Annotated in this window: 104 protein-coding genes (2 of these 104 running past the window's edge); 35 read left to right on the plus strand and 69 right to left on the minus strand. The window is 57.7% G+C overall.

Annotated features, from left to right (window positions below; translation table 11 throughout):
* The 7 genes from Q1K07_RS00720 to nrdR form a co-directional block, all read right to left on the minus strand.
* Positions 1-335 carry the 5' portion of a phosphatidylglycerophosphatase A gene (locus Q1K07_RS00720; protein WP_149283835.1) on the minus strand. Its footprint begins 139 nt before the window's first position, so 335 of the gene's 474 nt are visible here — the first part of the coding sequence; the start codon lies at positions 333-335; its stop codon lies off the left edge, out of view.
* On the minus strand, positions 332-1,288 hold the full coding sequence (thiL, locus tag Q1K07_RS00725; RefSeq protein WP_300306272.1) for a thiamine-phosphate kinase: 957 nt from the start codon (positions 1,286-1,288) through the stop codon (positions 332-334). The genes Q1K07_RS00720 and thiL overlap by 4 nt, the downstream gene beginning before the upstream one ends.
* Positions 1,289-1,301: 13 nt before the next feature.
* A complete protein-coding gene (gene nusB / locus Q1K07_RS00730; RefSeq protein WP_300306276.1) occupies positions 1,302-1,802 on the minus strand; it encodes a transcription antitermination factor NusB in 501 nt (166 codons plus the stop codon).
* Positions 1,799-2,317, minus strand: a complete 519-nt coding sequence (ribE, locus tag Q1K07_RS00735) for a 6,7-dimethyl-8-ribityllumazine synthase (RefSeq protein ID WP_300306279.1) — start codon at positions 2,315-2,317, stop codon at positions 1,799-1,801. Before ribE ends, nusB begins: the two co-directional genes overlap by 4 nt.
* A 132-nt stretch (positions 2,318-2,449) precedes the next feature.
* Positions 2,450-3,613: a bifunctional 3,4-dihydroxy-2-butanone-4-phosphate synthase/GTP cyclohydrolase II gene (gene ribBA / locus Q1K07_RS00740; RefSeq protein ID WP_300306282.1), complete on the minus strand. Its 1,164-nt coding sequence runs from the start codon at positions 3,611-3,613 to the stop codon at positions 2,450-2,452.
* Positions 3,614-3,783: 170 nt separating this feature from the next.
* Entirely contained in the window at positions 3,784-4,914 is a 1,131-nt protein-coding gene (gene ribD / locus Q1K07_RS00745) for a bifunctional diaminohydroxyphosphoribosylaminopyrimidine deaminase/5-amino-6-(5-phosphoribosylamino)uracil reductase RibD (RefSeq protein ID WP_300306285.1), read from the minus strand.
* Entirely contained in the window at positions 4,914-5,408 is a 495-nt protein-coding gene (gene nrdR / locus Q1K07_RS00750; protein ID WP_300306288.1) for a transcriptional regulator NrdR, read from the minus strand. Before nrdR ends, ribD begins: the two co-directional genes overlap by 1 nt.
* A gap of 271 nt (positions 5,409-5,679) precedes the next feature.
* Between nrdR and Q1K07_RS00755 the strand changes: the two genes are divergently transcribed.
* Together Q1K07_RS00755 and dsbG are read left to right on the plus strand one after the other, a co-directional pair.
* The gene (locus Q1K07_RS00755) at positions 5,680-7,497 is read left to right on the plus strand and encodes a sugar phosphorylase (RefSeq protein WP_300306291.1); all 1,818 of its coding nucleotides are present in this window, start codon (positions 5,680-5,682) and stop codon (positions 7,495-7,497) included.
* 58 nt (positions 7,498-7,555) lie between these two features.
* The gene (dsbG, locus tag Q1K07_RS00760; RefSeq protein ID WP_300306294.1) at positions 7,556-8,344 is read left to right on the plus strand and encodes a thiol:disulfide interchange protein DsbG; all 789 of its coding nucleotides are present in this window, start codon (positions 7,556-7,558) and stop codon (positions 8,342-8,344) included.
* A 33-nt stretch (positions 8,345-8,377) separates the two neighbouring features.
* On the opposite strand, the gene Q1K07_RS00765 is transcribed toward dsbG, so the two are convergent.
* The 7 genes from Q1K07_RS00765 to Q1K07_RS00795 form a co-directional block, all read right to left on the minus strand.
* Positions 8,378-9,598, minus strand: coding sequence for a glycosyl transferase (locus Q1K07_RS00765; protein ID WP_300306297.1), 1,221 nt, complete (start codon positions 9,596-9,598; stop codon positions 8,378-8,380).
* On the minus strand, positions 9,595-10,476 hold the full coding sequence (locus Q1K07_RS00770) for a mannosyl-3-phosphoglycerate phosphatase (RefSeq protein WP_300306300.1): 882 nt from the start codon (positions 10,474-10,476) through the stop codon (positions 9,595-9,597). Before Q1K07_RS00770 ends, Q1K07_RS00765 begins: the two co-directional genes overlap by 4 nt.
* A gap of 528 nt (positions 10,477-11,004) precedes the next feature.
* The gene (glyA, locus tag Q1K07_RS00775; protein WP_300306303.1) at positions 11,005-12,270 is read right to left on the minus strand and encodes a serine hydroxymethyltransferase; all 1,266 of its coding nucleotides are present in this window, start codon (positions 12,268-12,270) and stop codon (positions 11,005-11,007) included.
* A gap of 274 nt (positions 12,271-12,544) precedes the next feature.
* Entirely contained in the window at positions 12,545-13,921 is a 1,377-nt protein-coding gene (locus Q1K07_RS00780; RefSeq protein WP_300306306.1) for a hypothetical protein, read from the minus strand.
* Between the two features lie 133 nt (positions 13,922-14,054).
* The gene (locus tag Q1K07_RS00785) at positions 14,055-15,491 is read right to left on the minus strand and encodes a hypothetical protein (protein WP_300306309.1); all 1,437 of its coding nucleotides are present in this window, start codon (positions 15,489-15,491) and stop codon (positions 14,055-14,057) included.
* 30 nt (positions 15,492-15,521) lie between these two features.
* Entirely contained in the window at positions 15,522-18,119 is a 2,598-nt protein-coding gene (locus Q1K07_RS00790) for an FtsX-like permease family protein (RefSeq protein WP_300306312.1), read from the minus strand.
* On the minus strand, positions 18,116-18,859 hold the full coding sequence (locus Q1K07_RS00795) for an ATP-binding cassette domain-containing protein (RefSeq protein WP_300306315.1): 744 nt from the start codon (positions 18,857-18,859) through the stop codon (positions 18,116-18,118). Before Q1K07_RS00795 ends, Q1K07_RS00790 begins: the two co-directional genes overlap by 4 nt.
* A gap of 109 nt (positions 18,860-18,968) precedes the next feature.
* On the opposite strand from Q1K07_RS00795, the gene Q1K07_RS00800 reads away from it, so the two are divergent.
* Positions 18,969-19,592, plus strand: a complete 624-nt coding sequence (locus Q1K07_RS00800) for an arylesterase (RefSeq protein WP_300306834.1) — start codon at positions 18,969-18,971, stop codon at positions 19,590-19,592.
* On the opposite strand, the gene Q1K07_RS00805 is transcribed toward Q1K07_RS00800, so the two are convergent.
* Complete coding sequence (locus Q1K07_RS00805; protein ID WP_300306319.1) at positions 19,571-20,467, minus strand: DMT family transporter; 897 nt, start codon at positions 20,465-20,467, stop codon at positions 19,571-19,573. The two genes, Q1K07_RS00800 and Q1K07_RS00805, sit on opposite strands and share 22 nt — an antisense overlap.
* 162 nt (positions 20,468-20,629) lie before the next feature.
* A complete protein-coding gene (locus Q1K07_RS00810; protein ID WP_300306322.1) occupies positions 20,630-20,899 on the minus strand; it encodes a SelT/SelW/SelH family protein in 270 nt (89 codons plus the stop codon).
* A gap of 514 nt (positions 20,900-21,413) precedes the next feature.
* Between Q1K07_RS00810 and Q1K07_RS00815 the strand changes: the two genes are divergently transcribed.
* The 3 genes from Q1K07_RS00815 to Q1K07_RS00825 all read left to right on the plus strand — a co-directional run bounded on the left by Q1K07_RS00815 (position 21,414) and on the right by Q1K07_RS00825 (position 25,040).
* Entirely contained in the window at positions 21,414-21,620 is a 207-nt protein-coding gene (locus Q1K07_RS00815) for a PA3496 family putative envelope integrity protein (protein WP_300306325.1), read from the plus strand.
* Between the two features lie 210 nt (positions 21,621-21,830).
* On the plus strand, positions 21,831-23,492 hold the full coding sequence (gene ettA, locus Q1K07_RS00820; protein ID WP_300306328.1) for an energy-dependent translational throttle protein EttA: 1,662 nt from the start codon (positions 21,831-21,833) through the stop codon (positions 23,490-23,492).
* Positions 23,493-23,687: 195 nt separating this feature from the next.
* On the plus strand, positions 23,688-25,040 hold the full coding sequence (locus Q1K07_RS00825; protein ID WP_300306331.1) for a DUF2254 domain-containing protein: 1,353 nt from the start codon (positions 23,688-23,690) through the stop codon (positions 25,038-25,040).
* A gap of 13 nt (positions 25,041-25,053) precedes the next feature.
* Here Q1K07_RS00825 and lpxL read toward each other — a convergent pair whose 3' ends face one another.
* From lpxL to Q1K07_RS00925, 20 genes are all read right to left on the minus strand, one after another.
* Entirely contained in the window at positions 25,054-25,977 is a 924-nt protein-coding gene (gene lpxL, locus Q1K07_RS00830; RefSeq protein ID WP_300306334.1) for an LpxL/LpxP family Kdo(2)-lipid IV(A) lauroyl/palmitoleoyl acyltransferase, read from the minus strand.
* Between the two features lie 138 nt (positions 25,978-26,115).
* The gene (gene alr, locus Q1K07_RS00835) at positions 26,116-27,210 is read right to left on the minus strand and encodes an alanine racemase (protein ID WP_300306337.1); all 1,095 of its coding nucleotides are present in this window, start codon (positions 27,208-27,210) and stop codon (positions 26,116-26,118) included.
* Positions 27,211-27,426: 216 nt separating this feature from the next.
* Positions 27,427-28,428: an RNA polymerase sigma factor RpoS gene (rpoS, locus tag Q1K07_RS00840; RefSeq protein WP_300306339.1), complete on the minus strand. Its 1,002-nt coding sequence runs from the start codon at positions 28,426-28,428 to the stop codon at positions 27,427-27,429.
* Positions 28,429-28,604: 176 nt separating this feature from the next.
* Positions 28,605-29,708, minus strand: coding sequence for a peptidoglycan DD-metalloendopeptidase family protein (locus Q1K07_RS00845; protein WP_300306341.1), 1,104 nt, complete (start codon positions 29,706-29,708; stop codon positions 28,605-28,607).
* Positions 29,701-30,711 carry a DUF368 domain-containing protein gene (locus tag Q1K07_RS00850; RefSeq protein WP_300306344.1) on the minus strand — a complete coding sequence of 337 codons (1,011 nt, stop codon included), beginning with the start codon at positions 30,709-30,711 and terminating at the stop codon, positions 29,701-29,703. Before Q1K07_RS00850 ends, Q1K07_RS00845 begins: the two co-directional genes overlap by 8 nt.
* Positions 30,708-31,373: a protein-L-isoaspartate(D-aspartate) O-methyltransferase gene (locus tag Q1K07_RS00855; RefSeq protein WP_300306347.1), complete on the minus strand. Its 666-nt coding sequence runs from the start codon at positions 31,371-31,373 to the stop codon at positions 30,708-30,710. The genes Q1K07_RS00850 and Q1K07_RS00855 overlap by 4 nt, the downstream gene beginning before the upstream one ends.
* On the minus strand, positions 31,360-32,106 hold the full coding sequence (gene surE / locus Q1K07_RS00860; protein ID WP_300306349.1) for a 5'/3'-nucleotidase SurE: 747 nt from the start codon (positions 32,104-32,106) through the stop codon (positions 31,360-31,362). The genes Q1K07_RS00855 and surE overlap by 14 nt, the downstream gene beginning before the upstream one ends.
* The gene (locus Q1K07_RS00865) at positions 32,103-33,197 is read right to left on the minus strand and encodes a tRNA pseudouridine(13) synthase TruD (RefSeq protein ID WP_300306351.1); all 1,095 of its coding nucleotides are present in this window, start codon (positions 33,195-33,197) and stop codon (positions 32,103-32,105) included. The genes surE and Q1K07_RS00865 overlap by 4 nt, the downstream gene beginning before the upstream one ends.
* Positions 33,190-33,681: a 2-C-methyl-D-erythritol 2,4-cyclodiphosphate synthase gene (gene ispF, locus Q1K07_RS00870; RefSeq protein WP_300306837.1), complete on the minus strand. Its 492-nt coding sequence runs from the start codon at positions 33,679-33,681 to the stop codon at positions 33,190-33,192. Before ispF ends, Q1K07_RS00865 begins: the two co-directional genes overlap by 8 nt.
* A gap of 119 nt (positions 33,682-33,800) precedes the next feature.
* A complete protein-coding gene (ispD, locus tag Q1K07_RS00875; RefSeq protein WP_300306353.1) occupies positions 33,801-34,526 on the minus strand; it encodes a 2-C-methyl-D-erythritol 4-phosphate cytidylyltransferase in 726 nt (241 codons plus the stop codon).
* Positions 34,523-34,822 (minus strand): cell division protein FtsB, encoded by a 300-nt coding sequence (ftsB, locus tag Q1K07_RS00880; protein WP_300306356.1) that lies wholly within the window; start codon positions 34,820-34,822, stop codon positions 34,523-34,525. Before ftsB ends, ispD begins: the two co-directional genes overlap by 4 nt.
* Before the next feature lie 184 nt (positions 34,823-35,006).
* Positions 35,007-36,083 carry a transporter gene (locus Q1K07_RS00885; RefSeq protein ID WP_300306359.1) on the minus strand — a complete coding sequence of 359 codons (1,077 nt, stop codon included), beginning with the start codon at positions 36,081-36,083 and terminating at the stop codon, positions 35,007-35,009.
* 167 nt (positions 36,084-36,250) lie between these two features.
* A complete protein-coding gene (locus Q1K07_RS00890; RefSeq protein WP_300306362.1) occupies positions 36,251-37,051 on the minus strand; it encodes a hypothetical protein in 801 nt (266 codons plus the stop codon).
* Between the two features lie 36 nt (positions 37,052-37,087).
* Entirely contained in the window at positions 37,088-37,795 is a 708-nt protein-coding gene (locus Q1K07_RS00895) for a C39 family peptidase (protein WP_300306364.1), read from the minus strand.
* Between the two features lie 90 nt (positions 37,796-37,885).
* Complete coding sequence (locus tag Q1K07_RS00900; RefSeq protein ID WP_300306367.1) at positions 37,886-39,073, minus strand: hypothetical protein; 1,188 nt, start codon at positions 39,071-39,073, stop codon at positions 37,886-37,888.
* Positions 39,074-39,126: 53 nt separating this feature from the next.
* Complete coding sequence (locus Q1K07_RS00905) at positions 39,127-39,807, minus strand: hypothetical protein (RefSeq protein WP_300306368.1); 681 nt, start codon at positions 39,805-39,807, stop codon at positions 39,127-39,129.
* 3 nt (positions 39,808-39,810) lie between these two features.
* The gene (locus Q1K07_RS00910; RefSeq protein WP_300306369.1) at positions 39,811-40,407 is read right to left on the minus strand and encodes a hypothetical protein; all 597 of its coding nucleotides are present in this window, start codon (positions 40,405-40,407) and stop codon (positions 39,811-39,813) included.
* A 35-nt stretch (positions 40,408-40,442) separates the two neighbouring features.
* Positions 40,443-40,850, minus strand: a complete 408-nt coding sequence (locus tag Q1K07_RS00915; protein ID WP_300306371.1) for a hypothetical protein — start codon at positions 40,848-40,850, stop codon at positions 40,443-40,445.
* Between the two features lie 675 nt (positions 40,851-41,525).
* The gene (locus Q1K07_RS00920) at positions 41,526-42,914 is read right to left on the minus strand and encodes a sigma-54 dependent transcriptional regulator (RefSeq protein ID WP_300306374.1); all 1,389 of its coding nucleotides are present in this window, start codon (positions 42,912-42,914) and stop codon (positions 41,526-41,528) included.
* Positions 42,915-42,991: 77 nt separating this feature from the next.
* On the minus strand, positions 42,992-44,134 hold the full coding sequence (locus tag Q1K07_RS00925) for a GNAT family N-acetyltransferase (RefSeq protein WP_300306377.1): 1,143 nt from the start codon (positions 44,132-44,134) through the stop codon (positions 42,992-42,994).
* 216 nt (positions 44,135-44,350) lie between these two features.
* On the opposite strand from Q1K07_RS00925, the gene edd reads away from it, so the two are divergent.
* The 8 genes from edd to Q1K07_RS00965 all read left to right on the plus strand — a co-directional run bounded on the left by edd (position 44,351) and on the right by Q1K07_RS00965 (position 53,633).
* Positions 44,351-46,240: a phosphogluconate dehydratase gene (gene edd, locus Q1K07_RS00930; protein WP_300306380.1), complete on the plus strand. Its 1,890-nt coding sequence runs from the start codon at positions 44,351-44,353 to the stop codon at positions 46,238-46,240.
* 10 nt (positions 46,241-46,250) lie between these two features.
* Positions 46,251-47,219 carry a glucokinase gene (gene glk, locus Q1K07_RS00935; RefSeq protein ID WP_300306383.1) on the plus strand — a complete coding sequence of 323 codons (969 nt, stop codon included), beginning with the start codon at positions 46,251-46,253 and terminating at the stop codon, positions 47,217-47,219.
* Positions 47,216-48,181: a D-hexose-6-phosphate mutarotase gene (locus tag Q1K07_RS00940; protein WP_300306386.1), complete on the plus strand. Its 966-nt coding sequence runs from the start codon at positions 47,216-47,218 to the stop codon at positions 48,179-48,181. The genes glk and Q1K07_RS00940 overlap by 4 nt, the downstream gene beginning before the upstream one ends.
* A 2-nt stretch (positions 48,182-48,183) precedes the next feature.
* Positions 48,184-49,068, plus strand: coding sequence for an aldo/keto reductase (locus Q1K07_RS00945; RefSeq protein ID WP_300306389.1), 885 nt, complete (start codon positions 48,184-48,186; stop codon positions 49,066-49,068).
* A gap of 30 nt (positions 49,069-49,098) precedes the next feature.
* Positions 49,099-50,052, plus strand: coding sequence for a carbohydrate kinase (locus tag Q1K07_RS00950; RefSeq protein ID WP_300306392.1), 954 nt, complete (start codon positions 49,099-49,101; stop codon positions 50,050-50,052).
* 312 nt (positions 50,053-50,364) lie between these two features.
* Positions 50,365-51,570, plus strand: coding sequence for an amidohydrolase family protein (locus Q1K07_RS00955; protein WP_300306395.1), 1,206 nt, complete (start codon positions 50,365-50,367; stop codon positions 51,568-51,570).
* Positions 51,567-52,763 (plus strand): cyanate transporter, encoded by a 1,197-nt coding sequence (locus tag Q1K07_RS00960; protein ID WP_300306398.1) that lies wholly within the window; start codon positions 51,567-51,569, stop codon positions 52,761-52,763. Before Q1K07_RS00955 ends, Q1K07_RS00960 begins: the two co-directional genes overlap by 4 nt.
* Before the next feature lie 18 nt (positions 52,764-52,781).
* Positions 52,782-53,633, plus strand: a complete 852-nt coding sequence (locus tag Q1K07_RS00965; protein ID WP_300306401.1) for a LysR family transcriptional regulator — start codon at positions 52,782-52,784, stop codon at positions 53,631-53,633.
* 69 nt (positions 53,634-53,702) lie between these two features.
* Here Q1K07_RS00965 and Q1K07_RS00970 read toward each other — a convergent pair whose 3' ends face one another.
* Positions 53,703-55,004, minus strand: coding sequence for an SLC13 family permease (locus tag Q1K07_RS00970; protein WP_300306404.1), 1,302 nt, complete (start codon positions 55,002-55,004; stop codon positions 53,703-53,705).
* Between the two features lie 28 nt (positions 55,005-55,032).
* Positions 55,033-55,866 (minus strand): amidohydrolase family protein, encoded by an 834-nt coding sequence (locus Q1K07_RS00975; protein WP_300306407.1) that lies wholly within the window; start codon positions 55,864-55,866, stop codon positions 55,033-55,035.
* A gap of 169 nt (positions 55,867-56,035) precedes the next feature.
* Between Q1K07_RS00975 and Q1K07_RS00980 the strand changes: the two genes are divergently transcribed.
* Positions 56,036-56,773, plus strand: a complete 738-nt coding sequence (locus tag Q1K07_RS00980) for a GntR family transcriptional regulator (protein ID WP_300306410.1) — start codon at positions 56,036-56,038, stop codon at positions 56,771-56,773.
* A 239-nt stretch (positions 56,774-57,012) separates the two neighbouring features.
* Here Q1K07_RS00980 and Q1K07_RS00985 read toward each other — a convergent pair whose 3' ends face one another.
* The 3 genes from Q1K07_RS00985 to zwf all read right to left on the minus strand — a co-directional run bounded on the left by Q1K07_RS00985 (position 57,013) and on the right by zwf (position 59,951).
* On the minus strand, positions 57,013-57,675 hold the full coding sequence (locus tag Q1K07_RS00985) for a bifunctional 4-hydroxy-2-oxoglutarate aldolase/2-dehydro-3-deoxy-phosphogluconate aldolase (RefSeq protein ID WP_149283738.1): 663 nt from the start codon (positions 57,673-57,675) through the stop codon (positions 57,013-57,015).
* 88 nt (positions 57,676-57,763) lie between these two features.
* Complete coding sequence (gene pgl / locus Q1K07_RS00990) at positions 57,764-58,435, minus strand: 6-phosphogluconolactonase (protein ID WP_300306418.1); 672 nt, start codon at positions 58,433-58,435, stop codon at positions 57,764-57,766.
* A 16-nt stretch (positions 58,436-58,451) separates the two neighbouring features.
* A complete protein-coding gene (gene zwf, locus Q1K07_RS00995; protein WP_300306421.1) occupies positions 58,452-59,951 on the minus strand; it encodes a glucose-6-phosphate dehydrogenase in 1,500 nt (499 codons plus the stop codon).
* Positions 59,952-60,215: 264 nt separating this feature from the next.
* Between zwf and Q1K07_RS01000 the strand changes: the two genes are divergently transcribed.
* From Q1K07_RS01000 to Q1K07_RS01015, 4 genes are all read left to right on the plus strand, one after another.
* Positions 60,216-61,073 carry a MurR/RpiR family transcriptional regulator gene (locus Q1K07_RS01000; RefSeq protein WP_300306424.1) on the plus strand — a complete coding sequence of 286 codons (858 nt, stop codon included), beginning with the start codon at positions 60,216-60,218 and terminating at the stop codon, positions 61,071-61,073.
* A 190-nt stretch (positions 61,074-61,263) separates the two neighbouring features.
* Entirely contained in the window at positions 61,264-62,127 is an 864-nt protein-coding gene (locus Q1K07_RS01005) for a putative selenate ABC transporter substrate-binding protein (RefSeq protein WP_300306427.1), read from the plus strand.
* Complete coding sequence (locus Q1K07_RS01010) at positions 62,127-62,882, plus strand: ATP-binding cassette domain-containing protein (RefSeq protein WP_300306429.1); 756 nt, start codon at positions 62,127-62,129, stop codon at positions 62,880-62,882. Before Q1K07_RS01005 ends, Q1K07_RS01010 begins: the two co-directional genes overlap by 1 nt.
* A 2-nt stretch (positions 62,883-62,884) precedes the next feature.
* Complete coding sequence (locus tag Q1K07_RS01015; RefSeq protein WP_300306430.1) at positions 62,885-64,399, plus strand: ABC transporter permease; 1,515 nt, start codon at positions 62,885-62,887, stop codon at positions 64,397-64,399.
* A gap of 119 nt (positions 64,400-64,518) precedes the next feature.
* On the opposite strand, the gene Q1K07_RS01020 is transcribed toward Q1K07_RS01015, so the two are convergent.
* Complete coding sequence (locus tag Q1K07_RS01020) at positions 64,519-64,869, minus strand: RidA family protein (protein WP_300306433.1); 351 nt, start codon at positions 64,867-64,869, stop codon at positions 64,519-64,521.
* A gap of 247 nt (positions 64,870-65,116) precedes the next feature.
* Here Q1K07_RS01020 and Q1K07_RS01025 point away from each other — a divergent pair, with 247 nt between their 5' ends.
* From Q1K07_RS01025 to Q1K07_RS01040, 4 genes are all read left to right on the plus strand, one after another.
* Positions 65,117-65,392 (plus strand): DUF2282 domain-containing protein, encoded by a 276-nt coding sequence (locus tag Q1K07_RS01025; protein ID WP_300306436.1) that lies wholly within the window; start codon positions 65,117-65,119, stop codon positions 65,390-65,392.
* 93 nt (positions 65,393-65,485) lie between these two features.
* On the plus strand, positions 65,486-66,406 hold the full coding sequence (locus tag Q1K07_RS01030; protein ID WP_300306439.1) for a DUF692 domain-containing protein: 921 nt from the start codon (positions 65,486-65,488) through the stop codon (positions 66,404-66,406).
* Complete coding sequence (locus Q1K07_RS01035; RefSeq protein ID WP_300306483.1) at positions 66,403-67,185, plus strand: DNA-binding domain-containing protein; 783 nt, start codon at positions 66,403-66,405, stop codon at positions 67,183-67,185. Before Q1K07_RS01030 ends, Q1K07_RS01035 begins: the two co-directional genes overlap by 4 nt.
* A complete protein-coding gene (locus Q1K07_RS01040) occupies positions 67,182-67,655 on the plus strand; it encodes a DoxX family protein (protein ID WP_300306486.1) in 474 nt (157 codons plus the stop codon). Before Q1K07_RS01035 ends, Q1K07_RS01040 begins: the two co-directional genes overlap by 4 nt.
* Before the next feature lie 47 nt (positions 67,656-67,702).
* Here the strand turns inward: Q1K07_RS01040 and Q1K07_RS01045 are convergent, their stop codons facing one another.
* From Q1K07_RS01045 to Q1K07_RS01060, 4 genes are all read right to left on the minus strand, one after another.
* Positions 67,703-69,067 (minus strand): MFS transporter, encoded by a 1,365-nt coding sequence (locus Q1K07_RS01045; protein ID WP_300306489.1) that lies wholly within the window; start codon positions 69,065-69,067, stop codon positions 67,703-67,705.
* Positions 69,068-69,382: 315 nt separating this feature from the next.
* Positions 69,383-70,873 (minus strand): sodium:solute symporter, encoded by a 1,491-nt coding sequence (locus Q1K07_RS01050; RefSeq protein WP_300306492.1) that lies wholly within the window; start codon positions 70,871-70,873, stop codon positions 69,383-69,385.
* Between the two features lie 4 nt (positions 70,874-70,877).
* Positions 70,878-71,174, minus strand: coding sequence for a hypothetical protein (locus tag Q1K07_RS01055; protein WP_300306495.1), 297 nt, complete (start codon positions 71,172-71,174; stop codon positions 70,878-70,880).
* 250 nt (positions 71,175-71,424) lie between these two features.
* Entirely contained in the window at positions 71,425-72,279 is an 855-nt protein-coding gene (locus Q1K07_RS01060) for a universal stress protein (protein WP_300306498.1), read from the minus strand.
* A gap of 242 nt (positions 72,280-72,521) precedes the next feature.
* Here Q1K07_RS01060 and Q1K07_RS01065 point away from each other — a divergent pair, with 242 nt between their 5' ends.
* The 9 genes from Q1K07_RS01065 to Q1K07_RS01105 all read left to right on the plus strand — a co-directional run bounded on the left by Q1K07_RS01065 (position 72,522) and on the right by Q1K07_RS01105 (position 80,321).
* A complete protein-coding gene (locus Q1K07_RS01065; RefSeq protein ID WP_300306501.1) occupies positions 72,522-73,622 on the plus strand; it encodes a phosphotransferase in 1,101 nt (366 codons plus the stop codon).
* Between the two features lie 24 nt (positions 73,623-73,646).
* Positions 73,647-74,933: an ABC transporter substrate-binding protein gene (locus tag Q1K07_RS01070; RefSeq protein WP_300306504.1), complete on the plus strand. Its 1,287-nt coding sequence runs from the start codon at positions 73,647-73,649 to the stop codon at positions 74,931-74,933.
* A gap of 19 nt (positions 74,934-74,952) precedes the next feature.
* Positions 74,953-76,671, plus strand: coding sequence for an ABC transporter permease (locus tag Q1K07_RS01075; RefSeq protein ID WP_300306506.1), 1,719 nt, complete (start codon positions 74,953-74,955; stop codon positions 76,669-76,671).
* Between the two features lie 114 nt (positions 76,672-76,785).
* Positions 76,786-77,490, plus strand: a complete 705-nt coding sequence (locus Q1K07_RS01080; RefSeq protein ID WP_300306509.1) for an ATP-binding cassette domain-containing protein — start codon at positions 76,786-76,788, stop codon at positions 77,488-77,490.
* Positions 77,477-78,178, plus strand: a complete 702-nt coding sequence (locus Q1K07_RS01085) for a TIGR04283 family arsenosugar biosynthesis glycosyltransferase (protein ID WP_300306512.1) — start codon at positions 77,477-77,479, stop codon at positions 78,176-78,178. Before Q1K07_RS01080 ends, Q1K07_RS01085 begins: the two co-directional genes overlap by 14 nt.
* Entirely contained in the window at positions 78,168-78,830 is a 663-nt protein-coding gene (locus tag Q1K07_RS01090; RefSeq protein ID WP_300306515.1) for a TIGR04282 family arsenosugar biosynthesis glycosyltransferase, read from the plus strand. The genes Q1K07_RS01085 and Q1K07_RS01090 overlap by 11 nt, the downstream gene beginning before the upstream one ends.
* On the plus strand, positions 78,827-79,417 hold the full coding sequence (locus Q1K07_RS01095; protein WP_300306518.1) for a sigma-70 family RNA polymerase sigma factor: 591 nt from the start codon (positions 78,827-78,829) through the stop codon (positions 79,415-79,417). Before Q1K07_RS01090 ends, Q1K07_RS01095 begins: the two co-directional genes overlap by 4 nt.
* A 2-nt stretch (positions 79,418-79,419) precedes the next feature.
* Positions 79,420-79,623, plus strand: a complete 204-nt coding sequence (locus Q1K07_RS01100) for a zf-HC2 domain-containing protein (protein WP_300306521.1) — start codon at positions 79,420-79,422, stop codon at positions 79,621-79,623.
* Positions 79,624-79,757: 134 nt separating this feature from the next.
* Positions 79,758-80,321 carry a DUF3047 domain-containing protein gene (locus Q1K07_RS01105; RefSeq protein ID WP_300306840.1) on the plus strand — a complete coding sequence of 188 codons (564 nt, stop codon included), beginning with the start codon at positions 79,758-79,760 and terminating at the stop codon, positions 80,319-80,321.
* A 19-nt stretch (positions 80,322-80,340) separates the two neighbouring features.
* Here Q1K07_RS01105 and Q1K07_RS01110 read toward each other — a convergent pair whose 3' ends face one another.
* From Q1K07_RS01110 to Q1K07_RS01175, 14 genes are all read right to left on the minus strand, one after another.
* Entirely contained in the window at positions 80,341-81,024 is a 684-nt protein-coding gene (locus Q1K07_RS01110; RefSeq protein ID WP_300306524.1) for a haloacid dehalogenase type II, read from the minus strand.
* Between the two features lie 107 nt (positions 81,025-81,131).
* The gene (locus Q1K07_RS01115; RefSeq protein ID WP_300306528.1) at positions 81,132-82,493 is read right to left on the minus strand and encodes a GntP family permease; all 1,362 of its coding nucleotides are present in this window, start codon (positions 82,491-82,493) and stop codon (positions 81,132-81,134) included.
* Positions 82,494-83,189: 696 nt separating this feature from the next.
* Positions 83,190-83,576 (minus strand): hypothetical protein, encoded by a 387-nt coding sequence (locus Q1K07_RS01120; RefSeq protein WP_300306531.1) that lies wholly within the window; start codon positions 83,574-83,576, stop codon positions 83,190-83,192.
* A 517-nt stretch (positions 83,577-84,093) separates the two neighbouring features.
* Positions 84,094-85,248 (minus strand): sugar diacid recognition domain-containing protein, encoded by a 1,155-nt coding sequence (locus tag Q1K07_RS01125; RefSeq protein ID WP_300306533.1) that lies wholly within the window; start codon positions 85,246-85,248, stop codon positions 84,094-84,096.
* Between the two features lie 29 nt (positions 85,249-85,277).
* A complete protein-coding gene (mtgA, locus tag Q1K07_RS01130; protein ID WP_300306536.1) occupies positions 85,278-85,976 on the minus strand; it encodes a monofunctional biosynthetic peptidoglycan transglycosylase in 699 nt (232 codons plus the stop codon).
* Between the two features lie 103 nt (positions 85,977-86,079).
* Positions 86,080-87,048: a magnesium transporter CorA family protein gene (locus Q1K07_RS01135; RefSeq protein ID WP_300306540.1), complete on the minus strand. Its 969-nt coding sequence runs from the start codon at positions 87,046-87,048 to the stop codon at positions 86,080-86,082.
* A gap of 36 nt (positions 87,049-87,084) precedes the next feature.
* Positions 87,085-87,957, minus strand: a complete 873-nt coding sequence (gene purU / locus Q1K07_RS01140; protein WP_300306843.1) for a formyltetrahydrofolate deformylase — start codon at positions 87,955-87,957, stop codon at positions 87,085-87,087.
* 77 nt (positions 87,958-88,034) lie between these two features.
* Complete coding sequence (locus tag Q1K07_RS01145; RefSeq protein ID WP_300306543.1) at positions 88,035-88,703, minus strand: sarcosine oxidase subunit gamma; 669 nt, start codon at positions 88,701-88,703, stop codon at positions 88,035-88,037.
* Positions 88,696-91,734, minus strand: coding sequence for a sarcosine oxidase subunit alpha family protein (locus Q1K07_RS01150; protein ID WP_300306546.1), 3,039 nt, complete (start codon positions 91,732-91,734; stop codon positions 88,696-88,698). Before Q1K07_RS01150 ends, Q1K07_RS01145 begins: the two co-directional genes overlap by 8 nt.
* Positions 91,731-92,096, minus strand: coding sequence for a sarcosine oxidase subunit delta (locus Q1K07_RS01155; protein ID WP_300306549.1), 366 nt, complete (start codon positions 92,094-92,096; stop codon positions 91,731-91,733). The genes Q1K07_RS01150 and Q1K07_RS01155 overlap by 4 nt, the downstream gene beginning before the upstream one ends.
* Positions 92,097-92,116: 20 nt before the next feature.
* Positions 92,117-93,367, minus strand: coding sequence for a sarcosine oxidase subunit beta family protein (locus Q1K07_RS01160; RefSeq protein WP_300306552.1), 1,251 nt, complete (start codon positions 93,365-93,367; stop codon positions 92,117-92,119).
* A 223-nt stretch (positions 93,368-93,590) separates the two neighbouring features.
* Positions 93,591-94,892 carry a serine hydroxymethyltransferase gene (gene glyA / locus Q1K07_RS01165; RefSeq protein ID WP_300306555.1) on the minus strand — a complete coding sequence of 434 codons (1,302 nt, stop codon included), beginning with the start codon at positions 94,890-94,892 and terminating at the stop codon, positions 93,591-93,593.
* A gap of 505 nt (positions 94,893-95,397) precedes the next feature.
* Positions 95,398-96,489 carry a GlxA family transcriptional regulator gene (locus Q1K07_RS01170; RefSeq protein ID WP_300306558.1) on the minus strand — a complete coding sequence of 364 codons (1,092 nt, stop codon included), beginning with the start codon at positions 96,487-96,489 and terminating at the stop codon, positions 95,398-95,400.
* 113 nt (positions 96,490-96,602) lie between these two features.
* Complete coding sequence (locus Q1K07_RS01175) at positions 96,603-97,709, minus strand: hybrid-cluster NAD(P)-dependent oxidoreductase (RefSeq protein WP_300306561.1); 1,107 nt, start codon at positions 97,707-97,709, stop codon at positions 96,603-96,605.
* Between the two features lie 265 nt (positions 97,710-97,974).
* Between Q1K07_RS01175 and Q1K07_RS01180 the strand changes: the two genes are divergently transcribed.
* Positions 97,975-99,258: an aromatic ring-hydroxylating dioxygenase subunit alpha gene (locus Q1K07_RS01180; protein WP_300306564.1), complete on the plus strand. Its 1,284-nt coding sequence runs from the start codon at positions 97,975-97,977 to the stop codon at positions 99,256-99,258.
* Positions 99,259-99,340: 82 nt separating this feature from the next.
* Here Q1K07_RS01180 and Q1K07_RS01185 read toward each other — a convergent pair whose 3' ends face one another.
* From Q1K07_RS01185 to fdhA, 4 genes are all read right to left on the minus strand, one after another.
* Positions 99,341-99,580, minus strand: a complete 240-nt coding sequence (locus tag Q1K07_RS01185) for a hypothetical protein (protein ID WP_300306567.1) — start codon at positions 99,578-99,580, stop codon at positions 99,341-99,343.
* A gap of 98 nt (positions 99,581-99,678) precedes the next feature.
* Positions 99,679-102,621 (minus strand): formate dehydrogenase subunit alpha, encoded by a 2,943-nt coding sequence (fdhF, locus tag Q1K07_RS01190; RefSeq protein WP_300306570.1) that lies wholly within the window; start codon positions 102,619-102,621, stop codon positions 99,679-99,681.
* Positions 102,618-104,375, minus strand: coding sequence for an NADH-ubiquinone oxidoreductase-F iron-sulfur binding region domain-containing protein (locus Q1K07_RS01195; protein ID WP_300306573.1), 1,758 nt, complete (start codon positions 104,373-104,375; stop codon positions 102,618-102,620). The genes fdhF and Q1K07_RS01195 overlap by 4 nt, the downstream gene beginning before the upstream one ends.
* A 214-nt stretch (positions 104,376-104,589) precedes the next feature.
* Positions 104,590-105,783 (minus strand): formaldehyde dehydrogenase, glutathione-independent, encoded by a 1,194-nt coding sequence (fdhA, locus tag Q1K07_RS01200; RefSeq protein WP_300306576.1) that lies wholly within the window; start codon positions 105,781-105,783, stop codon positions 104,590-104,592.
* Between the two features lie 315 nt (positions 105,784-106,098).
* Between fdhA and Q1K07_RS01205 the strand changes: the two genes are divergently transcribed.
* A complete protein-coding gene (locus tag Q1K07_RS01205) occupies positions 106,099-107,676 on the plus strand; it encodes a BCCT family transporter (RefSeq protein WP_300306579.1) in 1,578 nt (525 codons plus the stop codon).
* Positions 107,677-107,905: 229 nt separating this feature from the next.
* Entirely contained in the window at positions 107,906-108,490 is a 585-nt protein-coding gene (locus Q1K07_RS01210) for a carboxymuconolactone decarboxylase family protein (RefSeq protein WP_300306583.1), read from the plus strand.
* A 251-nt stretch (positions 108,491-108,741) separates the two neighbouring features.
* On the opposite strand, the gene Q1K07_RS01215 is transcribed toward Q1K07_RS01210, so the two are convergent.
* The 5 genes from Q1K07_RS01215 to Q1K07_RS01235 all read right to left on the minus strand — a co-directional run.
* Positions 108,742-109,626, minus strand: a complete 885-nt coding sequence (locus Q1K07_RS01215; protein ID WP_300306586.1) for an electron transfer flavoprotein subunit beta — start codon at positions 109,624-109,626, stop codon at positions 108,742-108,744.
* Positions 109,616-110,992 carry an electron transfer flavoprotein subunit alpha/FixB family protein gene (locus tag Q1K07_RS01220; protein ID WP_300306589.1) on the minus strand — a complete coding sequence of 459 codons (1,377 nt, stop codon included), beginning with the start codon at positions 110,990-110,992 and terminating at the stop codon, positions 109,616-109,618. The genes Q1K07_RS01215 and Q1K07_RS01220 overlap by 11 nt, the downstream gene beginning before the upstream one ends.
* Complete coding sequence (locus tag Q1K07_RS01225; RefSeq protein ID WP_300306592.1) at positions 110,989-112,998, minus strand: (Fe-S)-binding protein; 2,010 nt, start codon at positions 112,996-112,998, stop codon at positions 110,989-110,991. Before Q1K07_RS01225 ends, Q1K07_RS01220 begins: the two co-directional genes overlap by 4 nt.
* 213 nt (positions 112,999-113,211) lie before the next feature.
* Positions 113,212-115,290 (minus strand): dimethylglycine demethylation protein DgcA, encoded by a 2,079-nt coding sequence (dgcA, locus tag Q1K07_RS01230; RefSeq protein ID WP_300306595.1) that lies wholly within the window; start codon positions 115,288-115,290, stop codon positions 113,212-113,214.
* Between the two features lies 1 nt (position 115,291).
* Positions 115,292-115,343: the final stretch of a 4-vinyl reductase gene (locus Q1K07_RS01235; RefSeq protein WP_300306598.1), read on the minus strand. The gene runs 518 nt beyond the window's last position; 52 of the gene's 570 nt are visible here — the last part of the coding sequence; the start codon falls outside the window, past its right edge; its stop codon occupies positions 115,292-115,294.

The raw sequence follows: 115,343 nt of genomic DNA on the forward strand, positions 1-115,343 counted from the left end.
CGGAAGGCCACGAACCCCCAGAGTGCCGCTTCCCAGGAAAAAGGCACCGCTGTCATGGTCAGCCAATATCCCACGAATTCATCCCAGACGATCCCGGAATGATCATGTACGCCAAGGTCGTTGGATGTCTTGTCACACAACCAGCAGCCCCAGACGAAGGTGATGGCAATTACCATCAGATACCAGCCAAGGGTCAGCTCGGACAATAACCAATAGAAGGGAATCGCAGCCAGGGTACCGAAGGTGCCAGGAGCAAAAGGGGCGGCACCACTGCCGAGGCCAAAAGCCAGGAAGTGGGTCGGGCGATGCCACACACTAGCGGGAGACTTGTTCATGGTTGACCTCCGCCAAAGTGCTGCCAGCCGGCCTTGGTCGGCATCTTCAGCCCATCAATGCCACTGCCTTCGACCAGCCGCCCGATTGCTGTCAGAGCGAGCCCGGACGACGCCAGTTCCGCCTGCGCTGCAGCCAGTTGCTCTGGTGCCAGGGTAACGAGCAGCTCATAGTCATCGCCACCGCTGAGTGCCGCCTGCATCGCGCCCTCCTCGCCCAGCATATCGACCAGCCCCTCTGCCAGAGGAATCGCTTGAGCATCAAGCTCAGCACCTACCTTGCTGGCTTCCAGCACATGCCCCAGATCAGCCAGAAGTCCATCGGAAATATCAATGGCTGACGAGGCCAGTTCTGCCAAAGCGATACCTGCCTCAAGACGCGGCTGCGGCAACAGATAACGCGATAGCAGCGGATGCTGAAGATCACGCTCTCCGGCCTGCCAGGCCGCCAGGCCGCCCGCGCCACCACCCAGGGCTCCTGTCACGGCCAGAATATCTCCCGCCCTGGCACCTGAACGCCTCAACGCTCGGGCAGGCTCTGCTTCTCCCATCACCGTGACGCTCACGGCGCGCTCTCCCGCCGTGACATCGCCACCGACAAGATTGACCTTCACCGCGTCACACAAGGCATGGAACCCCTTGGCAAACTCGGCCACCCAGGCAGCATCACTGACAGGCAGTGCCAATGACATCAGGCACCAGCGAGGGCGAGCTCCCATGGCGGCAAGATCACTGAGGCTCACGGCCAGGGCACGATGCCCGACCGCAGAGGCAGGGGCTTCCGCAGGGAAATGGTGTCCTTCAACTGACGTATCGACACTGACCACCAGCTGCTGCCCGGCCGTGGGGCTGAGCAGGCAAGCATCATCGCCTGCCCCCAGGACAACACCAGTGTCCATGGTGGAGACATGCGCAGGGGCCAGCCAACGATTGATGAGCTCGAATTCTCCGTGCATGGGAGTGTGACCCTTAGCGGCGACGGGCGCTTACCTCAGCGCTACGCAGCTTGTTGGCCAGCTTGTCGAGAATTCCATTGACATACTTGTGTCCATCGGTGGCACCAAAGGACTTGGCCAGTTCAACGCCCTCGTTGATCACCACGCGATATGGCACCTCAAGACGGTGGGAGAGTTCATAAGCCCCCAGACGCAGAATGGCCAGCTCGATGGGGTCCAGATCTTCCATGCGACGATCCAGCAACGGAGAAATGGAAGCATCCAGCTCAGCCTTGTAACGAGCCACGTTGTGCAGAAGCTCATGGAACAAGGCCAGATCAGCGATTCTCATCACCTCAAGCCAGTTTTCATGGTTTTCCAGGTCCTCGTCCGGAACCTGGCTGCGGAATTCAGCTTCCACTGAGGTAACGGGCTTGCCTGTCATGTGCCATTGATACAGCCCCTGGACTGCCAGTTCACGGGCAGCTCGACGGGCTTGCTGGGCGAGGGATGGAGAACGCTGATCCTGACTCATGAGAAAGCCTCCTCAGCACCTTCTTCATCAACACCATTTTCATCGCCAAAACAACGCAACAGCGACACCATTTCCATGGCGGCCATGGCGGCTTCGGTGCCCTTGTTGCCCATCTTGGTACCAGAACGCTCGATAGCCTGCTCGATGGAGTTGACCGTCAGTACACCATTGGCAACCGGGGTGTCGAACTCAAGCTGCAGACGCGACAGCGCAGAATTGCACTCGCCAGCCACATGCTCGAAGTGCGGCGTACCACCACGAATCACGGCTCCCAGAGCAATGACCGCGTCCGGACGTGCCACCTGCAGAACACGCTTGATCGCCAACGGCAGCTCCCAAGCACCGGGCACATGGACGATATCGATTGCTTCGGCATCCACACCGTGGCGCATCAGGCTGTCTACGGCACCTTCCACCAGACTGTCCACCACATGATGATTGAAACGGCCAACGACAATGACGTAGCGGCCTTCGACGTCGACGAAGCTACCTTCGACTTGGGAAATAGGATTCATGTCGGTCCTTCCTGAAAATACCGACCAAGGCCGGCATGGGGTGGCAGTATGCTTCACCTTCACCCTATTGAATACTAAAGCGCTGAGGCACTCATTGCCGTTTTGGCAATTCAGGACCTCAGCGCAAAAAAATCAGTCGTCGAGAATATCACTCGACGATTCTCCCTGGGGAGACACCAGCTCGACCACTTCCAGATCAAACCCGGACAGCGCGGAAAATTTCCATGGTGAGCTGAGCAGGCGCATCTTCCCTACCCCCAGTTCGCGCAGAATCTGCGATCCGGTACCGATGGAAAGATAATTGCCTGCTCCATCGGATTCACTGCCTCGCACCACACGACGGCGTTCGAGAAACACCTGCAGCAGATCATTGAGATCCTGGCTCGGGCGTAGATCATCCAGCAATACAAAAACACCATGCTCGACCCGAGCAACCTCCTCCAGTGCGGCGCTGGCACGCCAGGAGGATTCCCCTTCACGTTCCAGACACAGCAGGTCACGCAGCTTGTTGCCCAGGTGCACCCTCACGGTCGTCAGCGCTTCCGGACTCGGCTCGCCCTTGACCAGCGCCATGTGGTGCGTGTTCTGGATACGGTCATGGAAGACATGCAGCATCAGCTCACCGAAATCGGTGTTCACTGACGTGCGCTCGACTTCTTCTACCGTGCGCTCATTGAGAATGCGATAGTGAATGAGGTCGGCAATGGTCCCCATCTTGATACCATGGGTCTTGGCGAACTCCTCGAGCTCAGGGCGGCGCGCCATGCTGCCATCTTCATTCATGATCTCGCAGATCACACCGCTGGGATCACAACCGGCCAGGGCCGCCAGGTCACAGGCCGCCTCGGTATGGCCTGCACGACGCAGCACCCCACCGGGCTCAGCCATCAACGGAAAGATATGACCAGGCTGAACAATATCCGCACTCGAGGCATTGCGTGCACAGGCTGCCTGCACCGTACGCGCACGATCGGCAGCGGAAATACCGGTCGTCACGCCTTCGGCTGCCTCGATGGACAACGTAAACTTGGTGCCGTATCCGGAACCGTTGTCCTGCACCATCAAGGGCAAGTTGAGCTGAGCACAGCGTTCGTGGGTCATGGGCATGCAGATCAGGCCACGAGCATGCACTGCCATGAAGTTGATATGCTGAGCCTCAACCTTTTCGGCAGCCATGATGATGTCGCCTTCGTTCTCACGATCTTCGTCATCCATCAGGATGACCATGCGCCCCTGGCGAATGTCTTCGATCAGCTCGGCGATGGGGGCGATTCCCCCATTGAAGGAGTGCGACATGACGTCTCCCTATAAATATCGGCTTGGCGCCGTCGCAGTCTAGCGACAACATCGTCGCTGACCTGCGTCGGACACCAGAATCGGCGTCAGGGTACCGTGACGCGGCATCTGGCGCCAGTAAGAAGCGTTGGAAGCTCTGCCCAACCCTGTATCAAATACGTCCTGACAGCCTATCTGACAGGGCGGGCAAGAATTCGCCAATCCTTGCCAAATGCCCGAATATCAAGGATATCCAGTGGCCGCTGCTGGTCCATGCGCTCAAGGCCAAGGTTCAGCAAGGGACGAGCTTCGCTCCCCAGCAAGGTCGGTGCCAGATATAGCCGCAGCTCATCGACCAGACCAGCATCCATCATCGCGCCGGCCAATGTCGCTCCGGTTTCCACCAGCACATCATTGCATTGCTCGTGTTCCGCCAGCCAGGACAATAGAGCAGCCAGGTCCACACGGCCATTTTCCCCTGCAGGCAACTCAAGTATCTCGGCTCCCGCCTGTTCAAGCTTGGCCCTGCGCGCATTCTGAATGCCTGCCACCGTCACCACCAGGGTTCGTCCTGGCTCTACCAGGCAGGCTGCCGCCAATGGCATGCGCAAGGTGCTGTCCAGTATCACGCGCAGTGGCTGACGTGCCGCAATAGTCTCCGCAGATACGTCCTCGACATCACCCAATTGTTCAGGGCGCACCGTCAGACGCGCGTTATCAAAGATGATCGAGTCCACCCCTGTGAGGATGGCGCAACTCTCGGCGCGCAGGCGCTGGACATCTCGCCGGGCCTCAGGACCAGTGATCCACTGGGAGTCACCGGAAGGCATGGCAGTACGTCCATCCAGGCTCATTGCCATCTTCAAGCGCACTCTTGGCCTGCCCTGCACCATGCGCAGCAGGAAACCAGCATTCAGGGTCCAGGCATCCTCTTCAAGAATTCCGACATCAACCTGAATACCCGCTGCACGCATACGCTCGATCCCGCGCCCAGCAACCAGAGGATTGGGATCCTGCATGGCAACCACGACACGGGCAACACCGGCCTGAATCAGCGCTTCGCAGCAGGGGCCAGTACGCCCCTGGTGAGAACAGGGTTCCAGGGTCACGTAGGCAGTCGCACCCTCCGCCTTGTCTCCCGCCTCGGCCAAGGCATGAATTTCAGCATGCGCTTCTCCCGAGCGCATGTGGAAACCTTCCCCAACGAGTTCTTCATCCTTGACCAGTACACAGCCGACTCTTGGATTGGGCATGGTGGTATAGCGACCATGCTCAGCCAGGCGCAAGGCTCTAGCCATCCAGGCTTCATCACTCATAGGCATCAACGCGTTTTCCCTCCATGGCCATTATCCGGGGAGAAATGGGGTTCCTGGGCCAGTCGATCAATTTCGGCCCGGAACTCATCGATATCCTGAAAACTGCGATATACCGAGGCAAAACGGATATATGCCACCTGGTCGAGGCGCTTGAGTGCACTCATGACTTCCTCACCCACATCCCGGGCATGGATTTCACGTTCACCACGCGCTCGCAGTGACTGGCGAATGCGCTCTACCGCTGCCTCGATGGACTCGGCACTGACAGGACGCTTTTCCAAGGCACGCAGCATACCGCCACGCAACTTGGCTTCATCGAACACTTCACGAGTGCCATCTGACTTGATGATGCGTGGCATCAGCAACTCTGCCGTCTCATAGGTGGTAAAGCGCTCACCGCAGTCGGCGCACTGCCGGCGCCGGCGTACCTGGTCGCCCTCGGCCACCAGGCGGGAGTCAGTCACGCGCGTATCCTGAGCGCCACAGAAAGGGCAGTGCATAGCGGCATATCCAAGTAGACGAAAGTGTCGGCATAGTGTAACGGGTGGCAGCTTTCTCGCCCAGCTGTCGCTCCACCATGGGGCAATTTGTTCCTGCTTTCTGTGCTTGCTTATATGGCATGAGAGCCCCTCCATATAAACACCCAGAGCCTGCTTATGCAGGTGCATGAGATATCGATGAGCAAGCTTGGCATGCCATGTGCTTAAAGCTGGTATGAACCTGTATTCAGGACTGCGTCAACGACCTACGCTTCGTCACTGGAGGAATACCATGACCCGCTCTCCAAGCTCCGTCCAGTCACTCTCGGCCGACGCTTTCATCACACGTGCGCGTCCCTTGATCGAACGGCTCTATGGACCTCGCTGCGACGAAGTCATGCGTCGCCTGATGCGCCTCGTGGACGCCCATCGTGACATTCTGACGCCCCAGAATGGTGCAGAAACCGGAGATCTGTGGAGCGAACGGGACCAATGGGTGATCCTCTATGGTGATTCCATCATCGAAGAAGGTCGCACACCGCTGGAAGCACTGGATGACTTTCTTGAGGCCCACCTTGGCGAAGTCATCAGCGGCGTTCATGTGCTGCCGTTCTTTCCCTGGAGCAGCGACGATGGTTTCTCGGTCATCCATTATCGGGAAGTCAATCCAAGCCTGGGTGACTGGCAGGATATCCGCCGCCTGGCCAGCCATCGAGACTTGATGGTGGACCTGGTACTCAATCATGCGTCCCGGGAATCCTTGTGGTTTGCCGACTATCTGGGTGGCAACCTTCCCGGGCGCGACTTTTTCATTGAAATGGACCCTGACACAGACCTTTCCGATGTGGTGCGCCCACGCAGCTCTCCATTGCTGGTCCCCGTAGCAACCCGCCGCGGTGTACGTCACCTGTGGGCCACCTTTTCCGAGGACCAGATCGATCTCAACTTTGCCAACCCCGATGTATTACTGGAGTTCGTTGGCATTCTGCTGTTCTACCTGGAGCAAGGCGCCCGAGTTATCCGGCTGGATGCCATTGCCTATCTATGGAAACGCCCTGGTACCAGCTGCATTCACCTGCCCGAAACCCATGCAGTGGTGAAACTGCTACGCGCGCTGGTCGATCATCTGGCTCCAGGCACACTGATCATTACCGAAACCAATGTCCCTCACGCAGAGAACATCAGTTACTTTGGCTTATCTGGAACCGGGCCTTCCTCCAAGGAACAACCACTGGTACCCGATGAGGCCCACCTTGTCTATCAGTTCACCTTGCCTCCCCTGCTGTTGCATACCTTGACCAGCGGCGAGGCGGATACGCTGGCCAGATGGATCGATAGCCTGCCGTACTTGCCCCCGGGCTGCAGCTATCTCAACTTCACGGCCAGCCATGATGGCATCGGGGTACGTCCCCTGGAGGGCTGGCTAGAGCCTCACGACATCGATGCCTTGATGACCCTGATGCAACGCTTCGGCGGATTCATCAGCATGCGCAGCCAGGTTGATGGCAGCGACAGTCCTTACGAACTCAATATCACCTGGTTTGCTGCCATGAGCGGTACCCGTAAAGGCCCCGATCCGTGGCAAATGGAACGTTTTCTGCTCAGTCAGAACTTGATGCTGGCACTCAAGGGCATTCCAGCAATCTATCTTCACTGCCTCACCGCGACACAGAACGATCTGGAAGGGGTCGAGCATAGCGGTCGCTTGCGCTCCATCAATCGCAAACGCTGGCAACGCGAACAGCTCGAGGAACTACTGGCCAGCCGCCATACTCCCACCCGTGAAGTCTTTCATGCCTTGACCCGGCGCCTGTCGATTCGCAAGCAGGAGCCCTGTTTTCATCCGGATGCAGGACAACGTGTCATACCCAGTGATTCCGCATTACTGGTGATTGAACGTGGGCCCCTGGAAAATGGTCGACGGTTGCTGGCCATACACAACGTCACCGACCGACGTCAGCCACTGGACCTGGATGCTCTCTTGCCAGCTACCCCTGACACTCCCTGGGACGACCTTCTGGAGGGCGGGACCTGGGAACCTCAGGACAGTCTTGCACCTTACCGCACGCTATGGCTGGTGCAACAATCTTCATCCATAGCGAACCCATGAGAAGAGAAGATTGTCATACTGGGCACATCTCACGCCCTTGATGACTGGAGTCTGTCATATGTCTCGCTCTTCTCGCCCACTCACCTGGCGCCATCGTGTCTCGCATATCGCATTGGCATCAGCAGCCTTCGGCCTGTTGCCCACGGCCACCGCATTGGCCAAGGACTACCCAGCGCCACTGGAAGCCCTGGAACAGGAAGGACTGGAAATCTTCGGCGAGTTCGACGCCCCCGGCGGGCTCACAGGCTATGCGGCAAGCCATCAAGGCCAGCCCATGACCGTCTTCGTCACACCTGATGGAGAACATGCCATCGTCGGCAACCTGATTGACAGCGAGGCCAACAACCTGTCTAACGAACCACTGGAAAGGCTGGTACAGGGTCCTCAGGACAAGGCTACCTGGCAGCAATTGGAGAACAGTGCCTGGATAGCTGACGGAAACGAGAATGCCGAACGCATCGTGTATGTCTTTACCGACCCCAACTGTCCTTATTGCAAGAAATTCTGGGAAAAGGCCAGGCCCTGGGTCGAAAGCGGCAAGGTGCAGCTCCGTCATGTGATGGTAGGCATCCTCGACCCTCAGAGCCCACGCCAGGCGGTGACCATGCTGGCTGCTGACGACCCTGCAGCAGTACTTGCCGCTCACGAATCCGGAGAGACAACCGTCAGTCCCATGGAGCAATTGCCACGCGAGTGGGAAGTGAAGCTCCAGGGCAACCACGAGCTGTTCAACCGGCTCGGCATGATCGCCACACCGGGGCTGGTTTACCAGAACGAAGGCCACATGGAAATGGCACAGGGCATGCCCCAGGAAGACCTGTTCAACACCATCATGGGGCCACGCTGAGCACACAAGCAACGCCAAGGTGGAGCACCGCGTTCACACCTTGCCTTCATTGTCTTCCTCCACAGCGGCATAAAGGCATTCGGGCAGGTCCGGGAGAGCTGCCCGAACCCGGTTCCAGCTGGGAATGAAGGGTTTCTCTCTGGGATTTTCCAGAAAGGCGTTGCCTGCGGCCATCAGGTTGTCAGCAAACAGTTCCACCGCCTGCTCCTCGGCGTGCCGGTCGAGGCTCAGGCCATTCATGATGGCATCGTGGTCATAGGTTTCGATCAGATCCAGTGCCAGACGATAATAGGTCGCCTTGAGCGTACGGAAGCCTTCGGCCGAGAACTGCACGCCCTGGGTTGCCAGCTTTCGGTAGAGCGCCTTGGCGATGTCCAGGCTCATGCGATTGAGCCCGGTGGTGGCATTGTCAGCAGACACGGGCTGGTGCTTGTGATCATAGTGATCGGCGATATCCACCTGACACAAGCGATTGGTGGAATGATCACGATGCACCTCCGACAACACGCCAATCTCCAACCCCCAATCTGCCGGGATACGAATGCCGTCAAGCACTTCCGTGCGCATCGAGAACTCACCTGACAGCGGGTAGCGATAGCAATCCAGGTAATCGAGATAAGGCAATGGGCCGTGGATCATCTTCAATGCCCGCAGCAGAGGCGTAACCATCAATCTCGACACCCTGCCATTGAGCTTGCCCTCCGCAATACGCGGGTAATATCCCTTGCAGAAGGCATAGTTGAAACGCGGATGAGCGACCGGATAGATCAAGCGTGCCAACAGGCCACGATCGTAGGTGAGGATATCGCAGTCATGCAGCGCCACCGCTACCGTGCGATGCGAGGCCTGCACATAGCCTGAGCAGTACCAGACGTTCCTGCCTTTGCCAGGTTGCTGGGGAGACAGCCCCTTTTCTTCCAGCTCTGCATCCAGTGCACGCAGGCGAGGGCCATCGTTCCACAGGATACGATGGTGCTGTGGCAGGCGGGAAAAGAAGTCACGCGCATAAAGAAACTGGTCACGGTCGGCCTGGTCGAGGCCAATCACGATCTCGGCCAGATAAGGCACTTTAGCCAGTTCGTCAATGATGGCGGATAAAGCTGGCCCTTCCAGCTCCGAGAACAGCGAAGGCAAGATCAATCCCAGGGGACGCCGACGAGCAAAGCGACACAGGTCAGCTTCCAATTCCTCGACAGAACGCCGCGTCAAGTTATGAAAGTCGGTAATGATGCCGTTCTGGTGAAAGTCACTCATGCTTTGTCCTCCTCACCCCAGAAATAGGAAAGCCCCTCGGCCCAACCCTCGGGCCCAGAGGCTTGTGTACGGTACAGGCGTGGAGGAAAACCCAAACCGGAGCCTGCCTGACCAAGCACGATATCCAGGCCATGCTGCCCTCGGATGATCACAGCGGCCTCGACGGCTTCAAGCATGGCAATGTCATTTGGCCCATCACCTAATGCCAGGGTTTCCGGTGCCGTGCCACGCAGTGCTTCGAAACGGCTGCATAACCAGCTTACCGCCCGCCCCTTGTCGATATCGCCAGTGACATGCCAGAAACGACCACCGCGAGTCATGTGCAGGCCGTCACCGGCAAGTCCCTCGGCAAAGCGAGTAAGCCTGTCTTCCGTGTCCCGCCACACCAACGGCTCACTACCTTCCCGAAGCCGGGCCAGGCGTGCGCTCTGCTCATCCAGGCCGGTCCAGGCTGACACCTCGCTGACCGACATCTCGCTCATGGTGATGAAGTCGGCACCCAACCGCTCACGCCATATCATCACCCGCTGGCGGATCAGTCCGATGTCCACGGCCAGGTTCTTGACCACCAGACCATCGGCTCCCGACACAACTTCCCGCTTGGCATGACACCAGGCCGACGGCAGCGCAACAACGCCGCCGTTCTCGGCAATGAAAGGGGTATGGCTCAGCCCCAGAGCCTGGCGCAGAGGCATCAACTCGCTGCGTGTCTTGCTGGTCACGGGAATGACCGCAATGCCCGCTTCCTTCAACGCCCCGAGCCAGGGCACTGCAGGCGACCAGTCATAACTGTGGTGATCAAGCAACGAGCCATCCAGGTCAGTAAAGACCAGGCGTGGTCGTGATCCGGGACGAAGCTGGGGAAAGACACCTGGCATGGCAGACCTGCTGGTATGGGGTGTTCATACCAGACCCCAAGCAGATGACATGCCAGTCGTGGAAAAAATGCAGAGAGATCAATGCATCAGCAGTGCATCATCAAACACCTTGCCACCGATGCACCGAAGCAAGACGACAATGCCCCATTCTGGCGCACCAGAATGGGGCATTGAGATTTGGCTAGCCAGAAACGGTTGATTTATACCGAACACCGCAATAAATCAGCGTTTTCTCATCTGGCTAGCCAATCATGTACACCAGAAAACTGATGATTTATGTCGCGAGCGAAGAGAGATGGGTTGCCGCCGGCACACAGGAACCGGAGTGTAGCCTGCTACATGAGGATTCCGAGTACCGCCGGCAGCCAATATATCGAGCGCAGCAATAAATCAGCGTTTTCCTGTCTGGCTAGTCGAGCGGAATGAAGCACTAGGCGCCCGGAGCACAGATCCGGGAGCCTATGCGTTACTAGGTGACCGGATCGAGCACCGCGCAACAACGTGCTTCATCCGCGCAGGCAGCCAGAATCAGCGATAGACCGGCAGGCGAGTACACACAGCTTCCACCTTACCCCGAATCTCCGCTTCAACAGCCGCGGTATCTTCTCCCTTGGCCATGACGTCCAGCAGATCGCAGATCCAGCCTGCCAGGTCGCGACATTCCGTTTCACCGAAACCACGTGTGGTCACTGCCGGAGTACCGATACGCAGACCGGAGGTGACGAAGGGGCTCTGGGGATCACCAGGCACGGCATTCTTGTTCACGGTGATATGGGCACGACCCAGAGCGGCATCTGCATCCTTGCCGGTCAGGCCTTGCTTGATCAGCGACAGCAGAAAGAGGTGATCTTCTGTGCCACCGGAAACCACGTCATAGCCACGTTCGATGAACACACCTGCCATGACCTGGGCGTTCTTGATGACCTGCTGCTGGTATTCCTTGAATTCAGGCGCCATGGCTTCCTTGAAGCACACCGCCTTGGCGGCGATGACGTGCTCCAGGGGACCGCCCTGACCACCGGGGAAGACCGCAGACTGCAGCTTCTTCTCGATGTCGGCATCGTTTTCGGCAGACAGGATCAGGCCACCACGCGGACCACGCAGGGTCTTGTGAGTGGTGGTGGTGACGACATGAGCATGAGGCAGCGGAGTCGGATACAGGCCTGCGGCAACCAGACCGGCGATATGAGCCATGTCGACCAGCAGGTACGCACCGACTTCATCGGCGATTTCACGGAACTTGACCCAGTCGATGATCTGCGAATATGCAGAGAAACCTGCAATGATCATCTTCGGCTTGTGCTCGCGAGCCAGACGGGCAACTTCGTCATAGTCGATGCGGCCGCTTTCATCGATACCGTACTGAACGGCATTGTAGTGCTTGCCGGAAAAGTTCGGACGAGCGCCGTGAGTCAGGTGGCCACCTGCATCCAGGCTCATGCCGAGCACGGTATCGCCAGGACTGACCAGGGCCTGGAAGACAGCCCCATTGGCCTGGGAACCGGAATGAGGCTGAACATTGGCATATGTCGCACCAAACAGTTCATTGGCGTAATCGATGGCCAGCTGCTCAACGATATCAACGTATTCGCAACCACCGTAGTAACGCTTGCCCGGATAACCTTCCGCATACTTGTTGGTGAGCTGGCTGCCCTGAGCCTCCATGACACGGGGGCTGGCATAGTTTTCGGAAGCGATCAGCTCGATATGCGTTTCCTGACGAGCAACTTCTTTCTGCATTGCATCGAACAGGGCGTCATCGAAACCGGCAATCTTCATGTCGCGACTGAACATCGGCGGGCAAACCTCGCAGCTGGGGAAAAAATTCGGGAGGCCATGATAGCGCAGGCCATGCCGGCTTTCACTTGAAAGACCGTCATGAACTACCTCATGTTTTCTCATCTTGGCTTCAGTGATACTGAAGCATCCCCGATGCATCCATTCCCCGGCATGCATTCCTTCATCAGGTTCTGTGCCATTTTCTCGACAATGCCTTCCTCCTGATAAAAGAACCCCCATGGTCTATCGACCATGGGGGTTCCGTTCTTCCGGGAAGCCGTTTGCCGAGTTACTTCACATTGACCTGCATCTGCATGGCGGCAGGCAGACCCAGCGGGTCCTGGGCCAACTTGGGTGCTTCAGCGCTCGGTGGCAGCGCCAGGCTGACGGTCATGTCCTTGGCCTTGCCGTCCATCATCTGCACCAGACCGGAAAGCACCGCGCCAATTTCTGGTCCCATCATGGTACTCATGCCCTTGGCCTGGGTGCGAATCTGCTCGAGCCATTCATTTTCCGACACCCCCATGAGGGTCGCGGCGACGGGTGCAATACGCTCGAAAGCCCCCAGGTTGCTCAATGTCAGCGTCATATCTCCGCCTTGAGTGTCGAGTTCGGTCCAGTCCTCCAGGCTGGCAAAATATTCAGCAGGTTCTGCTCCCTTCGGCAAGGTCAGAGGTATACCCGCATCCAGACCGAAGCGCAGGGCATCCGTGGCGGTCATTTCGAACTGGCTATCCAACTGACCATTGGCGCCTTGAGCTCGCCAGGAGCCATCCATCTTGGCATCCAGATCCAGTTGACCACTTCCTCCCGTCAGCACATTACTCAGCATGCGCAGGTTGGTGCGCTCATCCACCGGGGCCAACTCGATCATCTTGCCCAGATTCAGGGACAGAGCTTCCATGTTGCCACTGAACTTGCCGTCGGCCAGGTCTCCCTCGCTGACCAGATGGCCCAGCGTCATGACTAGCTTGTCAGTCGCGATGTCCAGATCCTTGAGTTCGAGAGAATCAACAGTGGGCTTGTCTGTATCTATCCCTGTCAATCCGGAGAATGAGAGCGATGGCAGCATGATCGTACCAGCGCCGATATCACCAAAATCATCGCTTGTCGCACTGAGGTTGGATAGTGTCAGGCTGCCAATCGCCTGCTCGCTGAGGTCACTTGCATTGAGCTCATCAAGTTCAATGCGCCCCCCAGCCACACCAAAGGGAAGGTCCAGATCCACTGCTCCCTGGCTCTGGTCAAGAACCAGGCCCTTCAGGCTCACGCCCTTGAGCGGATTCTCTGCGGTATAGGGCAGATCTTCCAGGTCCAGCACGGCCTGCCCAGGAGAAGTGAATGTCATGCGTTCCATGGTCAAGGTGGCCTGGTCCTGCACCATGTTGACCCCTTCCAGAATGACTTCATCAGGATCTTCGTAGTCACCTTTGACAATATATTTGCCAATGGTCGTGGTACCGCCTTCTTCGTCGACCAAGCGCACTTGCTCAGCCGTGGTTGTCCCGCCCAGGAAGCTGTCTGACACCTTGGCGACCTTAAGCTCTCCCTGGCTGGACAGTTGCGTGCGCAGATCCTGCTCGAGCTGCTCGGCATCTGCCTGAGCCAGGCCCGGCATCAGCGCCACGCCCAAGGCTGCCGCTGCGACAAAGTTCAATCTGGACATGAAATTCAACCACCTCCCTTGTGAATGATGACAATCAACCAGCGCAAGCCGTAACGATGGTTTCATCGCCTGCCTAATGAATAATGTCATGGTTTGGCGACACCGACCATTCCTCAATGAAGAGGCGTTGCTTTCAGTTGACTTGTAGCCGTTCGACGAGTCTCATCGTCACTTCATGCAGCACCGCCAGTCGTGCCCGGCGCTTGTTGTTGGCATCAATCAGGCTCCAGGGCGCAGCGCTCTGGTGGGTGGCGGAAAACATGTCATCAATGGCCCGTTGATAGTCATCCCAACGAGTTCGGTTGCGCCAGTCATCCTCGGTCAGCTTGTGCTGCTTGTGAGGGGTAACGGCCCGCGCCTTGAAGCGCTTCAGTTGCACGTCACTGTCGATAGCCAGGAACAGCTTGACCAGCACGGTACCGTGGCGCAGCAGTTGATCCTCGAAATCCAGGATTTGCTGATAGCCGAGCTGCCACTCGGGTTCATCAATCAACGCTTCGACACGCTCCACCAGCACTCGCCCATACCACGAGCGGTCGAAGACCGTGACCGAGCCATCCTTTGGCAGGCGTTGCCAGAACCGCCACTGCCAGGGGTAAAGGAGCTCCTGTTCGGAAGGAGCCGCTATCGAGCAGACCCGATAGGTACGGGCGTCTAGCGCCGAAGTCAGGCGGTGTATGCTGCCCCCCTTGCCCGCGGCATCGTGACCTTCAAATACCACGACCACCGGTATACCTCGCCACACGGCTCTACGCGCCAGTTCGGCCAGGCGCGCCTGGGCACAAGCCAGCTGCTCACGATACTCGGCCTTGTCGATGGCACTGTCATGCCCGGTAAGGTCGGATAGCTGGGGCACGGCAGGCGCTATCGAGACTCGGCCGCTCGATGGTGCAGCGACCGTGGCCGTTTTGCTCGTCCCTTGCATGGCGACGATCATATGTTCGACTACAGGTGTCAGCAGGTCGTTGCCGGGTGAGGCATCCAGACACAGCCATGGGCTGTCATCGGTTGCGGTAGCCTTACGCAGTTGTTTGCCCAACTGTTCGATTACTCGATGCTGACTGTGGCGCTGCCATTTTTCCTCGGTGGCCTGCCAGCGAGTCTCTGGGTCTGCCTCCAATTCCGCCAGGTATTGCCCCTGAATATCGGCATCGATATCCAGCCATAGCTTGACCAGTGTGATGCCCGCTGCCCTAAGGTCTACCTCGAAGTTGGCTATTTCCTTCAGGTGATCAGCGAAAGCTCCTTCCCCCAGACGCCGAGCAGCCCCCGCGAACAAGGCATCGCCTACCCAGCCATGCACAAAGATTCCGATGCGCCCTCTGGCCGGGAGGCGGGTCCAGTAACGCCACCAATACGGGTGCCGACGATCCTCTTCGCTGGGCACCAGGGCCTGGACTTCGGTCAGGCGATTTTCCAGCCAATGATTGAGCCGATTGATCAACTGCCCCTTACCGGTACCGGCATGGCCAGTCACCAGCACCACTACCGCTCGGTCCTCGTTGCGTGCAAGCTCCAACTGAGCCGAGAGCAGTTGAAAGCGCAGCTTCTCCTGTTTCTTGCTGGACATACGCCCTCCTTGCCTCGAGCCACTGCTCGATCAAGTATCGCCCAACAGACCAAGACTCGCTGCAGGAGCCTGACGACGGATGTTGCGTGACAGCCACTGGCCGACACAGCCCAGCAGCAGTGCCGCCGATGGTGGCAGTGTGAGCCACAGTAGAGGATGCAATCTCGGCGGAAGATCGAGCCAGGCCAGGTAGAGTACAGCCGCCGCGACCTCAGCCAGCAACACAGCCAGCAAACCGGCAGCCAGCCCCATGACGGCAAACTCGGCCCACTGCACTCGAGCCATCATCTGCGATCCTGCACCGAAGACACGCAACAGCCCGCTTTCGTGAGCACGTACCGAATGACTGGCGACAAGTGCGGCATAGAGCACGCTGATGCCTGCCAGCAGAACGAATGCCAGCACCAGCTCCACCGCTCTGGTCACCTGGTCGAGCATTTCCCGCACCTGTCCCAGCAACACATCGACATCCAGGATCGTTACTCCAGGAAAGGCCTCGACCAGACCACCAAGAGGATTCGCCTGTCCTGCCGCCGACTCCAGCGGATCGAGATGAAAGGCAGTGATGAAGCTGTGCGCAAAACCATCGAGCACACCAGGCGGAAAGATGACATAGAAATTGGGCTGGAAGCTGTCCCAGTCCAGGTCTCGGATACTGGTGATCACGCCTGTCAGGGTATCGGCCCCCACCGAAAAGGTCAGGCGATCCCCCATTGCCAACCCTAGACGTTCGGCGAGACCACTCTCCAGAGAGATAGGTGCCTCTGATGACGTTCCGTTACCGACCCAGGAATGCCCATCGCCAGAAGCAGAGGCAGAATCGAACCAGTTGCCTTCCACCAGCCGATTACCCTCCGGCAGCGCATTGCTCCAGGTCAGGTTGAGCTCGCGCCGCAATGCATTGTCGCCTTGCGCTTCGGCAGGTACCGAGTCACGAGGTGGTTGCCCGTTGATCGCCACGATGCGTCCCCGCACCATCGGATACAAGTCACTGTGAGTATCCGAGATCTCGGCCAGTTGCTGTGCGAAGGCGTCGCGCTCGCCTGGCTGGATATTGATGGCGAAATGGTTGGGCGTGTCGGCAGGCAGTTGCTCCTGCCAAGTAGTGACCAGATCCCCCCTGACCAGGCTGATCATCGCCATGGCAAAGAAAGTGATGGCAAAAGCCAGTAGTTGACCAAGACTCAAGTTGCGTCGACGCGCCAGTTGCCGAGCACCAAGCTGCAGTGCATGCTGCCAGCCCTGACGGGCTCCATGCCCCAGCCGGGATACCAACCACATCAAGGCATCAAGGATAAGTCCACCTGCTCCCCACAACACCACCAGCGCCAGCAGGCCGCCAATGAGCAGGCCAAGCGCCAGACCGAGGCTGCCCGAATAAAGCCACATCAAGGCACCAAAGGAAGCGGCAGCTACCGCTACCATCATCCACGCCGATACCGGTAGCGGGTCCAGTTCCCGACGCAGTACCTTGAGCGCACTGACACGCCGCAAGCGCAATAGTGTCGGGCCGGCAAAGCCTCCCAACACAGCTAACGCGGTCAAGCCTCCCAGCCACAGCGGTAACCAGCCAGGTGGCGGTAGCTCCATCGGCAGAAAGGGTCGGATCAATGCCACCAGCAACGCCTGCCCAGCCAATCCCAACACAGCTCCCAGCAATGCTGCCACTACCGACAGCACCAACAGCTGCAGACCAAAGAGATACATCAAGGTCGCCTGTGAGGCGCCGAAGCAGCGCATCAATGCAGCACTGTCGAGATGGCGTTCGACATAGCGTCGTGTGGACAATGCTACGGCGACACCCGCCAGCAACACCGCTGCCAGGCCCGCCAGACTCAGATAGGTATCGGCACGCTCCAGCGCCGAGCCCAGCCGGGGCCTATCATGGCGTACATCACGTACCTCCACCCCCTCACGACGCAGACGTTCGAGCAACGGCGCCAGTTGCTCCACACTCTGTGCCGAACCTGCCGCCAGAATTTCGTACTCCAGCCGAGACCCCGGCTGGATGAGACCTGTCGCACCGAGGTCCGCAACATGCATCATGACCCGGGGATTCAGGCTGCCAAAGCCGGTCGACTGATCAGCCTCGCGCTCCAGCCAGGCACCCACCTTGAACTGAGTCTGTCCCAGTTGGAGCGACTCACCCAGTTCGATATCAAGCAACTGTCGCAACCTCGGCGAGAGCCATAGTTCTCCGCGCGCAGGGCCATGTTCGACTTCCTCGGTACCCTGGCCACGATCAATGCGCGAGCTGCCGTAATGAGGATAAGCCTGGTCCACGGCCTTGATGCTGACCGGCTGAAAGGCCTCTGCGCGGCTGGCCATGGAGACCAGGTCAACCTGATCGCTAAGTTGCATTCCCGCCTCGACCAGTTGCTGACGCAGCCCATCATCAAAAGGTGTTGACTGTTCCAGAACCAGATCGCCCCCCATCATCTGACCGGCCTGGCGTACCAGCCCACGCTCCAGACGATCGAGGAAAAATCCCATCATGGTCGAAGCCGCTACTGCCAGTATCAAGGCGATCAGCAAGGCACGTACATCCGCAGCACGCAGGTCACGGCGCAAGCTGCGCGCCACCAGGCCTCCCATCGCAGCGGCCTCCATCGACTGACGTCCCTTCATGAGTCCGTCTCGCTCATGTCCATGGCTTCAAGACGACCGTCGACCAATTGCAGACAGCGGTCGCAGCGCCGTGCCAGGGCATGGTCGTGGGTTACCAGCACCAATGTCGTCCCCTGTTCCTGATTGAGTTCGAACAGGGTCTGGATGATCCTTTCCCCTGTATGCGGGTCGAGATTGCCAGTCGGCTCATCGGCAAACACCAGTTCCGGCGAAGTAACAAAGGCACGAGCCAGGGCAACCCGCTGCTGTTCACCACCAGACAACTGGCGAGGCAGGTGGTCATGGCGCTGTGCCAGTCCCACCCGCTCCAGCCACTCACGAGCACGTTGCTCACGATGGTTCTGCATCGATAGCTCTGTCGGCAGCAGTACGTTCTCGAGCGCGGTGAGTGTCGGCAACAACTGGAAATTCTGGAACACGAACCCGACTCGGCCATTACGCAGGGCCGCGCGACCATCTTCATCCAACTCAGTCAATGACTCACCGAACAAGGACAGTTCGCCCTCGGTGGGATCGTCAAGTCCGGCAAGCAGCCCCAGCAGCGTCGACTTGCCGGCACCACTCTGGCCGAGAATGGCGACACTCTCACCAGCATGTACGACGAGCTCAAGCTCACGCAGAATGGTCAACACCCGCGAACCACTGGTCACACTTTTTGCCAGCCCTCTCGCAGCAAGGACAGCTTCTGCAACTGGGGAATGCACGTGGGGTGATGACGTTGAAAAAGGAGCCTTGGACATGACAGACGGTATCCCTGAAGTTGGACAGTTGCATCGACATCCGGGGCTGCACAGCCGCTGGCTGCTGATGATCATTGTGCTCTGCACTGCACTGTGGTCAAGCACCAGCATGGCCCAGACAAAGTCACAGCCTCCCACACTACTGGTAGTCGGTGACAGCCTCAGTGCCGCTTATGGCATCCCGCAAGAAACCGGTTGGGTCACACTGCTAAGCCAGAGACTCGACAGCCAGGCTCGGGTGATCAATGCCAGCATCAGTGGTGAAACCACCAGTGGTGGCGCCAGCCGTCTGGCTGGCCTGCTTGAAAAGCATCGTCCAGACATCGTGATACTCGAGCTGGGCGGCAATGATGGCCTGCGCGGCCTGCCCCCTCAGCAGATGCAGGCCAACCTGAACAGTATGATCGAACAGAGCCTGGCCAGTGACGCAGAGGTCCTGCTGGTGGGCATCGATATCCCGCCCAATTACGGCCAAGCCTACCGCGAGGCCTTCGGCCAGGTGTTCCAGAAACTCGCCGACGAATACCACTTGCCCTTGTTACCCTTCCTGCTCGACGGCGTTGCACTGAAGCCCGAACTGATGCAGGACGACGGCATTCACCCCACGGCCGAGGCTCAACCCCGCATTCTCGACAATGTCTGGGCCAGGCTCACGCCTTTACTGCGCGAGGCAGGCGTATCGCCCACCGATGCCCCTCAGGCAAAAGCGTATCAGGCAGAACCATCTTCCTGAGCAGGCGGTGTACGTTGGCACTGCTGCAAGCCCAGCCCCGACAGGATCAGTACCAAGCCGACCAGCGTAGAGGACAGGATCGGTTCTCCAATCACGAAGTGGAGCAGAAGTAATGAAACCGGAGGCGACAAGAAGATGAGATTAGACACCTTGGCGGTACGAGACACCTTGTGTACCGCCATTTGCCACAATACAAAGGCGACCCCCATCTCGAACAGGCCAACATAAACTCCCGCCCCCAGAGCGGTGATGCCATGCCACTCGAAGCCTGGGCCCATCAGCATCAGTATTGTCAGCACGGGAATGGCAATACTGAAGTTCTGCCACTGGGCCACCATGGGCGGACGTCGATCCCTGGCATTGAGCAACCAATACAATGCCCAGATAAGCGTGGAAACCAACGCTAGTACTACACCAAGGGCATCGGCAAACGTTACGCTGAACACTTGGCCTCGAGTGGCAATGACCCAGACACCAGAATACGCGACACCTCCTGCCAGCACGTCGACAGGGGTCAAGCGCTGCTTGAGGATAGGCACTGCCAGCAAGGCCATGGTCAACGCCCAGGTATAGTTGAGCGCCATGGCCTCCTGGCCTGGCAAGCGGTCGTAGGCGGCGAACAGCACCAGGTAGTAAGCCACCGGGTTCATCAGCCCGGCCCAGCATGCAGTCGACCAGCCATGCCTGAGTGCATTGCGCATCTGGCCACGGCGAATCACCAGTATTCCCATCAGTGCCCAGGACACCAGCGCTGCTACCCAGATCAGCTCCAATGGACTCATGTGGCCCAGAGCCACCTTGAAGGCAGTCGCGACGGTGGACCAGAGAGCAACCGCTCCCAGGCCATAGGCCATGGCCTGCCGGTCAGAATTCATGTTACATCCTTGTCAATGAGCTTCGAGCTTCGAGCTTCGAGCTTCGAGCTTCGAGCTTCGAGCTTCGAGCTTCGAGCTTCGAGCTTCGAGCTTCGAGCTTCGAGAGCCAGCCTATCTCCATGTCATTCACTGCGGGCAACGAACGACACGCTCCACCCACGTTCAGCGGTCGATATGCCCCAGATCTCGATCCGGTTCGATCACATCTCTAACCCGCTGCTTGAGTGTCTTGATGTCCGGAAAACCACCATCACGCTTGCGTTCCCACAACAACTGATCATCCAGCGTAATCTCGAAGCGACCGCCGTGTGAAGGCACCAGCGTCACTTCCTCAAGACCTTCTCCAAACGTGGAAATCAGCTCCTGGGCATACCAGCCGCTGCGCAGCAGCCACTGGCACTGTGTGCAAAAGACAATCTTGACCCGAGCCACTTGCGTCTCCCGTGAATATGAGTGGGCTAAATATGAATAGGGCTGCGATCATAGCAGGACACACGTTGCCTACCTCGATCAAACGAAATTTACGATTGTATTAATTTCCCTATTACTGGCTTGCACTTTTTCCATCCCCGACATATATAGCGAACAAGAACCTCGAGGATTCTGTTGGCGCTTTCTGGCCGCCAGCAATGGCAACGTTGATCGAAGTTGCGTTGTCAGTGGCGTTCCAGAAAGTGGGTATCGTGCGCTTCCCATTACGGAAGTGCTGAATAAATCGGCTGAGCGAGATGAAGCACAAGGCGCACGGAGCGCAACAACCGGAGCCTATGGGGTATAGGTGAGGATGGTGAGCACCGCGCACCAATTCGCCGGGAGCGAATTGGAACATCCTTCGGATGGCCCGAAGGGTAGCCGCCATGGATGGCGGGTATAGCCAAGTGATTCGCACGCGCAGACATTTATGCAGTGCTTCCCTCTGGGAAGCATGGCCATGGGAGACTTTCACATGAGCCGAGATTCTCTTATCGATGATAGTGATTTTGACCTTGATGACGCGGTAAACGATGACGAGTACACCTCTCGCAATCAACGCGCCAGTCGCACGGACACCCTGAAGGCCCGGCGTCGTGTCGAGGCCCTGCTGGAAGAGCGTCGCCTGAAGCAGGCCATTGATGATGACTGGGACTTCGATGAGGAGGATGAAGAAGAGTAGCACTATCGCGGCAGCCTCCCAGCAGCGATCTACCGCAACGGGAAGCACTGTCACGGTGCTTCCTGGGTAAGTTCTGTGAATGCTCTTGGGACAATTCTTGGGAAAGCATTGGCTTTCCACAACTGGCGTTTCCGTCCTCTGGGCTCTATCATCTTTGCCCTGTTCCGCGAACATCCAACTTTAGCGAACATCCAACTTTAGTGAGCTCACATGGCGCAATACGTCTACACCATGAACCGGGTGGGCAAGGTCGTGCCCCCCAAGAAGCAGATTCTCAAGGACATCTCCCTGTCCTTCTTCCCGGGCGCCAAGATCGGCGTGCTCGGCCTCAACGGTGCCGGCAAGTCGACCTTGCTGCGCATCATGGCCGGCGTAGACACCGAGTTCGAAGGCGAAGCCCGTCCGATGCCGGGAATCAACGTGGGCTATCTGCCTCAGGAACCCGAACTGGACGACACCAAGAGCGTGCGTGAAACGGTCGAGGAAGCACTGGGCGAGATCAAGGAAGCCCAGACCAAGCTCGATGCCGTCTATGCCGCCTATGCTGAACCCGATGCCGATTTCGATGCACTGGCCGCAGAGCAGGCCCGTCTGGAAAACATCATTCAGGCAGCCGATGCCCATAACCTGGACCGCAAGCTGGAAGTCGCTGCAGAAGCCCTGCGCCTGCCGCCCTGGGATGCAAAGGTTGTCCACCTGTCCGGAGGTGAGCGTCGTCGTGTCGCCCTGTGCCGCCTGCTGCTGTCCAACCCGGACATGCTACTGCTGGACGAGCCTACCAACCACCTGGATGCAGAATCCGTTGCCTGGCTGGAACGCTTCCTCCACGACTACCCGGGCACAGTGGTCGCCATCACCCACGACCGCTACTTCCTCGACAATGTCGCCGGCTGGATTCTCGAGCTGGACCGTGGTCATGGTATTCCCTTCGAAGGTAACTACTCCCAGTGGCTGGAAGCCAAGGAGCAGCGTCTGGAGCGGGAAGCCAAGCAGGAGGCCTCGCGTCAGAAAGCGATCAAGCACGAGCTGGAATGGGTTCGCTCCAATGCCAAGGGACGTCAAGCCAAGAGCAAGGCGCGCCTGTCTCGCTTCGAGGAAATGCAGTCTGGCGACTTCCAGAAGCGCAATGAGACCAACGAAATCTACATTCCGCCTGGTCCGCGCCTGGGTGACAAGGTCATCGAATTTCATGGTGTCAGCAAGCGCTTCGATGACAAGCTGCTCTACGAGGACCTGAACTTCAATGTACCGCCTGGCGCCATTGTCGGTATCGTCGGCGGCAACGGTGCCGGCAAGTCCACTCTGTTCAAGCTGATTCAGGGCAAGGAAACGCCAGATACCGGCGAAGTCGTCAAGGGCGAAACTGTCGACATTGCGTATGTCGAGCAGTTGCGTGATGCGCTGGACAACAAGCAGACCGTATGGGAAGCGGTGTCCGATGGCCAGGACATGCTCAATATCAACGGCTACGAGATGCCCTCTCGTGCTTATGTGGGTCGCTTCAACTTCAAGGGCAACGACCAGCAGAAGTTCCTCAGGGACCTGTCCGGTGGTGAACGGGGCCGCCTTCAACTGGCTCAGACTCTCAAGCAGGGCGCCAATGTGCTGCTGCTCGACGAGCCGTCGAACGACCTGGACATCGAGACGTTGCGTGCACTGGAAGAAGCCCTGCTGGCCTTCCCCGGCTGTGCCATGGTGATTTCCCACGACCGCTGGTTCCTCGACCGTATCGCCACTCACATCCTCGCCTTCGAGGGTGATTCTCAGGTGGTCTTCTTCGAGGGCAACTACACCGAGTACGAAGCCGACCACAAGAAGCGCGCCGGTGACGACACCCCTCACCGCATGAAGTACAAGCGCATTGATGCTTGAGGCGTCTCCCATGCAGGACTGAACATCAGTTCCTCAGCATGAGCTATGCAAAAACCCTCGCAGGAGACTCCTGCGAGGGTTTTTTGTCAAAGCGGGCTCAGATAGTGGCTCAGTCTTGCGCTTTATGGAAACTCACTGCATAAGAGGACACAACGTTTTCTCTATCTGCTGTTCGTTATCCGCACGAGGCTACTCATGGCTCCATCGCTGCTGCTTCACCCCATTCAGCTGTTCAAACGCTTCGCCAGCAGTATCGCCTACCTTCCGACCCTTGCAGCACTTGCCTATGGTACGCTGGCGCTGCTTGCGTTTATCGCGCCAGTATCCAGTGACGTTCTACCAGAAAGTATCCGGCAGTTGGGCCTGTCGAAGCCCGGCGCGGCCCAACCCCTGCTATTGGCCCTGCTTGGCGGCATGATTTCACTGATGGTATTCAGCTTCTCGATGGTCATGTCAGTACTGTCACAGGCGGGAGCCAACTTCTCTCACAAGCTGGTTTTCGGCTTGATTTCCGAACGCCACAACCAATGGGTTCTTGGTCATTATCTCGGCACCATCCTGTTCATCCTGATGCTGCTGATCGTGCCTCACGCTGCCAATGGGGATTTAGTATGGCGGTCTGCTGCGGTGTATGCTTCCTGCGCCATGGTGCTGCATTGCCTGGGGTTGTTCGTCTACTTCATCCACAATGTCTCGCAATCGATCCAGGTGGATTCCGTCATCAGCGGGCTGCACGCAAACACGCTACGCGCGATGAGGCGTCGACGCGATAATGAACAGGACGAGCGATGCCAACACCTCCCTGCCCCCACGATCACCCCCTCATCTTGCCACGAGATTGTCGCCCGTGAAGCAGGCTATCTGCAAAGTGCCAACCTGTTCGAGATGGCTTCACTAGCAGAGAGTATGGATGGCGTCGTTCATCTCGGTTTTCGGTTCGGGGATTACGTACTGGAAGGGCAGCCAATTATGCATTTGGAATGCAGCAAGGCGCCTGACAATGGCCGCCGCACGGATCTGTTGAACTGCCTCACCCAATTGAATGGCGAGTCTGTCGAGGAGCACTTCATACATGGCATGACGCAACTGATGGAAGTTGCCATCAAAGCGCTGTCACCAGGCATAAATGACCCGGGTACTGCACGCCTGTGCCTGCATCGCCTCACCGACCTCCTCAGCCATCATATGCACTGGCAACCCGCCAACTGCATTACTGACACATCAGGCAAGATACGCGTTGTCTGGCAGGCAGAATCCTTCGAGAGCCTGATACATCGCCTGCTGACTCCGATTCTCCAATACGGCCGCGAGGATCAGAGCATTCTGCTCGGACTGCTCAAGGCGGTTAAGTCTCTGTCATTGACAGCCAATCCGCAGCAGCTTGCAACGCTGCAGAACGTTGCAAACCGCATTGTGGAGAACCTGGAACAGCAAAGTACACATGAGCTCGACCGTCAGTTCGTCAATCAGCGTCTACAACAGGGCCTGCATCGGCTAAGCCTTCCCGCAAGCCTGAGCAAAGAGAGGCCAGTAGCGGAGCATACCTAGGAGCACAGGCTGTTCACACATCATAGATCTTCGGATCGTCTCTATTGGGGCGTGTCTTGAAGCGACGATGCATCCACAGATATTGCTCGGGAGAACGTCGAATGGCCTGCTCGATCACCTGATTGATACGCGTGGCGTCCGCGACTTCATCACCTGAGGGGTAGTTCTCCAGTGCTGGCAGATACTCCAGTGAGTAGGTGGTGTTATCCGGATTGCGATGGAAGATAAGCGGCATGACCGGCGCCCCTGTCATGCGAGCAATCTTGCCAGTGAGCTTGATCGAGGCAGCTTCAATGCCAAAGAACGGGGCAAAGACACTGGCATCACGGCCAAAATCCTGATCCGGCGAGTACCACACGTGGTGGCCGCCCTTGATACGGCGCACCACACCACGTAGATCATGACGATCAATGGACGTACCGAAAATGCCATTGCGGGCGCGTGTCATGAACTGTTCGAACAGCGCATTATCGTGGGGGCGATAGACCACATCCGCAGGAAAGAACAACGAATGCAGAGCACCACCCAGGTCCAGGGTCGAAAAGTGAATGCCGATGATCAGCGCTCCCTTGCCGGCTTCTTCCACCCTGGCCATATGTTCCTGGCCCTTGAAGGTCACCCGATGGCGCATATGTTCAGGATCGCGACACCAGCCCGTCGCTGTCTCGAAAATGCCGATGCCATTGGCAATGAAGCTATCCTTCACCAGTTGCGCCTGCGCTTCCTCATCCAGTTCGGGGAAGCATAGACGGATATTGGTCTCGGTGATCTGGCGGCGGCGCTTGGCAAAGCGCCAGGCCAGAAGGCCGACACTCTTGCCCAGGGCCAGCTTCACGCGCCAGGGCAACCAGGCGCTCACCCGCATGCCCGTGATGGCAAGCCAGGTGGGCCAATAGCGGGGATGGATAAAATGGTTTTTCTTTGGGGCGTCGGACATGCGCTCTCCGGCGGTCAGCATCATTATCTGAGCGCCATTGTAACGCTTAAGTTTTCCTTGGCGATAACGTTGGGAAACTCTGCATGAATGTCTGTGCTTTCTTAGCGATAGCGACTGGATCAGCCGATAGCGACTGGATCAGCGATAACGTCTGGGCACCCTCGGCAATATACCGGTCAACAGGGTGTAGCTGATGGTGTCGCAATAGGTCGCCACTTCATCCACCGATAACATCGTGCCATGGCGGCTCTTGCCCCACAGCACCACCTCACTGCCGATATCCGCTTCCGGCAGATCGGAGAGATCCACCGTGAGCATATCCATGGAAACCTTTCCTGCAATGGCAGTACGCTTGCCATCGACCAGCACTGGGGTTCCATCAACGGCATGACGGTCATAGCCATCGCCATAACCGCAGGCTACTACCCCAATACGTGCCGGTCCCTGAGTAACATAGCGCCCACCATAGCCAACCGGCTCCCCTTTCTCCAATTCACGCACAGCAATGATCTCACTGCGCAACGACATCACTGGTTGCAAACGACGACTCGCATCGCTGGACAGCTCCAGCGGATCGCTGCCGTAAAGCATGACCCCTGGTCGGTTCCAGGCACCATGGGCCTCGCTGTGGGCCAGGACCGCGGGGGAATTGGCCAGGCATGTCGGTGCAGCAAGACGCTCGGCCAGTTCCTGCAGCAGATTGAACTGGGACAGGAAATAGCGATCGTCCGCTATGTCGGCAGTCGCGAAATGGCTCATCAGATGCACATCCGTCACTTTGTCCGGCAACGACTGCAAGCGCTTCCAGGCCTGCTCTGCATGTTCAGGGCCAAAGCCAAGGCGGTGCATTCCTGAATCGACCTTCAGCCATACCGGAATAGGCTTGCGCGGACTGAAGTCCTGCACGGCCTGCAGCTGCCAATCGCTATGAATTGCCATGGACAACTCCAGGGCATCTACGGTTTCCAGCTCATCAGCGCTGAAAATGCCTTCCAGCAATACAATGGGTACCTTGATGCCTGCCTCGCGCAGCACTACCGCCTCTTCGATGGCAGCAACGGCAAAGGCCGGAGCCAGGTCTTCGAGAGCTCGTGCACAGTCCACTGCACCATGACCATAGGCATTCGCCTTGAGCACGGCCACGGAACGGCTGTTCGGGGCCAGTTCACGAGCCAGTTGGTAGTTGTGCCGCAAGGCATTGAGGTCGATGTCGGCTGTCAGTGGGCGAGCCATGGATAGTCTCCGCATGCACGTTCTTGTATCGCAGCATTATCATCAATAAATGGCTTCAATACATGGTAAAAACAACCAATGTTTCCGATAGAATCGGAAATTTTATCGGAAGAACAGCCAGTCAAAAGTATCAATCACTGCAACAAAAACCCCACAGGCGCATGCCCATGGGGTTTCGGGTTGCTGACAGGCAACTTAGGCCATATTAGCTGTCAGTTACTCGAAGATGGCGTCCAAGGAGAGGCCCTGTTTATCGAGCATGCGACGCAGCTTCTTCAAGGCTTCAACCTGGATCTGGCGCACACGCTCTCGGGTCAGGCCAATTTCCTCACCCACCTGTTCAAGTGTCGCCGCTTCATGGCCACGCAGACCAAAACGTCGCACCACGACCTCGCAGTGCTTCTCGGTCAGCTCTGCCAACCATTGATCCACATGAGCCTTGACATCACCATCCACCAGAGTGGATTCAGGGCCTTGCTCATTATCATCCGTCAACGTCTCGATCAGTGGCTTATCACTTTCCCCCCCCATGGGATAATCCACCGAAGAAACCCGCTCATTGAGTCCCATCATCTTCTTGACGGTCTCGACGGGTTTATCGAGGTGCTCGGCAATATCTTCCGCGGTCGCCTCGTGGTCGAGTTTCTGGGTCAACTCACGAGCCGCACGTAAATAGATATTGAGTTCCTTGACCACATGAATCGGCAGGCGAATGGTGCGAGTCTGGTTCATCAGGGCTCGCTCAATCGTCTGGCGGATCCACCAGGTGGCATAGGTGGAAAAGCGGAAGCCACGCTCAGGATCGAACTTCTCAACCGCACGTATCAGCCCCAGGTTGCCTTCCTCGATCAGATCGAGAAGCGTCAGGCCTCGGTTGAGATAACGACGGGCGATCTTCACCACCAGACGCAAGTTAGATTCGATCATTCGCGCCCGGCCCATGGGATCACCCTTGCGTGCCAGGCGGCCATAGTGGACTTCTTCTTCTGGCGTCAACAGCGGCGAAAAACCTATCTCATTGAGATAGATCTGAGTGGCATCAAGGCTCTGGCGCGAGTATCGTTCCTCGCGCCCGAGCGCCTTCTCGAACTCTTCGTCGCCGTCATCATCCTCAGCCTCATCGACGATATCGTCGGACACCTCGTCTAGAGCGTCCTCATCGGCTTCGTCGGCCGTGTCGAGATTCACATCCTGAAGATCCCGTTCAAGTATGCTCATCGTGTAGCTACCCCGTGGTTGCGACCCATCGTTACATCACCATAAAGATGATCAACGCGTTCAATTATTATTGTGTGACGCTAGTCCAAGGAGCCTTCACATCCCATTAGAGAAGCACGGCATTATGCCTTGGCAGTGATGCTCAACCCACTGTGCCTTCAGCCTTCAATGCTTCCTCACTGGGCTGGCAAATATTTCGTCGGATCCTGTGACTGCCCATCCTTGCGGATCTCGAAATGCAAGCGGACATCCTCGGAATCGGTATCCCCCATAGTGGCGATAACCTGACCAGCATCAACGACATCGTTTTCCTTAACCTTCAGACTGTCATTGTGGGCATAGGCGCTCAGGTACTCGTTATTATGCTTGAGCAAGATGAGGTTACCGTAACCTCTGACTCCACTACCGGCATATACCACGATACCTGGACCAGCCGCCTTGACAGGTTGCCCCTTTTGTCCGCCGATATCAATGCCGGCGGTGATGCTGGAACTCTCTCCATAAGCACTGACGACAGGTCCGCTTACTGGCCACTGCCAATTGACCTCGTCAACCGGTGTGTAGGTCTTCTTGGCGCTTGAACTGGAGGCTGCCTGACTGCTCGAAGTCGAAGCTGTGGACGAGCTTGTCTGCTGGGTCTGCTTGGCCTCTTCTGCTGCAGCGGCCACGACCGCGTCCTCGGCTGCCTTCTGCTCAGCAGCAGCGTCCGGCTTGTCTGATCCATTGGCTCCGGGTGACTCATAGTTGACCACCGGGCCAGGAGCCTCGGAGCTACTGGCAGCAGCAACAGCGCCGGCAGCAGCCGCTCCTGAGACTTGAGATGAGGACGAGGTTGTTTCAGTACTGCCGTCGGGCAATAGCCACTCGAGGTCTTGCGAAGAGCCATTAGCTGGTGAAGAGCCACCAGCCGGTGCAGCACCATTCCCCGCCACACTGCTCTGTCCCAGCGGGGTGGCCACGGCACCACTCTGGCCCTGGCTAGCCACCTGGCTTTGTCCCCCTGCAGAAGCTCCCGGCGCCAAGGCCAGCGTCTGACCCACACTGATGCGATATGGTGGAGAAATGTTGTTGATCTGCGCCAATTCACGGAAATCCATATTATGGCGCCAGGCAATACCGTACAGCGTATCTCCGGCAACGACGGTGTACTGTGACGGCATCTCCGCCTGAGCCACCTTGCTGGTAGACAGGTCCTGCACCTGAACCGGCTGGGATGCTTGTTGGTTGGCACAGCCGGCAATCGCCAGTGCAAGAGCGGAGATGGCAAGAGTCTTATGCATCGGAATGGTTCTCCTTGTCTACAGAAGTCGCAGACGCTTTGTTCGTCGGGGACTCAGACGCTGCGTTGCTGGGCATTCTTTTTGAGGCGTCACCGACTCTGGCAACAAGCAGCACAATCAGCATGCCGACAATAGCCAGAACGGTGACCCCCAGAATCTGGGCCGCTTCTCCCGTAACGGCAGAATAATCCCAAGGGGTTAAATAGCGGTAATCCAATGGAATGATCTGATCATTACTACCAAGCTGATAGCTCGTCAATTCTCGCCATGGCCACAATACCGGCAGAGAGCCGACAATGAAGCCGAGAAGCAATTGCAAGGTCGCAGTATGATGGCAGCGCAGCAACCAGGACAATATCCGCGAGAAGATCACCAGACCAAACACGCAGCCGCCAGCGAACAATGCCAGCAAGGCAATATTGAAATCGCGTACCCCCTGAATCACGACATCATAGAGTCCCATGCTGAGCAGCAGGAAACTGCCTGATATACCGGGCAGCAGCATTGCGCTGATAGCAATGGCTCCGGCAACGAACAGCACCAGTGACTGGCTGCCGAGAAGACCCACCAGAGGCATCAGCGCGGGTAGTACCTGAGCCATCACCAATCCACCGGCAAGTGGCAGCAGGTGCCACCAGCGCCAGTCACTGGGATGCTTGCCGACAATCAAGGCCGATGCGGCAACCAGGCCAAAGAAGAAACCGTTGAGCAGCATCGGGTGCTGATCAAGCAACCACACCACCAGATGCGCCACACTGATCAGACTGGTGGCAACGCCGACCAGCAAAGGCAGCAGAAAACTCAGGTTGAGATGGTGCATCAGACCGCTCAGGCCACCATCACGCCAGGCACCGAAGGCGCTTGGCCCGAAACGCTTGATGGTAAAAATCAGCTCTTCATAGATCCCCGTGATGAAGGCAATGGTTCCGCCCGATACACCAGGCACAGCATCGGCAGCTCCCATGCCGGCACCGCGCAAGAATATTCCAAGATATCGCTTCAACGAATGACTCCCTCAAGCAACGGCACAAAGCGCACAGGCTCCAGGCGCTCATATTCAAATTGATCGTTTTCACGACGCACCCGGGTCAACCATTGATTTCCCCGGGCATCTTCCAGTGGCGTAATCAGCACACCACCATCCCCTAGCTGCGCAAGCAAGGCCTCGGGCAGCTTCTTGGCACAGGCGGTCAACAGAATGACATCGAAGGGAGCGTCTTCCGCCCACCCCTGGCCACCATCGGCCAGACGCAAGTGAACATTGCGAGCCTTGAGCAAGCGCAAGCGTCTGGCCGCCAACTGGTGCAAGGCATTGATCCTTTCCACCGACCAGAGTTCCTCGACCAGACGGGAAAGAATCAGCGTCTGGTAACCGGACCCCGTGCCAATTTCCAGCACCTTGGATGGTGACTCCTGGTGCACCAGCTCGGACATCCGTGCCACGATCCACGGTTGTGACAGCGTCTGAGAGTGACCGATGGGCAACGCAGTATCTTCATATGCGCGATGGGATAGCGCTTCATCGAGAAACAGATGCCGTGGCTCCCTGGCCATGACATCCAGCACCTTGCGATCCTTGATGCCCTGCTTGCTCAAGCGCCCCACCAGGCGGTCCCGGGTACGCTGCGATGTCATGCCGACACCACGAAGGTCAGGTAAGTGCATCTAACCAGTCCTGCACATCATTGATGGCTGCATGCCGAGTCAGGTCAGTCTGCAGCGGAGTAATCGATACGTGGCCTGACTCCACGGCGGCAAAGTCAGTATCGGCACCATCGTCGGCACTCTCCCCTACAGGGGCGATCCAGTAGCGCGTCCGCCCTCGCGGATCACGCGCCTCGACAGGTTGCCGGGCCGGGCCTCGATGGCCCAGGCGTGTCACCCGGACACCCTGGATTTGATCCCAGGGCAGATCGGGCACATTGACGTTGAGCAAGGTGCGAGGAGGCAGTGACAGCTGCTCCAGAGCTCCCACCAGGCTCGCAGCAAAGCGGCCTGCGGTCTCGAAATGACGCTGCCCCACCAGGGATACGGCAATCGCCGTCATACCCAGGTTGCGCCCTTCCATGGCTGCCGCCACGGTGCCGGAATAGAGCACGTCATCCCCCAGATTGGCGCCATGGTTGATACCAGAGATCACCAGATCCGGTGACTCATCCCAGATGTCACTGACCCCCAGGTAGACACAGTCAGCCGGGGTCCCGTCGACACTATAAAAGCCGTTGTCCAGCGCATTGAGCGACAGAGGTCTCGACAGGGTCAGCGAGTTGCTCGCACCGCTTCGGTCCCGATCCGGTGCGACGACACGCAACCGCGCATGAGAGACCAGGGCATCGTGCAACGCTCTGAGGCCCGGTGCATTGACACCATCATCATTGGAAAGCAGCAAGCGTCTCATTTTTCTTCCCCCTGGCGTCGCACACTGTCAGGACGGAACTCCAGGCTTGGATGCGTCATCAGTTCACGCAGTACCGCCGTCGCATAGGCACCACTGGGTAGCGCGAAACTCAGCCATATCTCACCATCACCGCGCTCCAGGCTGGCCTCGCCAGGGATCACTCTCAATGCACGTCTGGCTGCCTTGGCCCCGGCCTTTTCCAGGCCCTGGCACAAGCCTGGATTGCGCGCGAGCACATCCTGCTCCAGTTGCAGAGCCCGTGCTGCGGCGCGTGTACCACCCTGCCCCCATAATACTGCGGTAGGATGAATATCGCCGCCTACCAGACGCTGGCGCAGGCAACCATCGTCCGCCTCGGCCTGAAACAGACTATGGGTGCCTTCCAGCATCATCACGTCACCTTCCAGTACTTCGTCCCATAGGCCTCTGGCCAGACGCTCAGCCAACTGAGCGTTGAACAGGTAACTACGCGCAGTGGAAAGCAACATGCCATCGCGGTCATCGCGCTTGCGCCAGCCCCTGTCAAGCACATCCCTGGCACGGACCAGGTTGCGTCCATCCGGGCCAAAGCGCTGTGGGCCAAAATAATTGGGCACTCCCTTGGTCAACAGAGTGTGCCAGCGCTGTTCAAGGCTCTCATCCAGCGTCACGTCCCCGCTCAGACGCAGACGAAAGCGGTTGCCTCGATGAACTCCGCGCTTGAGCTTGCGGGGATGGCGATCCAGGCGTTCCGCTCGCATCCCTCTTGCTTGCAGGGCTTCGACAAGACCTTCAGGGGCCTCGCGTCCAGGCAAGTGCACCGAAAACCACTGCCGGGTGACAGCAAAGCGGTCCTTCATTCCGGCATAGCCGATATCACGCTGGCCGACATCGCATAATCGCGCCAGTTCCCGGGCGACCATGGCCGTGGTGGCATCTCGTTTCTCGATCCACAACCACAGATGTTCGCCCTGACCTTCAGGCTCGAACCCCAGACACTCCTCGACATCAAAGTCTTCCGCTGTCTCGCGATAGCGGCCAGCCCGAGGAGCTCCGAATTCAACATCAAAGCGGCGTGGCCACTGTGGTGGCCAGGCGATGTCGTCACGCATCGACATCTCCATCGACAGTGGTGAGCAACACCACTGCCTCTGCAGCGATGCCCTCTCCCCGCCCAGTGAAACCCAGCCTCTCGGTGGTGGTTGCCTTGACGTTGACGGCCTCCAGCTCAACCTTCAGGTCCGCTGCAATATGTTCACGCATGCTCGCCAGGTGCGGTGCCATTTTGGGTGCCTGAGCCATCAGGGTGGCGTCCAGGTTGATCACTCGATAACCCGATGCCTTGACCTCAGCCACCACCCGACGCAGCAGCTCTCGACTATCTGCCCCCTTCCAGGCCGCATCAGTATCCGGAAAATGATGTCCGATATCGCCCAGGGCGCACGCTCCGAGCAGTGCATCGCTGATGGCATGAAGCAGGACATCGCCATCGGAGTGAGCAACAAAGGCATGCTCGAAGGGAATACGCACTCCCCCAATCATCAGATGGTCACCATCACCAAAACGGTGAACATCAAAACCGTGGCCAATGCGCATGGGTAATGACGTCATTATCATGGAGTCTCTTGTCATGTTCCCGAAGCATGGGAAGCATCAACTGTCAGTTGCGAGATAGCATCTATTCATGAGCGGCTGTCAGCCACGCATGAAAGTCATCATTCATCTTGTGTGGCAGCGGCCTTCCGCTGGGCCTGGAGGATCAGCTCAGCCATCGGCAGGTCTTCTGGATGCGTGATCTTGATATTGTCCCTGCGGCCCTGAACCAGGCGCGGAAACAAACCAAGGGCTTCCACAGCAGAGGACTCATCCGTGACTCGATCACGGCCGATGCCACAAGGGCCAAGCGCCGCTTCCAGTGCCTGCCTGAGCAGGCCATAACGAAATCCCTGGGGCGTCTGGGCCTGCCACAGGCCGCGCCGATCCTGAGTTCGAGCGACCAGGCCATGGTCATCATCACGCTTGATGGTGTCGGCTACCGGCGTGGCCAGCAAGGCGCCAGCCTCATTTTCAAGGGCCGTCTGCTCGAGCTTGCATAGGTCATCCACCGCGACGCAGGGACGTGCGACATCGTGCACCAGCACCAGATCTTCGGGGGCAGCCTCTGACTCAATGGCCCGCAAGGCATTGAGAACGCTGTCGACTCGTTCGTCTCCACCGTCGATACGCCGCCAGTCACGGAAAGGCACCAGGTTCGGATCAAACCATGAGTCATCGTGCTTGAGGGACAAGCATAAGCAAGCCTCTGGAAAGGCCCGATACAGCCTTTCCAGAGTGCAAGCCAGCACCGGGGAGCCATTCAATGAAAGGTACTGCTTGGGACGCTCACCACCGACTCTCGTCCCACTGCCAGCTGCCGGCACGATCAACCAGCAACGCCTCATTGACTACCGCTCCGCGCGGACTCTGTGTCCGGTACCCACAGAAATTGCTCGTCAGTGCGCACCATGCCCACATCGCTGCGCGCACGTTCCTCTATGGCATCAAGGCCGGTCTTGAGATCAACGACCTCCGCCGCCAAGCGCGCATTACGATCACGCAGAGGCTTGTTGGCCTCTTCCAGCGCAGCAACGCGCGCAGTAATTTCCTGCATTTCCTGGACACCACCCTGCCCCAGCCACAGTCGATACTGCAGCAGGGCAAGCAGTGCCAACAGCACAATCGCCAACCTCTTGAGCATGCCCAAGTACCATCATCATTCGCGTATGGCACGTAGTATGCCATTGAGGTACAAGCGGGGCGACTGTGATTACCTCACAATCGCCCCGAAATCGGCATTGAAAGCAGGAATGGATCGAGCATGACCGTCGTACCAGCACTTTTCATGTAGATCCTGAGGGCTCGACTCCCGTATAGCCGGAACCTTATAGCTGGAATGGCATCCTGAACGTCAACTTGATATCCGAAGCGTCTTCCGTCAGGCCAATTCCCAGGTTCGTGACAATGGAAGTAGTGTCGGACATGGCATAGGATCCACCGATATTGAACACACCGATATTGGCATCACTACCCACTACCTTGGTGCGACTTCCACTATCCGGAGTAATGTAAGTATCCCGGATATATTCATGATTATAGGAAAGCGCCAGACTCAATCGCTCATTCAACGCAAAGGCAGTACCAAAACCGGCCGTAATGCTGTCGCCCAGATCCACCTCTGCCTTTTGATTGCCACTGCCCCCGGAAATATCGTCAAAATCTTTTTCAATGTTATAGGTATAACCAAGATTGGCGAAAACAATGGCCGGGTCCAGCGTCTTCAATACCGACACTCCCGCCGTCACACCCCATACACCATTGCCGGTGGGCAATTCCTCGGGAACGTTGAGATTGGTGTTATCGGGATCCGGTTTGATATCGATACCGTAGGGGTCCTTGCCCGTTGGTGCTCTCACGCCCAGGCTGACCACCACATCAGGACGTTCCACCGTTTCCGGCAGCAAACGATAGGCCAGAGTGGCTGTCACGTCCCCCAACCCGGATTCGCTGACATTGGCCTGAGTATTCTGCTCAGTAGACAGGTCACCGCCTATCGACTCAAGCTCCGTGGTGCGATAGACAAAAGGAATATTCAGGCTCGCTTCCAGCCGATCAGTGATGCCATAGCGGGTATTGACCTCGACGGTGGTGATGTGGGACTCGACATTGTCGAGATTCAACTCACCGAGAAAGATGGCATCCAGGGCCAGGAAACCACGCAAGGCCAGGCTGTCACGATCCGAATAACTATAGGAAATACTGGGCTCTATGGTGATACGGTCAGTGAACAGGGTATGCTCTTCGCGGAAAATATCCCGAACGCTAGGGCTGGACTGAGATTCCCGGGCTTCTTGTTGTGTTGTTCCTATGGTTTGAGCATTGGCGCTTCCTGTAGTCGCACACAGACCAAGCACGGCCGTACCGATAGCTGAAAAATGAGCGTAACGACGCTGGAAATTCATTGTTTTCCCCTTGATTTCCCCAGAAAACCCTTCTTTACCTACAACTGCACTCCTCCATTCCCTTGCTCACAACATGTTTCCTGCTTACATCCCTACTACTTTCAAACTAAACGTAGCGGAAATCCTGCAACTTGCCTGACAAGGCTTGGGGAAATCACTCCTTGTTATCAACGCAACGCCGCCGCTGAATGTACGCTTCTCAGCATGCCCGGCACTGATCCACCAGACAGAGAAGCGCCATTGCCCATGTACAGCTGCAGTCGCGTCATGTTGTGCACGGTCTGGAAGTCACTGGATAGTTGAATGGCCTGACGCAACCCTCGTCCCGGCGTGATGGACTGTGTCACATGGCCCATACCTGGGAGGTCGATGGCCACCTGCATGTCGTTGCCTTTCGCACTGGCTGTTATACGAGTGCCACCCAGCGCTTGCTGAATGCTACCCCCAGCGTTGCTCGTGGCACCGCTGTCACGGAACTTGTCGGCACTCATCACATCCAGCACCAGGTCATTGGATGCGGTGTTGAAATCCCCACCGGCCTGAATGGACTGCACCACCCCTGAACCGTTGCGAGTTCCATGATCGATCACCGTGGCACCGTTACCGTTATAGGTACTCGACAGCACGGGTTCATTCTCTCCTTTGATGACGGTGAGAGTCGGCTCGAAGCTCACTGTCGGCAGACGTCGAGTCAGATCGCCCGCCATGCGCGCGCCAGCGCTGAAGCTATCGCCACTCGCGGTTCGCCAATGGCTCACCATCTGCACTCCGAAATACATCAAGGTTCCCTGATCAACATAACGACCACGTAGATTTCCCAGCTCAGCATCACTCAGCTGGCGAGCGTCGGAGTCGCCCTCAAATCTCGTGAAATCTGTCGTCGCGGCCAGGCTCACGGGAGTGGCTAATGCCACCACCATCGCCAGCATGACACGACGGCGAATCCCTCCGATTGCTTGTTCCCACATTGTTCTGTGCCTCCAGGTCGACATTTGCCTGTCAACCTAAAACAGATCCGCATGACGGAAACCGAAGTCGATCAGCTGCTCGCGCGAAGCAGGAGAAAAGACATCCCGCAGACGCTGTGCCGTCAATGGCTGACGTGGATCCAGCAGCACCGAGTAACGGTCATAACCCTCTCCCACCACCGCAAAAATGATATGGTTCCACGCCGCCATGAAATCGTCTCGAGACATCACCCGGTTACCCAGTGCCGGATCACCGACATAGATACGATCGCCACTGGCCTTCTTCATGACCACGAAATGGTTGTAGCCATCCAGGTCCAGCAGCACGATGACCGGAATCGAGACCTCATCCAGTGTCTCCGATGTGACTTCATAACCACGCCCACGCAGCCCGATGGATTCCACGTAATTCTTCAGGTCCAGTAGCGAGAACCCTCTCTCCCTCACCACTTCCATGTCAGACACGGCAAGCATTCCCGCCAGCACCGTGTTTTCAGTGATATCCGGCTTCTGGTAGGCATACTTGAGGATGGTGGCGAGTGATGCCGCGCCACAGGAGAAATCGGTGTGCTGCTCGACAAGATTCTCGAAGCGGCGTTCGCGAATGGACATGACGCTCTTGTTCACGATGGTGCCTGGCACAACCCCAGAAAGCTGCACGACGGCAGCTTGAGGTACCTGCGAAACAAGCGCACCACCTACGGCCAGAGCTATAGCGCAAGGCCAGCGTGCCAGGGTCTTCATGACATACCCCATTCATTGTGATGATGGCTGAACATTGCCCAAGAAGGTCCCGGCCTACCGAAGTAGGCCGGGAAGTTGGCGCTATGCTTATTATTCGCTGCCACCACCGCCAGCAGAACCCGCCATGCTGGATGCAATGGACAGAGAGTTGCGCTGCAGGTTGCCGACACCGGCTGCTACGTTGACGCCGATGTTACCCACGGCCCCTGCCAGGGCATTGCCGCCCAAAGTGGCATTGTTGTTCTGGGTGCGATAGACATCCCTCCACTGGAAGGAATGACCGGCAGCCGTGCCGCTCAGGCCGATGACCCCCGCTTCGACGAAGCCCAGGCCACCCTGGAAGCTACCTTCCTCATTGAAGGCCAGAGCACCACCATCATTGTTCAGGTCTACAGCCCCCTGAACATCGCTATCGAGGTCGATATGGCCTGTGCTGTTGCCTCCGGTATGGCTCGGTCCGCTCCAGGTATCCGGGTAGACATTGCCGATCTGGTCAGAAGTACCTTCGTACTCCCCACTCACGCCACCGACACCAACACCGACATAGCCACCGGACAGGGAAATCCGCTCACGATAGGCAGAACCACTGGTCAACCTGACCTTGCTTCCCATGCTCATGGTGGCATTGTCGTAGGTTGCCTGGACGCCACCTGTGGTGGCATCTGCACTGCCACTGGCAGTATTTACTGCAGCCGCCAGGCTGTTATGTTGGGCGTTGCCGATACCGGCAGCGACGTTGACACCGATATTGCCGCTAGCGCCTCTCAATGCATTACCCCCCACGAGAGCATTGTTCGGGCTGCCTTTTACCATCGTCATGTTGTTGGACGAGGATTGTGCAGAGAAGGATGAGGCCTGGCCGAACACGGTGGCTGCATCAGAAGATGACAGAGCGGCATCATTGGCTTGCTGGTTGTTATCACCGGCAGCCACGTTGGCGCCGATATTGCCGGCAGCATTGCTCAACGCGTTACCACCTAGCGTGGCATTGTTATTGACGCCGGTCTGATAGGCATGGTTGTTGTCGAGCAACTGCTTGCTGTCTACGGTAGCGCCGGAATAGTTGGGATCGTAGAAGAACGAGCCACCGAACACTCCAATGCGCTTGTGGGTACTGGCGTCATAATCGAGATCCACATCGATGTCATTGGTGAACTCTGAATCGATGTCGGAATCGGTTTCGAAGTCGTTACCGCCGCGCTCCCATGCCATGGCGGCTGGCGCCATCAACAACGCAGAAATGGCCAGTGCAAGCGGTGCTTTTTGGAAAGTCTTCATGACATTACTCCTGAATGAACCGTACTGCCTGATACTTCGTTATATGACGTCACTCACGGATTCAGCTGAAAGCTGAAGCTGTTGCGAGTGGCGTTTCCCGTGCCGGCTGACTGATTGACCTGGATGACACCCGAGGCACGTCCGAACGTGGTTCCCTCTATTTCCAGCGTTCGTTGCGGTCCACTGCCATCACTCTCAACCCCCAGCCCCTGCCTGGTAGCCAGAACCTGCTGTAGACTTGCGTCACTGAGGCTGCTGACCCTGTTGCCATGAGCCATGCCAAAGGCATTGCTCTGGACATTGCCGACCCCCGCAGCCTGATTGACGGACAGCCATCCAGAAGCATTCTGATATGCGTTTTCTCTGATGACGGTGTCCGTCCGCCTGGCAGCGAGACGTTCATCGATATGTACCTGCTGCACCAGGTGGTGGCGGGTACCAGCACTCGCGCCAATGGCGAGTGCTCCGCTATTCGATTGCAGATTGCTGTCCCCCGCTGCCATATTGCTGGCAGATACACCGGTGACATGGCTCAACGCGTTCCCCCCAATGACGGTACTGTGGCTCAAGACACCAAGCTCCTGACCCTGCGTATCCGGGCTGGCCATCACGGCTCCCAGCACGGAGACAAAGAGCAGCGCCTCCATCCAGCTCCAGCAAGGCCTTGCACCAAGCAGGATGTCCTTGTTCTTGTTGCCCCTGCTCGAGTTGTTATCCCTGTTATTGTTATTCATGGTTCATGGTCTCCCTGCTGTCAGAGGTGCAAGCGCTCCGGTCACTGAACCGGCAATGCCAGACGTCACACCACGCACGCCTCCGATACCACCGCCAGCACCACCAGCCTGCCCTCCCAGACCAGAGCTGATGGAACCGGACAGCCCCCCAGTACTGCCCCTATGCGATGCAGATGGGTGGGTCCCGAGTGCCTGATGCAAGCGCTGGGTGGCGCCGCCAATGCCACTGGAAATGCTGGCGGCCTCCGAGTCGCTGAGCATGATCGCCGTGACCCCCTGCATCTGCCCATGAACTCGGTGAGTCGCGGCATTGGCCATACGGCTACCACTCATCAGATCGGCTCGGGCTCGAATCGGCCCGTTGTCACGATCGACCCATCCTGCATAGGCAGGCTCAACCTCCCTCATCACGACAATTTCTCCAGGCTGTACACCTGGACGAAGATCCGCTGCCATGGACTGACCGTCCCCAACGGTCAAACAGCCCACGGCGACGACCCCCACTGCTGCCAGCCGTTGCTGCCAGCCGTTCCGGATGCTCCCATGACCCCAATGCTCCGGAATCCTCTTCTTGATCTGGCTCACCATCATGTTGCGCATGACGTTTACCTATCCCGTTCAGCTAGTCCGTTCACCTAATCCCACTGCGAAAAGACATTGACGCTCTGTGTATTGTTGAGGCCGCTGGACACACGATGATCTCTGCTGCCGCTACCACTTCCTCCAACACCACGTCCTGGCCGTTCGTCCCACAGAATCACGCCATTGACATCGACACTGGGCACTTCGACGAACCGGCCACGAATGTGTCCCAGATCCTGGTCTCCCAGTAGCCTTGGCGACTCCAGCCCGATAGCAGGGCCAACATTCATGCTGGCTTCCTCGACACTCATCGCTTCCTGGGCAGAGGACAGGCTGTCGGCATTGGCTGCTGTACTGCCGACGACCAATGCCACAGCACATATCGCCGCTGCACATATCAGAGGTATGCATGGAGCTGCTCTCTCTGCATATACCCGTGCTTGCTTGGTTGACGGCTTCATGTCAGTATCTCCGCCACGCTGATGGTCTGTTATGCGGCCTTCCCTTCTGCACCCTGCCAAGCCCCCGCAGCCCTCGAAGCGAAAAGTCTTTGTGCCCCGTTCTTTGTGGCCGACCTCCGGGATGACACCATACCTAGAGCAAGCCTCGTGCCAACTATGTAACTAACTGTTTTTATTGACATTAAATTATATGAAGCGACAGATACTGTTAACTTCGTGAAACAACACAGGTAAAAGAAGCTCGACCGATTCAATGAATCGACAAAATAGTCTTTTCAATCAATGAGATATAAAAAAGTAACAAAGATGGTACAGAGGAGAGGCGATACAGGAAGCCATCCGCCACGACAGCAGGGGACGAATGCCGCCATACAAGGATGGAAAGGCAGGACAGATAAGGGATGCCTGGCTCAAGCAGAAAAAAATTTGCCGTGATGCAATGCGCGTGAAGATAGTGTTACAACCGCGACAGCTATCCGTTCGCCCTTGATGCGCATGCAGCAAGAAGTACCAACGGCGATAGGTGCAAAACACTCAAAAAGGAATTAATAGCATTTATTTCAGCAGGTTATGCCAAAATCAAAGTTTTTTATCAGTATTTGAGAGGAATGTCTCAGCCATGCAACACTCAGCGTGAACAGCAGCCAAGGTGCATGGCCTGATATCGAACTCGCTTCAGGAGAAGCGCACTTCTTCGGGAGGCGTGCGCGAAATGCCATGCTTATCGAGCAGGCGATAAATCGTCACGCGGGATACATCCAGTTCCTTGGCTGCCGCGTTGACCCGGTAATGATTGCGCCCCAATGCCGCCAGCAGGGCATCACGTTCCGCCTTCTCACGAACCTCCTCCAGTGTCATGTGATGGCGATTGAAGCCACGTCGCTCGAGTCCCAGGTCCTCCGGCCGAATCAAGCGGCTCTCGCACATCACCATGGCCCGGCGCACACGGTTGATCAGCTCACGCACATTGCCTGGCCAGTGGTAGCGCTGCATCACTGTCAACGCTTCTCGAGAAAAGCCCTTGAGTCCCGAAGCCTTTTCGCTGGAGAAGCGCTCGAAGAAAAAGCGAGCCAGAATCTCGATGTCTTCGGAGTGGTCGCGCAGAGCAGGGACATTGACCTGCAACACATTGAGCCGGTGATACAAGTCCTCACGAAAGCGCCCCTCCTTGACGGCCAGCTCCAGATTGACATGCGTTGCGGCAAGGATTCTGACGTCCACCGAGACATCTTGCAGCCCCCCGACACGCTGAATGCAACGGGTCTCGAGAAAGCGCAGTAGATTGACTTGCAGTTCCAGCGGCAAGTCACCAATTTCATCCAGAAACAGTGTGCCACCATTAGCAGCCTCGATACGCCCGATCTTACGCTGCTGGGCCCCCGTGAAGGCCCCCTTCTCATGGCCAAACAGCTCGGACTGAATCAGGTGCTCCGGCAATGCGCCACAGTTGATGGCGTGAAAGGGATGTTCCGCACGTGCTGAGCGCTCATGGATGGCCTGTGCCGTCAGTTCCTTGCCGGTTCCCGACTCTCCGCTGATGAACACGGGGGCATCCACTGCCGCCACTTTGCGAATGGTCTTGAACAATTGCCACATCACCGGAGTGGTACCGACGAACTCGTATTCCTGGGCATCCTCGTCATCAAGCACCAACAAGCCATGCTGTTCACGCTCGATATGTTGCAGTCGCGACAACTCGGCAGCATGCTCCAGCAGAATCGTCAAACGCATTACATCAATGTCGGGAGACACCATGGCATGGCTGAGGTGAGCAATGATGCGGCGTTTATCCGGGTCCTCCATGCTGGTTGTATCACCGACAGCGACCCATGGACTGGTACTTCTCAGGATCAATGGCTCAAGGTGGCGCAGGTCTTGCGCCGATAGATCATCCAGCACCATGACACCCACTCGGCATGGGTCATCATCACGCATTCGGTATTCGGACAATGTTCCTTGCAGTAACGAGATATCCCAGCCACTGGATCCGAGTCCGTGATACAGATTCTCTGCTTTACCTTTCGGATCCCCTATCCACCAACAACCGCGTTGCAAGTTTTGCATCGTACCATCCCCACGTTCCGATGCTCTGGGCAAGCTCCTGCTCACCCGCATGTATTGTTCTTGATCATAGTATTTTCTTACAGGCTACTCCGAAACGGCAGGCCGTCCATTGTGCTTTGAGAGTATGCCGCCACATGACCTGCTTCTTCTCGGCAGAATCGTGCGACCGCATCAGCAAATTGTGGATCAGCGATATAGTGCAAGGACGTCAGCATGCGCGGAGCAAACCCTCGTGCCACCTTATGCTCCCCCTGGGTACCAGGATCAAACAGCGTCAGCCCATTGGCGAGGCAATGTTCGATGCCCTGGTAATAGCAAGTCTCGAAATGCAGGCAATCCGCCATGACTTCACTGCCCCAGTAGCGTCCATAAAGGCTATGGGCACCTTGCAGGCATAGCGCCGCCGCCACGGGCTTGCCTTGATGAAGTGCTTGAATCAATACCAGGGTTCCGGGCATGTCCGTCCGCAGGAGCTGGAAGAAGTCCTCGTTGAGATAGCCTTGCTGGCCTCGTTCAAGATAGGTAAGTCGATAACAGGAGAAGAAATGGCGTATATCATCCGGACAGATCTCATCGCCACACAGGCGTCGTAGCACAAGGCCCTGATCACGAATCCGACGTCTCTCACGCCGGATCTCCTTGCGACGGCGCGAAGTCATGGCAGCCAGGAAGTCATCAAAATCCGCATAGCCCTGGTCTCGCCACTGGAACTGCACACCTCGCCGAGGAATCAGCCCGGGACAGGCTTGCCGCCACTGAGCCACCTCCCCTTCGTCAGCAAACAGCAGATGCCAACTGGACAGACGGTCATCGTTTTCCCACTCTTTCGCCAGCGTGGTGACCGCTTCAGCCGCATTGACACCTTCAGCCAACAGCAGACGTGGTCCAGGCGCAGGAGTAAAGGGAATGGCACTCACTCCCTTGGGATAATAATGTCCTCCCGCTCTCTGCCAGGCATCCGCCCAGGCCCAATCGAAGACATACTCTCCCCAGGAATGCAGCTTGCGATAAAAGGGCAAGGCACCAACAAGTACATCACCCTGCCACAATGTCAGGTGCTGAGGCTCCCACCCTGTTCCCGGCCCCACGGCACCGCTGGCTTCCAGAGCATGCAGGAACTCATGACGCACGAAAGGGTGGTCATCTCCCGCCAAGGCGTTCCAGGCCAGCGGAGGAACCTCCGCAATACGGGATATTCGGGTCACCACAAATTGGGACATGGGCATCCTTAAGCTTTGCGATACGGTCATAGAGTGCCAGACTTTAGTCCATGCACCATCAACACAGTTGCCACATGCATTGTTGTCATCTTTTCGCCCTCTCTCTGTAAAAAAACTACGAATTCGACCAAAGCACCGAGAGAAGACCGAGGATTTTTGATATTTTTTTGGTAAAGTTACGCGCAAGCATACCAATACCATCGCCCGAGGTTGACCATGGCCAGCAATCAAGCTCCTTCGCTCGATCCCACCGTCGCCCGCGTTACCGAGCGTATTCGCGAACGCTCAAGAGAACGTCGTGCTCTCTATGTGGAACGCATGGAAGCCCAGCACCGTCGTGGCGTACATCGTAGTGAACTGTCCTGCGGCAACCTCGCCCACGGTTTCGCCGCCTGTGGAACCGAGGACAAGAATCAGCTCAAGATGCTGAACAGCGCCAACCTGGGCATTATCTCAGCATACAATGACATGCTTTCGGCGCATCAACCCTATGAGGTCTATCCGGATATCATTCGCGATGCCGCCCGTGGCATGGGCGCTACTGCCCAGTTCGCCGGTGGCGTTCCTGCCATGTGCGATGGCGTGACCCAGGGCCAGCCAGGCATGGAGCTGTCACTGTTCTCACGCGATGTGATTGCCATGGCCACCGCAGTCGGCCTGTCTCACAACATGTTCGATGCCGCTCTCTTTCTGGGCGTCTGCGACAAGATCGTGCCGGGTCTGTTCATCGGCGCCGCACGCTTCGGCCACCTGCCGGCCATGTTCGTTCCTGCAGGCCCTATGCCCAGCGGGCTGCCGAACAAGGAAAAGGCCCGGATCCGTCAACTGTTTGCCGAAGGAAAGGTCGGTCGTGATGAGCTGCTGGAAGCAGAGTCCGAGTCCTATCACAGCCCTGGCACCTGTACCTTCTATGGCACGGCCAACTCCAACCAGCTGATGATGGAGTTCATGGGGCTGCACCTGCCCGGTTCTTCCTTCGTCAACCCAGGTACGGGAATCCGCGAAGCATTGACCCGCTATGCGACAGAACAGGCGGTACGCAACTCGGCCCCAGGCGGCGACTACCGTCCCTTCTATCGTCAGATCGACGAACGCGCCATCATCAATGCCATGGTAGGTCTGCTTGCCTCTGGTGGTTCCACCAACCACACCATGCACCTGGTGGCCATGGCCGCAGCGGCAGGCATTACGATCACCTGGGATGACTTCTCCGAGCTTTCCGGTGCAGTGCCCAGCCTGACCCGGGTGTATCCCAACGGCCAGGCCGACATCAACCATTTCCAGGCTGCCGGTGGCATGAGCCTGCTGTTCCGGGAGCTGATCCAGGCCGGCCTGATCCATGCCGACATCCCCACGGTTTTCGGCACCGACATGATGGCCTATACCCAGGAGCCCTTCCTCGAGGACGGCAAGCTGGTGTGGCGCGAAGGCCCCAGCGAAAGCCTCGACACCGACGTATTGCGCCCGGTCTCCAACCCCTTTGCTGCCACCGGCGGTCTCAACGTACTTGATGGAAACCTGGGCCGTGGGGTGATCAAGGTTTCTGCGGTGGATCCTGCTCATCGCATCGTGGAAGCCCCGGTCAAGATCTTCGAAGACCAGAATGAACTCAAGGCAGCCTTCGAGTCTGGTGATCTGGATCGTGATGTCATTGTCGTCGTGCGTTTCCAGGGGCCCAAGGCCAACGGCATGCCCGAGTTGCACAAGCTGACGCCCTATCTTGGCGTGCTCCAGGATCGTGGCTATCACGTTGCCCTGGTCACCGATGGACGCATGTCCGGCGCCTCCGGTAAAGTGCCGGCGGCTATCCACATGACCCCCGAGGCCATCGACGGCGGCCCGCTTGCCAAGCTGAAGGATGGCGATGTGGTCCGCCTGGATGCAGACAAGGGCGAGTTGAAGGTGACCATGGAAGCTGCCGCATGGGCTGAACGTCCCAACCAGGTGGCCGAGCTGGATCACTATCATGTAGGCCTGGGGCGCGAACTGTTCGGTGGCTTCCGCCACCTGGCCATGCGCGCCGAAGAAGGTGCTGGGGTATTCGGTGGTTTCGAAGCCGACGACCTTGCTCGCCAGCAAGGCCAGATTCACGACGAGGACGCCTGAGAGACGCCCCATGACACGCCCAGCTCTGATCGGAGACATCGGAGGCACCAATGCACGCTTTGCACTGGTGACTCCGGGAACCACCGCGCCACATGACATTCTCACCCTGCCCTGTGCCGACTACCCCGGCGTGGTCGAGGCTGTCCGTGACTATCTGCTGCGGGTCGGTGCCAGTGGAGAAAATACGCCTCAGGAAGCCTGTCTTGCCTTTGCCTGCCCGGTGCATACCGAGCGGGTGACCATGACCAACAATCACTGGGATTTCACCAAGACAGAAGTCCGAGAGGCTCTGGGCCTGGCCACCTTTAAGGTGATCAATGACTTCATGGCCCAGGCCCTGGGTGTGCCTCATGTAAGCGACGATGACCTGATCACCGTTCAGGAAGGCGAAAACGTGGAGCACACGGCCCGCCTGGTGATCGGTCCTGGTACAGGACTGGGCGTGGCCGGAGTGTTCCCTGCCCGGCGCGCCTGGATTCCTCTCCCCACGGAAGGGGGCCATGTCAGCTTCGCACCTACCGACGCCCAGGAACTGGCCATCTACGAGCGCTTCCACCGCCGTTATGGCCGAGTCAGCGTCGAAAGGGTGCTGTGCGGCCAGGGTCTGCTTGATCTATACCGAGTACTCGCCGAGATCGAGGCACTTCCCCCGCAGGCGGAGTCTCCTGCCGAAGTGACGCAACTGGCCAACGCCGGAGATCCCTTGGGACGTGATACCATCTTGCGCTTTCTCAAGATCCTCGGTGGTGTAAGCGGTGACGCGGCATTGACCATGGGAGCTCGCGGCGGTGTCTATCTATGCGGCGGCATCGTGCCACGGCTGATCGACTGGCTGCCCCATAGCGGCTTCCTCAATGCATTTTGTGCCAAGGGCCGTATGCGGCCCTACAACGAAGCCATTGCCGTGCATGTGGTCACTGCTCCCTGGACGGGCTTGCTGGGTGCTGCCGAGGCACTCCACAACGAGGAGGTCGAATGATACCTGCATCACTCAAGGCACTGATCGATGCCACTCAAGGCCAGCGTCGCTGTGAATGGGCCGGCCGTGACATATGGCTGGCCAACGAAGACTGGGGCCAGTTGGCAGTTTCCCTGCAAGGGGCACAGGTGCTTCATTATCTTCCTGCGCCCAAAACCGCGCAGACCGCAGGCGCTTCTTCTTCTGCGCCCGAAGCCGCACGAGCTGCAGACGCTGTCGATAGTGGCGCCCAGGAGCCGCTGATCCCGGGGGGCTGGCTGTGGGTGACGCCGACACCTCAGCAGGTGCCTGGGGCCATTCGTGGTGGTATTCCCCTGTGCTGGCCATGGTTCGCCGATGAAAACACTGCCGACGAATCTCCCGATCGCTCCGGGCCGATGCATGGACCAGTGCGCCGTGCCGACTGGCACCTGGATGCGGTCGACGAGCATGAAGAAGGTGTCGAGCTGCACCTGTCACTACCCGAGCGCTTTCACAGCCAGTTGCATCCCCGAGCCGTGATTCAGGCCAATGCTCAACGCTTGCACGTGGAGCTGATCACCGAGCATGTCGGCGACACACCCGTGAAGATGACCGCTGCCCTGCACTCCTATCTGGCGGTGGATCAAGTCTTTGCCTGTCGCGTGGAAGGATTGGCAGGAGCCCGTTACCTGGACAAGCTCAAGGATTTCGACGAAAGCGAGCAGCAAGGCGAACTGGGCGTGCGGTCTGCCATCGACCGTATCTACCACAGCAATGCCGAGGTGATTCTCGACGATGGACAACGTCGCCTGCGTATCGCCCGTCACAGCAGCGACTCTGCCGTTGTCTGGAATCCCGGCGATACTCCGCCGCCCGATACCCCGCCGGAAGCCGCTCGCCGCTTCCTGTGCGTAGAGGCGGCCAATACTCGCCTCGACCCTGTATGGCTGGTGCCTGGCGCCCAGCACATGCTGTCCACCACGATTTCTCTGGCAGACTGATCATGAGCATAGAAGCCGTGCAGTCCTCCTTCGATGTCCCTTTCGCCCTTGGCATGATGAACCTGGCCGAGGACACAGCGCTCACTCGGACGGAGAACCTGGCGAACTGGATTGAAGCGCGGCTGGATGAGGGGCTGCACTGGTTCGACCACGCGGATATCTATGGTGATCGTCGCTGCGAGACATTGTTCGGCGAGGCCTTGAGGCATCGGCCTCAACTGGCTGGCCGAGTGCGTGTGGTCACCAAGACCGGCATCATCACGCCACAGCGGGACAGCTCGACACCAGGCATCAAGCATTACAATTGCACGGCAGCATATGTTACCGCGTCCATCGATGCTTCCCTGCAGCGCCTGGGTATCGAGCATATCGATCATTTCCTGATCCATCGCCCTGATCCGCTGATGAATGCCGAAGAAACGGCTCAGGCACTGGACAGCGCCATTCGCGCGGGAAAGATCGGTAGCGCCGGCATATCCAACTTCCTGCCGGAAACCTGGCGTCGCCTTCAGGCCGCCATGCAACACCGCCTTGGCGCTCACCAGTTGCAATTGTCCCTTAGCCATTCGACGCCCCTGTTCGATGGTCTCTTCGATGCATTGGTCGGCGATGGGCAGATACCCATGGCCTGGTCCCCGCTTGGAGGGGGCCAATGCCTGAGCGGTTCGCTTGGCTCCACCCTTGCCAACATGGCCAGCGAGCACGGTGTCAGCCCGGCCGGCCTGGCGCTGGCCTGGTTGCGTGCCCTGCCAGGCCAGCCGTTGCCCGTCATCGGTAGCCTCAAGACCTCACGAATCCAACAATTAACCCAGGACGCCAATCACGTGATCGACCGCTCCAGCTGGTTCACTCTGCTGGAAGCAGCCCGTGGTCACGAAGTCGCCTGAGAAGTGCCTGGTTTACTAGGAGAAAGCCCCATGACGCCCGTCATCGCCTTCGGTGAAGCCCTCGTCGATATGCTGTCCAACCGACTGGGTAATGCTGTCGAAGGCCCTGAAACCTTCACGCCCTATGCCGGAGGGGCTCCGGCCAATGTGGCGGTAGCCTGCGCACGTCTAGGTCTGTCCAGCCATTTTCTCGGCATGATCGGTGACGACTACTTCGGTCGCTTCCTGGAACAGGAATTAAGCCTGCATGGTGTTGATATCAGTGGCGTGGTACGCACCCACGAAGCCCGTACAGCCTTGGCCTTCGTGTCCCGGGACGAGCACGGTGAACGCACCTTCGATTTCTACCGTCCGCCCGCTGCCGACCTGCTGTATCGCGTCGACCATCTACCGGTAGGTATCTTTGCCCAACCTGCCATTGTCCACATGTGCAGCAACAGCCTGACGGACCCGGACATTGCCGACACGACCCTGACCATTGCCGAAATGGCCAAACGCGCCAACAGCCTGGTCAGTGTCGATGCCAACCTGCGGCATAACCTGTGGGAAGGCCACAAAGTCGATACCGGCCTGGTCACTCGCCTGATCGACCTGGCCCAACTGGTCAAGCTGTCCAGCGAAGAGCTTGATACCCTACGTGGCGATCACCCACGCGAAGACTGGCTGGCCGAACGCCTCACGGCAGGTGCCCGCCTGATCGTGATCACTGATGGCCCTGGCAGCATTGCTGCTTATACCGCCAACGGTGTTACCCACATGACACCGCCCAAGGTGAAAGCGGTAGATACCACTGCCGGCGGCGATGCCTTCATCGGAGGCCTGCTTGCGGCCCTGGCCGAGCACAACTGGCAGCAAGATGGTTGGCAACACGACACCGCCTTCCTCAACCAGGCACTAACACTTGCCTGCCGCTGTGGTGCCCACGCAGTCACCCGCCCGGGCGCCTATTCTGCCCTGCCGACCCGCAATGATGTGATGAACTGAAACTTTTCAGCCATTCCCGTGGCCGCAGGCAGCAGCCTTTCTGTTGTCTGCGGCTGTTGCATTCAGCTCTCGCATTCCCCCGTTCTCAGTCCTTGGCTTTCGTCTCCCGTTACCGTTTTTCACTATTGTTTTTCACTACGTCTTGATCACCAGAGCTATTCGATTTACAGATATTCTGCATCCATATATTTAATTGGATAATAGTTCTCCTCCTCCCTATCGTTGAGTTGCTCCTACTGAACTCCCCCGGCGTCTCTTGATGAAACGCTGCGGCAGGCTTGCTGCAAACTTCCCTCATCACAGAGGTCCAGAGTGACTGAACGTATCTTCATCAATGCCATCTCGGCCACGGGTGACCGGATCAATCTCTCGGTCAGCAATGGGGTTATTACTGACATCTGTTCCGAACTGCCGGAACACATGCCAAGAGAGATCATCGATCTCCAGCAGCGTCTGGTGATCCCTGCTTTCGTCGATGGTCATATTCATCTGGACAAGAGCTTCGTCGGCGACCGCTGGCGGCCCCATCGTCCTGCCGGCAGCCTCCGGGAGCGCATGGCCATCGAGAAAGCCGAACTGGCTGATGCCAGGCCTGTCGTCGAGCGCGCCCACGCCTTGATTCGACAGGCGGCATCCTATGGCACTCTGGCCATGCGCAGCCATGTCGATGTCGATGCCACGACGGGCTTGAACCACTTGCATGCGGTCATGGAAGCCCGGGAAAAATGGCGTGACCTTGTCGATATCGAACTGGTCGCATTTCCTCAGGCAGGGGTCATATCTTGCCCCGGCACAGCGGATATTCTCGAGGCAGCTCTTCAAGATGGCGCCGATGTCATCGGAGGCATCGACCCCACAACGCTCGACACTGCCGCCGAGGAGCAGCTCGATATCGTCTTCGGTCTTGCCGATAAATATGGCGTGAAGGTCGATATTCACCTGCACGAACCGGACCTGCAGGGTATCGATCAATTGCAGCGCATTGCGCAACGTACTCAAGCCCTCGGCCTGGGTGGCAGAGTGGCCGTCAGCCATGCCTACAGTCTTGGCGATGTCAGTGCGCACACCCTGGAAGGCATTGCTCGGACGCTGGCCGATGCGAGTGTCTCCATCATGACCAACGCTCCAGGAGACCGAGATTTCCCTCCCGTGCTGAAACTGCGAGAAGCCGGGGTCAACGTTTTCGCTGGCAATGACAATATCCGCGATGCCTGGTGGCCATACGGCAACGGCGACATGCTCCAGCGCGCCATGCTGATTGCCTACCGTTCCGGCTTCAATACCGATGAGGAACTGAATGTCGCTTTCGAGATGGTGACGCAGGCCGCTGCCAGGGTAGTCGGGCTGGACGGCTACGCTCTTCAGCCAGGACATCCAGCGACCTTCCTGGTCATTGATGCTCCCAATGTGGCCGCGGCTGTGGCAGAAGGCACGACACGCCGGGAAATCGTCCGACAAGGGCAGTTCTGGACACCGGGACAACAGCCATCAGGAGATTCACAGGTATTGCCCTCATGAGTCAGCAAGCCTGCCGGGAGCTACGTGACGACCTTCAGCTTCCAATGGTCATCCTGGTCGTTTTCGTCGCCATCAATCTGCGCCCCTTTCTGACCTCCCCAGGCCCCATCATTGAGCTCATCCGCGCAGATACAGGCCTGACGTATACCGGTACAGCACTGTTGACGCTGATTCCGACCATCGTCATGGGACTGGGTGCCTTTGCTGCTCCCGCCCTTCAAGCCCATGTCGGAACCCGGCGCGGCATACTGGGAGCGCTTGTGATCCTGGCATTGGGTTCATTGCTACGCCTCATCGTGCCCGGCGCGGATACTCTGCTGTTTACCGCTCTGCTCTGCGGTATTGGCGTGGCCTTCATTCAGTCGACGTTTCCAGGTGTCATCAAGGAACACTTCCCGGGGCGAATGGCCATCATCACGGGCATCTATTCCGCCACCATCATGGGCGGCGGCGCTCTGGGAGCACAAGTGACACCTCTGCTGGTCAGCCATGGCCATGACTGGAGAGAAGCGCTCGCCTGGTTGGCATTACCAGCCATCCTTGCCACGCTGTTTGCCTACCGTACCCTCGGGGACCAACGTAACGAACGCCCGGACACCGCCATCATCCAGACATTGATACGTCTGCCCAGGGCCTGGCTGTTGATGGTGGCATTCGGCTTCGTCAACGCCGGGTATTCGTCCGCTGTCACCTGGTTGGCACCGTTCTACCAGCATCAGGGGCTAAGCGTGGCACATAGTGCCAATCTAGTTTCCATCATGGCGATATGTCAGGCGTTTGCCGCAGTCGGTATCAGCTATCTAGCCTCCTCCAGCAAGGACCGACGACCTTTCCTGTGTGTCACCGCCGCCCTGCAGATCGTGGGTTATCTGGGCCTTGCATGGCTACCTGATGTTTCTCCCATTGCCTGGTCGGCCACCTGCGGCATCGGCCTGGGTGGAAGTTTCGCCATCTCGCTGGTCACTGCCCTTGATCATCTCCCTTCACCACAGCAAGCGGGAGCATTGACGGCCATCATGCAAGGTGGCGGTTTCCTGATTGCTGCCCTGGGGCCGCTGGCTCTCGCCATGCTGCTGAGCTGGACCGGTACATACCAAGCGGGATGGATCATGCACCTGTGTCTTGCCCTCATTTCCCTGATGCTCTATCTCCGACTTGATCCGAGCCGCTATCATCTGGCGATGAACCCCTGAGTCGCACAAGAAGAGCACATGACCTCCCGGCTGTTTGATCTGGACCTCCTCAAGACCATCGTCATGGTGGCCGACTGCGGCAGTTTCACTGCTGCCGCAGCCCGCCTGCACTCGACACAATCGACTGTCAGCCAGAAGGTACGCCGTCTGGAAGATATCGCCGGGCACCGCCTGCTCAACCGTAGCCATCGGGAAGTACAGCCGACAGATGCGGGCGAGACCGTGCTGGGTTATGCCCGTCGCATGCTGGCGCTTAACGAGGAATTGTTCGATGTACTGGCCGGAGAAATAGAAAGCACTGTCCGGCTGGGGCTACCCGATGATTTCGTTGCAGGGCCGACCACGCACCTCCTGTCCGCCTTCAACCGCCAGCACCCTCAGGTCAAGCTGGAGGTGACCAGTGGCCTGAGCCGCGACCTCTGCCACAGTTATGATCAGGGCGAGCTTGACCTGATCATCATCAAGCAGCGCAAGCATAGCCGTGCGGGCGTGGCATGCTGCCCAGAAAAGTTGCTGTGGATCGATGGCCACAATACACAGTCCATCACTCTGGACCCTGTCCCGATCGTGACATTTCCCCCTCGAGGTCTGTATCGCGATGACATGATCAGTGCCATCGAGCACCTTGGCCGTCGCTGGAGAATCAGCTTCACCAGCTCCAGCCTGAGCGGTATCCAGGCAGCAGTAGCCGAAGGCATGGGCCTGAGCCTGTTACCCGCACGCGCCATCACCGATCAGCACGTGGTGCTCGATGGGCATTACGGCCTGTCCCCTATCGACAGCATGGAAGTCGTGATCCTGCACCGCCCGACAGCAGATGCCCGAGTCCAGGAGCTGGCCGAGTTGCTGAAAGGCCTGCTCAGGCAGTAAGTCCCTGCTCCCCAGATGCTTCTCCCTGACTGATGCACCGCCCTACTGAGCCAGGGCGGTGCGCGATCATCAAGCCAGGAAGGTCAGCCCCAGGTTGAACAGCACTGCAGCAATGAAGCCCAAGGGTGCGGCACGGAACAGCAACCCATTGAACACTTGCGTGTGTCCCTTGTCGGAGGGTGCCGAACTCAGGATCAGGCTTCCTCCAGAAGAAAACGGTGATATTGCGGTTGCCTGAGCACCTACCACGATGCAGACGAAGATCACCATGGGATCGATCGACAAGGCATTGGCAATCGATGGCACAACAGGAAAGAGTGCCGGCGTCACCACCCCGAGAGTACTGGCAAACAGCGACATCAACGCCGACACAATGCCAAAGACGACCGGAACCAGAATGGCAGGTATGCTGGCACCAATCCAGGAAGCCAACTGGTCGATGGTGCCGGCCTTGATGGCCACGGATATCAACATGCCGACACCACAGATCATGATGATGGTTCCCCACGGCAAGGCGGCAATGGCTTTCTTTTCGTCGCCCAGCTTCATCAACAATGCAATGACGGAAAATACACTGGCAATCAAGCCAATATTGATCTTCGAATTGATGAACTCAATGAGTCCATTATCTGGTGCTATCAGGTGAGCGATTGGAGGCACAAGTACCGTCAGCATCATGAGAACCGTCAACTTAAGCGTGGCTCTCTGCTCCCGATCAAGTGGCGCCGGTGCCGTGATATCACTTAACGATTCGGCCATGGCCGAGCGGTTTCTGGTAAAGAAGACAAAAGCTGTAATCACTATCAAGGGGATGACTGTGGTACTGGCAAAAATGGCAAGACTGTTAAGGAATGCCGTGCTCTGCGGGATACCCGCATTGACCATCAACCCCTGAAAGATGATGCCACTTTGACTGGAGACGAAGTTGGCTCCCGCCAGGGCGCCATAGTTGACCGACATCCCGCCGGCAATCAGGCTGAGACGCGTCCTCTCGCACAGGAGAAGCGTTATCGGCGCCATGAAGGCCAGTACGGTGTAGTAGCCTGCCCCAAGCGCAGCAATCAACAGCGATGCCAGAAAAATCGCATAAGGCATCATGTGGGGGAATTTCCGACACCGATACATCATATGTTCGGCAAGCTTTTCCAGCGTGCCGTTGACAATGGCAAAGCCGTAGAACAGACACACCGAGAATATGATGAAGAATATCTTAAGCGGCCACATCATGATGATATCGGTGGGCCCCAATCCCAGCCCGAAACAACCGATCAGATAAGCAAAGACAATGGCAAATAGCCCGATATTGATTCTGGTGCGATATCCCAGAGCAATCGATACCGCAATGGCAGCAACAACGATGACACTCATCATGATGCAAGACTCCTCATATTGTTCTTTCTCAGCTAGCCGTATCGATACGGAATAGACGTGATGGGTTGTCAATCAACACCTTGCTGCGCTCGGCATGATCAGGGATCAATTGCTGAAGAAAGCGCCATTGATCGGCATAGCTCTGCTCAGACTCGTGGCGTGTATGTGGCCAGTCACTTCCCCATAACCAGCGATCATGTTCCAGACCAGCGGAGCGTATTTGCTTCAGAACATGCCCTGCACGGGTAAGATTCATGCCACTTCGATATGCTGCCGAAAGCTTCATCCAGATCCGCCCATGCGCTAGCAGATCAAGCAATGCATGGTGCATGGGAGCAGGCTTCTCATTGCCATCCTCTGGCAACCCGAAATGATCGATGACTACCGTAGCGCCGGATTCCAGCACCGGAGTCGCAATCTCGGCGATGTCCTCGGCACTACGCTGTATTTCAACCTGCCAGTCACGTGCAGCAATGCGCTCGAACAATTGCCGCCAGGCCTTGGTGGTGAAACCACCCAGAGCCTTGCCGACCAGGTTGAGGCGAATGCCGACCACCCCGGCATCAGCTAATTGATCCAGCTCGCTGTCGGGTATCTCAGGCTCGACCACGGCAATTCCCCTGAGCCGCGACGGATGCTGGCGTAATGCGGCCACCATGAAGCTGTTGTCAGTCCCCAGGAAACTCGGCTGAACCAGGACGCCATGAGACACCCCGTGGAGGTTCAGATGGCCGAGAAAGCTGTCAACCGACGCATCATAGTCAGGGCTGTAACGGCGCCCCGGAACCAGAGGAAGATCAGCCCTGAACACATGTGCATGGGTGTCCACACCGGTGACAACGATGGGGAGTGTCGAACTCATGGTATTTCATCTCCTGCAGGCACAATGCCTCTGAACAATACAATTCATACAGACATATATTCATATATATGAATCGCACTCTACCAAAGACAAAGCACCAATAGTCGAGGACTACGACTAAAGGTGGTAGCCTGTTGGCATTTCGTTATCTGGTCATATGGATGTCTACATGATGTCGGCCAAGTTGCCTACCGACGAGCGCCTACCGCTGTATCAGCGCTTGAGAGACGCATTTCAGACTCGCATTGCATCAGGGGAATGGAAACCCGGAGGCCCAATCCCGACAGAGGCCGAGCTGACCCGAGAATATGGCGTGGCCATTGGAACCATACGCAAGGCAGTAGATACCCTGGTCAGCGACGGGTTGCTGCAGCGTAGCCAGGGGCGCGGCACATTCGTCAGGCGCCCGGACTTCGAAAGCTCATTCCTGCGTTTCTTTCGCCAGACCAGCACGTCGGGTGAGCGCATCACACCCGAAGGACAAGTCCTGGCACGAAGCCTGGCCAAGCCACCTCACCATGTCAGGCAGGCCCTCCAGCTTGATGCGGAAGCTCAAGGGCTGAAACTGGATCGCCTGCGCAAGATCGATGGCAACGCCATCTTTCGCGAAGAGATCTGGCTTCCTCATGGGCGTTTCCAGGCGTTGGAAAATATACCGCTGGAAGAGTTCGACAATCTGCTTTACCCCTTCTATGAAAGCCAATGTGGGCAACTCATTGCTTCGGCCACAGAGACGCTAAGCGTGTCACGTGCAGATGCCAGGACCGCGAAGATGCTTGGCATAGAACAAGGCAGCCCAGTGGTGATCATTGATCGTACTGCCCTTGGGTATGACCGTACTCCCCTGGAGTATCGTCGTTCATGGGGGGCTGCAGATACCTTTCACTACCGCATCGACATTTCCTGATGCACTCGCAGCCACGATCACGATGGCACGCTAGGTAGACGGCTTGCTCGAATCGAGGGCATGCATAAAAAAAATCCGGCCACAGAGGCCGGATGAAGGACAGCACCAGCTGCCGAGAGAGCACATGGAGCAGCGCATGGCGCTTTTCCGGTGCAGAGAGCGCGGTGCCCTCGGCGCCATGGGGCCAAGCCACATGGCGCGGGGATTCAGTTTGCGTTGCGTTCGGTGGTGATAACCGATCAGTGGTGGAAACGGTCGGCGGCTTCCTTGGCCAACGCACGAATGGCATCCCAGTCGCCTTCATTGACCAGAGACTTCGGGGTCAACCAGGAACCTCCCACGCACATCACATTGGGCAGGGCCAGATAATCTGCGGCATTATTCAGGCTGATGCCACCAGTGGGGCAGAAACGTGCTTCGCTGATCGGGCCAGCGAATGCCTTGAGTGCCTTGACGCCCCCACTGGCTTCAGCAGGGAAGAACTTGAAACGACGATAGCCATACTGCCAACCGGTCATCAGTTCAGAAATGGTGGCGACACCCGGCAGCATCGGCACCGGGCTTTCGACACCGTAGCGATAGAGCGCGTCGGTCGCTCCCGGTGTCACGACAAAATCAGCACCCGCCTGTTCGACCTGACGATACTGTGCTGGTGTCAGCACGGTTCCAGCAGCGATGCTGGCCTGGGGAATTTCTTTCTTCAGACGCGCAATGGCTTCAATGGCACAGTCGGTGCGCAGAGTGACTTCCAGAACGGTCAGACCTCCTTCGACCAGGGCACGCCCCATGGGAATGGCGTCTTCGATACGCTCGATGGTAATCACCGGAATCACTTCCGCCTTGAGGCAGATGCTGTCGAGTTCAGTGGTGCGAGTAGAGGGCAATTGCTTTTCGATGGTCATGAAAATCACTCCAGAATTCGTTCAGATCCGTCTGAAAGCTGTCCGTATCCTTCCAACCTTTCAGACACTCCAAGGGCTCAGGCAAGCCCTAAGGGGCCCAGTAGATCGCTAGTGGACAGCTGAGAAAGGCTCGAATCGGCAACTCACGCACGTTGTCCCCCACCATGGCACGCCCCAGCACGGCACGCTTGTCATCGCCCGTGAGATGCAGGACATGGCGCCGTGCATGATGCAAGCGAGCCGCACTCAAGGTGATTCGAGCCTGAGGCTGGCTTGGGGTACGTACCGCCACCACCGGGGCATCAGTGGCCAGAGCAAGATCAAGCTCACGGCTATCAGGGAACAGGGAAGCCGTATGGCCATCCCCGCCCATGCCCAGAATCACCACGCTTGCCGGCCAGCTCAAGGCCTCGACTCGCTTGGCAACCTGATCAACACCTTCCTCCGGAGTGGCATGATCCGTTGTCAGGGATATGAAATTGGCCGCCGCTGCCTTGCCGGCCAGTAGATTCTCACACACCAGGCGAGCATTGGAGTCATCAGCATCAGGGCTGACCCAACGCTCATCCGCCAAGGTCACATCGACCCGATCCCAGGCCAGTTCCTGCTCGGAGAGAGCCGCAAAGAACGGCACAGGAGTGGAGCCGCCGGAAACAATCAGCAAGGCACGCTCCTGGCTGGCCAGGTCCTGGCGCAACGCCTCGGCAACATTTTCCGCCAGTTGTCGAGCCAGCCGCTCACGGGGAGTGTGAGTACTCATCTCAGTAGTCCCCATCTCAGTAGTCCTCATACCAACTGCGTCCATCCTGGGTAATCATGGCGATGGATGCCACCGGTCCCCAGGACCCCGCCGGATAGCGCCGCGGCAATTCATTGCGCTCTTTCCAGGCGGAAATCAGGTTGTCGCACCAGCGCCATGCATGTTCCACCTCATCACGACGCACAAAGAGATATTGCTGGCCTTTCATCACTTCCAGCAGCAGACGCTCATAGGCATCCGGAATACGTGCCTTGGGGAAGGCGCTGTTGAAATCGAGAGCCAGCGGCCCGCGACGCAGGCGCATCCCCTTGTCCAGACCGCTGTCCTTGGTCAGCACTTCAAGGCTGATGCCCTCTTCCGGCTGAAGGCGAATGATCAACTTGTTCGCGGCCAGGGCCCGTTGATCCGGGTCGAAGATATAGTGCGGCTGCTGACGGAAATGGATGACGATCTGGGAGAGTTTTTCTGGCATGCGCTTGCCAGTACGCAGATAGAAAGGCACGCCTGCCCAGCGCCAGTTGGACACACCGGTCTTCATGGCAACGAAGGTTTCGGTGTGGCTGGAGATATTGGCCCCTTCCTCGTCCAGGTATCCCGGGACACTGACGCCATCGCTGGTGCCGGCCGTGTACTGACCGCGCACCACATCACGCCCCAGCATGTCATCGGTAAACGGCTTAAGCGCCTTGAGCACTTTGACCTTCTCGTCACGGATCGCATCGGCATCCAGATTGGCCGGCGGATCCATGGCAATCAGGCAGACCAGTTGCAGCAGGTGATTCTGTACCATGTCGCGCAACTGACCGGCCTCATCGAAGTAGCCCCAACGCCCTTCGATACCCACCTTCTCCGCCACGGTGATCTCCACATGGGAGATATGATTCTGGTTCCACTGGGTGCCGAACAACGGATTGGCAAAACGCAAAGCAATCAGGTTCTGAACCGTTTCCTTGCCCAGATAGTGGTCGATGCGGTAGACCCTGGACTCGGGGAATACTTCACCGATGGCATCATTGATGACATTCGATGACTCAAGGTCATAACCAATGGGTTTCTCCACCACCACGCGGCTATCTTCATCGAGACTGCCACTGGCCTGGAGATGACGACAGATATCACCGTAGATATTGGCACCCACTGCCAGGTACACCACCAGCGGACGCTCGTGGTTCGCCGTCTGGCACCATTCACGAATGGCGCCATAGCCTTCAGCCACCTTGAAATCCACAGTGATGAACGACAGACGATCAAGGAAGCGTGTCATGGCCTGCTCGTCGAGCTCTTTGGCCTTGACGTACTTGTTCAGGCTGGCTTCGACCTTGCCACGGAACTCTTCCAGGCTGATCTCCTGGCGAGCCAACCCCAGCAAGCGAGTGTCCTTGTGCAGCAAGCCCTCCCGATCAAGCTGATAAAGCGCGGGGAACAGCTTGCGCTGGGACAGGTCTCCCAGTGCCCCGAACAACGCTAGATCGACATCGGTACGCTCAGCGTCACCGGATCGGGTGTGTCGTGTCATAACCGTCCTCGTATGCAGGTAGGGAGAAAGTGCACTAGCCTATCAATTCCCTAAGTTTACCAAAAAATAGTGGAAAATTGACGTCTGGTGCAACCAATATTTTGTAAACTTACACAAAAATCTTTCCTTACGCGCTTATCCATTGGACGTAGAGCGCCAGGGCGCTACGATACCTCACAATGCGTAGTTAAATTACTACGTCAAACAGCTACGCCAAGTTAATCTACGACAAGCCCAATTTTACTTCAGAGAGTTACCTCTACTATGGTCCGTCACGACCTCATCAACCGCATTCGCGACAGACTCGATGAACTCAACCGCTCGGAGCGCAAGGTCGCCGATGTCATCCTGGCTGACCCTTCTGCTGCCACCGGTATGAGTATTGCCAGTTTGGCTCAGGCAGCGTCAGTCAGCGAGCCTACCGTCAACCGTTTCTGCCGTAACTTCGATGCCAAGGGCTATCCCGACTTCAAGATCCAGTTGGCCCAGAGCCTGGCCGGGGGCACCCCTTATGTCAGCCAGGCTGTCGAACCCAACGACAGTGCCGAGGCCTATACAGGAAAGATCTTCGGTGCCACCATCGCGGCCCTGGACCTGGCTCGCCGCGAAGTGTCGCCAAAGCGTATCGACCGTGTGGTGGATTACTTGATCCAGGCCAAGCAGATCCATTTCTTCGGTCTTGGTGCCTCCGGCGCCGTCGCCCAGGATGCGCAGCACAAGTTCTTCCGCTTCAATCTCCCCGTTACGGCTTACATCGACGTATTGATGCAACGCATGATCGCTTCGGCCTGCCATACCGGAGATGTGATCGTCATTCTTTCGTACACCGGGCGCACTCGTGAACTGGTTGACATTGCGGCCCTGGCCAGGGAAAACGGCGCGGTGGTGCTGGGCATCACGGCTCCTGACTCTCCATTATCGCTGCAATGCACCGAAGTGCTCGAGATCAGCGCGCCAGAGGACACGGACCACTACATGCCAATGACATCACGCATGGTGCAACTGGCATTGATCGATGTACTGGCCACCGGTGTAACCCTAAGACGGGGAGAAGACTTCCTGCATCATCTCAAGAAGATCAAGGATAGCCTCAGGGAAACGCGCTACCCCCTCGGCGACTGATGAGCCCGATGTCTGCTCTGCTAAAATGCAGGATGAAGCTGTCAATTCGATAACGGCCCAGCCATCCCGGGACTTGTCAGTTGATAACCAAAACACAACAATAGGCGCCGTACCACTCAGCGCCTATTGTTGTATGGGCCGTTCGCGCCCTCAACACTTCAACATCATCCTCCATTCAAGGTCCGTATCCATGCGTCTTGCCTTCGCGCCCCTTAGTCTATTGCTCCTGGCTGGGCTCTTTTCGCCTTCCATTCTCGCTGATACCTTCCGTTTCACGGCCATTCCTGATGAAGATGAGTCTCGCTTGGTCGAGCGTTTTTCCAAGGTAGCGGACTATCTGGAAGAGAAGCTTGGCGTCGAAGTGGAGTACGTTCCGGTCAAGTCCTACGGCGCTGCCGTCACGGCCTTCCGCAACGACCAAGTGCAATTGGCATGGTTCGGAGGCTTGTCAGGCGTTCAGGCCCGACGCCTGGTGCCCGACTCTCAGGCCATCGCCCAGGGTGCCGAGGATGCCGCCTTCAAGACCTATTTCATTGCCCATGAAAGTACTGGCCTGGATGCCAGCAATACGCTCCCCGATGACATTCAGGGCATGACCTTCACCTTTGGTGCCAAGACATCCACCTCCGGCCGCTTGATGCCTGACTACTATCTGCGCGAGCGTTTTTCCGAAGCTCCAGAAAAGATTTTTTCGCGCGTAGGTTTCTCGGGCGACCATTCGCGCACCCTGGCCCTGGTAGAAGCTGGCACCTACGACATTGGTGCACTCAACTATGCCGTCTGGGATGCGGCGATGCAGGATGGCCTCGTCGATACCAGTAAAGTGCATGTGATCTGGGAGACACCCACCTACCCGGATTACCAGTGGACGCTACGTGGTGATGCTGACGAGCACTATGGCGATGGCTTCAGCGAACAGGTACGCCAGGCTCTGCTCGACATGGACGACCCTGAACTGCTCGAGAGTTTCCCTCGCTCTGGTTTCATCCCAGCCGACAACCCGATGTACGCTCCCATCGAGGACGTGGCCGAGAGCCTCGGCCTGCTACGCTGATGTCCCTCGTGCCGCCCCTGGCCGTATTCGACGGCGAAAACCTGGGTCATGGTGACCATGTGGTGTTGTCAGAGGTACACCTGACATTTCACCCAGGTGAACGTATTGCCTTGCTCGGCGCCAGCGGGGCTGGGAAGTCCACACTGCTTTCCGCCCTGCGCCAACGGCTCGGCAAGCAGGCCGCCTGGTGCCCGCAGCATCATGGTCTGGTGCCAGAGCTGGCCGTCTATCACAACATTTATATGGGGCGCCTGGAGCAACATTCAGGCCTGGCCAACCTGTGGAACCTGCTACGTCCTTTGGCGGCTCCTTGGCAGGACATCGCGACTCTGTGTCAATTGCTTGGACTCGAGGGCCTGATGAAACGTCCAGTCGGCCAACTCTCTGGAGGCCAGCGGCAACGTGTTGCCATTGGTCGAGCTCTGTATCAGCAACGCAGTGTATTCCTTGGCGACGAGCCCGTCGCCAGTGTCGACCCGCACCAGGCGGTGGAACTGTTGCAGGTTATCCACGAACGCCACCAGGGATGCGTCATTGCCTTGCATCAGCATCGATTGGCCCTCACGCACTTCGATCGCGTCTGGGGGCTGGACAAGGGACGGGTCGTTCTCGATGCACCCAGCACCGAATTGAGCCTGGATACGTTGGATGCTCTCTATCCCAGTGCGGGGGCTGCCACGAAGACCACGATGGACATCGAACAGACGGCTCCTTGGCCACAGGATTCTCTTCCCTGCCCTAGAGGCCAGGCATAAGCATGGCGGCAACACCGATTTCCGAGCTTGCCCTTCAGGACCACCCCCCGCGCCTTCTGGCCGGCAAGTCGCCAGGTATGCGCCTGGCACGCCATACCCTGACCTTGATCGCGCTGGCATTGCTGGTATTGCCCTTTGCCGATTTGCATGTCCTCAGCCGGGCCCCCTGGGGCGAATTAGGACGAATTGCTCAAGGCCTGGTACTGCCGCATTTCGGCAGCGTGGAATCCCCTCTCTCCGCCATCGGCCTGACCGTGGCGGTAGCACTATGGGGAACACTGGCAGGCATGATAATGGGCTTTCCTCTGGCCCTGGTGTTTTCCCGATCACGCTTCGTCCGCGCAGGCTGCGCCTTCGTCCGGGCAATACATGAACTGTTCTGGGCGCTGCTGTTCCTGCAGGTATTCGGACTTTCCGCGCTGACAGCCCTGGCGGCCCTGGCGATTCCCTATGCGGGCATCTTCGCCAAGGTTTATGCGGAAATTCTCGAACAGACTCCCACCGCCGCTCGAGATGCCCTTCCTGAGGGAACCGGGCGCCTGTCGCGCTTCGTCTACACGGAACTGCCATTGGCCTTTGCCCAACTGGCTGCCTATACCCGCTACCGTTTCGAGTGCGCCCTTCGATCCAGCGTGTTGCTGGGATTTGTTGGTCTACCGACACTCGGCTATCAGCTCGAGAGCGCCTTTCGCGAGGGCCGCTATTTCGAAGCCGGCGCCGTCATGTGGTTGTTCTATCTCCTGATTGCCAGCCTGCCGTGGTGGGCACATCGCCGTCTTGTTCCCTTGCTGGCCCTGAGCAGCCTGTTTCTGCTTGGCCCTTGGCCGGACATCGACGCTAGCCTGGTATGGCGTTTCGTCAGCCAGGACATCTGGCCCCAGCCACTGCTTGCAGGAGATATCAATGGATTGATCGACTGGCTGCGAGAGATCCCGGAACTACTGCCGGTCATCGCCAATACCCTGCTGCTGGGGCTGCTCGGTAGCGTGGGAGCCTTGCTGGTAGCGCTGACGCTTTGGCCTTTGGCATCACACCATTTCGGCAACCGCTTGACACAGGTCGCGGGCAAGGGGCTGCTGATCTTCCTGCGCTCCACTCCCGAACTGATGCTGGCCTTCGTCTTCCTGCTGCTGCTTGGGCCTTCCCTGCTACCGGCATGGTTGGCTCTGGCCCTGCACAACGGAGCCCTGATTGCCTTCCTGGTGGCACGCCATGCGGACAACCTGAAGCTGGATATGGTCGGACTCCCGGCCAGCGGCAAACTGGGCTACCAACTGCTGCCAAGGGTATATCCGGGCATGCTGGCCCTGCTCTATTACCGTGCGGAAGTCATTCTGCGTGAAAGCGCCATTCTCGGAATGCTGGGGATTGCGACCCTGGGCTATGTCATCGACGATTATTTTCAGACATTGATGTTCGATGTCGCCTTTCTGTTGCTGCTGATCACAGCAGGACTGAACATTCTCGTCGATGCGGGAGCTCGGCGCTTACGCCCCAAGGGCATCCAGCCATCTTGATACCAGTCTCGCCATCCACAGCCCCATGGGGAACGACAAGAATAACGCCGAACGGGTATCCCGTTCGGCGTTATTCGTGCAGCTGCCATGAAACCTTGTGCAGTAGCGTTAGCCAGGAATTAGACGGCTGCTGTTACAGTGATTTCGACGCGCAATTCATCAGCAGGCATCGGTGCACATACACAGGTACGTGCCGGTGCATGACCCGCCGGCACCCAGGCATCCCAAACGTCATTCATGGCGGCAAAGTCGCTACCGTCCTTGAGATAGATAGTCGCGGACAGCAGGTGCTCGCGATCACTGCCCACTTCCTTCAGTAGAGCATCGACGCGCTCCAGCATGCTCTTGGTCTGGGCAGTAATATCTCCATTGCGAGCTTCAGGGCCAGCTACCTGACCACACAGGTAGGCCACCCCTTGATGAATGACGGCACGACTCATGCGGGCCTGGGTATCATGACGCTGGATCATTGCGACCTCCTGAAAAAGTTCTATTTTTCGAAAAAAATTAAAAATAAAGACCAAGCCACTAGCAGCCTGCTTAATACCGATAGCAGACACCAGTATATCGCCACTTTATAGCAGCCATTACCTTCCTGTTCAGTCATTTTTTCTGTTTTTTCCGCAAACCACTGTAAGGATTGCACACTTTCCCTCGACGCAATCACGACGGTAAGCGCCAAGCCGTCAGACTAATTCCAAGCATAAGGAAAAAACCATGAAGCATTCTGTGATGATCGCTGCCGTATTGACCACCGCCCTGGCCGCCGCCGCTACCACTGCCCAGGCCAGCGAAGGCGAGGCCAAGATGGAAAAGTGTTATGGCGTTTCACTGGCTGGCCAGAACGACTGCAAAGCTGGCCCAGGTACCACCTGTGCAGGCACTTCCACCGTGGATTATCAGGGCAATGCCTGGACACTGGTTCCGGAAGGTACCTGCACCAGCATCGAAACACCCAATGGGCATGGCAGCCTGGATCCTATCGAATCCTGATTGATACCCGTCATATACCACGATGCCGGACAGCATCCGGTGTCGTGGTCATGAAGGATTCTCGGGAAAACGTCATTACCCATGGATATTGCCATGCTCCCATCCCGCTCAATTCACTCCATGCATCAGCCATCAGGTCCTGTGCTCGGCAAAGGTGCCATTGGCATAGGATTGAAATACCAGCATGCCGAAGCGTTGCTGGAACGAGCCTTGCAAGCTGACGGACAACCCGGTTCAGCGCCTGACTTTCTCGAACTCCACGCAGAAAACTATATGAATGCGGGTGGCCCAGTGCAGGACCAGCTTGTAGAACTGGCTCGTCACTACCCACTTTCCGTGCATGGTGTTGGTCTGTCATTGGGTAGTGCCGAAGGAATCGACAGTTTCCATCTCGAACGACTCAATACACTGGTCGAAAGCCTGTCTCCAGCCCTGGTCTCCGAACATCTGGCCTGGAGCCGCCTGAAAGGACAAAGCTACAACGACCTGCTACCCGTCCCTCTCATCCAAGAATCCCTGGAGATCATGTGCGCTAATGTTGACCGCGTACAACAGCGTCTGGGGCGGCAGATTCTGGTGGAAAATCCCAGTCTTTATATCCGTTTGGATATCAATACCTTCAGCGAAACCGACTTTCTCAATCTCATGGTCGAGCGTACTGGCTGCGGCTTGCTGTTCGACGTCAACAATGCCTTTATCAGCGCCTCCAACATGGGACGCGACTTGTCTGCCTATCTCAACGAGATTCCCTGGCACGCCGTAGGTGAATGGCACCTGGCCGGACATAGCCGTGACACTCAAGCCAGTCCTGCCCTGTACATCGACGACCACGGCAGCCCGGTCAAGGATGCCGTCTGGCAGCTATACCAGCGCGCCATTCGTCAACGCCCGGAACTACCGACATTGATCGAATGGGATAACAACGTACCTGACCTGGAACGCTGGATGGAAGAAGTTACCCTGGCGCATCACCACCGTCACAGGGTATTCAGTACAGCAGGAGCCTTGTCATGAGCATGCTTCTCGACTGGCAGCAACGCTTCATTGCCGCCATGCGTACCTCAGAACGGGCAGATGCCGACCTGGGACAGGACAACGGACTGAAGGTCTATCGCAACAATATCCGCCATAGCCTGGTCGAAGCGCTGGAAATCGCCTTCCCCCATACGAGAGCACTGCTCGGCGAACGCTTTTTTTCCGCCCTGGCCAACGACTATGTGACGATCGACCCTCCACGAGACCCGCGCCTCAATCGCTATGGCGAGGGTCTGATCAATCGCCTCGACTACCATCCTGCACTGGAAAATTATCGTTTTGTCGCTGACATCTGCCGTCTGGAACGTGCCCGACTGGATGTCAGCCATGCCGACGACGCCATCAGCTTTGACGCACTGCAGTTATCACAGCACGAGGATCTCCATGAGCTGTATGTATTGCCGCATCCTGCCAGCCGCTGTGTCCGTTGCCGACACGATGTCGCGGAGATATGGGATGTCATGGAACAAGGCCAGAAAGCCACGGCTCTTGGCCCCAATGGGCCCGGATATTGGCTGGTGATACGCCGACAACGCAAGGTCAGCTTCCATCGTATCAATGACAACAGCGCCTCGCTGTACGGCATCCTGAGCATGGCGCTGCCCCTCGGCGCCACACTGGACATGCTGTCTGATCCTTCTGACATGGGCCCTGAAGCATTGGGATTGGCTCTTGGCGAACTACTAGGCCTGGGCGCCTTGGCATATGCACCTGATTACCAAACCTCATCCTTGAAAGACTCAGGAACCCTTTTATGAACCCAGTCCTCCGAATACTGAATACCTATTACGGTAGTCTGGTGCCCTGGCTCAACCAGCGCTCTCTCGATGTCGTGCTGCTACTGATGCGGGTTGTCGTCGGTAGTGTCTTCTTCATGTCCGCCCTGACCAAAGTCGATGGCTTCGCCCTGGCTGACAGCACGATCTTTCTCTTCCAGTATGAATACGACCTGCCACTCGTTCCTCCTGCATTGGCAGCCTACCTGGCCACCTTTGCCGAATTTTCCCTGTCGCTGCTGCTGTGGTCAGGCCTGGCCACTCGATTGGCAGCCCTGGGGTTGTTCATCATGACGTTGGTGATAGAAATCTTCGTCTATCCCGAAGCCTGGGTGACACATGGCTTATGGGCAGCCAGCCTGTTGACCCTGTTGCTTCGCGGCCCTGGAAAAGTCTCCCTGGATTGCCTGATCCAGCACCTGTGCCGATCGCGTCAGCACCAGGAGAAGTAAGCGGTGCGCAGGAAGACACCATATCTTCCTGCGCACCAGCATACGGGTCAGGATCGCAACGAGGCGGAAAGAGGAGCGGAAGGAGATGGCCATGCAGCGTCATCATTCAAGGACCACTTGGATGATTCGGGCAGTTTCATTCCTCCCCATAAGGCCAGCAGGGAGATCGCGATCAAATAGAACGCCGGCGACAACTGAAGCCCCGTGATATCAATCAGCCATGTCGCCACCAGTGGTGCTGTACCACCGAAAATCGTGTAAGCCACGTTGTAGCACAGTGCCGATGCGGTATAGCGCACCCGTGTCGGAAACTGTTCGGACAGCAATACTGCTGTGACCACACCACAGATCACTGCTCCCACGGCCATCATGGAAGCTCCCAGCATGGCACTCCATAGCTCTCCCTTGCCTGCCAGGATATAGGCAGGGAATACAGCGAAGATCAAGCTCAGACAGGCGGTCAGTATTGTCTTGCGACGCCCTACCCAGTCGGCATAACGACCGATGATCGGACAAAGTACTGCAGCGAAAACCAGCGCGCCCAGGCTGGCCATCAAGGCGACGCTACGCGATGCACCACCAACCACCTGCATGTATGTCGCGAAATAGGTAGTGAACATGTAAAACGATAGCGCCGTCGCGGAGATGAACGCACTCAGGCATACCAGGGTCGTCCCATGCTGGCTGAGCGTTTCTCTCAATGGTGCATGAGGTGATTCCGGCTCTGCCTGCAAGGCCTGAAAGGCAGGCGACTCATCAAGCTTCAGGCGCATGTAGAGGCCAACCAGCCCCAGCGGAGCAGCCACCAGAAACGGAACTCGCCAGCCCCAGCGTTGCAAGGTGTCTTCCGACATGACAAGACCAACGACATACGCCAATGCTGCCGCCGTGGCAAAGGCGAGGAATGTGGAAACCGGCACAAAGCTGCCATAGCGCGCTTTCCGCTCGCGAGGTGCATGTTCCATGACAAAGGCACAGGCTCCAGCATATTCCCCTCCCGCCGAGAACCCCTGCATACAACGCGCCAACGCCAGCAGCAGCGGCGCAAAAAGGCCAATGCTGGCATAGGTGGGCAGGAGTCCTATCAACGTGGTGGACCCGGCCATCAACAGCACCGTGACCGACAATACACGCTTGCGCCCGACCCGATCTCCGAGCATGCCAAAGAAGATGCCCCCCAGAGGCCTGAGAGCAAAGGAAACGGCGAAGACAGCAAAGGTCTGTAGTAGTGCCAGAGTCGGGTTTCCGGGAGGAAAGAAGTGCTGGGCAATGATCACGGCAAGAAAGCCATATATGGCAAAGTCGAACCACTCGACGAAGTTGCCAATGGCAGAGGCCGCGATCACTTTGCGCAGCGTTGCAATACTGACATTATCTGAGTTCAGCTCAGATGTGGCAGGAGATACGGACATCTCAGTACTCCATTCCAGGATGAACGATACGTTGTTATTGATATATCGTTGTTGCTAAATCGTTGTTGAATAACCCCTCCATGGTGACGGCGTTTGCTATTCAATGACGTTCAGATTCCGACAGCATCTTGTCTCTTTCCCACCCTTTCTCGTGTCTTGGCTGTTCTTTTTTCTGTATGAATGCCCTTTGCTGCCCCCCACAAACAACACCGCCGCTCCGAAGAGCAGCGGTGTTGTTTGTGGGATGAACAAGTGTTTTATAGGGTGATAATACATGCCCCGATACGACAGGACAGCATCAATCATGGTGTGGCATCAATTGCTCGATTTCTCCAGGGAAGCCATCTCATCGCGAGCAGGCATCAGCAACGACCCAACCACTGCAATGGCCGTGTTGACGAGCAGGCCAATCACTCCAGCATGTACCCCATACACCTTGCCGATACCCGCCAGGGCCATGCCTCCTGCCAGCAAGGCGCCGATCAACATGCCGTAGAACACGGGCAGGCTCTGCATGCGTTTCCAGTACAGTCCAATGATGAATGCTGGGGCAATCTGAATCAGCAGTTCAAACTTGAGAACAAAGATATTCACCAGCAACGTTGGTGGGTTCCAGGCAAGAATCAACAAGCCCCCAACCGCCACCAGGCCACAGATCTTGCCTACCATCAGCGCCCGCTGTTCACTGGCCTGAGGGCGGATATGGCGCCTGTAGATATCATTGGAAATGATCGATGAGAACGACAGCAGCACCGAATCCGCCGTGGAGACGATTGCCGCCACCACACCGCCGAACAACAGAATCATCATCACGTAGAAGAACGGATTGATGGCCGCGACATCATTGGCAATACGTCCAACGAGTTGCTCGGATTGCGTATCGGAGAGGCCGGGATAAAGCTGGATACCGATGATGCCGACAACGAAGATCACCGCCGTCGTGACCAGCGGCATCCATGCCATGCGAGCCAGAGAACGCCTCAACGTCTGCGTATTCTCGGCCGCATAGATGCGCTGGATAGCATGGGGATAGACCGCCGCTCCAATGCCGACCAGCACCAGAATGGAGATCCAGCTGACAGAACTCTCCAGCGGTGGAACAGCAGCCTTGTCGGGTTGCTCCGCGACCACATAGGTAAAGGCATCCCCCAGGTGACCACCGATCAAGTACAGGCCACCCGCGACCAGCACGGCCACCCCCAGCAGCAAGGCGATACCCTGCATGACATCGGTGAAAGCCACGGCGCGCATCCCCCCCATCCAGGAGTAGGCCAGCATCACGAACACGAAGCCTAGCATCGCAATCTGATAAGGCACCGTCCCCCCCGTGAGCCCGGAGATGCCGTGCCCCATTGCCACCAGTTGCTCAAGCAGGTAGTTACCAAGCCCCCATAGCATGAGCAGAGCGGAAAGCAAAGTGATGGCCGGCGAACCGAAGCGGTAACGCAGCCAATCGGTGGGCGTCAGAAACTGCTGGCGCTTGGCAATGTTATGCAGGCGCGGGGCAAAGAGCATATAGCCCGCGATGATGATGGTCATGAACATCACCGATTGCCACCAGGCAAAACCCATGCGGTAGGCGGCAGGCGCGTAGCCAACGATGTTGTTACCACTGTATTGGGTGGCATACAGAGTAAAGAACAGCACCACGATACCCAGGTGGCGGCCTGCAAGATAATAGCTCTGCATGTCTTCGCGCACACCAGGGCGGCTGTAACTCACCCAGAAACCAATACCCAGCATCATCAGGGCATAGGCAATCAATACGAGGATGCCGGGAGTACCGGCAAAAGTTAACTCTTGCACCTTGTCACTCCTGTTCCGCGTCGTTGGCCGGTTCGATGTCGTCGTCGGAATCACTCCATTGAGTGATACAAGCCCAGCTCAGAAAGGCACATAGGACTATCGAGCCTACAACGGCAATCAGCGCCCATAACGGCAACCCCAGCACAATGGGCTGTAGGGTTCCAGGCGGCCAGTACCAGGGAACAGAAATGGCAATGATGAGACCGATGACGATCCAGATCCAGGGCTTACGGACAGGCTCTCTATTCGGGGCATCGGAGACGCTGGCGTGTTTGCGTCGTGGAGACATATGTTGGGACATGGGTTGTGTTCTGCTTTTTTATTGGCAAGGGGGTTCGTTTTCCTGAAAGGAAATTTCGTTGCAACTCGTATTATTGGAATAATGGCTATAACAGCATGAGACAGTGGTTACGTGACCGCAATTCGACAATCAGGAACCTAGGCTTCGTGAATGACGAAGCCTGGAAAAGACATGTTGACATAAAAATACCCCTGGATTCGAAAGATCCCAGGGGCTCACCAGTGTTGATCGATGTCAGATCATGTATCGACTAACGTAGCAGCAACACGGGCGTTCCGGCCGAACGCAACACACTGGTTGTCGTGCTACCTACCAGCAATTGACGAATACGTGAATGCCCATAGGCCCCCATCACCAGCATATCGATGTCATGCTCCTGCTGATAGGCCCGCAAGGTCTCTTCCACTTCCCCTGCACGAATATCTCCTTCAGCGACATGCCCCGCATGGCGCAATGTCTCCAGAGCCCAGTCCAGTTGCGAACGGTTGTCGCCTGTATCGGCTCCGACCATGAGCACATGACAATCGATACCCTTGAACAGGGGGCTGGAAGCCAGCATTTCCACTCCCGTGCGGGTCGTCTTGCTGCCATCAAAGGCAATCATCACACGCTCGGGAGCCTTGAACACTGACGGTACCATCAGGATAGGCCGATGCATGCCACGTACTACGCGTTCCAGGTTGGAGCCAAGATGCTCACTATCCAGGCCAGCACTCTCGCCACGCTTGCCAATCACCAACAGGCGAATGTCTCCCTCCAGCTCAATCAAAGTCTCGACCAGAGTCCCATTACGCTGGCGGCTACAGGGCTCCTCGATGCCATCTTGCCGAGCCCGCTCTATCGCAGCCTTGAGCATCAGGCGGCCGTGCTCCTGCGCGACCTTGGCCCGGCGTTCATCGAGCTCGGCCAGTTCTTCCAGCAGATGCTCCCGGGAGCCCAGACCAATGGTACCGGATAGATCGGCTTCGGCAGTCTGGGGGTGATTGTCGACCACGTGCACAAAGGTCAAGGGCGTATCCAGCGCCTTGCTTGCCCAGGCAGCGTAATCACAGATGGCTTCAGAAAACTGCGAGCCATCGATAGCGGCCATTACTTGTTCTGTCATTGCATCATCCTGCAGCTGGCAATTGGCTGGTCTTCTTTTTATCTACATCCTGTTTACACCATCGACCAACATCACGTCACGGCCCTTGGCCTATTTTTCCCGCAACATGGCAAGGTCATGTTATCGCGCCAATGATGAGTAAAAAGTACTAGCGGAAAAATACTTTCAGAAAAGAACTTGAAGAAAGGTTGTAAGGATCAGGTGACCTTGGCGACCTAACCTAAACGTCACAGGAATGCGACATGCCCTCTTATGCCCAGACAGTGGCCACTCCCCATCCCGCACCTCCTCTGAATGCGTTGCACCAGAGCCTCGAACGCCAAGGTTGGCTCATACCGAAAAGCGCGCTCATCGCCATGGCAGATACCGGACTGGCTCACTGGCACGTACGTATCAGACGCCCCCGGGGAGATTGGGTGGCACGCATTCCCAAGCAGAGCCAGATGCAGCTCTCTGCCTATGACAACCTGTCCTACCAGTCGACATGCTTCGAGCGCGCTCAGGCCAGTGGCCATACCCCCCGATTGCATGGCGTGCTGCCCTGCGATGAACAACTTCCGAGAGGAGCTCTGCTGGTAGAAGCCATCGAAGGACGCCCAGCCAAGTTGCCTGACGACTTGCCGAGTCTGGCGCAAGCGCTGGCCAGCCTCCATCGCCTGCCCTTGCCACCGGAGAACAGGCGCACTCCCCTGCTGACGCCAGCCAATCCTTGGCATGAAATGCTCAAGGAGATACGCACCCAGGCAAGTCATCTGGATGCAGCCCAGTTGAATAGCACCAGCCATGACCAGATTCACCGAGCTCTGGAAAACCTGCCCAAGGCCATCAACCTGTCGACCATAGGCCTGATCAGTTTCGATGCCCATCCCGGAAATTTCCTCATCGAACGCAGTGGTCGTGCGGTGCTGGTCGACCTTGAAAAGTGCCGTTATTCCCTACCAGGTTTCGACTTGGCCCATCTCAGTCTGTATACCTCCACCACCTGGGACATCAACACCCAAGCTGTGCTGACCCGTGCGCAGGTCGTTTCGCTGTATCAGCACTGGCAGTCATGTATGCAAGAACACCGTAAACTTTTTCCGTGGCAGGAGCTGATGGCCTGCCGCCGGGCCATGTGGTTATGGTCATTGACCTGGTGCGCCAAATGGCGTGCAACGAATTCACAGCAAGTGGATAGCGAACATCGTGGAGAAGATTGGTCGAATCACCTCAGTGATGATGCCCTTGTCACTCATGTGCGCGAGCGCGTCGAGCATTATCTGTCATCGCCTGTTATCGAACACGTCGCCCGTGAACTCGATGCTCTCGATCAACACGCGCCTTCCTCAGATCACATTCAATAACATCATTGACCCAAGGAAAGCCTGATGTCATATCCCTCACAGCACTTCTCCCGACAGAAGTTCTCGCCATTGCGTCTCCTTGGTCTCGTCTCGGCACTGGCGTTGGCAACGCTGTTCAGCGCAGCCCTGTCCAGCACGGCCCTATCCAGCACGACAATGGCACCCAGCGATGAGCTGCAAGACTGGGCCGCCATCGAGAACGCTGCCCATGGCCAGACCGTGTACTGGAATGCCTGGGGAGGAGATACCAATGTCAATGCCTACATCAGTTGGGTCGGGGCTCAGCTCAAGAGTGCGTATGACATCGATCTGGTGCACGTCAAACTGGACGATACTGCAGCTGCCGTATCGCGGGTCGTGGCAGAGAAAGCCGCAGGTAACGATGAACAGGGCGCTATCGACCTGATCTGGATCAACGGCGAGAACTTCGCCGCGATGAAGAAGAACGATCTACTGTTCGGCCCCATGGCAGAGCGCTTGCCCAATTTCGCGCTGACATCTCCCGACACTCATACGGAGATGACAACCGACTTCACGGTAGCAACAGAGGGCTATGAATCGCCCTGGGGCAAGGCCCAGCTTACCTTCTACTACGACGCCGACAAGGTTGATTCGCCACCACGCAGCATGACCGAGTTGCTGGATTGGACCCGGCAACACCCGGGGCGCTTCACCTACCCATTGGTCCCGGATTTCCTCGGCTCGACGTTTCTCAAGCAGGCCCTGATCGCGCTGACCGAGGACCCGGAGGTACTTGCCCACCCTGCCAGTGAAGCCGATGCGGACACCGTACTTGCACCCTTGTGGGATTATCTGGACCAGTTGCACCCTTATCTGTGGCGCAAGGGGCGCCACTTCCCCGCCTCAGGTCCCAAGCTCAAGAGCCTGATGGGAGATGGAGAAGTATGGCTGGCCTTTACCTTCAACCCGGCAGAACCGGCTGCAGCGGTGTCCAGTTACCAGTTGCCCCCCTCCACACGCAGCTATGTGCTCGATGGAGGCAGCATCGGCAATGTCCATTTTGTCGCCATCCCCTTCAATGCCAGCCACAAGGCCGGTGCCATGGTCACGGCCAACTTCCTGCTGTCACCCGAGGCCCAGGCGTACAAGCAGCGTCTCGATGTCTGGGGCGACCCTACCGTGCTGGATCTGGAAGTATTGAGCGAATCCCAGAAGCAGGCTCTCACCCCTGCGGATGACCAGGCTGCCCGCCTGCCCACACAAGCCCTGAGCCAGACGCTTCCGGAACCTCATCCGAGCTGGATGGAAGCGGCGGAGGCTGGCTGGCTCAAGCATTATGGCCAACGCTGATCACCTCCCGGACAGTCAGGTGACGGTTCGTCCATCCACCTACGCCCGACTGCTGGTGCTGGCCCCCCTGGCCACGGCCACTCTGTTGATCGTCCCGATACTGGTGGGGCTGGCCGGAGCTGCCGGGCCAGCATTCGGCTGGTTGCCAGTGTTGGGGGGCAAAACCCTGAGCCTGGATCCCTGGCGCGCACTCTGGGACACCCCCGGGCTGGGCTCAATGATCCGCTTGAGCCTGGTCACGGGCATCGCCAGCACTGCACTCGCTCTGACCATCGTGGTGCTGTTTCTCGGTGCCTTTGCCGATAGCCGGGCCTTCATCTGGTTAAGACGGCTGTTGTCGCCGCTGCTTGCCGTTCCCCATGCCGCAGCGGCCATCGGTCTGGCCTTCCTGCTTGCCCCTTCGGGGCTGGCCATGCGCTTGGTTTCTCCCGGCCTGAGCGGTTTTCACTCACCGCCGGACTATCTGTTTCCCGGTGATGGCTGGGGGATCGCGCTGATCGCAGGGCTGGTGATCAAGGAAGTGCCTTTCCTGCTGCTGATGAGTCTTGCCGCGCTGTCCCAATGCCAGGCCGAGCAACGTACCCACCTTGCCCGTTCCCTGGGCTATGCCCCGACCACCGCCTTTCTCAAGGCAGTTCTTCCGACGCTCTATCCGTTGATCCGTCTTCCCGTCTATGCCGTGATTGCCTTCGCTTCCGCCAATGTCGATGTCGCCATGATTCTCGGCCCTTCAACACCTCCGCCGCTAGCGGTAAGCGTGGTGCACTGGTTGAATGATCCAGACCTGTCCAAGCGTTTCATGGCCTCCGCCGCCGCTCTGACTCAACTTGGCATCACACTGCTTGCCCTGGCAGGCTGGTGGCTGATGGAGTGCCTTGTTGCCTGCCTTGGTCGGCGTTGGCTGACCGATGGTCGACGTCATACGGCACATCGCCTAGGCCAATGGCTTGGCGGTGGCTCAGCATGGATCAGCGTCACCCTGCTCGGAGCCAGCCTGATCGCTCTGATACTGTGGTCGCTGGCTACCTGGTGGCCTTTTCCTGTGCTCTGGCCAACCCCCTTGAGTCTGGCCAACTGGCAACGTGCACTCGACGGCCTATGGCCTGCTACTCTCACCACACTGGCACTGGCGCTCAGCTCCACCCTGCTTTCCAGCTTGCTGGTGGTGGGTTGCCTGGAACATGAAACCGTCAATCGACGCACAATGGGAACAGGTGCCAGCCTGGTTCTCTACCTGCCACTGCTGGTGCCTCCTGTTGCCTTTCTCTTCGGTCTGGTACAACTGCAGGCTCAACTGCAGGCACGCTTCGCACTCTCCCCCGGGTTCTTTTCCGCTGCCCTGGGACATTGCCTGTTCGTGTTGCCCTATGTGTTCCTGTCCCTGGCCGAAAGCTACCGGCGTCTGGACCCACGCTGGTCGCAGCTTTCTGCTGCTTTGGGCCGCTCCCCGGCCTATACCTTCGTGCGCGTGCGCCTGCCCATGTTGCTGGCGCCTATCGCTGTCGCCATGGCGGTAGGGTTGGCTGTCAGCATTGGCCAATACCTGCCAACCCTGTTGCTGAGCGCTGGACGCCTGACCACCCTGACCACCGAAGCCATCACCCTGGCATCGGGAGGGGACCGACGCCTGACCGCTGTCTATGCTCTTGCCCAATTGCTGCTGCCAGCCTTGGGCTTTGCCATCGCGCTATGGCTACCGCGCTTGCTTCACCACCGCCGCCGTGCGCGGCGGAACTGATTAACGAATGCCCATCACTCCAACTACGCCAACATCCTCTAAAGTTAGAATCATCAACTTGATATGCGCCCCTATATGCCGCCAGATTCATCAAGCTCCTTCAGCGACTCACTAGTGTTCGACAACGTTGCTATCGACCTCGACGGCCACCGCCTGATCACCTTGAATGCCCGGATCGCTCCCGGCGAGATCGTCAGCGTCATGGGCCCCTCCGGCGTCGGTAAATCAACCCTGTTGGCCTATGCGGCAGGTTTCCTCGCCCCTGCCTTTCGAGCCACCGGCCATGTATATCTGGGCCAACGTGAGCTGACTGGCTTGCCCGCCCAGCAACGCCACCTTGGCCTGTTGTTCCAGGATCCGCTGCTGTTCCCTCATCTCAATGTGGGGGGCAACCTGGCCTTTGGCATGCCAGCCTCGATCAAGCGCTCCGAGCGTCGTCGGCGGATTGAGTCGGCCTTGGCGGATATCGGTCTGGCCGGATTCGCCAAGCGTGACCCGGCCACCCTGTCCGGTGGCCAGAAAGCCCGGGTGGCCCTGATGCGGGTGCTGCTTTCTCAACCCCATGCCATGCTGTTGGACGAGCCTTTTTCCAAGCTCGATGCTGCACTACGCCATGACATGCGCCAACTGGTCTTCGAGCGTATTCGCGCCCGTGGGTTACCCGCCCTGATGGTGACGCATGATCATGCGGATGCCGAAGCAACAGGAGATGCCGTGATCGAACTGCTCCCCGCCAGGGAGTCTGAGCATGACGGGATGCTAAGTTCTCCTTCCAACGCGCAATCATCGGCTCCAGGACTGCAGCATGCAAAGCGTTGAGCATCACGACTTCCATTTATCGATCATCATCATTGCCTTGAATGAAGCGGATATCATTGAGGCACAATTGGCAGCGCTAGCCCCCTTTCGCACGCAGGGAGCAGAACTGATCGTGGTCGATGGCGGTAGCCAGGATGCGACGGTTACCCTGGCCATACCGCTGGCAGACCAGGTGCTGATCTCTGCCCCCGGTCGGGCACGGCAAATGAACCATGGTGCTCAGGCAGCCCGCTCCATGAATCTCCTGTTCCTGCATGCCGATACTCGACTGCCAGCGAATGCCACGGAAGCCGTCTCCGGGGCACTCATCAATAATATGTGGGGACGCTTCAATGTCAGCATCCAGGGCCGTTCGCCTCTATTTGGCATCATCGCCCACGCCATGAACCTGCGCTCCCGACTGACCGGCATTGCCACCGGAGATCAGGCTATCTTCATGACTTTCCAAGCCTTTAACGAAGTCGGTGGCTTTCCAGACCAGCCTTTGATGGAAGATGTGGAAATCTCTCGCAGATTGAAACGCCTGTCGCCTCCCACCTGCCTCAAGCAGCGTGTGATCACCGACGGAAGACGTTGGGAAAAACATGGGGTGTTAGCAACGATATGGTTGATGTGGCAACTCAGGTGGCGCTACTGGCGTGGTGCATCCCCCCAACAACTAGCCGAGTACTATCGTCATGTCCGCTGATCATGCCCTTTCGGCATCCCCTGCCTCTCAAGAGAATTTTCCCCTGGCCATCATGGCCAAGGCACCACTTCCAGGAAAAGCCAAGACCCGCATGATCCCGGCACTTGGAGCAGAAGGCGCAGCTCGCCTGCAAGCCAGGCTGATTGAGTTGACCCTGGCCACCGCACTGGAAACCACGTCCGCTGCCAACGTTACCCTGTGGACAGCACTGGATCACCAGCACCCACTGTTTCTTTCCTTGGCCGACACTTATGGCATCACACTGCGCGTCCAACCTTCCGGAGATCTTGGAGCCCGCATGCACCATGCACTGCAGTGCATGGAGAAACCGGGCCTGCTTATTGGCACCGACTGCCCTGCTCTTTGTAGGAATATTCTGATTCTTTGTTTCCAGCAATTAAATCATGCAGATAGTGTCTTCCTTCCCGCCATGGACGGCGGCTATGCTCTAGTGGGAGTTCGCCGAACAGACCCCGAACTATTCTCTGGCATATCCTGGGGTACCTCTCAGGTCATGGCACAAACCCGGGACCGGCTGGCAAGACTCGGATGGTCGTTGTCCTGCCCTGCACAAGTCCGAGACCTCGATACTCCCGAAGACCTGATGCACCTCACGAACAAGGAACTCAACTCCCTGGAGATCTCGTTGTGACCGTTGATACCTCCGACACCATGGAAGACCGTCATGCCAAGCTCGCTGCCGTGCGACCACGGCTGCTATCTTTCGCCCGCCTTCACCTGCGCGATCATGCCGCCGCCGAGGATGCCGTCCAGGAAGCCTTGATTTCCGCCATCGAAAAAAACGACAGTTTCTCTGGACGTTCCGGTTACGAAACCTGGGTATTCGGCATTCTCAAATACAAGCTGCTCGACCAGATGCGTCAACAGAAACGCATGGGAAGATGGGAGCCCTTCAGCGACGAAACCAATGATGAAGCGATTGATCGCATGTTTCTCCAGGATGGTCACTGGCATGAAGCTTCCAGGCCCCAAGCCTGGGGTGACCCCGACCAGGCTTTTGAAAACGAGCATTTCTGGCAAGTCTTCGACGCCTGCATGCTGGCACTGCCCGACAACGTTGCGCGGGTGTTTTCCCTACGCGAATTGATGGGGCTGTCCACTGAAGAGATCTGTAAGGAAGTCGGCATCAAGGAAACTAATGCTTGGGTGATATTGCATCGTGCCCGCTTGAAACTACGCGCCTGCATAGAGAAAGGCTGGCTGGAGGAAACTGCATGAGCATGAAGGACTGCAAAACGGCCACCAAGCTGCTGTCGAAACAGCTTGACACTCCTTTAACCTCCCGCGAGCGCCTGACTCTGCGCTTTCATTTGCTGTTATGCGGGGCCTGCCGTCGCTGTGAAAAGCAGTTCCAACTGCTTCACCGTGCTGGCGAGCACTTCGATCAAGCACCCTCCAAGAACGATCCGTCCGACACATCCTAGACAACAATCACTTCGGAGACATCGCCATGCCGGCCATTCCATCTGTCATTTCCCGCATGTTTCTTTTTCCAGTGCTTTTATCGGTTAACGGGGTCGCCCTTGCTGCTGATATTCATATAAGCCCCGAAGACATGATGGCTTGGCCAGAAAAGTCCTTTTCAGGATCAAGCGACTACCGCCTGACACAACATGACGGTATGACAGTGCTAATGGCACAAGCCAACCGCCAGGCATCAGCCAAGTATCTAGAGCGTAAGATTGACCTGCGAGAGACCCCCTACCTGCGCTGGTGCTGGCAAATATCTGGTGTGCATTCAGGCTTGAATGAACAAAGCAAGAGTGGCGATGATTACCCGGCACGGGTGTATGTCGCCCGCAAGACTGGGGTGCTGCCCTGGCAGGTGGAATCGGTCAACTACGTGTGGTCATCGAACCAGCCCATCAATACCAGTTGGCCCAATGCCTTTACCGACAGGGCCGTGTTGCTGGCCTTGCAAAGCGGAAATGAACAGGTCGGACAATGGGTAGGGGAAGTCCGTAACATCGCGGCCGACTATCAGCGCTTGTTCGGTGCAAAGCCCACTCAGATCGATGGACTCGCACTGATGAGTGACGGCGACAATGCCAGCGTCAATGCCACCGCCTGGTTCAGCAAGATGGAACTCACCAGCGACGCCAATCCGCCACAGTGCCCATAGTGATTGCAGCCGCGCCCCTTCAGGCCAGTTGGTCTGCCAGGTCGTCGAGTCCTGTCACCGTCATGTCCGGCTCAATCCCCCAGGGATCGAAGGGCGCCTCCAGACTGCGCCGCACCCATGCGGCATGCAACCCCGCATGCCGCGCACCGATGACATCAAAGGCATTGCTGGAAATCAGCCAGGTATCCCCTGGTGCCACTTCGAGCCGACTTCTCAGGTAGGCATAGACCGCCGGATCCGGCTTGAAGCGCTTGACCTCCTCGACACTGATCACATCATCGAAACGCTCGAGCACTCCGGCATGCTGCAAGAGTCCTTCCACCGCCTTGCGGCTGCCATTGGAAAAGGCCACGCAGGTCAGTCCAGCCTCGTGAAAACGCTCCAGTGCCGTCGATACTTCCTCGAAAGCTGGCAAACTGTCATAGGCCATCATCAGATGGTCCTTGTCACCTTCGGATAGCCCTGTCTGCAGGACACGATCAGTGAACTCCAGCGCAGCCTGGGTGCACTCGGAAAAATCCGCCCAGGCCCCCATCACGCTGCGCCGAAAGCTATATTCCAGCTGCTTGTCACGCCAGCGGCGGGAAAACTCCTGGGCCTGGGCGGCCCTGTCGTCGCCCGTCAACCGATTCTCGAGTTCTGTCACCACACCGTGGGTGTCGATCAGCGTCCCATACACGTCGAAAGCCAATACCGTCGCCATGGTTGATTCCTTTTAACCGCCCGTCATGAATCGCGAACCATAAATCACACCATAGTCACAGCATGGATCAGACGCGCAGCCACATCCAAGTTTATGCCGCGTTTCCTCTACAACAGGATCAGCGACAACATATACACCAGCACCATCGCCGTCACACCCTGCACCAGGGTTGCCATGGTCTGAGCACGATAGGCCAGTCCCACGCTCATGCGGCTGAACTGCGACACCACCCAGAAGAAACTATCGTTGGCATGAGACACTGTCATCGCACCTGCGCCGATGGCCATCACGGCCAGCACGCGGCCCATTTCTGAGTTCAGCCCCAGGTCTCCCAGCATGGGAGCCACCAACGCTGAAGTGGTGACCAGTGCCACCGTCGAAGAACCTTGGGCACTCTTGAGTGCCGCCGATACGATGAACGGCATGAAGATGCCCACGCCCAGCGCCGACAGCGTTTCTCCCAGATAGTCTCCCAGTGGCGTGGCCTTGAGCACAGCACCAAAGGCACCACCGGCACCGGTGATCAGCAGAATCGGTGCTGCAGCGACGATGCCATCGCCAATACGCTGGCTGAACTGCTCGACCTTGTTGCCCCCCTTGAGCAGCAAGGACGACAGCAGCAGACCTATGACCAGAGCTGTGAGCGGCTGTCCTAGAAAACTGAGCAATGCCGCCAGATCTCCCTCGCCCAACGGCGCCGCTGGCAAGCGCACGATGGAGCCGATGCAGATCAGCAGGATGGGGACAAAAATCGGGGCAAAGGCCATGGCCGGGCTAGGCAATTGACCATAGGATGCTTTGAGCGCTTCCCAGTCCTGATGGTGCGCATCATCTTCCAGTGCTGGGTTTTCCACATCAGGTTGGGTATGAGAAAACAACCCGGCCCACAACAGCCCGGCCAGTGCGGCAGTCGCTGCGACTACCACACCGACACCGATAACCAGTCCGAGGTTGGATTCAAGCCCAAGATTCCCCGCTGCCGCAATCGGGCCGGGAGTTGGCGGTACAAACGTGTGGGTTGCATAAAGCCCCGTAGCCAACGCCACGCTCATGGCAATCGGAGATGTTTCGAGCTTCTTGGCCAGAGATTCCTTGAGCGAATTGAGAATGACGAAGCCGGAATCACAGAACACCGGTATGGAAACGATATAGCCGATGATCGACATGGTCAGATTGGGAAAGCGATCTCCCAGCTTGGCAATGACCACATCGGCCATGGTGATGGCCGCTCCACTCTTCTCCAGAATCACCCCGATGATGGTGCCCAGCACGATGACCAGACCGATATAGCCGAGAATGCCACCAAACCCCGAGGTGATGGTGTCGGCAATGGTATCCAGCGGCAGCCGATAGGCAAAGGCAGCAATGAAGGCCGCAGCCAGCAGGGCAAGAAAAGGATGAACCTTGAACTTGCTGGTGGCCAGGACGATGAATACGATCACCGCCAGCAATATCAGAATCAGACTCATGTGGGCTCCGTTGGTGTTATCACTATATTTGGGAAGCGCTGAATAAATAGACGAGCAGGATGAAGAGCAAGGCGCACGGAGCACAGAAGGCGAGACATAACATGGGGTTAGGCGAGTCTTCGAGCACCGCGCAACGCAGCTGTTCGCCTGCGTAGGCATTTATACAGTGTTTCCTTTGGCAGGAGCCAATCACACTTGAGCTGGCAACGCCTCCATGCACATTGCTCCCGAGCGGAGTATGCCCAACCCTTTGTTGGCAAGCGCTGTGCTGACGAATAGAGAATAGCCAAATTCAGGCATTAGAATTTGTGCATGTTGACAAAAGCGCGTTTCAAGCATTTATTGACGAGCAGTCACTCTTCCCTCACCCGTGAAGTTCGTACAAGGCCCACAGCGACTGAGTCTATGGGGAGATTGGGGCGGCTGGCGCACCACCAACGCTCAGAGAGCAATTTTGAAACATCCTGCACTTGACTCGAAGGGTATTACCGAGAGTGGTGGTTATGGCCCTGTGTTCTTCACGCACTGGCATTTATGCCGTGTGTCTCTCATTCTAGGGTCTGTACGAAAAGTCGGCGAACGATGGTCAGGCAAGGCGGAATTGATCGAAATAGCGGAGTTTACGGGGTGTAAATGAGCATTTTGCGATCAAGTCCAACACAGCATGAGCAAGTGCAGGCACTTTTCGTACAGAACCTAGTAGCCTTCTCCAGACATCCTTGCCATGTCCCAGTAGCGTAGTTCTCTTCTTCTGAAGACATCCCTGATCATATATGACCGATGCTGGAAGATGAGTTCCAGCTGTTTTCTTGACAACTGCATGATCATTTCCGGGAAGCACCCATCAAACCAGATATTGAAGTCATCAGTATTCATGAGCCTTTTGTGCTGAAGTATCAATCTCTTTACCACATCTGCTTCATACCCCCATTCAAATGATAAAATTCGATATAGAGAGTAATCTCTATAGATATACAGACCTTGCAAGTAACCTTCCGGACACCCCAATATATGCTTCTTGATGACAAATGATTCATCACTACTACTGAGGCTTATAGGAAGTAGGTGCTTGAATGAAATCATTTTCTTTCTCCTGTTTCAGGTAGCCATCGTCACCCTGTCCCATTTCAATGGATCAGCCCTGAATATTGTATTCCCTTTGACTCTTCATCCAGCGTCAGAATCAGCCCCAGGTATCTCGTCTTGATATATGCCAAGGGACGAGACAAGTTATTTCCTTCATTTCGCATTCACTTGATGATACCAAGACAATGCATGCCTTATTCGATAAGCCCATGAATATATTAAAAAACAAAAATCACACCTTCTCCTTTTCACACCTCTCTCTACTTACGGATTCCTGACAGGTCTTGCAAAGAGCATCGTGGATATAGGAGATATAGGCTACGCGTCATGATTAATATTATTTACTATATTCTAAATAGCACACTTTTTCAGAGAAATTACAAAATCTTGAGAAACGGAAAACCATTCCACCCAATAAATACTGAATGTGCACAATAGCAATCTTTTTTTAATACTCTATCATGATAAGGCTATATAGTAGAAAGGAGCAGAGTGCCATTATATGGCACTATGTTTATCCCTCGCCCCCGGACACCTGTAGCTGTATTCCCAGATACAGCTCCACTAGTCCAGTAAAGTGATGGGGGGAAATTCCCGTGATGTCATGAATGCGATTCAGGCGATAACGCAGTGTATTGCGATGCACATGCAGCGCTTGAGCGCATTGGGTCAGGCTGCCTTGGTGGAGATAAAGTGCATGCAGGGTCTTGAGTAACTTTCCTGAAGTATCCTGCTTACGTAATGCTTCGATGGCCTTCTTCAACTGAGCCCCTTGCCATTTGTCCGCCAAGGGGGCCAGCAATACAGGCAGACGAAGCTCATCGAATAGATATTTGCTCGATTCAGGGTTCTGCAGCTTGCCTGTCTGCATCACCTGACAAGCGCTCTCGAAGGAAAGCGGCAACAGGGCAGGATCAGGAAAGAATTGTCCCAGGGCAACCTTGACCTGACCAATTCCCCGGTCTTCCAGACGTTCCATCAGTACATCGATACGCTGGCTCTCTCGCTCTCCCCAGGGTTGGCCACCTCTTGGTGCGCTGCAGGGTTTGAGCACTACCAGCTGGCGGGTCGAGACCATGGCCACCAGATTGTCGCGACTGGGAAACTCCAGCAGTTCAATCACCTGCTGCATGTCACTGAGATTGGACATGGGGCTCGCCTTGCCCAGTTCGATCAAGACCGCCACCCGCGGCTCATGAATATTGATACCCAGTCGCACCGCCCAACTCTGGAGCTGCTCTTCACTCAGCTCACGCTGGATCCAGGCCAGGATGAAGCCTTCCTTGTGACGTTTGTCCCACTGCAGCCGGTCCATGAACGCAGCCTGCTCCACCAGCATCTCGGCAGCCATCTTGACCAGTGCGACATACTGGCGAATCCTGGCCGGGTCTCCCGTGACACCGAGCACTCCCACGGTTTCAGCATGGCATTTCAGCAGTGCATTGATGCCAGGCTTCACCCCCTGCAGGGTCTTCTGGTCGTCAACCGTGATCACCACTTGCTGCTGGCGTTTCAGTGCCAACACCGCGCCATCATGCAGTTGCCCCAAGCGAGAGCGATCGCCACTGGCAATGATGACGCCACGGGTATCCATGACATTGATGTTGGCATCAAGGATACCTTGAGTCTTGTCAATGATCTGCTGAGCGAGTTCCGCATCCAGAAGCATAGGATTTACCATCGGCACAAGCGACACGATCACAGTTTATCGAGATACCCAAGCCCCAGATTGCTCATCTGACGGCGAATCCAGTTGGCATGGCCGGCAGTGGCCGGACCTGGGCTGGAAGCGCTGCGTTCAAGGGGGTTGGGGAGTACCGCAGCGAGGCGCGCAGCCTGATCGGCACTGAGCTGATCAGCATCGACCCCGAAATAATGGCGACTGGCAGCCTGAAGGCCGAAGACTCCACGGTCGAATTCGACAATATTGAGATAGACCTCGAGAATACGTTCTTTCGGCCACAGTAGTTCAATCAGCGTGGTGAACCAGGCCTCGAAACCCTTGCGAACCCAATCCCGGCCTGTCCACAGGAACAGGTTCTTGGCCGTTTGTTGACTGATGGTACTGGCACCACGCAGGGAACCGCCATTCATCCCTTTCTTGATAGCCCGACGTAATTCAACGAAGTCAAATCCATGGTGTTGGGGAAAGCGCTGATCTTCCGCGGCAATTACCGCCAGCTTGGCGTAATCGGAAAGCTCATCCCAAGGGCGCCAGCTCTGCTGTATGTCCAGTGGTTCACCCGAGAACCAAGAAGACACTTCACGTTCGAACATGACCATGGAGCCGAACACCGGCACTACGCGAAAGACCAGTACCAGCAGCACCGACCCCAGCACAAAAGCCAGTAGCCCACGCAACGCGATTCTAGAGACAGGACGCCACCAATCACTCATTCTTCGGCCCGACACAGACAAATTTCGCCCCAGTATATAGGCAAGTGCAGCATGAATGCCTGTATCAATGGAGAGCCTGGGCAGTTAATGCTTCACCTATTGATCAGAGCCAGCGCATGCGCCGGAAAACGACCAGCAAGGTGACGATCAAGGTACCCATGACACCCAGCAATACGAAGTATCCCCAGCGGTAATGAAGCTCGGGCATGTAGTCGAAGTTCATTCCGTACAGGCCTGCCAGGAAGCCAAGAGGAACGAAGATCGCGGTCAATAAGGTGAGCAGTCGCATGGTGTTGTTGAGCTCATGCGAGCTCAGGGATAGATAACCATCGACCAGATCGCCGGCCTGCTCATAATACATGGTGCACAGGCTCAGCAGCCGTTCGTACTTCTCGTAGGTATCGGTGAGTACGTGTTTATAGCGGCCCTTGCGGCCATGGAAGAACACCGCCTGTTCTTCGCGCAGCGTCTCGAATATTCGGCAGTGATAGTTGAAATCCCGACGCATCTTGCGCAGACGTGTGCGATACAGCGTCAGTTCACGCATGGTCGCGTCGCTGGGTTTTTCCTGCAGCAGGTCTTCCAGCGCCGCCATGCTAGGTTCGAATTCCGCCAGCAGGTCGATATAGCGCCGCGCCACCGAGGTCGATATCCCCAGCGCCAGCATGATACCACTCTGCTTCAAGACTTCTGACAGGCGGGGCGACTCGGACCAGCTATCCAGGCTCACCGATCTCTTGTCATGCCGGGTGACGAGAAAACGCTCACCGGCAAACATGGCCAGCTGCAGACAACCGAAGTCCAGTCCTCGGCTCTCTGCACCCAGCCCCTTCAACAGTATGAACAGGTGGTCATCGAACACTTCCAGCTTGGGAGGATGACTCTGCCTCCTGGCATCGGTCATCACCAGGTGGTGCAGGCCGAAAACCGCAGCAATACGATTTTCATCTTCTTCCGAGAGGCGGTACATATCCACCCAGATATGACTATCGCTCGAGGCTTGCCACTCCTCGAGCAACTCGAAACCGCCACGGACCTCGCTACCATCCCCACGCAACAGGAATACCTTCACCGCACTTCTCCCTCGTCGCGATCAACCGAATGGTGATCAACGCTGAAAGACTACCGTGCGATTGCCGTTGAGGAATACCCTGCGCTGCACATGAAGAGCGACAGCCCGAGCCAGGGTCAAGCATTCGATATCGCGCCCACGGGCCACCAGGTCTTCTGCTGTGTCCGCATGACTCACCGCTTCCACGCCCTGGGTGATGATCGGACCTTCATCCAGGTCATCGTTGATATAGTGCGCCGTAGCCCCTACCAGCTTGACGCCCTTCTCGAAGGCTTGATGATAAGGCCGGGCGCCCTTGAAGCCAGGCAACAGGGAGTGGTGGATGTTGATGGCTTTCCCCGACAGGCGCTCGCACATGTCGCTCGACAGCACCTGCATGTAGCGAGCCAGGATCACCAGTTCTGCACCACACTCCTCGATAATGTTCCACACCGCCTGTTCCTGCTCAGGCTTGGTGTCGGCAGTGATCGGCAGATGGTGATAGTCGAGACCATGCCACTCAGCCAGCGGTGCCAGATCCGGATGATTGGAAATCACCGCCTTGATGCTGATCGGCAACTGTCCTGTTCGATAACGATAGAGCAGGTCGTTGAGACAGTGATCAGCCTTCGACACCATGATCACCACCGGCACCAGACGCTCCGGAGGTGTCAGTTCGAATGTCATGTCGAAGCTGGATGCCCGATGGGTAAAGGCGGCCTCGAAGGCCGCCGCGTCAAACTCCCCCCCCTGATCAACATCCAGGGGGCGAAACTCAGTGCGAATGAAAAAGCGCTCGGACGCACTATCATCGAAAGACTGTTGCTCGGTGATGTAGCAGCCCTGTTCACGCAGGAAACGGGTTACCACATCCACGGTACCCAAGCGACTGGGACACTGGGCTGTCAGGATCCAGGTCCCTTCTCTCATTGCCCGGATCTCTTTCACTGCACTGGTCAGCGACATGGCTCTGCTCTCCGCTCAACTGTTTCGATCAGCTATTTCGATCAACTGTTTCGATCAACACCAATCTCGAACTCTTCACCAGCATCCAGCAGCCAGCGATACAGATAATCGGCAAAGCTGCGCCGAATCACCAGTTCCCAGCGGCTATCATCCGGACGCCGCAGGATAGCGCTGGACTTGGCCATCACCACGGTCACGCCCTTGCCAGGCGGGAAGTTACGGGGATGCACATCGTAAGCCACCGACTTCATCAGCAACTCGCGCATGGCCAGATCTTCGCCGTGCAGCTCGACCAGTGTCTGGCCGGCGCTGACATCGCTGATCGCCACGGAAGCACCTCCCAGCACCTGACGCAGTTCCGTCTCGACGCGATAAGCCTGGCCGAACGGCACAATCAGCAGCCATTCATCCGGCGACAACCATTGCAGGCTGCTGACGCCACCATTGAAGACGACCAACTGCTGTGGGCGTGCCGGTAAGCTCACTCCAAATACCTGGCGCACGGCTTCATCGAGGACGATGGCACCACCACGCAGGATCAGGTGATCCCGGTCCGCCAACTCGCGCAGGACCACACGGCTGTTGGGTCGCGGGGCCGGAGCCCCGCTGTTGAAGAATGACCAGGCCAACGGCGATTCCTGGGCAATATCGGCGCCCGGGCAGGCATCGTACGTATTGGCGCGGTCAGTGTGGTTGACGGACTCAGACATTCTGGCGCTCTCCCTTGGGATCGAGAAAGATCGGGCTGACGATTTCGGCTTCGTGGACCTTGCCATCGGCCATGGGCAGGTAGACGGTCTGCCCCATGCGCTCGTGGCCACCCTTGACCAGTGCCAGGGCAAATCCGGAATCCAGCGTTGGGCTGTAATAGCTGGAGGTCACATGTCCCATCATGGGCATGGGGATCGCATGGCCAGGATCGAAGACGATCTGGGCCCCTTCCTCCAGAACCACAGCGCTATCCTTCGGCTTCAGGCCAACCATCTGCTTGCGGTCCTTGCGTGCCGTATCGGGACGCGTCAACGCTCGCTTGCCAATCCAGGAGAACGGCTTGTCGTAGCCGACCGCCCACTGCATGCCCAGATCCTCCGGGGTCACCGAGCCATCGGTATCCTGGCCAGCGATGATGAAGCCCTTCTCGGCACGCAGTACGTGCATCGTTTCGGTACCGTAAGGCGTCAGGTCGTACTTCTCGCCGTGAGCGAACAGCGCCTTCCACACGTGCATGGCAGCACGTGCCTGAACGTTGATCTCGTAGGCCAGCTCACCGGTGAAGGAAATACGGAACACACGTGCCGGTACGCCAGCGACCTTGCCTTCACGCCAGTCCATGAAACGGAAGGCTTCACGATCAAGATCGATGTCCGACAGCTCAGCCAGCAGGTCCCGTGCCTTGGGCCCGGTGATGGTCATGGTGGCCCAATGATCTGTCACCGAAGAGAACGTCACATCCAGCTCCGGCCACTCGGTCTGGTGCCACAGCTCCAACCATTCCAATACAGCAGCAGCGCCGCCAGTGGAGGTGGTCATCAGGAAGTGGTCTTCCGCCAGGCAACTGGTGGTACCGTCATCCATCACCATGCCGTCGTCTTTACACATCAGGCCATAGCGAACCTTGCCCACTGGCAACTTGGCCCACTTGTTGGTGTAGACACGGCCCAGGAATTCCCGGGTATCCGGGCCCTGGATATCGATCTTGCCCAGTGTGGAAGCATCGAGGATACCGATACCTTCACGTACCGCACGACACTCACGGGCCACGGCTTCATGCATGGTCTCACGCTTGCCATTGACCGTTCTGGGGAAGTACCAGGGACGCTTCCACTGACCTACGTCCTCGAATTCGGCACCATGTTCCACATGCCACTGATGCAGGGCGGTATAGCGCTCCGGATCGAACAGCTCACGGCAATGGCGTCCGACAATGGCACCGAAGGTCACCGGTGTGTAGTTAGGACGGAATACCGTGGTACCCACTTCTGGAATCGAGCGTTTCAGGCAACGTGCAGCAATCGCCATGCCATTGATATTGCCAAGCTTGCCCTGATCGGTACCAAAGCCCATGGCCGTATAACGCTTGACATGTTCGATGGACTCGAAGCCCTCGCGGGTGGCCAGCTCGATGGCCGCTGCAGTGACATCGTTCTGCAGATCGACGAACTGCTTCGGTGCGCGCAATGTCGGCTTGTCATGAGGCACCTGGAACAATGCCATGGCCTTGCCGTCACTGCGTGCCTTGACGCTGGGGAGCATCACCGACACGGCCTCGAAGCCGGTCTCCTGGGCAGCCTGGCTGCCCACATTGGCGCCATCCTGCAGTGCTTCAGCCAGCTCGTAGACACCATGAGCGCCACCGGCCACCAGCATGCCCTTCGGCAAGGTGGGGATGAAGCCGATGAGTTCGTCGTTCCACTGCGGACGAGAACCCGTATGCGATGCCAGGTGAATGACCGGGCTAAAGCCACCGGAGCTGGCCACTGTGTCACAGGCAAACTCTTTGACAGCACCACTGATGCGGAAACCAGCGACATCGATAGGCGCAATGCGCACACCCTTGACGCGATTGGCGCCCTGGGCCTCGATCACTGCTGCACCCTCGATGATCGTGACACCTTGCGCGCGAACCGCTTCGACCAGCTCACCCTTGGGTGCCTGACGGGAATCCGCGATGGCGACCACTTCACGCCCGGCCTCGAGCCAGTCCAGTGCAGCCTGATAGCCATCATCGTTGGATGTGGACAATACCAGCTGATTGCCGGGCACGACGCCGTAACGGCGAATATAGGTGGAAACCGCAGACGCCAGCATGTTGCCCGGAATGTCGTTTCCAGCATAAACCAGCGGCCGTTCGTGGGCGCCGGAAGCCAGAACCACCCGGCCGGCACGCACCCGGTGCATGCGTGAGCGCACCTGGCGCTTGCCTGCCACGCTTGGTGCCGTATGCCCCAGATGCTCCGTACGACGCTCGTGCAAGGTGACGAAGTTGTGGTCGTGATAGCCATTGGCCGTCGTGCGCGGCAACAGCGTGACATCGGGGTTATCTGCCAACTCTTCCAGCACATCTGACGCCCACTTGTCCGCCGGACGCTCGTCCAGCGTCTGACGGCTGGACAGTAGCGAACCACCCATTTCTTCCTGCTCATCACACAGAATGACTCTGGCGCCAGAGCGAGAAGCGGTCAGCGCTGCGGCAAGTCCAGCAGGACCCGCGCCGATCACCAGCACGTCACAGTGCTGATGCATGTGGTCGTAGATATCCGGGTCCGACTCGCTGGGACTGCGTCCCAGACCAGCGCTCTTGCGGATATAACGTTCGTAGGTCATCCACATGGATGCCGGTGCCATGAAGGTCTTGTAGTAGAAGCCAGGAGGCATCATCTTGCCACCCAGCTTGCCGATCATGCCCATCAGGTCACGCTGGACGTTGGGCCAGCCATTGGTGGAACGCGCACTCAGCCCCTGAAACAAGGCCTGCTGGGTGGCACGCACGTTGGGCACCTGCTCGGCAGCAGACTCACCCAGCTGCACAACGGCATTGGGCTCTTCGGCACCCGCCGCCACGATGCCCCGGGCGCGTGAGTACTTGAAGCTGCGGTTGACGATATCGACACCATTGGCCAGCAGTGCCGACGCCAAAGTATCACCGGCATAGCCCTGGTAAGTCTGACCATTGAAGGTGAAGGTCAGACGCTGGGAGCGATCAATCCGTCCTCCCTGGTTCAGGCGGTTAGGCTGTCTCATGCGCGAGCCTCCTGTACTGATGCTGTCTGTGAATCGAGGTCCGCACTGGCAGCCCCACCCTGGGATTCTCCATTCGGGTTCTCAGCGGTGAAACGCGGCTGCTCCCCCATCTTGTAGGTCTCGAGAATCACGTAGCTCTGGGTGTTACGCGTGATATTGAAGAACTTGCGACAACCGACAGCATGCACCCACAGTTCGTGGTGGATGCCACGGGGGTTGTCACGGAAGAACAGGTAATCCCCCCACTCCTCGTCACTGCAGGATTCCGGGTCGAGCGGGCGCTGGATATGTGCCTGGCCCTTGGCATGGAATTCTTCTTCCTCACGCCATTCTTCGCAGTAGGGGCAGTAGATATGAAACATGGTGACTCTCCTCTGCGAACTTAGTGCGCAACGCCGGCAGCGCCATGCTCATCGATGAGCGCGCCAGAGTGGAAACGATCGATCGAGAACGGCGCAGCCAATGGATGCATCTCGCCCTTGGCCAGGCTGGCAGCGAAGGCATGTCCGGAACCCGGCGTCGCCTTGAAACCACCCGTTCCCCAACCGCAGTTGAAGTAGAGCCCCTTGACGTCAGTCTTGGACAGGATCGGACAGGCATCCGGACAAGTGTCGACGATGCCACCCCACTGACGATTCATGCGCACCCGAGAGAAGATCGGGAACATCTCGACAATGGCTTGCAGGGTATGCTCGACCGTGGTGTAGCTGCCGCGCTGACCGTAACCGTTGTAGCCGTCGATACCGGCACCGATGACCAGGTCTCCCTTGTCGGACTGGCTGATGTAGCCATGCACGTGGTTGGACATGACCACGGTGTCGAGCACCGGCTTGAGCGGCTCTGATACCAGTGCCTGCAACGGGTGGGATTCCAATGGCAGCTTGATCCCTGCCATCTTCGCCATGACCCCGGAATTACCGGCCGTCACACAGCCCACCGTCTTTGCTTCGATATCACCACGATTGGTGTGCACACCGTAGATGCGGCCATCGCGAATCTTGAAGCCCGTCACTTCGGTCTGCTGCAGGATATCGACGCCATGCGCATCCGCTCCACGGGCAAAGCCCCAGGCCACGGCATCGTGACGCGCGACGCCACCGCGTGGCTGCCAGGAAGCACCAAGCACCGGATAGCGGGCATTCTTGGAGCAGTCGAGAATCGGCACGATCTCCTGAACGCCCTTGGCATCGAGTACCTCGCCATCGACACCATTGAGGCGGTTGGCGTTGACCCGGCGCTGGATATCACGCATGTCCTGCAGGGTGTGGCCCAGATTGAGCACGCCGCGCTGGGAGAACATGACGTTGTAGTTGAGATCCTGAGACAGGCCTTCCCACAACTTCATGGAGTGCTCGTAAAGCGCGGCGGCCTCATCCCACAGGTAATTTGAGCGTACGATGGTGGTGTTACGCGCAGTGTTGCCGCCACCCAGCCAACCTTTCTCGATCACCGCGACATTCTTGACACCAAATTCCTTGGCCAGATAGTAGGCTGTCGCCAGACCATGACCACCGCCACCGACGATGATCACGTCATAGGCTTTCTTTGGCGTCGGGTTGCGCCATTGGCGCTCCCAGTTTTCATGATGACTCAAGGCATGCTTGGCCAGGGCGAACCCGGAATAGCGCTGCATGTTGTTACCCCCTAAGGTTTGTCTCAAAAGTCGGCGAGCGATAGCCAGATAAGGCAAAAATTGGTGATAAGGCGCAGTTTACGAAGGGGTAAATGAGCACTTTGAGCCAATTTTTAACGCCATATGGCTGAGCGCAGACACTTTTCAGACAGAGCTTATCCTTCGTTGCCCGGCCGCTATATCGGCCGGGCATGTCGTCTTGTCGCTGTCACTGCGTCTGCCGTCAGGCTGACGCCATTTCACTGGGTTGTTGCGCTACCGCTGACGGATAAACCGGATAGCGGGTACACAGTGCGGCGACCTGGCCGCGTACCTGGTTTTCGATCTCGCTGCTATCGCTTCCGGTCGCCAGTACATCGAGGATGTCGCAGATCCAGCCAGCCAGGGTTTCGCAGTCTTCCACGTCGAAGCCACGTGTGGTCACAGCCGGGGTACCGATACGCAGACCGGAGGTCACGAAAGGACTCTGCGGATCGCCCGGTACCGCGTTCTTGTTGACCGTGATGTGGGCACGTCCCAGCGCCGCATCGGCGTCCTTTCCGGTAACGCCCTGGCGAATCAGCGATACCAGGAACAGGTGATCGCGGGTTCCTCCAGAAACGACGTCATAGCCACGCTCCATGAACACTTCCGCCATGCGCTGGGCATTGGCGATGACGCGTTCCTGATAGCGCACGAATTCCTGGCTCATGGCTTCACGGAAAGCCACGGCCTTGGCCGCGATCACATGCATCAGCGGACCACCCTGCTGCCCCGGGAACACGGCACCATTGAGCTTCTTGTACAGCGCTTCATCACCGCTGGCGGACAGAATCAGGCCACCGCGAGGACCACGCAGTGTCTTGTGAGTGGTGGTGGTCACCACATGGGCATGGGGCAGCGGACTGGGGTACAGGCCTGCCGCCACCAGACCGGCAACATGGGCCATGTCCACCAGCAGCCAGGCACCGACACTGTCGGCAATGGTGCGGAAACGGCGCCAGTCGACAATCTGGGAATAAGCGGAGAAGCCGGCCACGATCAGCTTGGGACGATGTTCCTGGGCCAGGCGTTCAACCTCGGCGTAGTCGATCTCCCCAGTGGCTTCATCGAGGCCGTACTGAATGGCGTTGTAGTGCTTGCCGGAAAAGTTCGGCGCAGCGCCATGGGTCAGGTGACCACCATGGGCCAGGCTCATGCCGAGCACGGTGTCACCCGGAGACACCAGCGCCATGAAGGCAGCGGCGTTGGCCTGAGCACCGGAATGCGGCTGGACGTTGGCATAGTCGGCAGAGAACAGCGCGCAGGCACGTTCGATGGCCAGGCTCTCGACTACGTCCACATGCTCACAGCCACCGTAGTAGCGCTTGCCCGGGTAGCCTTCTGCATACTTGTTGGTCAACTGGGAGCCCTGGGCCTGCATGACGGCCTGGCTGGTATAGTTTTCCGAGGCAATGAGTTCGACGTGGGCCTCCTGGCGGGCCTCTTCATCAGCTACGGCTGCAGCCACTTGAGGATCGAACTGGGAGAGAAGAGATAGCGCCATGGGAGGGTCTCCGTAAACAAGTCGGCCGCACAGGCCTGTATTGTCAATTGTCAGTTATCTGTTTATCTGTTGTCGGTTGCAGGAGGCATTCCATATGCCAATGAAACCATCGCTCCAGAATCATGGCTCCACGTTAGGCAAACTGCGTCACGGGTGCATTCTGTAAACGACTTCGACATCACTGCCTGAGACATCCCCAAGCTGATTGCCCGGCGTTCTGGCACTGTTTGCAACCATGCCCGCCATTCAACCGCCTGATGACCTTTACGGCTTGAACAAATGCGACACTTTTATTGGACAATTGCAGAATCCCCGACACTTCTGGAGGAAGTCTTCGGGAAAGCGCATGAAAAGATACAGAGAAAGCCCAGCAGTGACTGCAACTTCTGCAAGAGCGAAACAGAAGTACCGTCAGCGAGAGCGACAACATAGCCAGGAAGATCGAGAGTGTCCCGGGAAGATCGAGAGTGTCCCGGGAAGATCGAGAGTGTCCCGGGAAGACGCGTCAGGTAATGGATCCTACGTACAGGAAGTAAGGATCAACGAGACGCTCCTGCACCAGTTCAGGATCCCGGCGCAGTTGCGACGGCGACGCACCGAAACTGGTACGGACATGTCGAGAGAAATGTGCGGTGTCGGCAAAGCCACAGGCCTCTCCGATTTCCGTGATGCTGCGTTCGGTATAGTGCAGCAGCCACAGGCCATAGCGCAGCCGCAGGTCACGTTGAAACCTTTGCGGACCAACCCCCAGCGTAGCGCGAAAGCGCCGCTCCAGTGCGCGGCGTGAAGACCCGACTCGACTGGCCAGTTGGTCGACGCTGAGTGGCTCGCCCAATTGCTGTTCCAGCACCCGAATGGCCCGACGCACCAAGCGGTCGGAGATGCGATCGAACACCACCGGCTGGGGCTGCCCATGTTCTCCGGCGCGATGTCCGTCATACAGCATGATGGCCAGGCTCTTGCGTGCCCAGGCACGTCCCAGATGACGCTCGACAAGATAGGCTGCCAGGTCGGCCGCCGCCGAGCCTCCGGCACAGGTCAGACGGTCGCCATCATCCAGGTAGAGACGATCGGCCACCGGCTCGATATCGCGAAAGCGACTGGCAAGATCCCCATGGTGATACCAGCTGATGCAGCAGCGTCGTCCCTGCATGACCCCCGCTTGTATCAGCGACAGCACCCCTGTACACACACCGACCAGAGTTACCCCTTTGGCGGCCGCCATGCGCAGATAGTCAATGGCGGCACGGTCGGCAACACCTGGGTCATGCAGCACGCCTCCGATCACGACCAGGTAGTCGAATTCGCCAGGATCCACGAAGGACTCGCAGGGCGTGATTTCCGCCCCACAACTGGAGAGTGCCGCATTGCCGTCATGGGTCATGAAGCGCCAGCGACAATGCAACTGACGGCTTCGATCGCCCTCATCTGCCGCCAACCTCAGGCAATCGACAAAAGCCGCAAAGGGCAGCAGGGTGAAACGCGGCAACAGCACAAAGCCCACCGACAGAGCAGGTGCACTCGATGACAGAGCCATATCAGCAACAGGAGCTTGCGCCATGGAACAAGGGCCGGATGGAGAACCGGTCACCAGCATAGCGCATCTCCCTGAAAGCCACGAGCCACGAGCCACGAGCCACGTAGCAGCATTATTCCCTTAGGATCCTGCCATCACAGCTCGAAGCTCGAAGCTCGAAGTCCACTGTCTGATCAGAAATCGACTTCGACATCCCCGACGGGCCGGCTGCAGCACGACAGGATGTAACCCTCTTCGATGTCTTCCTCAGTGATACCGCCGTTGTGATCCATCTCGACGTTACCCGAGGTCAGCGACACGCGGCAGGTACCGCAGATTCCCATACCGCAGGCCTTGGGAATGTGCAGGCCCAGCTTGGCAGCAGCGGCGTGTACCGTTTCCCCCGGTTGGATCTGAACGCTCTTGCCAGCCCCGGTAAACTCGACACGAATCAGCTCAGAAGCATCGATTTCCTCAGCTTCCGCCTCGGCTTGCTCGGCCAGTTCGATCGCTTCTTCCTCGATATCGCTGGGTGTGGCACCGAAGGATTCTTCATGGTAGCGATCCATGTCGAAACCACGCTCACGCAGGATTCTCTTGATCGCCTCCATGTAGGGTGTCGGACCACAGCAGAAGATTTCCCGGTCCATGAAGTCCGGTACCATCATCTCCAGCATGGGATCGGAGAGATAGCCACGGAAACCGGCCCAGGCCTGGTTGAGCTCCTTGTCTCTCTCGCAGATGATGTGCAGGCGGAAATCATCGATACGCGAAAAGATATGCTCCAGTTCACGGTGATAGATGATGTCCCGCGGGGTCCGTGCGCTGTGGACGAACTCCAGATCCACGGCAGCATTGGTATCGAAGAACCAGCGCGTCATCGACATCAGTGGTGTGATACCCACACCGCCGGACAGCATCAGGATCTTGTCTGCCGGAAAATCGATGGCGTTGAAGTTACCCACCGGCCCATGCACGGCCAGCTCATCGCCGACACTGAGATTTTCATGCAGCCAGTTGGACACCTTGCCACCGGGTACCCGCTTGACCGTGATGGAAAAACTGTAGGGAATCGAGGGTGAGCTGGAAATCGTATAGGAACGCATGACCTGCTCGCCATTGATATCCAGCTCCAGAGTCACGAACTGGCCAGGCTTGAAGAAGTACAGCACCGGCTGTTCGGCCATGAAGCAGAAAGTTCTGACATCCCAGGTTTCCTGAATCACCTTGACGCAGCGCACCAAGTGCCGGCCGTTGGTCCAGGTCTGAGTCGTCACCGGATTGGAAAAGTTCATGGACATGGTGGTATCGCTCGTTGATGATCATCAGGAGGGTGTTGTTTGCCGGCATTCTGCCCACCCTATCCATGGAGCCACTTTCCTAATCGCGACATCTTCGTGCCCAGGAACACCTCACAGGCCAAAAATTCGTTAATCCAGGTCGCAATGACATCATCCAGTGTCGCCGTTGGATATCTGCCACCTGGCACCCTGCCCCACACTCCACCCCATAAAAGGGTCCCATCATGAGGGCCCGTGGCCTGCACCATGATGAGGATGTGGAACGATGGATCTCTTAGCGAAACAGTCTCTGGACGATCCCCTGAACAGCGCTCGCAGCGCTACCCTGGAAATGTTGGCCCAGCACCCGCAAGGCTATTCATTGCCACAACCCTTCTACAATGACGAGCGCCTGTTCCAGCTCGACATGCAGGAGATTTTCGAACGCGAATGGCTGTTCGCCGGGATGAGCTGCGAAATTCCCGCCAAGGGCAACTACATCACCCTGAACATCGGCAACAACCCGGTGCTCATTGTGCGTGGTGATGGCGGTGCCATTCACGCGTTCCACAACGTCTGCCGCCATCGCGGTTCGCGCTTGTGCCTCAGCGAAAAAGGCAAGGCCGCCAAGCTGGTCTGTCCTTACCACCAGTGGACTTACGAGCTGGATGGACGCCTGCTGTTTGCCGGTACTGACATGGGCGAGAACTTCGACCTGAGTGCCCATGGCCTGAAGCCCATCGCCCTGACCGAGGCCGGTGGCTTCCTGTTCATCAACCTGTCAGAGAATCCGTCACCCATCGACGATCTCAAGAAAACCCTCGAGCACTACCTGGCGCCCTATGAGATGGAAAATCTCAAGGTGGCCGTCAGTTCTTCGATCGAGGAAGACGCCAACTGGAAGCTGGTGATCGAGAACAATCGCGAGTGCTATCACTGCAACGGTTCTCATCCGGAGCTGCTCAATTCACTGCAGGAGTTCGACGATAGCGACGACCCTCGCGCGACACCGGCCTACCGTGAGCTGGTCAAGCGCAAGCAGGACGATTGGGATGCCATGCAGGTTCCCTGGCAGCTGACGCGGATCGGCAGGCGCAACCGCCTGACGCGTACCCCGCTGCTGGACGGCATCGTGTCCATGACCATGGACGGCAAGCCTGCCTGCAAGAAGCTGATGGGTCGCCTGACCAGCCCGGATATGGGCTCGTTGCGCATCCTCCACCTGCCCAATTCCTGGAACCACTTCATGGGCGATCACGCCCTTGTGTTCCGGGTACTGCCCCTGGGACCCCAGCGTACCGTGGTCACCACCAAGTGGCTGGTGCACAAGGATGCCGTGGAAGGCGTCGACTACCATCCCGAGGAAATGCGCCGGGTCTGGGATGCTACCAACGACCAGGACCGCCGCCTTGCCGAAGAAAACCAGCGCGGCATCAACTCCCTGGCCTACCAGCCCGGCCCTTACTCACCCACTTACGAATTCGGCGTCATCGATTTCATCGACTGGTACCGGGAAACCCTGAGCGCCAACCTGGCCAAGACACCGACATTACGTTTGGCCGAGGCTTGAGTCATAAGCCTCCAACGGCAATGACAAGCGCCAAGGCATGAAAAAGCCCCTGAGGATCATGATCCCCAGGGGCTTTTTGATATCAGGACGGCAGTGACCTCAAATGATCCTCGATCGCTCGATGCACAGACGGCAACAGCACGTCGCTCTTGTTGAGCAGTTCCTGCACCAGTTCGGAAAGCCCTGGCACCCCCACTTCCTGGGCCTTGAGGCGAGCCATGCGCGCACAGGTATCTGGACAGGCATCGTCGGGAATACGAATGCCTAACGCCACCAAGCGGTCACGAAAATCATCACCATCGATCAGTTCGGCAATCATCATGATGGATATCTCCTGAGGTCAACGAGCAACTAAGGTTATTGAGAAGACGGGTTATTGAGAAGAAAGGTAATGAATAGAAAGGTCAATGAGTAGCAGGATCAATGGCTGGGCGCTGCCGGACTCAACCGGCAAGCCGCATACTTGAACTCAGGAATCTTGCCGTAGGGATCCAGGGCCGGATTCGTCAGCAGGTTCACCGCCGCCTCGGCATAACAGAATGGTACGAACACCATACCGTTCGGCATGCCTTCATCGACACGGGCTACCAGGGTGATTTCACCCCGTCGCGTAGTAATGGTCAGCCGTTCCCCAGCCTGCATGCCCAACCGTCGAAGCTCTCCGGGAGACAGCATGGCCACAGCTTCCGGCTCCAGCGCATCGAGTACCTGGGCGCGCCGGGTCATCGAACCGGTATGCCAATGCTCCAGTTGACGCCCCGTGGAAAGTACCGTGGGGTAATGGCGGTCGACGGGCTCATCCGGCGGCAGTGGCCGTACCGGTGAGAAACTCGCCTTGCCACTGGCCGTGGGAAATGTATCGCTGAAGACCACGTCTTTGCCCGGTGCGTCGTCCGCCGGGCAAGGGTAAGTCACTGAACTTTCCCGTTCCAGGCGTTCCCAACTGATGTGATTGAGCGAAGGCATGCCCTGTTGCATCTCGGCAAACACCTCTCTGGGATGCTGGTAATTCCATGGCAACCCGCAGCGCTGGGCAATCTGCTGAATGATCCACCAGTCAGGACGCGACTCGCCAGGCAGGGGCAAGGCCTGACGCCCAAGCTGCACCTGGCGATTGGTATTGGTCACCGTGCCATCCTTCTCCGGCCAACTGGAGGCCGGTAGAATGACATCGGCATACTGGGCCGTTTCGGTGACGAACAGATCCTGTACCACCAGGTGTTCGAGCTTGGCCAGGGCCGCTCGGGCATGCTCAAGATCCGGATCCGACATGGCCGGGTTCTCACCGAGAATGTACATGCCACGAATCTGCCCAGCATGGATGGCGTTCACGATCTCCACCACCGTGAGCCCCGGCTCGTCATCCAGCTTGGTGTTCCACAGTTCCTCGAAAGCGGCCCGCACCTGCGCATCCGTGACGGGCTGGTAGTCGGGCAGCACCATGGGAATCAGCCCGGCATCCGAGGCCCCCTGCACATTATTCTGGCCACGCAGCGGATGCAGACCGGTACCGGGACGTCCCGTCTGTCCACAAGCCAGCGCCAGGGAAATCAGGCAACGTGCATTGTCAGTACCATGGGTATGCTGGGAAATGCCCATGCCCCAGAAGATCATGGCCTTGTCAGCCAGTGCGTATTCTCGAGCGGCGGCACGAATTTCGTCAGCATCGACACCGCAATGGGAAGCCATGGCCTCCGGAGTCTGGCCACGCACCTGTGTCTTGAGCCGCTCGAAGCCTTCGGTATGCGCAGCAATGTAGTCGGCATCGTAGAGCTGCTCCTCGACAATGACATTGAGCATGGCATTGAACAGTGAGACGTCGGTACCAGGATGGAAACGCAGCACCCGGTGCGCATAGGCCCCCATGGCCTGACCACGGGGGTCAATGATGATGAAGCGGGTCCCCTGCTTGGCTGCCTGCTTGAAGAAAGTCGCCGCTACCGGATGGTTCACCGCCGGATTGCAGCCTGTGAGAATCACCACATCAGCTTCCTGTGCCTGCATGAAGGATGCGGTCACGGCGCCAGAACCGATGCATTCCATCAGCGCCGCCACGGAACTGGCATGACACAGACGCGTACAGTGATCGACGTGATTGGAGCCAAAGCCTGTTCTGACCAGCTTCTGGAACAACCAGGCTTCCTCGTTGGAACACTTGGCACTGCCAAACCCTGCCAGGCCATTGGGCCCGTGTGCCTGCTTGAGTTGCATCAGCCCATCCGCCGCCAGGTCCAAGGCTTCTTCCCAACTGACCTCACGGAAGTGGGTCAACGGATTGGCGGGATCGAAGGCGGGATCGAGCGCCTTGGCCACCCCGGCACGACGAACCAATGGCTGGGTCAGGCGCGCTGGATGACGTGCATAATCGAAACCGAAGCGCCCCTTGACGCATAACCGTCCCTGGTTGGCCGGGCCATCGCGGCCTTCGACGAACAGGATCGCATCATCCTTGATGTGATAACGCAACTGGCACCCCACCCCGCAATAAGGGCATACCGAGTCCACCTGCCGTTCAGCGCTGGCACTGTCGCCGCAGCCATCCGCATCAATCAGCGTGGCCGGCATCAGCGCTCCGGTAGGGCAAGCCTGAACACATTCGCCGCAGGCAACACAAGTGCTGTCTCCCATCGGATCATCAAAGTCGAACACGACCTTGCTGGCAGCGCCACGATGGGCCAGCCCGATCACATCGTTGACCTGAATTTCACGACAGGCCCGCACGCACAGGTTGCAATCGATGCAGGCATCCAGATTGACCTGCATGGCGGGATGACTGGCATCATGGCCTGCCACGACTAATGGCGCAGGAATATCCTCATCGCCTGTCGAGGAAGTGGATTCACCAGCGACATTCTCCGCGATGGGTGGCGTACCTGGCGTTGGTAAGCGCTTACCGGGGGCATGGTGTACGGTTTCCGTACGGCGACGTGGATAGCGTGCTCTGGCCTGGGTGGCATCCACTGCCAGGGCATCGGCCATGGCCCACAGGTGACTGGAACGGTCCGGACTGTGCTCCCGCTCGGGTTGATCGGCCAGCAGCAGTTCCAGCACGCCTTCCCGAGCCTCGCGGGCCCGTTTGGACGTCAGGCTTCTCACGACCATATCCGGCTGCGCCTCGCGCAGGCAACTGGCAGCCAGCACCCTTTCCCCCTCGATTTCCACCATGCAGGCACGACAGTTGCCATCCGCACGATAGCCGCTAGCGTCCTTGAAGCACAGATAGGGAATGGTCTCGCCAGCACGCTTGGCCACTTGCCACAGGGTCTCGCCCCGGTAAGCACTTACTTGCTCCCCATCCAGCGTCAGCGTGAAGGGCTGCTCGCTCATGGCTGTTTTCGGGCTCATGGCTGTCTTCCGGCTCATGGCTGCCCCTCCTCCCCAGGCATCGAGGTCACAATGATGTCGTGACGTGCGAGATCGGCGCGGAAATGTCGCAGCAGGCTGAGCACTGGGTTGGGAGCTGCCTGGCCAAGGCCACAGATCGAGGCATCCTGCATGATGCGGGACAGCCGCTGCAGATCCTCCACGACCCAGGTATCGCGTTCGAGCAGACTGAGCATCTTTTCCGTGCCCACTCGACAGGGAGTGCATTGACCACAGGACTCATCGGCGAAGAAGGCCAGCAGATTGGTGGCTACGGCACGCAGGTCATCCTGGTCCGAGAGGACGATGACAGCCGCTGAACCGATGAAGCACCCTTCTGCCTGGAGGGTGTCGAAATCCAACGGCAGATCGGCCTTGGAAGCTGGCAGAATGCCTCCAGAGGCACCTCCGGGCAGATATCCGGCCAGCGTATGCCCTTCGAGCATGCCGCCACCATATTCCTCGACCAACTCCAGGAGTGTGATGCCGGCTGGCGCCAGGTAGACCCCGGGATGGCGGACACGGCCGGACAACGAGAAGCTGCGCAAGCCACTGCGGCCATGACGGCCATGGCCGGCATAGGAGTCGGCGCCGTCCCGCCACAACAGCGGTATCCAGTACAGTGTCTCAACGTTGTTGACCAATGTCGGCTGGTCGAACAATCCTTTCTGGGCGACGAAAGGTGGACGGTGCCGAGGCTTACCGGGCTTGCCTTCCAGCGATTCGATCAGTGCCGACTCCTCGCCACAGATATAGGCCCCGGCTCCCCTCCGCAGCATGATGAAGCCTGGCTCGATGAGTCCAGCATCTTCCAGCTCGGCAATCGCCTCATGCAGCACCCGATGCAACCCGGGATACTCATCGCGCAGATAGATATATAGACCTTCTGCTTCAATCGCCCAGGCCGCGACCAAGGCTCCTTCCAGCATTCTGTGGGGGTATCGCTCCAGGTAGTAGCGATCCTTGAAGGTTCCAGGCTCCCCTTCGTCGGCATTGACCACGCACAGTCTCGGACCCGGCTCAGCGCGTACCGATCGCCATTTGCGAAATGTCGGGAATCCCGCACCTCCCAGTCCACGCAAGCCAGAATGCTCAAGCAGGGTGAGCAGATCATCGACCAGGACTTCACCATCACGACAGCCGTTCAGCAATGCATATCCTTGCTCCTGGCGATAGGCATCCAGGCGTTGCCACATCACGGCTTCAGGTTGGTGTTGGCCGGTATCCACCACCGCGCACACGGCTTCTCGAGTCGCATGGCCCAGATGATGATGTCCAACTTCCACCACAGGTGCCTGGTCACAACGACCCATGCAGGGAGCTCGCAACACCCGTACCCGGCGGGCATCCAACTCCAGTTGCAACTCGGCACGAAGCTTCTCGGCCCCCGCCAGCTGGCAGGACAAGGAATCACACACGCGCACCGTCTTGAGCGGCGGTAACGCATCATCATCGTGAATCACATCGAAGTGGGCATAAAAAGTGGCGGTTTCATAAATCGCCGCCATGGGCAGATTCATATAGGCCGCCAGGGCACGCAACCATGTCAGGGACAAGTAGCCACACTCATCCTGAATGGCGTGAAGGTGCTCAATCAGCAGGTCACGGCGGGAAAGTTCGGGATAGCGACGCTCATCGCCCAACAGGTTGCGCAGGGTGTTGAGAGTGTCGACCTCTACCTGGCGTCCCTTCAGCGTCGCACGGGTACGGCGTCGTTCGGCGTCAGGCTTTGCAGTCTCGGTCTTTATGGTCATATTTGACTCTTGTCATTCAGCAAAAGCCTTCTCTTAATCTGGCAGTCGTCCCTCTCTTCTGCAATGCACTCTTGGCAGTAGTCCCTTTTCGCACGGGCTTCCTGCCTATCCCGACATCGTCATTATCCCCAACGGCGAGCACGGTCCTCAGCGATATGCCGAGGACCGTCGCTCTTGTAGCTCGTAGCTCGTAGCTCGTAGCTCGTAGCTCAGATCAGGCCGCGACGCTGCCGTGCGGGTCGATGACAAACTTCTTGGCGGCTCCGCCATCGAAGTCGGCGTAACCCTGCGGCGCCTGATCCAGGGTGATCATCTGGACATTGACCGCATCGGCAATCTTGACCTTGCCGAACAGGATCGCCTGCATCAGCGGACGGTGATACTTCATCACCGGACACTGGCCGGTGTGGAACGAGTGAGACTTGGCCCAGCCAAGACCGAAGCGCATGCTCAGAGCACCGTGCTTGGCCGCCTCATCAGTAGCACCGGGGTCTTCGGTCACATACAGGCCGGGGATACCGATCTGACCACCGGCGCGCGTCAGTGCCATGGCCGAATTCAGAACGGTAGCGGGAGCTTCCTTGCCATGGTTGCAGCCACAGGCATGGGCTTCGAAGCCGACGCAGTCGACAAAGGCATCGACTTCACGCTCACCGAGGATGACCTCGATCTTGTCGGCCATGTCGCCATCCTGGGTCAGGTCGATGGTCTCGCACCCGAAGCTGCGCGCCTGGGCCAGACGATCTTCGACCATGTCACCGACGATGACACAAGCTGCGCCCAGCAACTGGGCCGAGACAGCCGCAGCCAGGCCAACAGGACCGGCACCTGCAATGTAGACCGTGCTGCCCGGACCAACGCCAGCAGTGACGCAACCATGGAACCCGGTCGGGAAGATATCCGACAGCAGGGTCAGGTCACGGATCTTTTCCATCGCCTGGTCAGCATCCGGGAACTTCAGCAGGTTGAAGTCCGCATAGGGCACCATGACGTACTCGGTCTGGCCACCGACCCAGCCGCCCATGTCCACGTAGCCGTAGGCTGCGCCCGGACGAGCCGGATTGACATTGAGGCAGATGCCAGTGTGGCCTTCCTTGCAGTTGCGGCAGCGGCCGCAGGCGATGTTGAACGGCACGGAGACCAGATCACCCGGCTGGATGAACTCGACGTCACGTCCGCACTCGACCACCAGGCCAGTGATCTCGTGGCCCAGCACCAGGCCTTCCGGGGCGGTGGTGCGGCCGCGCACCATGTGCTGGTCACTGCCGCAGATGTTGGTGGTGACGACCTTCAGGATGACACCGTGGTCGCACTTGCGGTTGCCGATGGCGAGCTCCGGATAGGCAATGGACTCGACGGCGACTTTACCTGGACCTTTGTAGACCACTCCGCGATTTCCTGCAGTCATGGCGGATGTCCTCTTATTTGTGTTGGTTCGGTAGGCTGTGCGCGAGAAACACCACATTGTGTGCGAATGCTCGCTTCCCACAGAGCCTGGCGTGTCTTGGGAACATAGCGTCTCTGGCAATGACGACTGTTCTCGAAGAGTCACTGACATATCCATTCAAGACATGCACTCACCACGAGGAGTCAATAGATAGCCACATGTCGCTTTGACGACAGTGCCTCTGCAAATACCTCCGAACAATGAGCAAGGCCGAACTTCTGCGATGTTCGTCCCACCTCCCATAACAAATCAGACAATGTTCGAGAGGTACTCTCAATGACCCGACCATCGGATCCCCTTTTGACGCCGGGCGAAGACAATACCCAGCGTTGGGGGATGGACTATCATTCGCCGGTATTCCCCCTATCGGCATTATGTATTCTAGGATTCATCCTTTACGCTCTGACTTTTCCCGACAATGCCAACACCCACCTGACGGCAGCTCGCGGCTGGGCCATCGAACACTTCGACTGGCTATTCATGATATCCGCCAATATCTTTGTCGTGCTGTGCCTGGTACTGATCATCCTGCCACTCGGACGCATCCGCTTGGGTGGTGCCGATGCCCGCCCCGAGCACTCGACATTTTCCTGGTTCAGCATGCTGTTCGCCGCCGGCATGGGCATTGGCCTGATGTTCTGGAGCGTGGCGGAACCAGTCGCCTACTACACCGACTGGTACGGTACTCCGCTGAATGTCGCTGCCAACAGCCCAGAAGCGGCCAGTGCCGCCATGGGAGCCACCCTGTTCCATTGGGGGCTCCACCCTTGGGCCATCTACGCCATCGTTGGCCTGTCACTGGCGTTCTTTACTTACAACCGCGGCCTGCCCCTGACTTTGCGTTCCGCCTTCACTCCCTTGCTGGGCCGCAGAGTCAGAGGCTGGCCTGGTCACCTGATCGATGTGCTCGCTGTGCTGGCCACGATCTTCGGACTGGCGACTTCCCTTGGGTTTGGCGCCACCCAGGCCGCTTCAGGCCTGCACTATCTGTTCGACACTCCCAATACGCTGGGCACTCAACTGGCCATCATCGTGGTAGTGACCGCCATTACGCTCTTCTCGGTATGGCGGGGCATCGATGGTGGGGTAAAGCTGTTCTCCAACATCAACATGGTCATTGCGCTACTGCTGCTGGTCTTTGTCGTTGCCGCCAGCTCGCTGGGTCTGTTCATCAGTCACTTCGGTGAGGCTGTACAGTCCTATGCCCATTATCTCCTACCGCTATCCAACTGGATCGGTCGTGAAGATAGTGACTGGTACCATGGCTGGACGGTGTTCTACTGGGCCTGGTGGATTTCCTGGTCGCCTTTCGTCGGCATGTTCATTGCCCGGGTATCACGCGGGCGTACGGTGCGTGAGTTCCTGATTGCCGTGCTGCTGGTGCCCACCTTGATCACCCTGGTATGGATGGCCGCCTTTGGTGGCGAGGCACTTGAGCAGGCTCAGAACAACATCGGTGCGCTGTCTTCCGGGATCAGTGATGTCTCCCTGGCCATGTTCCAGATGCTGGAACAGCTGCCCTTGACCACCCTGACGTCAAGCTGCGCCATTGTCCTGGTGCTGGTGTTCTTCATCACCTCATCGGACTCCGGCTCACTGGTGATCGATGGCATCACCGCTGGCGGCAAGCAGGATGCCCCCAAGGGCCAGCGCGTATTCTGGGCGACCCTGGAAGGCTTGATTGCAGCCATTCTATTGTATGGCGGAGGCGACACTGCGCTTGGCGCGCTTCAGGCAGGCGCCGTGGCCACCGGCCTGCCCTTCACCATCGTGCTGCTGGTGATGAGCCTGGCACTGGTCAAGGCCTTGGCCGAGGAACACCGTCGCCCGGGATTATCCGCGGCCGGAAACTAATCAGCCCACTTCACCTGTCCTCATAAAAAGCCCCCCGAAAGTTGGACACCCAATCCAGCCTTCGGGGTGTTTTCATGCCAATCAAGCGTAGATTCTTCAGCGAAACATTGAATAAACCATCAGGCAAGATGAAGAACAAAGTGCACTACGCATGTAGGCCTTTCTGTGTAAGGAATAGAGATTTCCTGCGACATAGCAACCTATGACAGCTTAATGATAGGAAAGTCGCATGCCTGCCGAATATCGTATCAAGTCCGCACCACAAACACTCTCCAATACCTCTGGTGCAGCCAAGGCTCTGCTTGAAAAGGTTCATAAGAAGACAGGTTTTATTCCGAAGATATATGAGGGAATGGCACTCTCTCCAGCGACACTCTCAACCTATTTGCATGGTTATGAGCTATTTCGAGATGACTCTGCTTTCACCCCTGCAGAACAGGAAGTCATCTTTCTGACCATCAGCCGCTTCAACAAGTGTGAATACTGCATGAGCGGTCATAGCCTGGTGGCGGATAAAGTTTCCAAAGTACCGGCAGATGTCACCCAAGCCATTCGTGACGGTCAGCCAATCCCCGATAAGCGCTTGGCAGCGCTCAGCCACTTCACACAAGTGATGCTCGAAACACGAGGCTATCTCAGCGACAAGGAAGCCGAGACATTTCTGGCAGCAGGATTCAAAGAGAACCATATGTTCCTGGTCATCCTGGCTATCGCATTAAAAACAATTACCAACTACTCCAACCATATCAGTCATCCTGAAATGGAGAGTGTCTTTTCTGGATACACATGGAAAGCTTCGCAAGGCCAATTTTGATCAGGTCTCAAAAATAAAAACAATATCGAAGAAACTTCTCTTCCATTAAGAGATATGATCGAAACAGCCGAAGAACAAAAAAAGCCTTTCTTTGCTATTTCAGAAAATCAGTGCCAGGTTCTCGGACCGGAAACCTGGCACTGATACTTTCTCTGGCGTGCTATCTTGAGTCTGCCTGACCAAACAATACTTCTCTAAAGTAGCAATATCGAAAGGAGATGATGCAAACTCATCAATAGTCAAAGTTTCACCTATCTCAACACCCCTTCCTCCTTCAGCAAGGTTAACACGGCCTCGGCCCCCTGTTCGGGACTGACATCCTGCAGGACCTTGCCTCCGGTACTTTCGGCTTTTGCCGCAGCCGCCTTGAAACGATCCCGAGCATTGGTCGCGGTGACGATCTTCAAGCGCTTGGGACGTGGCTTCGCGGGCTGTAATGGCCAGTTGGCCAGGCTTTCGTCTGCGATCACGCTCGTCTCCAGCTGGCGCTGTTCGATACGTCCACGACGCGCGGGGCCAAAGGCACTCTGGCGTGGTTGCGCCGCCGCAGCATCGATGCCGAGCAATGCCGGCAACCGGACTCGCAGACGACGACGCTGGCCTCGCGGTAATGCCTGCAGCACCGTCGTGTACCAGTGACCATCCTCTGATGCGACGTCTTCGACCTCGACCACCGCCGGCACATAAGCCCAGCCCAGGGACTCAGAGAGCAGGAAGGGCAAGAGACCGGAACCTTCACCCTGTTCGGCGCGCATGCCACACAGGACCAGCCGCGGACCAGCCGAAACCTGACCTGCGCGCAGGTGTTCATCCAACAGGCCCAACGCATCCGAGCCTTGCGGTGCATCGATCCAGGTCAGGTGTTCAAGCCCCATGCCTAGATAGTCCCGCAGCGCCGCTTCGGTATCCGACCCTGCCCGTTGGCCGCCTTCACCAACATGGCAGGCGTTGACCTGAGCACCTCGCTGATCGCGCAGACGCAATGCCAGTTCCAGAGCCCGGGCATCAAGGTCCGCCCGACGCGGGCGCTCGGTGAGAGAATGCCGCCCCACCGAGACCAGCACATCGATATTCAGGGCTTGCGTAGATGCCGAGGCGACGGATGACGAATTGACAGAAGATGGCTCAAGCGACATCACGAACCTCCTTGAGAGCATGAACATCAGACGGTGTTGCCTGTTGCTGTGAAGTCGCTTCACCACGTGAGGCTTCGACCAGCGTCGCCAATGCCTGCAGTACCTCAGCAGAATCACCAATCACTGAAAGATCGGCGCGCTTGACCATGTCACAACCAGCATCACTGTTGATGGCAACCACCTTGTCGCAGCGCTGGATGCCCTGCAGGTGCTGAATGGCACCACTGATGCCCACCGCCACATAGACCCGGGCACTGACCCAGGTACCGGTAGCGCCCACCTGGCGGTTACGCGGCATGAAGCCATCGTCCACGGCCACTCGGGATGCCCCTTCCGTGGCCCCAAGCACCCTGGCCGCGTGATGGAAACCCTCCCAGTCACGAATACCATTGCCTGCGGACAGAATGAACTCGGCCTCATCCAGGGCGATGGCAGACGGATCCACCGCCACGGCTCCCAGGTCTTCAATGGATGAGCCAATAACCTCGCCGGCTCCTTCATTGGCCTGAATGGCTACCAGGTCCAGCCCCTCCACCTCGGCGGCGGCATGGCGTGTTTCCACGACTGGCTCAGCACATTCAGCCAACGCGATAGCCACACGTGGCAACGGGCGCGGCTGATCCCAGCGCCCGGAACCAGACCGACACACACAGCTCCACCCCGTGGCGGCCTGCTCGTCCTCATCCACCCGCCACAGGCCACAAGCCGGACGCTCACCAAGCTGCACAGCGAGACGACGCCCCAGATCACCGCCACCGAGAACGGTGTCAGGCAACATCCAATGACGTGGCAGCAAGGCCGCTTCCAGAGACATCAGCGCAGCAAGGCGTTCCTCCGGCGCATATCCGGAGGCTATCGGGAAGCAGACGACACGGTCCGCACCAGCTTCATCGAGGCCTTCGGGAATGCTGTCACCGAAGACAACGGCCAGCACGGCACCTTGCTCGACCCCAGGCTGATCCGCCAGCCTCCGGGCCAGACCAAACAGGTCTCGATCATGCTCAGTCAGGCGACCACTACCCGTATCCGGCACCACCGCGATGAAGAAGTCCGGCTCGGCAATATCCACTTGGCGGCGATTGTCTTGCTTGGCCGTATTGCCCGCCCTGCCGCGCAAGCTATCCGTCGCACCTACCTGGGCACCGCTGCGGTCGATACGCTTGCGCCCATTGGGGCCGATGAAGCCCACGGCATGGGGGTTGCGGCGCATGCGGCCATTGGGCCCCATCCATTCAATGGCAAGGGCCGATCCACCGACCTGGCCAAGGGCAGCAAGCGCCTGTTCATGCTCTGGGTGCAGGCGATTGCGAGCAATCCACTCCAGGCGCGGATCTCTCCGCACCCGGTCCTGGTTGGACGAACTCATGGGCTCACCTCCACAACTTGAGGCCTGGCAGCACGTTCTTTTCCGGATGCATCCTCGCTAACCAGCGCATCTGCCACCAACTCGGCAATATCACGCACCTGGGCGGTGGCATCCACGACACCCTCGAGCATGGCAGTACACTGCGGACAACCCACCGCGACCAGTTCTGCTCCGGTTTCCGCGACATCCTGCATGCGCATATCGGGAATCCTGCGCTCACCGGGGATATCGGTAATCGGCGCACCACCGCCACCGCCACAGCAACGTGAACGGAAGCCCGAGCGCTGCATCTCGTTCAGCTCGATGCCAAGCGCCGTGAGCACCCGACGTGGCGCTTCATACTCGCCATTGTATCGGCCGAGATAGCAGGGATCGTGATAGGTCACTGAGCCGCCTTTCCAGCTGCGCAGACTCAAGCGATCAGCCGCCATCAGCTCATCGATGTAGGTACTGTGGTGACGCACACGATAGTGGCCACCAAAGGCACCATACTCATTGCTCAACACATGGAAGCTGTGCGGATCGCAGGTGACGATGGTCTGGAAACGGTACTTTTCCAGGGTCGCGATATTGGCCTTGGCCAAGCGCTGAAAGGTGGCTTCATCGCCCAGGCGACGTGCCACATCTCCGCTATCGCGCTCTTCGTCTCCGAGCACGGCGAAGTCCACCCCGGCAGCACGCAGCACCTTGACCAATGCACGCAGGGTGCGCTGGTTACGCATGTCGAAAGCGCCATCGCCCAACCACAGCAGCACATCGACCTGACCGAGATCACGCATCAATGGCAAGGAGAGATCTGCCGCCCAGTGCATGCGCGCTGCCGGCGCATAGCCATTGGGGTTGTCGGTAGCAATTAGGTTATCGATGACCTCCGAGCCCTTGCCCGGTGTCTGCCCCTGTTCCAGCGTCATGAAGCGACGCATGTCGACGATGGCATCGACGTGCTCGATCATCATCGGGCATTCTTCGACACAGGCGCGACAGGTCGTGCAGGACCATAAAGTATCCGCATCGAGCAGCGCACCACCCGCCTCGACCACGATCGGACCAGAAGGGTTGCCCTGATGCTCACCCACCGCCTTGCCCGGATAGGGAGATCCGGCATAAGCCGCATCGCTGCGACCGGTCATGCCCAGCACCATGTCCTGGATCAGCTTCTTGGGGTTGAGCGGCTGACCAGCGGCAAAGGCCGGGCATACTGCTTCGCAGCGCCCGCATTGCACACAGGCATCGAAACCCAGGCGCTGATTCCAGGTGAAGTCTTCGGGCGTTGCCACACCCAGTGGTGCAGTTTCATCCTCGAGATTCAGCGCCTTGAGTCCCGTGGAGCGATGGACCTTGCCCTCGCGATCAGACTTGCGAGTAGAGAAGCGCTCCGCCCTGCGGTGAAAAGCCAGATGCAAGGCGCCAGCAAAGGCGTGCTTCATCGGCCCACCCCAGGTCATGCCCAGCAACAACTCAGCCAGGCCAAGCCCGAGGGCGACCAGTAAAACAGCGGCCAGGGCCCAGCCCATCACGCCAGAGATCAATCCCTCCGGCAGCAGGCCCAGGTTGGCCAGGGCGATCAGAAAGACGCTGGCCGAAAAGGCCTGCAGGCTTTTCGGCAACCGCATCCAAGGGCCTTTCGACAATCTTGCCGGCGGATGACGGCGACGCTTGGCCACCAGCCGCGCACCAACGAACATCGTGGCACTGAAGAGCAGCAACAGCACTTCCAGCACCGTCTCTACGCTGCCGGGCAGCGGAACCAGGTACACCACCAGCAACAGAGCCGCCGCCGCAACAAAACCACCAGCAGTGGCCACGTGGGTATTGGCAAAGACCTTGTCACGCGCCACGACATGGTGGAGATCGACCAGATAACGACGCGGCATGGCCATCAGCCCGGCAAGCACCGGAACCGGTGACGGCCTGCCCCGCCGCCACAAAGCAATGCGCCTGGCAGCACCGACCACAGCCAGCGCCAGCACTGCCAACAGCAACATAGGGAGAAGAGTATTCAGCATAGCCAGTACCTCAGGCAATTCAGGCTGCAAGAACGACAATGGAGCCGTAAGCCGTAAGCCGTAAGCCGTAAGCCGTAAGCCGTAAGCCGTAAGCCAGCAGTCTCGAGTACAAGTGCACAGCGCTGAACTCTTGCCAGCCCAATGACTCAACAGTGGCTATTGCTAGGTTTTACTTACCGCTTAAAACTCATTACTTACGGCTCTCGATCTCGATTAGACGTCCTTGCACAACCGCAACGCATCATAGATCGCTGCATGCGTATTGCGCGGCGCAGTGCAGTCACCTAGACGGAACAGGACAAAGCCTTCGCCATTGCCGAGCTTCTCCAGGCACGGCTGGGCTTCGGCCGCATAAAGCGCTTCCAGATCCACCTGGCCGTGGTTGAGAGACCCAGCCTTGAGCTCCAGATACAGCGCCTCATCCGGACGCACGCCATTCTCCACCACCACCTGATCGACCACTCGCTCTTCCTGGGCGCCGGTATATTCGTTCTCCAGCACGGCCACGAGCTTGTCGCCTTCACGGTAGACCTCATGCAACATGAGATCGCCCGTCATGATGACTTCCTTCTCGTAGAGGCTGCGGTAATACGTGGGGAACGTGGTACCGCCCACGGCAGCCCCAGGCTTGATATCGTCGGTGACGATTTCGACCTTGGCCCCTTTGTCCGCCAGGAAGTCAGCCGTGGAGACCCCGGAGAATTCACAGATGGCGTCGTAGATGAGCACGTTCTTGCCCGGCGCCACTTTGCCGGAAAGGATATCCCAGGTACTCACGACCAGGCTCTTTTCCGGATCAGCGTCATAGCCCCATTGCGGATACTGAGACAGGAACGGTTGCCCACCCGTGGCCAGCACCACCAGATCCGGGCGCAGGTCCTGAATGGTCGCCACGTCGGCGCGAGTCCCCAGGCGCAGATCGACCTGAAGGCGAGCCAGCTCCAACTGATACCAGCGGGTGATACCGGCAATCTGGTCGCGTTGCGGTGCCTTGGCTGCCAAGGTGATCTGGCCACCCAATGCATCTTCGGCCTCGAACAGGGTCACTTCATGGCCACGCTCGGCCAGGACTCTGGCGGCTTCCATGCCACCGGGACCACCACCGACCACCACGGCACGGCGCTTGGCGCCTTCTGTCGGCTCGATGATATGCGGCAGGCCCATGTACTCGCGGGATGTGGCAGCATTCTGGATACACAGTACATCGAGGCCCTGATACTGGCGGTCAATGCAGTAGTTGGCACCAACGCACTGTTTGATCTGATCAACCTGATTCATCTTGATCTTGGCGATCAGGTGCGGATCGGCAATGTGCGCACGCGTCATGCCGACCAGGTCTACATAACCACCCTCGAGAATGCGGTTGGCCTGAGTCGGATCCTTGATGTTCTGGGCATGGATCACCGGCACACTGACCACTTCCTTGATGCCCGACGCCAGATGCAGGAAAGGCTCCGGCGGATAGGACATGTTGGGAATGACGTTGGCCAGGGTATTGTGCGTATCGCAACCGGAGCCAATCACACCAAAGAAGTCGATCATGCCAGTGGCATCGTAGTAGGCAGCAATCTGCTTCATGTCGTCGTGGGTGAGGCCATCAGGATGGAACTCATCACCACAGATACGCATGCCGACAACGAAGTCATTACCGACTTCGGCACGTACCGCCTTGAGCACTTCCATGCCAAAGCGCATGCGATTCTCGAAGCTACCGCCCCATTCGTCTTCACGCTTGTTGACGCGCGGGCTCCAGAACTGGTCGATCAGGTGCTGGTGGACAGCAGACAGCTCAACGCCATCCAATCCACCTTCCTTGGCTCGGCGCGCCGCCTGAGCGAAGTCACCGATGATACGCCAGATCTCTTCTTCCTCGATGGTCTTGCAGGTAGACCGGTGGACTGGCTCACGAATGCCGGAAGGTGACAGCAATGTCGACCAATCATATCCGTCCCAACGGGAACGACGTCCCATATGGGTAATCTGGATCATGATCTTGCCGCCGTGCTTGTGCACGGCATCAGCGAGATTCTGGAAATGCGGGATGATGCGGTCGGTGGACAGGTTCACCGAACTCCACCAGCCCTGGGGGCTGTCGATGGACACGACGGAAGAACCACCGCAGATACACAGGCCACAGCCACCCTTGGCCTTTTCTTCGTAGTACTTGACGTAACGCTCGCTGGTCATGCCACCATCGGTGGCATAAACCTCGGCGTGGGCCGTGCTGACCACGCGGTTACGGATGGTCTGGCTGCCAATCTGGATCGGTTGGAAGATAGCATCAAAAGCCATGTCAGACTCCTCGACCCTCGCCGGTCTGTTGCTGGGTGGCAGTCAAGGGTTGC

It is taken from the genome of Halomonas sp. (genome assembly GCF_029263665.1).
Lineage (GTDB): Bacteria > Pseudomonadota > Gammaproteobacteria > Pseudomonadales > Halomonadaceae > Halomonas.

What these genes read in the sequence shown, in the direction of transcription:
- thiL (WP_300306272.1), bottom strand. Translation starts at nt 1,288, where the DNA reads ATGCACGGAGAATTCGAGCTCATCAATCGTTGGCTGGCCCCTGCGCAT.
- nusB (WP_300306276.1), bottom strand. Translation starts at nt 1,802, where the DNA reads ATGAGTCAGGATCAGCGTTCTCCATCCCTCGCCCAGCAAGCCCGTCGA.
- ribE (WP_300306279.1), bottom strand. Translation starts at nt 2,317, where the DNA reads ATGAATCCTATTTCCCAAGTCGAAGGTAGCTTCGTCGACGTCGAAGGC.
- ribBA (WP_300306282.1), bottom strand. Translation starts at nt 3,613, where the DNA reads ATGTCGCACTCCTTCAATGGGGGAATCGCCCCCATCGCCGAGCTGATC.
- ribD (WP_300306285.1), bottom strand. Translation starts at nt 4,914, where the DNA reads ATGCCTATGAGTGATGAAGCCTGGATGGCTAGAGCCTTGCGCCTGGCT.
- nrdR (WP_300306288.1), bottom strand. Translation starts at nt 5,408, where the DNA reads ATGCACTGCCCTTTCTGTGGCGCTCAGGATACGCGCGTGACTGACTCC.
- Q1K07_RS00755 (WP_300306291.1), top strand. Translation starts at nt 5,680, where the DNA reads ATGACCCGCTCTCCAAGCTCCGTCCAGTCACTCTCGGCCGACGCTTTC.
- dsbG (WP_300306294.1), top strand. Translation starts at nt 7,556, where the DNA reads ATGTCTCGCTCTTCTCGCCCACTCACCTGGCGCCATCGTGTCTCGCAT.
- Q1K07_RS00765 (WP_300306297.1), bottom strand. Translation starts at nt 9,598, where the DNA reads ATGAGTGACTTTCACCAGAACGGCATCATTACCGACTTTCATAACTTG.
- Q1K07_RS00770 (WP_300306300.1), bottom strand. Translation starts at nt 10,476, where the DNA reads ATGCCAGGTGTCTTTCCCCAGCTTCGTCCCGGATCACGACCACGCCTG.
- glyA (WP_300306303.1), bottom strand. Translation starts at nt 12,270, where the DNA reads ATGTTCAGTCGCGACATGAAGATTGCCGGTTTCGATGACGCCCTGTTC.
- Q1K07_RS00780 (WP_300306306.1), bottom strand. Translation starts at nt 13,921, where the DNA reads ATGTCCAGATTGAACTTTGTCGCAGCGGCAGCCTTGGGCGTGGCGCTG.
- Q1K07_RS00785 (WP_300306309.1), bottom strand. Translation starts at nt 15,491, where the DNA reads ATGTCCAGCAAGAAACAGGAGAAGCTGCGCTTTCAACTGCTCTCGGCT.
- Q1K07_RS00790 (WP_300306312.1), bottom strand. Translation starts at nt 18,119, where the DNA reads ATGAAGGGACGTCAGTCGATGGAGGCCGCTGCGATGGGAGGCCTGGTG.
- Q1K07_RS00795 (WP_300306315.1), bottom strand. Translation starts at nt 18,859, where the DNA reads ATGTCCAAGGCTCCTTTTTCAACGTCATCACCCCACGTGCATTCCCCA.
- Q1K07_RS00800 (WP_300306834.1), top strand. Translation starts at nt 18,969, where the DNA reads ATGGCCCAGACAAAGTCACAGCCTCCCACACTACTGGTAGTCGGTGAC.
- Q1K07_RS00805 (WP_300306319.1), bottom strand. Translation starts at nt 20,467, where the DNA reads ATGAATTCTGACCGGCAGGCCATGGCCTATGGCCTGGGAGCGGTTGCT.
- Q1K07_RS00815 (WP_300306325.1), top strand. Translation starts at nt 21,414, where the DNA reads ATGAGCCGAGATTCTCTTATCGATGATAGTGATTTTGACCTTGATGAC.
- ettA (WP_300306328.1), top strand. Translation starts at nt 21,831, where the DNA reads ATGGCGCAATACGTCTACACCATGAACCGGGTGGGCAAGGTCGTGCCC.
- Q1K07_RS00825 (WP_300306331.1), top strand. Translation starts at nt 23,688, where the DNA reads ATGGCTCCATCGCTGCTGCTTCACCCCATTCAGCTGTTCAAACGCTTC.
- lpxL (WP_300306334.1), bottom strand. Translation starts at nt 25,977, where the DNA reads ATGTCCGACGCCCCAAAGAAAAACCATTTTATCCATCCCCGCTATTGG.
- alr (WP_300306337.1), bottom strand. Translation starts at nt 27,210, where the DNA reads ATGGCTCGCCCACTGACAGCCGACATCGACCTCAATGCCTTGCGGCAC.
- rpoS (WP_300306339.1), bottom strand. Translation starts at nt 28,428, where the DNA reads ATGAGCATACTTGAACGGGATCTTCAGGATGTGAATCTCGACACGGCC.
- Q1K07_RS00845 (WP_300306341.1), bottom strand. Translation starts at nt 29,708, where the DNA reads ATGCATAAGACTCTTGCCATCTCCGCTCTTGCACTGGCGATTGCCGGC.
- Q1K07_RS00855 (WP_300306347.1), bottom strand. Translation starts at nt 31,373, where the DNA reads ATGCACTTACCTGACCTTCGTGGTGTCGGCATGACATCGCAGCGTACC.
- surE (WP_300306349.1), bottom strand. Translation starts at nt 32,106, where the DNA reads ATGAGACGCTTGCTGCTTTCCAATGATGATGGTGTCAATGCACCGGGC.
- Q1K07_RS00865 (WP_300306351.1), bottom strand. Translation starts at nt 33,197, where the DNA reads ATGCGTGACGACATCGCCTGGCCACCACAGTGGCCACGCCGCTTTGAT.
- ispF (WP_300306837.1), bottom strand. Translation starts at nt 33,681, where the DNA reads ATGCGCATTGGCCACGGTTTTGATGTTCACCGTTTTGGTGATGGTGAC.
- ispD (WP_300306353.1), bottom strand. Translation starts at nt 34,526, where the DNA reads ATGAGGCGTTGCTGGTTGATCGTGCCGGCAGCTGGCAGTGGGACGAGA.
- ftsB (WP_300306356.1), bottom strand. Translation starts at nt 34,822, where the DNA reads ATGCTCAAGAGGTTGGCGATTGTGCTGTTGGCACTGCTTGCCCTGCTG.
- Q1K07_RS00885 (WP_300306359.1), bottom strand. Translation starts at nt 36,083, where the DNA reads ATGAATTTCCAGCGTCGTTACGCTCATTTTTCAGCTATCGGTACGGCC.
- Q1K07_RS00890 (WP_300306362.1), bottom strand. Translation starts at nt 37,051, where the DNA reads ATGTGGGAACAAGCAATCGGAGGGATTCGCCGTCGTGTCATGCTGGCG.
- Q1K07_RS00895 (WP_300306364.1), bottom strand. Translation starts at nt 37,795, where the DNA reads ATGAAGACCCTGGCACGCTGGCCTTGCGCTATAGCTCTGGCCGTAGGT.
- Q1K07_RS00900 (WP_300306367.1), bottom strand. Translation starts at nt 39,073, where the DNA reads ATGAAGACTTTCCAAAAAGCACCGCTTGCACTGGCCATTTCTGCGTTG.
- Q1K07_RS00905 (WP_300306368.1), bottom strand. Translation starts at nt 39,807, where the DNA reads ATGAATAACAATAACAGGGATAACAACTCGAGCAGGGGCAACAAGAAC.
- Q1K07_RS00910 (WP_300306369.1), bottom strand. Translation starts at nt 40,407, where the DNA reads ATGCGCAACATGATGGTGAGCCAGATCAAGAAGAGGATTCCGGAGCAT.
- Q1K07_RS00915 (WP_300306371.1), bottom strand. Translation starts at nt 40,850, where the DNA reads ATGAAGCCGTCAACCAAGCAAGCACGGGTATATGCAGAGAGAGCAGCT.
- Q1K07_RS00920 (WP_300306374.1), bottom strand. Translation starts at nt 42,914, where the DNA reads ATGCAAAACTTGCAACGCGGTTGTTGGTGGATAGGGGATCCGAAAGGT.
- Q1K07_RS00925 (WP_300306377.1), bottom strand. Translation starts at nt 44,134, where the DNA reads ATGTCCCAATTTGTGGTGACCCGAATATCCCGTATTGCGGAGGTTCCT.
- edd (WP_300306380.1), top strand. Translation starts at nt 44,351, where the DNA reads ATGGCCAGCAATCAAGCTCCTTCGCTCGATCCCACCGTCGCCCGCGTT.
- glk (WP_300306383.1), top strand. Translation starts at nt 46,251, where the DNA reads ATGACACGCCCAGCTCTGATCGGAGACATCGGAGGCACCAATGCACGC.
- Q1K07_RS00940 (WP_300306386.1), top strand. Translation starts at nt 47,216, where the DNA reads ATGATACCTGCATCACTCAAGGCACTGATCGATGCCACTCAAGGCCAG.
- Q1K07_RS00945 (WP_300306389.1), top strand. Translation starts at nt 48,184, where the DNA reads ATGAGCATAGAAGCCGTGCAGTCCTCCTTCGATGTCCCTTTCGCCCTT.
- Q1K07_RS00950 (WP_300306392.1), top strand. Translation starts at nt 49,099, where the DNA reads ATGACGCCCGTCATCGCCTTCGGTGAAGCCCTCGTCGATATGCTGTCC.
- Q1K07_RS00960 (WP_300306398.1), top strand. Translation starts at nt 51,567, where the DNA reads ATGAGTCAGCAAGCCTGCCGGGAGCTACGTGACGACCTTCAGCTTCCA.
- Q1K07_RS00965 (WP_300306401.1), top strand. Translation starts at nt 52,782, where the DNA reads ATGACCTCCCGGCTGTTTGATCTGGACCTCCTCAAGACCATCGTCATG.
- Q1K07_RS00970 (WP_300306404.1), bottom strand. Translation starts at nt 55,004, where the DNA reads ATGATGAGTGTCATCGTTGTTGCTGCCATTGCGGTATCGATTGCTCTG.
- Q1K07_RS00975 (WP_300306407.1), bottom strand. Translation starts at nt 55,866, where the DNA reads ATGAGTTCGACACTCCCCATCGTTGTCACCGGTGTGGACACCCATGCA.
- Q1K07_RS00980 (WP_300306410.1), top strand. Translation starts at nt 56,036, where the DNA reads ATGATGTCGGCCAAGTTGCCTACCGACGAGCGCCTACCGCTGTATCAG.
- Q1K07_RS00985 (WP_149283738.1), bottom strand. Translation starts at nt 57,675, where the DNA reads ATGACCATCGAAAAGCAATTGCCCTCTACTCGCACCACTGAACTCGAC.
- pgl (WP_300306418.1), bottom strand. Translation starts at nt 58,435, where the DNA reads ATGAGTACTCACACTCCCCGTGAGCGGCTGGCTCGACAACTGGCGGAA.
- zwf (WP_300306421.1), bottom strand. Translation starts at nt 59,951, where the DNA reads ATGACACGACACACCCGATCCGGTGACGCTGAGCGTACCGATGTCGAT.
- Q1K07_RS01000 (WP_300306424.1), top strand. Translation starts at nt 60,216, where the DNA reads ATGGTCCGTCACGACCTCATCAACCGCATTCGCGACAGACTCGATGAA.
- Q1K07_RS01005 (WP_300306427.1), top strand. Translation starts at nt 61,264, where the DNA reads ATGCGTCTTGCCTTCGCGCCCCTTAGTCTATTGCTCCTGGCTGGGCTC.
- Q1K07_RS01010 (WP_300306429.1), top strand. Translation starts at nt 62,127, where the DNA reads ATGTCCCTCGTGCCGCCCCTGGCCGTATTCGACGGCGAAAACCTGGGT.
- Q1K07_RS01015 (WP_300306430.1), top strand. Translation starts at nt 62,885, where the DNA reads ATGGCGGCAACACCGATTTCCGAGCTTGCCCTTCAGGACCACCCCCCG.
- Q1K07_RS01020 (WP_300306433.1), bottom strand. Translation starts at nt 64,869, where the DNA reads ATGATCCAGCGTCATGATACCCAGGCCCGCATGAGTCGTGCCGTCATT.
- Q1K07_RS01025 (WP_300306436.1), top strand. Translation starts at nt 65,117, where the DNA reads ATGAAGCATTCTGTGATGATCGCTGCCGTATTGACCACCGCCCTGGCC.
- Q1K07_RS01030 (WP_300306439.1), top strand. Translation starts at nt 65,486, where the DNA reads ATGCTCCCATCCCGCTCAATTCACTCCATGCATCAGCCATCAGGTCCT.
- Q1K07_RS01035 (WP_300306483.1), top strand. Translation starts at nt 66,403, where the DNA reads ATGAGCATGCTTCTCGACTGGCAGCAACGCTTCATTGCCGCCATGCGT.
- Q1K07_RS01040 (WP_300306486.1), top strand. Translation starts at nt 67,182, where the DNA reads ATGAACCCAGTCCTCCGAATACTGAATACCTATTACGGTAGTCTGGTG.
- Q1K07_RS01045 (WP_300306489.1), bottom strand. Translation starts at nt 69,067, where the DNA reads ATGTCCGTATCTCCTGCCACATCTGAGCTGAACTCAGATAATGTCAGT.
- Q1K07_RS01055 (WP_300306495.1), bottom strand. Translation starts at nt 71,174, where the DNA reads ATGTCCCAACATATGTCTCCACGACGCAAACACGCCAGCGTCTCCGAT.
- Q1K07_RS01060 (WP_300306498.1), bottom strand. Translation starts at nt 72,279, where the DNA reads ATGACAGAACAAGTAATGGCCGCTATCGATGGCTCGCAGTTTTCTGAA.
- Q1K07_RS01065 (WP_300306501.1), top strand. Translation starts at nt 72,522, where the DNA reads ATGCCCTCTTATGCCCAGACAGTGGCCACTCCCCATCCCGCACCTCCT.
- Q1K07_RS01070 (WP_300306504.1), top strand. Translation starts at nt 73,647, where the DNA reads ATGTCATATCCCTCACAGCACTTCTCCCGACAGAAGTTCTCGCCATTG.
- Q1K07_RS01085 (WP_300306512.1), top strand. Translation starts at nt 77,477, where the DNA reads ATGCAAAGCGTTGAGCATCACGACTTCCATTTATCGATCATCATCATT.
- Q1K07_RS01090 (WP_300306515.1), top strand. Translation starts at nt 78,168, where the DNA reads ATGTCCGCTGATCATGCCCTTTCGGCATCCCCTGCCTCTCAAGAGAAT.
- Q1K07_RS01100 (WP_300306521.1), top strand. Translation starts at nt 79,420, where the DNA reads ATGAAGGACTGCAAAACGGCCACCAAGCTGCTGTCGAAACAGCTTGAC.
- Q1K07_RS01105 (WP_300306840.1), top strand. Translation starts at nt 79,758, where the DNA reads ATGGCTTGGCCAGAAAAGTCCTTTTCAGGATCAAGCGACTACCGCCTG.
- Q1K07_RS01110 (WP_300306524.1), bottom strand. Translation starts at nt 81,024, where the DNA reads ATGGCGACGGTATTGGCTTTCGACGTGTATGGGACGCTGATCGACACC.
- Q1K07_RS01115 (WP_300306528.1), bottom strand. Translation starts at nt 82,493, where the DNA reads ATGAGTCTGATTCTGATATTGCTGGCGGTGATCGTATTCATCGTCCTG.
- Q1K07_RS01120 (WP_300306531.1), bottom strand. Translation starts at nt 83,576, where the DNA reads ATGATTTCATTCAAGCACCTACTTCCTATAAGCCTCAGTAGTAGTGAT.
- Q1K07_RS01125 (WP_300306533.1), bottom strand. Translation starts at nt 85,248, where the DNA reads ATGCTTCTGGATGCGGAACTCGCTCAGCAGATCATTGACAAGACTCAA.
- mtgA (WP_300306536.1), bottom strand. Translation starts at nt 85,976, where the DNA reads ATGAGTGATTGGTGGCGTCCTGTCTCTAGAATCGCGTTGCGTGGGCTA.
- purU (WP_300306843.1), bottom strand. Translation starts at nt 87,957, where the DNA reads ATGAGAGAAGGGACCTGGATCCTGACAGCCCAGTGTCCCAGTCGCTTG.
- Q1K07_RS01145 (WP_300306543.1), bottom strand. Translation starts at nt 88,703, where the DNA reads ATGTCTGAGTCCGTCAACCACACTGACCGCGCCAATACGTACGATGCC.
- Q1K07_RS01150 (WP_300306546.1), bottom strand. Translation starts at nt 91,734, where the DNA reads ATGAGACAGCCTAACCGCCTGAACCAGGGAGGACGGATTGATCGCTCC.
- Q1K07_RS01155 (WP_300306549.1), bottom strand. Translation starts at nt 92,096, where the DNA reads ATGTTTCATATCTACTGCCCCTACTGCGAAGAATGGCGTGAGGAAGAA.
- Q1K07_RS01160 (WP_300306552.1), bottom strand. Translation starts at nt 93,367, where the DNA reads ATGCAGCGCTATTCCGGGTTCGCCCTGGCCAAGCATGCCTTGAGTCAT.
- glyA (WP_300306555.1), bottom strand. Translation starts at nt 94,892, where the DNA reads ATGGCGCTATCTCTTCTCTCCCAGTTCGATCCTCAAGTGGCTGCAGCC.
- Q1K07_RS01170 (WP_300306558.1), bottom strand. Translation starts at nt 96,489, where the DNA reads ATGCTGGTGACCGGTTCTCCATCCGGCCCTTGTTCCATGGCGCAAGCT.
- Q1K07_RS01175 (WP_300306561.1), bottom strand. Translation starts at nt 97,709, where the DNA reads ATGTCCATGAACTTTTCCAATCCGGTGACGACTCAGACCTGGACCAAC.
- Q1K07_RS01180 (WP_300306564.1), top strand. Translation starts at nt 97,975, where the DNA reads ATGGATCTCTTAGCGAAACAGTCTCTGGACGATCCCCTGAACAGCGCT.
- Q1K07_RS01185 (WP_300306567.1), bottom strand. Translation starts at nt 99,580, where the DNA reads ATGATGATTGCCGAACTGATCGATGGTGATGATTTTCGTGACCGCTTG.
- fdhF (WP_300306570.1), bottom strand. Translation starts at nt 102,621, where the DNA reads ATGAGCCGGAAGACAGCCATGAGCCCGAAAACAGCCATGAGCGAGCAG.
- Q1K07_RS01195 (WP_300306573.1), bottom strand. Translation starts at nt 104,375, where the DNA reads ATGACCATAAAGACCGAGACTGCAAAGCCTGACGCCGAACGACGCCGT.
- fdhA (WP_300306576.1), bottom strand. Translation starts at nt 105,783, where the DNA reads ATGACTGCAGGAAATCGCGGAGTGGTCTACAAAGGTCCAGGTAAAGTC.
- Q1K07_RS01205 (WP_300306579.1), top strand. Translation starts at nt 106,099, where the DNA reads ATGACCCGACCATCGGATCCCCTTTTGACGCCGGGCGAAGACAATACC.
- Q1K07_RS01210 (WP_300306583.1), top strand. Translation starts at nt 107,906, where the DNA reads ATGCCTGCCGAATATCGTATCAAGTCCGCACCACAAACACTCTCCAAT.
- Q1K07_RS01215 (WP_300306586.1), bottom strand. Translation starts at nt 109,626, where the DNA reads ATGTCGCTTGAGCCATCTTCTGTCAATTCGTCATCCGTCGCCTCGGCA.
- Q1K07_RS01220 (WP_300306589.1), bottom strand. Translation starts at nt 110,992, where the DNA reads ATGAGTTCGTCCAACCAGGACCGGGTGCGGAGAGATCCGCGCCTGGAG.
- Q1K07_RS01225 (WP_300306592.1), bottom strand. Translation starts at nt 112,998, where the DNA reads ATGCTGAATACTCTTCTCCCTATGTTGCTGTTGGCAGTGCTGGCGCTG.
- dgcA (WP_300306595.1), bottom strand. Translation starts at nt 115,290, where the DNA reads ATGGCTTTTGATGCTATCTTCCAACCGATCCAGATTGGCAGCCAGACC.